Source organism: Serratia sp. CY71090 (assembly GCF_052166845.1).
Taxonomy (GTDB): domain Bacteria; phylum Pseudomonadota; class Gammaproteobacteria; order Enterobacterales; family Enterobacteriaceae; genus Serratia; species Serratia nematodiphila.
The window spans coordinates 1-111,618 of record NZ_JBJNOA010000001.1 but is presented as its reverse complement, the minus strand read 5'-3'; the positions used below and the strand labels follow the sequence as shown (position 1 = coordinate 111,618).

105 protein-coding genes, 7 tRNA genes and 1 pseudogene (1 of these 113 only partly in view) are annotated in these 111,618 nt (G+C 60.2%); 47 read left to right on the top strand and 66 right to left on the bottom strand.

The features are described 5' to 3' along the window. The 6 genes from ACJ8OK_RS00565 to ccmA form a co-directional block, all read right to left on the bottom strand. Window positions 1-762: the beginning of a heme lyase CcmF/NrfE family subunit gene (locus tag ACJ8OK_RS00565; RefSeq protein ID WP_033632468.1), read on the bottom strand. The gene continues 1,209 nt to the left of window position 1, outside the view; only the first 762 of its 1,971 coding nucleotides appear in the window; it begins with the start codon at window positions 760-762; its stop codon lies off the left edge, out of view. Continuing rightward, a complete protein-coding gene (gene ccmE, locus ACJ8OK_RS00560; protein WP_004936264.1) occupies window positions 759-1,253 on the bottom strand; it encodes a cytochrome c maturation protein CcmE in 495 nt (164 codons plus the stop codon). Before ccmE ends, ACJ8OK_RS00565 begins: the two co-directional genes overlap by 4 nt. Next, window positions 1,250-1,486, bottom strand: coding sequence for a heme exporter protein CcmD (ccmD, locus tag ACJ8OK_RS00555; protein ID WP_004936267.1), 237 nt, complete (start codon window positions 1,484-1,486; stop codon window positions 1,250-1,252). Before ccmD ends, ccmE begins: the two co-directional genes overlap by 4 nt. After that, the gene (locus tag ACJ8OK_RS00550; protein WP_004936270.1) at window positions 1,483-2,220 is read right to left on the bottom strand and encodes a heme ABC transporter permease; all 738 of its coding nucleotides are present in this window, start codon (window positions 2,218-2,220) and stop codon (window positions 1,483-1,485) included. The genes ccmD and ACJ8OK_RS00550 overlap by 4 nt, the downstream gene beginning before the upstream one ends. 120 nt (window positions 2,221-2,340) lie before the next feature. Continuing rightward, the gene (gene ccmB / locus ACJ8OK_RS00545; protein ID WP_049277719.1) at window positions 2,341-3,000 is read right to left on the bottom strand and encodes a heme exporter protein CcmB; all 660 of its coding nucleotides are present in this window, start codon (window positions 2,998-3,000) and stop codon (window positions 2,341-2,343) included. After that, window positions 3,000-3,632 (bottom strand): cytochrome c biogenesis heme-transporting ATPase CcmA, encoded by a 633-nt coding sequence (gene ccmA / locus ACJ8OK_RS00540; RefSeq protein ID WP_060560458.1) that lies wholly within the window; start codon window positions 3,630-3,632, stop codon window positions 3,000-3,002. Before ccmA ends, ccmB begins: the two co-directional genes overlap by 1 nt. A 229-nt stretch (window positions 3,633-3,861) precedes the next feature. Between ccmA and ACJ8OK_RS00535 the strand changes: the two genes are divergently transcribed. Beyond that, window positions 3,862-4,788: a formate/nitrite transporter family protein gene (locus ACJ8OK_RS00535; protein WP_442530328.1), complete on the top strand. Its 927-nt coding sequence runs from the start codon at window positions 3,862-3,864 to the stop codon at window positions 4,786-4,788. Between the two features lie 129 nt (window positions 4,789-4,917). Then, window positions 4,918-4,992 (top strand) — tRNA-Arg (locus ACJ8OK_RS00530). Window positions 4,993-5,085: 93 nt separating this feature from the next. Here ACJ8OK_RS00530 and ACJ8OK_RS00525 read toward each other — a convergent pair. The 4 genes from ACJ8OK_RS00525 to ACJ8OK_RS00510 form a co-directional block, all read right to left on the bottom strand. Continuing rightward, window positions 5,086-6,360, bottom strand: a complete 1,275-nt coding sequence (locus tag ACJ8OK_RS00525) for a lactonase family protein (protein WP_442530327.1) — start codon at window positions 6,358-6,360, stop codon at window positions 5,086-5,088. Between the two features lie 20 nt (window positions 6,361-6,380). After that, the gene (locus tag ACJ8OK_RS00520) at window positions 6,381-7,181 is read right to left on the bottom strand and encodes a helix-turn-helix domain-containing protein (protein ID WP_048324580.1); all 801 of its coding nucleotides are present in this window, start codon (window positions 7,179-7,181) and stop codon (window positions 6,381-6,383) included. 708 nt (window positions 7,182-7,889) lie between these two features. Continuing rightward, window positions 7,890-8,111 carry a hypothetical protein gene (locus ACJ8OK_RS00515; RefSeq protein WP_250602151.1) on the bottom strand — a complete coding sequence of 74 codons (222 nt, stop codon included), beginning with the start codon at window positions 8,109-8,111 and terminating at the stop codon, window positions 7,890-7,892. A 1-nt stretch (window position 8,112) separates the two neighbouring features. After that, entirely contained in the window at window positions 8,113-9,084 is a 972-nt protein-coding gene (locus ACJ8OK_RS00510) for a hypothetical protein (RefSeq protein WP_442530326.1), read from the bottom strand. Between the two features lie 228 nt (window positions 9,085-9,312). Here ACJ8OK_RS00510 and ACJ8OK_RS00505 point away from each other — a divergent pair, with 228 nt between their 5' ends. The 3 genes from ACJ8OK_RS00505 (at window position 9,313) to dsdC (ending at window position 12,592) form a co-directional block, all read left to right on the top strand. Continuing rightward, a complete protein-coding gene (locus ACJ8OK_RS00505) occupies window positions 9,313-10,809 on the top strand; it encodes a PAS domain S-box protein (protein ID WP_442530325.1) in 1,497 nt (498 codons plus the stop codon). Window positions 10,810-10,943: 134 nt separating this feature from the next. Next, window positions 10,944-11,195, top strand: a complete 252-nt coding sequence (locus tag ACJ8OK_RS00500; RefSeq protein ID WP_033632461.1) for a CsbD family protein — start codon at window positions 10,944-10,946, stop codon at window positions 11,193-11,195. A 467-nt stretch (window positions 11,196-11,662) separates the two neighbouring features. Beyond that, window positions 11,663-12,592: a DNA-binding transcriptional regulator DsdC gene (gene dsdC, locus ACJ8OK_RS00495; RefSeq protein WP_004936301.1), complete on the top strand. Its 930-nt coding sequence runs from the start codon at window positions 11,663-11,665 to the stop codon at window positions 12,590-12,592. Between the two features lie 11 nt (window positions 12,593-12,603). Here dsdC and ACJ8OK_RS00490 read toward each other — a convergent pair whose 3' ends face one another. From ACJ8OK_RS00490 to ACJ8OK_RS00480, 3 genes are read right to left on the bottom strand one after another with little or no spacing between them, the layout of a single operon-like run. Next, window positions 12,604-12,906, bottom strand: coding sequence for a hypothetical protein (locus ACJ8OK_RS00490; protein ID WP_015378633.1), 303 nt, complete (start codon window positions 12,904-12,906; stop codon window positions 12,604-12,606). A 3-nt stretch (window positions 12,907-12,909) separates the two neighbouring features. Continuing rightward, complete coding sequence (locus tag ACJ8OK_RS00485) at window positions 12,910-13,833, bottom strand: DMT family transporter (RefSeq protein ID WP_044030759.1); 924 nt, start codon at window positions 13,831-13,833, stop codon at window positions 12,910-12,912. A 46-nt stretch (window positions 13,834-13,879) separates the two neighbouring features. Continuing rightward, on the bottom strand, window positions 13,880-14,170 hold the full coding sequence (locus tag ACJ8OK_RS00480; protein ID WP_015378635.1) for a hypothetical protein: 291 nt from the start codon (window positions 14,168-14,170) through the stop codon (window positions 13,880-13,882). 396 nt (window positions 14,171-14,566) lie between these two features. Here ACJ8OK_RS00480 and ACJ8OK_RS00475 point away from each other — a divergent pair, with 396 nt between their 5' ends. Beyond that, window positions 14,567-15,718 carry a porin gene (locus ACJ8OK_RS00475; protein WP_082996534.1) on the top strand — a complete coding sequence of 384 codons (1,152 nt, stop codon included), beginning with the start codon at window positions 14,567-14,569 and terminating at the stop codon, window positions 15,716-15,718. 57 nt (window positions 15,719-15,775) lie between these two features. Here ACJ8OK_RS00475 and mltB read toward each other — a convergent pair whose 3' ends face one another. Beyond that, complete coding sequence (gene mltB, locus ACJ8OK_RS00470) at window positions 15,776-16,864, bottom strand: lytic murein transglycosylase B (RefSeq protein ID WP_118891819.1); 1,089 nt, start codon at window positions 16,862-16,864, stop codon at window positions 15,776-15,778. Between the two features lie 285 nt (window positions 16,865-17,149). Here mltB and ACJ8OK_RS00465 point away from each other — a divergent pair, with 285 nt between their 5' ends. Continuing rightward, entirely contained in the window at window positions 17,150-17,605 is a 456-nt protein-coding gene (locus ACJ8OK_RS00465; protein WP_015378638.1) for a DUF805 domain-containing protein, read from the top strand. Here the strand turns inward: ACJ8OK_RS00465 and pgaD are convergent. Genes pgaD through pgaA form a run of 4 tightly spaced genes read right to left on the bottom strand, consistent with a single transcriptional unit; the run spans window position 17,602 to window position 23,843 of the window. Continuing rightward, window positions 17,602-18,042, bottom strand: coding sequence for a poly-beta-1,6-N-acetyl-D-glucosamine biosynthesis protein PgaD (gene pgaD / locus ACJ8OK_RS00460; RefSeq protein WP_015378639.1), 441 nt, complete (start codon window positions 18,040-18,042; stop codon window positions 17,602-17,604). The genes ACJ8OK_RS00465 and pgaD overlap by 4 nt on opposite strands. After that, on the bottom strand, window positions 18,039-19,373 hold the full coding sequence (gene pgaC, locus ACJ8OK_RS00455; RefSeq protein ID WP_015378640.1) for a poly-beta-1,6-N-acetyl-D-glucosamine synthase: 1,335 nt from the start codon (window positions 19,371-19,373) through the stop codon (window positions 18,039-18,041). The genes pgaD and pgaC overlap by 4 nt, the downstream gene beginning before the upstream one ends. After that, window positions 19,370-21,376: a poly-beta-1,6-N-acetyl-D-glucosamine N-deacetylase PgaB gene (gene pgaB, locus ACJ8OK_RS00450; protein ID WP_166730227.1), complete on the bottom strand. Its 2,007-nt coding sequence runs from the start codon at window positions 21,374-21,376 to the stop codon at window positions 19,370-19,372. The genes pgaC and pgaB overlap by 4 nt, the downstream gene beginning before the upstream one ends. 10 nt (window positions 21,377-21,386) lie before the next feature. Further along, complete coding sequence (gene pgaA, locus ACJ8OK_RS00445; RefSeq protein ID WP_442530324.1) at window positions 21,387-23,843, bottom strand: poly-beta-1,6 N-acetyl-D-glucosamine export porin PgaA; 2,457 nt, start codon at window positions 23,841-23,843, stop codon at window positions 21,387-21,389. A gap of 581 nt (window positions 23,844-24,424) precedes the next feature. Between pgaA and ACJ8OK_RS00440 the strand changes: the two genes are divergently transcribed. Both ACJ8OK_RS00440 and ypdK read left to right on the top strand, forming a co-directional pair. Then, window positions 24,425-24,862 carry a hypothetical protein gene (locus ACJ8OK_RS00440; protein WP_004936322.1) on the top strand — a complete coding sequence of 146 codons (438 nt, stop codon included), beginning with the start codon at window positions 24,425-24,427 and terminating at the stop codon, window positions 24,860-24,862. Between the two features lie 558 nt (window positions 24,863-25,420). Beyond that, the gene (gene ypdK / locus ACJ8OK_RS00435; RefSeq protein WP_099782600.1) at window positions 25,421-25,495 is read left to right on the top strand and encodes a membrane protein YpdK; all 75 of its coding nucleotides are present in this window, start codon (window positions 25,421-25,423) and stop codon (window positions 25,493-25,495) included. Window positions 25,496-25,561: 66 nt separating this feature from the next. Here ypdK and ACJ8OK_RS00430 read toward each other — a convergent pair whose 3' ends face one another. The 3 genes from ACJ8OK_RS00430 to ACJ8OK_RS00420 form a co-directional block, all read right to left on the bottom strand. Beyond that, the gene (locus tag ACJ8OK_RS00430; protein ID WP_213929735.1) at window positions 25,562-26,086 is read right to left on the bottom strand and encodes a cytochrome b; all 525 of its coding nucleotides are present in this window, start codon (window positions 26,084-26,086) and stop codon (window positions 25,562-25,564) included. 110 nt (window positions 26,087-26,196) lie between these two features. Then, on the bottom strand, window positions 26,197-27,426 hold the full coding sequence (gene alaC / locus ACJ8OK_RS00425) for an alanine transaminase (RefSeq protein WP_442530323.1): 1,230 nt from the start codon (window positions 27,424-27,426) through the stop codon (window positions 26,197-26,199). 120 nt (window positions 27,427-27,546) lie between these two features. Beyond that, the gene (locus ACJ8OK_RS00420; protein WP_033632453.1) at window positions 27,547-28,086 is read right to left on the bottom strand and encodes a GNAT family N-acetyltransferase; all 540 of its coding nucleotides are present in this window, start codon (window positions 28,084-28,086) and stop codon (window positions 27,547-27,549) included. A gap of 168 nt (window positions 28,087-28,254) precedes the next feature. On the opposite strand from ACJ8OK_RS00420, the gene ACJ8OK_RS00415 reads away from it, so the two are divergent. The 3 genes from ACJ8OK_RS00415 to ACJ8OK_RS00405 all read left to right on the top strand — a co-directional run bounded on the left by ACJ8OK_RS00415 (window position 28,255) and on the right by ACJ8OK_RS00405 (window position 32,014). Beyond that, window positions 28,255-29,499, top strand: a complete 1,245-nt coding sequence (locus ACJ8OK_RS00415; RefSeq protein ID WP_033632452.1) for a DUF1479 domain-containing protein — start codon at window positions 28,255-28,257, stop codon at window positions 29,497-29,499. 92 nt (window positions 29,500-29,591) lie between these two features. After that, entirely contained in the window at window positions 29,592-31,283 is a 1,692-nt protein-coding gene (locus ACJ8OK_RS00410; RefSeq protein ID WP_033632451.1) for a sensor histidine kinase, read from the top strand. Next, complete coding sequence (locus ACJ8OK_RS00405) at window positions 31,280-32,014, top strand: LytR/AlgR family response regulator transcription factor (protein ID WP_004936341.1); 735 nt, start codon at window positions 31,280-31,282, stop codon at window positions 32,012-32,014. Before ACJ8OK_RS00410 ends, ACJ8OK_RS00405 begins: the two co-directional genes overlap by 4 nt. Before the next feature lie 4 nt (window positions 32,015-32,018). Here ACJ8OK_RS00405 and ACJ8OK_RS00400 read toward each other — a convergent pair whose 3' ends face one another. Continuing rightward, window positions 32,019-32,351 carry a DUF2502 domain-containing protein gene (locus ACJ8OK_RS00400; protein ID WP_060560005.1) on the bottom strand — a complete coding sequence of 111 codons (333 nt, stop codon included), beginning with the start codon at window positions 32,349-32,351 and terminating at the stop codon, window positions 32,019-32,021. Window positions 32,352-32,748: 397 nt separating this feature from the next. On the opposite strand from ACJ8OK_RS00400, the gene ACJ8OK_RS00395 reads away from it, so the two are divergent. Next, on the top strand, window positions 32,749-33,978 hold the full coding sequence (locus tag ACJ8OK_RS00395; protein ID WP_004936347.1) for an L-lactate MFS transporter: 1,230 nt from the start codon (window positions 32,749-32,751) through the stop codon (window positions 33,976-33,978). 69 nt (window positions 33,979-34,047) lie between these two features. Here ACJ8OK_RS00395 and glk read toward each other — a convergent pair whose 3' ends face one another. Continuing rightward, entirely contained in the window at window positions 34,048-35,010 is a 963-nt protein-coding gene (glk, locus tag ACJ8OK_RS00390; protein ID WP_060560007.1) for a glucokinase, read from the bottom strand. Window positions 35,011-35,320: 310 nt separating this feature from the next. Between glk and ACJ8OK_RS00385 the strand changes: the two genes are divergently transcribed. Continuing rightward, the gene (locus ACJ8OK_RS00385; RefSeq protein ID WP_021505606.1) at window positions 35,321-36,568 is read left to right on the top strand and encodes an ion channel protein; all 1,248 of its coding nucleotides are present in this window, start codon (window positions 35,321-35,323) and stop codon (window positions 36,566-36,568) included. Here ACJ8OK_RS00385 and ACJ8OK_RS00380 read toward each other — a convergent pair. Together ACJ8OK_RS00380 and ACJ8OK_RS00375 are read right to left on the bottom strand one after the other, a co-directional pair. Continuing rightward, on the bottom strand, window positions 36,565-37,257 hold the full coding sequence (locus ACJ8OK_RS00380) for an aspartate/glutamate racemase family protein (protein WP_044030750.1): 693 nt from the start codon (window positions 37,255-37,257) through the stop codon (window positions 36,565-36,567). The genes ACJ8OK_RS00385 and ACJ8OK_RS00380 overlap by 4 nt on opposite strands. Before the next feature lie 66 nt (window positions 37,258-37,323). Continuing rightward, window positions 37,324-37,776 carry a multidrug/biocide efflux PACE transporter gene (locus tag ACJ8OK_RS00375; protein ID WP_049240044.1) on the bottom strand — a complete coding sequence of 151 codons (453 nt, stop codon included), beginning with the start codon at window positions 37,774-37,776 and terminating at the stop codon, window positions 37,324-37,326. Window positions 37,777-37,875: 99 nt separating this feature from the next. On the opposite strand from ACJ8OK_RS00375, the gene ACJ8OK_RS00370 reads away from it, so the two are divergent. Continuing rightward, window positions 37,876-38,745, top strand: a complete 870-nt coding sequence (locus tag ACJ8OK_RS00370) for a LysR family transcriptional regulator (protein WP_031300563.1) — start codon at window positions 37,876-37,878, stop codon at window positions 38,743-38,745. Here ACJ8OK_RS00370 and ACJ8OK_RS00365 read toward each other — a convergent pair. Then, a complete protein-coding gene (locus tag ACJ8OK_RS00365) occupies window positions 38,742-40,403 on the bottom strand; it encodes an alpha-keto acid decarboxylase family protein (protein WP_031300565.1) in 1,662 nt (553 codons plus the stop codon). The two genes, ACJ8OK_RS00370 and ACJ8OK_RS00365, sit on opposite strands and share 4 nt — an antisense overlap. A gap of 188 nt (window positions 40,404-40,591) precedes the next feature. Here ACJ8OK_RS00365 and mgrA point away from each other — a divergent pair, with 188 nt between their 5' ends. Then, window positions 40,592-41,581: an L-glyceraldehyde 3-phosphate reductase gene (mgrA, locus tag ACJ8OK_RS00360; protein ID WP_213929738.1), complete on the top strand. Its 990-nt coding sequence runs from the start codon at window positions 40,592-40,594 to the stop codon at window positions 41,579-41,581. 222 nt (window positions 41,582-41,803) lie between these two features. Further along, window positions 41,804-42,214, top strand: coding sequence for a DUF2502 domain-containing protein (locus tag ACJ8OK_RS00355; RefSeq protein ID WP_004936369.1), 411 nt, complete (start codon window positions 41,804-41,806; stop codon window positions 42,212-42,214). Window positions 42,215-42,255: 41 nt separating this feature from the next. On the opposite strand, the gene ACJ8OK_RS00350 is transcribed toward ACJ8OK_RS00355, so the two are convergent. Beyond that, window positions 42,256-43,491 (bottom strand): Nramp family divalent metal transporter, encoded by a 1,236-nt coding sequence (locus ACJ8OK_RS00350; protein WP_004936371.1) that lies wholly within the window; start codon window positions 43,489-43,491, stop codon window positions 42,256-42,258. A gap of 377 nt (window positions 43,492-43,868) precedes the next feature. Between ACJ8OK_RS00350 and ACJ8OK_RS00345 the strand changes: the two genes are divergently transcribed. Next, window positions 43,869-45,056, top strand: coding sequence for a NupC/NupG family nucleoside CNT transporter (locus tag ACJ8OK_RS00345; RefSeq protein ID WP_004936373.1), 1,188 nt, complete (start codon window positions 43,869-43,871; stop codon window positions 45,054-45,056). A 118-nt stretch (window positions 45,057-45,174) separates the two neighbouring features. On the opposite strand, the gene ACJ8OK_RS00340 is transcribed toward ACJ8OK_RS00345, so the two are convergent. Beyond that, window positions 45,175-45,250 (bottom strand) — tRNA-Ala (locus tag ACJ8OK_RS00340). A 59-nt stretch (window positions 45,251-45,309) separates the two neighbouring features. Further along, window positions 45,310-45,385: transfer RNA gene (locus tag ACJ8OK_RS00335), tRNA-Ala, on the bottom strand. A 308-nt stretch (window positions 45,386-45,693) separates the two neighbouring features. On the opposite strand from ACJ8OK_RS00335, the gene ACJ8OK_RS00330 reads away from it, so the two are divergent. Beyond that, window positions 45,694-46,479, top strand: coding sequence for a formate/nitrite transporter family protein (locus ACJ8OK_RS00330; RefSeq protein ID WP_442530322.1), 786 nt, complete (start codon window positions 45,694-45,696; stop codon window positions 46,477-46,479). A 63-nt stretch (window positions 46,480-46,542) separates the two neighbouring features. On the opposite strand, the gene gltX is transcribed toward ACJ8OK_RS00330, so the two are convergent. After that, complete coding sequence (gene gltX / locus ACJ8OK_RS00325; protein ID WP_004936379.1) at window positions 46,543-47,958, bottom strand: glutamate--tRNA ligase; 1,416 nt, start codon at window positions 47,956-47,958, stop codon at window positions 46,543-46,545. A 294-nt stretch (window positions 47,959-48,252) separates the two neighbouring features. On the opposite strand from gltX, the gene ACJ8OK_RS00320 reads away from it, so the two are divergent. The 8 genes from ACJ8OK_RS00320 (at window position 48,253) to ACJ8OK_RS00285 (ending at window position 52,963) form a co-directional block, all read left to right on the top strand. After that, window positions 48,253-48,328, top strand: a tRNA-Val gene (locus ACJ8OK_RS00320). Window positions 48,329-48,357: 29 nt separating this feature from the next. Beyond that, window positions 48,358-48,433 (top strand) — tRNA-Val (locus ACJ8OK_RS00315). A gap of 39 nt (window positions 48,434-48,472) precedes the next feature. After that, window positions 48,473-48,548 (top strand) — tRNA-Val (locus tag ACJ8OK_RS00310). Between the two features lie 7 nt (window positions 48,549-48,555). Further along, window positions 48,556-48,631, top strand: a tRNA-Lys gene (locus ACJ8OK_RS00305). A gap of 193 nt (window positions 48,632-48,824) precedes the next feature. Further along, the gene (fepB, locus tag ACJ8OK_RS00300) at window positions 48,825-49,832 is read left to right on the top strand and encodes a Fe2+-enterobactin ABC transporter substrate-binding protein (RefSeq protein WP_135638451.1); all 1,008 of its coding nucleotides are present in this window, start codon (window positions 48,825-48,827) and stop codon (window positions 49,830-49,832) included. Between the two features lie 214 nt (window positions 49,833-50,046). After that, on the top strand, window positions 50,047-51,102 hold the full coding sequence (gene fepD, locus ACJ8OK_RS00295; protein WP_135638453.1) for a Fe(3+)-siderophore ABC transporter permease: 1,056 nt from the start codon (window positions 50,047-50,049) through the stop codon (window positions 51,100-51,102). Next, window positions 51,102-52,139 (top strand): iron-enterobactin ABC transporter permease, encoded by a 1,038-nt coding sequence (gene fepG, locus ACJ8OK_RS00290; protein ID WP_004936405.1) that lies wholly within the window; start codon window positions 51,102-51,104, stop codon window positions 52,137-52,139. Before fepD ends, fepG begins: the two co-directional genes overlap by 1 nt. Before the next feature lie 17 nt (window positions 52,140-52,156). Beyond that, entirely contained in the window at window positions 52,157-52,963 is an 807-nt protein-coding gene (locus ACJ8OK_RS00285; RefSeq protein ID WP_004936408.1) for an ABC transporter ATP-binding protein, read from the top strand. Window positions 52,964-52,991: 28 nt separating this feature from the next. On the opposite strand, the gene ACJ8OK_RS00280 is transcribed toward ACJ8OK_RS00285, so the two are convergent. The 3 genes from ACJ8OK_RS00280 to budA all read right to left on the bottom strand — a co-directional run bounded on the left by ACJ8OK_RS00280 (window position 52,992) and on the right by budA (window position 57,216). Next, window positions 52,992-54,578 carry an ABC transporter substrate-binding protein gene (locus ACJ8OK_RS00280; protein ID WP_048324631.1) on the bottom strand — a complete coding sequence of 529 codons (1,587 nt, stop codon included), beginning with the start codon at window positions 54,576-54,578 and terminating at the stop codon, window positions 52,992-52,994. Between the two features lie 140 nt (window positions 54,579-54,718). Next, entirely contained in the window at window positions 54,719-56,404 is a 1,686-nt protein-coding gene (alsS, locus tag ACJ8OK_RS00275; protein ID WP_033632440.1) for an acetolactate synthase AlsS, read from the bottom strand. 32 nt (window positions 56,405-56,436) lie between these two features. Then, on the bottom strand, window positions 56,437-57,216 hold the full coding sequence (gene budA / locus ACJ8OK_RS00270; RefSeq protein ID WP_442530321.1) for an acetolactate decarboxylase: 780 nt from the start codon (window positions 57,214-57,216) through the stop codon (window positions 56,437-56,439). A gap of 451 nt (window positions 57,217-57,667) precedes the next feature. Here budA and ACJ8OK_RS00265 point away from each other — a divergent pair, with 451 nt between their 5' ends. Then, complete coding sequence (locus tag ACJ8OK_RS00265; RefSeq protein ID WP_048324636.1) at window positions 57,668-58,570, top strand: LysR family transcriptional regulator; 903 nt, start codon at window positions 57,668-57,670, stop codon at window positions 58,568-58,570. Here ACJ8OK_RS00265 and eutC read toward each other — a convergent pair. Both eutC and ACJ8OK_RS00255 read right to left on the bottom strand, forming a co-directional pair. Then, entirely contained in the window at window positions 58,549-59,340 is a 792-nt protein-coding gene (gene eutC / locus ACJ8OK_RS00260) for an ethanolamine ammonia-lyase subunit EutC (RefSeq protein ID WP_060560010.1), read from the bottom strand. The genes ACJ8OK_RS00265 and eutC overlap by 22 nt on opposite strands. Then, window positions 59,337-60,722 (bottom strand): ethanolamine ammonia-lyase subunit EutB, encoded by a 1,386-nt coding sequence (locus ACJ8OK_RS00255; RefSeq protein WP_004936427.1) that lies wholly within the window; start codon window positions 60,720-60,722, stop codon window positions 59,337-59,339. The genes eutC and ACJ8OK_RS00255 overlap by 4 nt, the downstream gene beginning before the upstream one ends. A 159-nt stretch (window positions 60,723-60,881) precedes the next feature. Here ACJ8OK_RS00255 and ACJ8OK_RS00250 point away from each other — a divergent pair, with 159 nt between their 5' ends. Both ACJ8OK_RS00250 and ACJ8OK_RS00245 read left to right on the top strand, forming a co-directional pair. Further along, the gene (locus ACJ8OK_RS00250) at window positions 60,882-61,430 is read left to right on the top strand and encodes a nucleotidyltransferase family protein (RefSeq protein ID WP_015378665.1); all 549 of its coding nucleotides are present in this window, start codon (window positions 60,882-60,884) and stop codon (window positions 61,428-61,430) included. A gap of 52 nt (window positions 61,431-61,482) precedes the next feature. Continuing rightward, window positions 61,483-61,950 carry a FlxA-like family protein gene (locus ACJ8OK_RS00245; protein WP_033632437.1) on the top strand — a complete coding sequence of 156 codons (468 nt, stop codon included), beginning with the start codon at window positions 61,483-61,485 and terminating at the stop codon, window positions 61,948-61,950. A gap of 1 nt (window position 61,951) precedes the next feature. Here the strand turns inward: ACJ8OK_RS00245 and ACJ8OK_RS00240 are convergent, their stop codons facing one another. Continuing rightward, a complete protein-coding gene (locus ACJ8OK_RS00240) occupies window positions 61,952-62,872 on the bottom strand; it encodes a LysR family transcriptional regulator (RefSeq protein WP_033632436.1) in 921 nt (306 codons plus the stop codon). Between the two features lie 97 nt (window positions 62,873-62,969). Between ACJ8OK_RS00240 and ACJ8OK_RS00235 the strand changes: the two genes are divergently transcribed. Then, window positions 62,970-63,962, top strand: a complete 993-nt coding sequence (locus ACJ8OK_RS00235) for a bile acid:sodium symporter family protein (RefSeq protein WP_033632435.1) — start codon at window positions 62,970-62,972, stop codon at window positions 63,960-63,962. A 26-nt stretch (window positions 63,963-63,988) separates the two neighbouring features. Here the strand turns inward: ACJ8OK_RS00235 and ACJ8OK_RS00230 are convergent, their stop codons facing one another. The 3 genes from ACJ8OK_RS00230 to zipA all read right to left on the bottom strand — a co-directional run bounded on the left by ACJ8OK_RS00230 (window position 63,989) and on the right by zipA (window position 67,330). Then, window positions 63,989-64,204 (bottom strand): DUF3820 family protein, encoded by a 216-nt coding sequence (locus tag ACJ8OK_RS00230; protein ID WP_004936441.1) that lies wholly within the window; start codon window positions 64,202-64,204, stop codon window positions 63,989-63,991. Then, complete coding sequence (gene ligA / locus ACJ8OK_RS00225; protein WP_004936443.1) at window positions 64,204-66,225, bottom strand: NAD-dependent DNA ligase LigA; 2,022 nt, start codon at window positions 66,223-66,225, stop codon at window positions 64,204-64,206. Before ligA ends, ACJ8OK_RS00230 begins: the two co-directional genes overlap by 1 nt. Window positions 66,226-66,304: 79 nt before the next feature. Next, entirely contained in the window at window positions 66,305-67,330 is a 1,026-nt protein-coding gene (gene zipA / locus ACJ8OK_RS00220; protein WP_004936446.1) for a cell division protein ZipA, read from the bottom strand. Window positions 67,331-67,551: 221 nt separating this feature from the next. On the opposite strand from zipA, the gene cysZ reads away from it, so the two are divergent. The 5 genes from cysZ to crr all read left to right on the top strand — a co-directional run bounded on the left by cysZ (window position 67,552) and on the right by crr (window position 72,454). Continuing rightward, a complete protein-coding gene (gene cysZ, locus ACJ8OK_RS00215) occupies window positions 67,552-68,310 on the top strand; it encodes a sulfate transporter CysZ (RefSeq protein ID WP_033632432.1) in 759 nt (252 codons plus the stop codon). Window positions 68,311-68,495: 185 nt separating this feature from the next. Beyond that, window positions 68,496-69,464, top strand: a complete 969-nt coding sequence (cysK, locus tag ACJ8OK_RS00210; protein ID WP_004936453.1) for a cysteine synthase A — start codon at window positions 68,496-68,498, stop codon at window positions 69,462-69,464. A gap of 399 nt (window positions 69,465-69,863) precedes the next feature. Beyond that, on the top strand, window positions 69,864-70,121 hold the full coding sequence (gene ptsH / locus ACJ8OK_RS00205) for a phosphocarrier protein Hpr (RefSeq protein WP_024484477.1): 258 nt from the start codon (window positions 69,864-69,866) through the stop codon (window positions 70,119-70,121). A gap of 46 nt (window positions 70,122-70,167) precedes the next feature. Next, window positions 70,168-71,895: a phosphoenolpyruvate-protein phosphotransferase PtsI gene (gene ptsI, locus ACJ8OK_RS00200; protein WP_004936461.1), complete on the top strand. Its 1,728-nt coding sequence runs from the start codon at window positions 70,168-70,170 to the stop codon at window positions 71,893-71,895. Between the two features lie 49 nt (window positions 71,896-71,944). Further along, window positions 71,945-72,454: a PTS glucose transporter subunit IIA gene (gene crr, locus ACJ8OK_RS00195; RefSeq protein WP_004936467.1), complete on the top strand. Its 510-nt coding sequence runs from the start codon at window positions 71,945-71,947 to the stop codon at window positions 72,452-72,454. A 76-nt stretch (window positions 72,455-72,530) separates the two neighbouring features. Here crr and ACJ8OK_RS00190 read toward each other — a convergent pair whose 3' ends face one another. From ACJ8OK_RS00190 to ACJ8OK_RS00145, 10 genes are all read right to left on the bottom strand, one after another. Next, window positions 72,531-73,853, bottom strand: a complete 1,323-nt coding sequence (locus tag ACJ8OK_RS00190) for an ATP-binding protein (RefSeq protein WP_033632431.1) — start codon at window positions 73,851-73,853, stop codon at window positions 72,531-72,533. 6 nt (window positions 73,854-73,859) lie between these two features. After that, window positions 73,860-74,540, bottom strand: coding sequence for a response regulator transcription factor (locus ACJ8OK_RS00185; protein ID WP_025303784.1), 681 nt, complete (start codon window positions 74,538-74,540; stop codon window positions 73,860-73,862). Between the two features lie 252 nt (window positions 74,541-74,792). After that, on the bottom strand, window positions 74,793-75,674 hold the full coding sequence (cysM, locus tag ACJ8OK_RS00180; RefSeq protein WP_004936477.1) for a cysteine synthase CysM: 882 nt from the start codon (window positions 75,672-75,674) through the stop codon (window positions 74,793-74,795). A gap of 82 nt (window positions 75,675-75,756) precedes the next feature. Next, window positions 75,757-76,845, bottom strand: coding sequence for a sulfate/thiosulfate ABC transporter ATP-binding protein CysA (gene cysA, locus ACJ8OK_RS00175; protein WP_033632430.1), 1,089 nt, complete (start codon window positions 76,843-76,845; stop codon window positions 75,757-75,759). Beyond that, complete coding sequence (gene cysW, locus ACJ8OK_RS00170; RefSeq protein WP_033632429.1) at window positions 76,835-77,710, bottom strand: sulfate/thiosulfate ABC transporter permease CysW; 876 nt, start codon at window positions 77,708-77,710, stop codon at window positions 76,835-76,837. The genes cysA and cysW overlap by 11 nt, the downstream gene beginning before the upstream one ends. Continuing rightward, window positions 77,710-78,549 carry a sulfate/thiosulfate ABC transporter permease CysT gene (gene cysT / locus ACJ8OK_RS00165; protein WP_004936486.1) on the bottom strand — a complete coding sequence of 280 codons (840 nt, stop codon included), beginning with the start codon at window positions 78,547-78,549 and terminating at the stop codon, window positions 77,710-77,712. Before cysT ends, cysW begins: the two co-directional genes overlap by 1 nt. Then, a complete protein-coding gene (locus ACJ8OK_RS00160; protein ID WP_033632428.1) occupies window positions 78,550-79,572 on the bottom strand; it encodes a sulfate ABC transporter substrate-binding protein in 1,023 nt (340 codons plus the stop codon). A 200-nt stretch (window positions 79,573-79,772) separates the two neighbouring features. Further along, complete coding sequence (locus ACJ8OK_RS00155) at window positions 79,773-80,672, bottom strand: Dyp-type peroxidase (RefSeq protein WP_004936493.1); 900 nt, start codon at window positions 80,670-80,672, stop codon at window positions 79,773-79,775. A gap of 177 nt (window positions 80,673-80,849) precedes the next feature. Beyond that, window positions 80,850-81,437, bottom strand: a complete 588-nt coding sequence (locus tag ACJ8OK_RS00150) for an RpoE-regulated lipoprotein (protein ID WP_004936494.1) — start codon at window positions 81,435-81,437, stop codon at window positions 80,850-80,852. A gap of 156 nt (window positions 81,438-81,593) precedes the next feature. Next, the gene (locus ACJ8OK_RS00145; protein ID WP_306403630.1) at window positions 81,594-82,058 is read right to left on the bottom strand and encodes a DUF2919 domain-containing protein; all 465 of its coding nucleotides are present in this window, start codon (window positions 82,056-82,058) and stop codon (window positions 81,594-81,596) included. 173 nt (window positions 82,059-82,231) lie between these two features. Between ACJ8OK_RS00145 and ACJ8OK_RS00140 the strand changes: the two genes are divergently transcribed. Next, window positions 82,232-82,630, top strand: a complete 399-nt coding sequence (locus ACJ8OK_RS00140) for a YgiW/YdeI family stress tolerance OB fold protein (protein WP_004936500.1) — start codon at window positions 82,232-82,234, stop codon at window positions 82,628-82,630. Window positions 82,631-82,671: 41 nt separating this feature from the next. Here the strand turns inward: ACJ8OK_RS00140 and ACJ8OK_RS00135 are convergent, their stop codons facing one another. Then, the gene (locus ACJ8OK_RS00135) at window positions 82,672-83,097 is read right to left on the bottom strand and encodes a GNAT family acetyltransferase (RefSeq protein WP_004936504.1); all 426 of its coding nucleotides are present in this window, start codon (window positions 83,095-83,097) and stop codon (window positions 82,672-82,674) included. A gap of 204 nt (window positions 83,098-83,301) precedes the next feature. Between ACJ8OK_RS00135 and amiA the strand changes: the two genes are divergently transcribed. From amiA to ACJ8OK_RS00120, 3 genes are all read left to right on the top strand, one after another. After that, a complete protein-coding gene (gene amiA, locus ACJ8OK_RS00130; RefSeq protein ID WP_033632425.1) occupies window positions 83,302-84,183 on the top strand; it encodes an N-acetylmuramoyl-L-alanine amidase AmiA in 882 nt (293 codons plus the stop codon). Between the two features lie 65 nt (window positions 84,184-84,248). Further along, window positions 84,249-85,169 (top strand): oxygen-dependent coproporphyrinogen oxidase, encoded by a 921-nt coding sequence (gene hemF / locus ACJ8OK_RS00125; protein WP_015378680.1) that lies wholly within the window; start codon window positions 84,249-84,251, stop codon window positions 85,167-85,169. Further along, window positions 85,169-85,624: a YaiI/YqxD family protein gene (locus ACJ8OK_RS00120; protein ID WP_442530438.1), complete on the top strand. Its 456-nt coding sequence runs from the start codon at window positions 85,169-85,171 to the stop codon at window positions 85,622-85,624. The genes hemF and ACJ8OK_RS00120 overlap by 1 nt, the downstream gene beginning before the upstream one ends. A 22-nt stretch (window positions 85,625-85,646) precedes the next feature. Here the strand turns inward: ACJ8OK_RS00120 and ACJ8OK_RS00115 are convergent, their stop codons facing one another. The 4 genes from ACJ8OK_RS00115 to ACJ8OK_RS00100 form a co-directional block, all read right to left on the bottom strand. Next, on the bottom strand, window positions 85,647-87,908 hold the full coding sequence (locus ACJ8OK_RS00115; protein ID WP_049243142.1) for a TonB-dependent receptor domain-containing protein: 2,262 nt from the start codon (window positions 87,906-87,908) through the stop codon (window positions 85,647-85,649). 122 nt (window positions 87,909-88,030) lie between these two features. Then, on the bottom strand, window positions 88,031-90,157 hold the full coding sequence (locus ACJ8OK_RS00110) for a S9 family peptidase (protein ID WP_442530320.1): 2,127 nt from the start codon (window positions 90,155-90,157) through the stop codon (window positions 88,031-88,033). A 54-nt stretch (window positions 90,158-90,211) separates the two neighbouring features. Next, the gene (locus ACJ8OK_RS00105) at window positions 90,212-91,009 is read right to left on the bottom strand and encodes a TonB family protein (protein ID WP_442530319.1); all 798 of its coding nucleotides are present in this window, start codon (window positions 91,007-91,009) and stop codon (window positions 90,212-90,214) included. Between the two features lie 102 nt (window positions 91,010-91,111). Next, window positions 91,112-91,951 (bottom strand): ChaN family lipoprotein, encoded by an 840-nt coding sequence (locus ACJ8OK_RS00100; RefSeq protein ID WP_442530437.1) that lies wholly within the window; start codon window positions 91,949-91,951, stop codon window positions 91,112-91,114. A gap of 177 nt (window positions 91,952-92,128) precedes the next feature. Between ACJ8OK_RS00100 and mmuP the strand changes: the two genes are divergently transcribed. Next, on the top strand, window positions 92,129-93,538 hold the full coding sequence (mmuP, locus tag ACJ8OK_RS00095) for an S-methylmethionine permease (RefSeq protein WP_033639696.1): 1,410 nt from the start codon (window positions 92,129-92,131) through the stop codon (window positions 93,536-93,538). Further along, the gene (mmuM, locus tag ACJ8OK_RS00090; protein ID WP_033632421.1) at window positions 93,528-94,466 is read left to right on the top strand and encodes a homocysteine S-methyltransferase; all 939 of its coding nucleotides are present in this window, start codon (window positions 93,528-93,530) and stop codon (window positions 94,464-94,466) included. The genes mmuP and mmuM overlap by 11 nt, the downstream gene beginning before the upstream one ends. Window positions 94,467-94,515: 49 nt before the next feature. Here mmuM and maeB read toward each other — a convergent pair whose 3' ends face one another. From maeB to ACJ8OK_RS00065, 5 genes are all read right to left on the bottom strand, one after another. Next, window positions 94,516-96,795 (bottom strand): NADP-dependent oxaloacetate-decarboxylating malate dehydrogenase, encoded by a 2,280-nt coding sequence (maeB, locus tag ACJ8OK_RS00085; protein WP_004936542.1) that lies wholly within the window; start codon window positions 96,793-96,795, stop codon window positions 94,516-94,518. Between the two features lie 214 nt (window positions 96,796-97,009). Next, on the bottom strand, window positions 97,010-97,183 hold the full coding sequence (gene lysC, locus ACJ8OK_RS00080; protein WP_004936544.1) for an Rz1-like lysis system protein LysC: 174 nt from the start codon (window positions 97,181-97,183) through the stop codon (window positions 97,010-97,012). Further along, the gene (locus tag ACJ8OK_RS00075; RefSeq protein ID WP_033632420.1) at window positions 97,164-97,544 is read right to left on the bottom strand and encodes a DUF2570 family protein; all 381 of its coding nucleotides are present in this window, start codon (window positions 97,542-97,544) and stop codon (window positions 97,164-97,166) included. Before ACJ8OK_RS00075 ends, lysC begins: the two co-directional genes overlap by 20 nt. Then, window positions 97,541-97,942: a M15 family metallopeptidase gene (locus ACJ8OK_RS00070; RefSeq protein ID WP_060560024.1), complete on the bottom strand. Its 402-nt coding sequence runs from the start codon at window positions 97,940-97,942 to the stop codon at window positions 97,541-97,543. The genes ACJ8OK_RS00075 and ACJ8OK_RS00070 overlap by 4 nt, the downstream gene beginning before the upstream one ends. Beyond that, on the bottom strand, window positions 97,932-98,258 hold the full coding sequence (locus ACJ8OK_RS00065) for a phage holin, lambda family (protein WP_004936551.1): 327 nt from the start codon (window positions 98,256-98,258) through the stop codon (window positions 97,932-97,934). Before ACJ8OK_RS00065 ends, ACJ8OK_RS00070 begins: the two co-directional genes overlap by 11 nt. A 294-nt stretch (window positions 98,259-98,552) precedes the next feature. Between ACJ8OK_RS00065 and ACJ8OK_RS00060 the strand changes: the two genes are divergently transcribed. After that, window positions 98,553-100,052, top strand: coding sequence for a glycosyl hydrolase family 18 protein (locus ACJ8OK_RS00060; RefSeq protein WP_033632419.1), 1,500 nt, complete (start codon window positions 98,553-98,555; stop codon window positions 100,050-100,052). Window positions 100,053-100,137: 85 nt separating this feature from the next. On the opposite strand, the gene ACJ8OK_RS00055 is transcribed toward ACJ8OK_RS00060, so the two are convergent. Next, entirely contained in the window at window positions 100,138-101,079 is a 942-nt protein-coding gene (locus tag ACJ8OK_RS00055; protein ID WP_031300578.1) for a LysR family transcriptional regulator, read from the bottom strand. 404 nt (window positions 101,080-101,483) lie between these two features. Between ACJ8OK_RS00055 and ACJ8OK_RS00050 the strand changes: the two genes are divergently transcribed. Then, a complete protein-coding gene (locus ACJ8OK_RS00050; RefSeq protein WP_004936574.1) occupies window positions 101,484-102,077 on the top strand; it encodes a lytic polysaccharide monooxygenase in 594 nt (197 codons plus the stop codon). A 63-nt stretch (window positions 102,078-102,140) separates the two neighbouring features. Here the strand turns inward: ACJ8OK_RS00050 and ACJ8OK_RS00045 are convergent, their stop codons facing one another. The 6 genes and pseudogenes from ACJ8OK_RS00045 to ACJ8OK_RS00020 all read right to left on the bottom strand — a co-directional run bounded on the left by ACJ8OK_RS00045 (window position 102,141) and on the right by ACJ8OK_RS00020 (window position 108,078). Next, window positions 102,141-103,103, bottom strand: a complete 963-nt coding sequence (locus ACJ8OK_RS00045) for a sugar-binding transcriptional regulator (protein WP_004936575.1) — start codon at window positions 103,101-103,103, stop codon at window positions 102,141-102,143. Window positions 103,104-103,198: 95 nt separating this feature from the next. Next, window positions 103,199-103,855 (bottom strand): dihydroxyacetone kinase subunit DhaL, encoded by a 657-nt coding sequence (dhaL, locus tag ACJ8OK_RS00040; protein WP_004936578.1) that lies wholly within the window; start codon window positions 103,853-103,855, stop codon window positions 103,199-103,201. 3 nt (window positions 103,856-103,858) lie between these two features. After that, window positions 103,859-104,860: a dihydroxyacetone kinase subunit DhaK gene (locus tag ACJ8OK_RS00035; protein WP_004936581.1), complete on the bottom strand. Its 1,002-nt coding sequence runs from the start codon at window positions 104,858-104,860 to the stop codon at window positions 103,859-103,861. 29 nt (window positions 104,861-104,889) lie between these two features. Then, window positions 104,890-105,660, bottom strand: coding sequence for an SDR family oxidoreductase (locus tag ACJ8OK_RS00030; RefSeq protein ID WP_442530318.1), 771 nt, complete (start codon window positions 105,658-105,660; stop codon window positions 104,890-104,892). 35 nt (window positions 105,661-105,695) lie between these two features. Next, a pseudogene (locus tag ACJ8OK_RS00025) lies at window positions 105,696-106,899 on the bottom strand (MFS transporter). Between the two features lie 66 nt (window positions 106,900-106,965). Continuing rightward, window positions 106,966-108,078 carry an MDR/zinc-dependent alcohol dehydrogenase-like family protein gene (locus ACJ8OK_RS00020; RefSeq protein ID WP_342140373.1) on the bottom strand — a complete coding sequence of 371 codons (1,113 nt, stop codon included), beginning with the start codon at window positions 108,076-108,078 and terminating at the stop codon, window positions 106,966-106,968. A 318-nt stretch (window positions 108,079-108,396) separates the two neighbouring features. On the opposite strand from ACJ8OK_RS00020, the gene rpiB reads away from it, so the two are divergent. The 3 genes from rpiB to tkt all read left to right on the top strand — a co-directional run. Then, the gene (rpiB, locus tag ACJ8OK_RS00015) at window positions 108,397-108,855 is read left to right on the top strand and encodes a ribose 5-phosphate isomerase B (protein WP_004936593.1); all 459 of its coding nucleotides are present in this window, start codon (window positions 108,397-108,399) and stop codon (window positions 108,853-108,855) included. Window positions 108,856-109,048: 193 nt separating this feature from the next. After that, the gene (gene tal / locus ACJ8OK_RS00010) at window positions 109,049-109,999 is read left to right on the top strand and encodes a transaldolase (RefSeq protein WP_060560029.1); all 951 of its coding nucleotides are present in this window, start codon (window positions 109,049-109,051) and stop codon (window positions 109,997-109,999) included. 18 nt (window positions 110,000-110,017) lie between these two features. Next, on the top strand, window positions 110,018-111,618 hold a 1,601-nt coding region (gene tkt, locus ACJ8OK_RS00005; RefSeq protein ID WP_442530317.1), incomplete at its 3' end, for a transketolase.

Sequence of the window (111,618 nt, the reverse complement as noted above, 5' to 3'; positions counted from 1 at the left end):
CAGCCACGGCATAAAGGAAGCGTTCTCCACCGGATCCCAGAACCACCAGCCGCCCCAGCCCAGCTCATAGTAGGCCCAGGCCGATCCGAGCACGATGCCCAGCGTGAGGAACACCCAGGCGGCGGTGGTCCACGGGCGCGACCAGCGCGCCCAGGCGGTGTCGAGCCGGCCGGCCATCAGCGAGGCGATGGCGAACGCGAAGGCGACCGAGAAACCGACATAGCCCATGTACAGCAGCGGCGGGTGGAAAATAAGGCCGATATCCTGCAGCAGCGGGTTGAGATCGCTGCCGTCGATCGGGAAGTTCGGCAGCGTGCGGGTGAATGGATTGGAGGTCATGATGATGAACAGCAGGAAACCGGCGGTGATCATGCCCATCACCGACAGCACCCGCGCCACCGCATCCTGCGGCATCGCCCGGCTGCACAACGCCACCGCCAGCGACCAGCAGCTCAGCAGCAGCACCCACAGCAGCAGCGAACCTTCGTGCGCCCCCCAGGTGGCGGCGATGCGGTAATACACCGGCAGTTGGGTATTGGAGTTGGTGGCCACGTAAGCGACGGTAAAGTCATTGACCACGAAGGCGTGCACCAGGCACAGGAACGCCAGCGCAATCGCCGCGAACATGCCATAGGTCAGCGGCCGGGCCACCGCCATCATGCGGCTGTCCTGGCGCGCCGCGCCCCACTGCGGGTAAATGCTCAGCAACAGCGCGATCGCCAGCGCCAGGCACAGCAGAAAACTGCCCAGTTCCGGCATCATGACTTGGCGCCCTCCGCCTGCGGCGCGTTATACGCTTCCGCCGGCCCTTTGTGATTCTCTTTCATCGCGTCGGCCACTTCCGGCGGCGTGTATTTCTCGTCGTGTTTGGCCAGCACTTCGCGCGCGTTGACCACGTTGCCCTCGCCCAGCACCCCTTGCGCCACCACGCCCTGCCCTTCACGGAACAGATCCGGCAGAATGCCGGTGTAGGTTACGCCGATCGCACCGCGCGCGTCGTAAATCTTGAAGCTGACCTGCAGCGTATTGGGATCGCGTTTCACCGAGCCGGGCATCACCATGCCGCCGATGCGCAACCGTTGGCCGACCTCGGGCTTCTCGTGGTTTTCGCCTTTACCCTGCAGGATTTCACCCGGGGTATAGAACAGATCGATGTTGGAGCGCAGCGCGTACAGCATCAGGGTTGCGGTCAGCGCGATGCCGATCAGCACAACGATCGCCAGATAAAGGCGGCTTTTACGACGTGGATTCACAATGATTTCTCCCGCGGTGCGGCGGATTTTTGTTTTGACTGTTGCGCATGGCGAATGCGCCGTTCGCGCGCCTGACGGCGGCCGATCTCGGCGAGCAACTGCCGCCGCTGCCAGACGGTGTGCGCCACCAGCCCCAACAGCGAAATCAGCGTGGCGGCGACCGCCAGCCAGACATAAAAGGCATAACCGCCCATGGCGAAAAACGCCGACCAGGAATCAAACGCGGCATTCATGACTGACGCTCCTTATTCACCAGCCCGGCGACCCACGGGCGCTGGCGCTCCTGGAACAGGATCAGATTGCGCAGGCGCATCAGCGTCAGCGTGACGAACAACAGCAGGTAGCCGAGGATTGCCCAGCGCAGCGGGGTGCGCATGCTTGGCGCGATGGATTGCTGCATATTGGTCGAACCCTGATGCAACGTATTCCACCATTCGACGGAGAAATGGATGATCGGGATATTCACTACGCCCACCAGCACCAGAATGCCGGCGGCGCGGCCCGCCAGGCGGCGGTCTTCGAAGGCGTTATACAGCGCGATGACGCCCATATAGAGGAACAGCAGCACCAGCTCGGAGGTCAGCCGCGCGTCCCATACCCACCAGGTGCCCCACATCGGCTTGCCCCAGGCGGAGCCGGTCACCAGCGCGATAAAGGTGAACACCGCGCCGATCGGCGCCATCGCCGCCACCACGGTATCGGACATTTTCATCTGCCACACCAGGCCGATAAACGCCGCCACCGCCATCGAGGCGTAGATGCCCATCGACCACATGGCCGCCGGCACGTGAATATAAATGATGCGGAAGCTGTCGCCCTGTTGATAATCCTTCGGCGCGAAGCCAAAGCCCCATGCCCAGCCAAGCAGCAGGCAGGCCGCCGCCGCCAGCCCCAGCCAGGGGATAAAGCGGCCGCAGACGTGATACAGCCGTTCAGGCCGCGCCAGTTGATGTAACCATTTCCACATTGTCGTCAGTGCTCACGGTAATTTTTATGCGTCGGCCGCTCCGAGCGTTCGAAACGGCGAAAATCTTCTGCGGGGTACGCTCTTGTCGGCCTTGCCCCGTCTGTTCATTCAATTTGTTAGCTAGTGCACGCTCACTCGCAGCGCCGCTGCGGCGGCAAACGGCGCCAATGTCACGCTGCCCGCCAGCATCGCGCCGAGTATCGCCAGGTAACCATCAATCGGCATGCCCATCGCGGCGGCGTCGATCGCGCCGGTGGCGAAGATCAGCACCGGGATATACAGCGGCAGCACCAGCAGGCTGAGCAGCACGCCCCCTTTGCGCAGGCCGACGGTCAGACCCACGCCGATAGCGCCGATCAGGCTCAGCGTCGGCGTGCCGAGCAGCAGCGTCCCCGCCACCGCCAGCCAGGTTTGCATATTAAGCGACAGCAGCAGCGCCACCAGCGGCGACAGGATCAGCAGCGGCAATCCCGTCACAACCCAGTGAGCACACACTTTGCCCAGCACCGTCATCGGCAGCGGCGTCGGCAGCAGCAACAGCTGCTCCAGCGAACCGTCGAGAAAGTCGTCGCGAAACAGTCGCTCCAGCGACAGCAGCGAGGCCAGCAGCGCCGCCACCCACACGATGCCCGGCGCAATGCGCGCCAGCAGCTGCGGTTCAGGGCCAATCCCCAGCGGGAACAGCGTGATCACAATCAGGAAAAACCACAGCGGGTTGACGATCTCCGACCCTTTACGGCAGGCGATCTTCAATTCGCGACGCACCAGAGTCAAAAACATCACAAACTCCCCGCGTCGTGTTCCGCCAAACGAATTTTGCCCACCGTTTGGCTGACGCCGGCCAAATCCTGATGGGTGGTCAACAATACCATGCCGCCCCGCTGCACATGTTGTTCAAAAAGGCTAATCAACTCGGCCACGCCCTGTTTATCGATTGCCGTCAACGGTTCATCGAGGATCCACAGCGGCGCCGCGCTGAGCCACAATCGCGCCAGCGCCACCCGTCGCTGCTGCCCGGCGGAAAGCTGCGCCACCGGCAGATCTTCGTAGCCCACCAACCCCACCTGCTCCAGCGCGCGCCAGATGGCCTGCTGCTCGGCCGCGCCGCGCACCGCCTGATAAAACTGCAGATTTTCGAAGGGTGTCAATACGGCTTTGATGCCCGGTTGATGGCCGATAAACAGCAAATCTTGCTGATACGCCGCGCGATCGCGCAGCGTGTTACGCCCGCGCCAGCACACCTCACCGCCGTCCGGCCGCGCCAGACCGGCGAGGATGCGCAGCAAACTGGTCTTGCCCGCGCCGTTCGGCCCTTCTACCTGAATGATATCGCCCGGCTGAACTGAAAAGCTTAGCTCGCTAAACAGGATGCGTTCATCGCGCACGCAACTCAGACTTTTGGCTTCCAGCATCGGGGAACTCATATTTTTCTTTGGGATAGCGAATCATAGCATAAGCCTTTCCCCACACGCAGCCTGCGGCGGGCGCGCCGAGGGGCCAATATGGCGAGCAGGATCAAGAATGCGCGGAAAAAAGCGGCGGATTTTAACTCTTGTTACCTTTTTCTGTATTTCGCCGCATTTAGACCGGGCAACTACGCTTAATGACGTGACCTCACCCTTATTGAGCAGGAGCGACAGAATGAACGAACAGCCACGCCAGGAGCACGAGCCGGATGAGACAATGCAGGTAGAGAGCGAAGAGCAGGAACAGGGCAAACGCGAAATCGAAGTCAGGGAAGAAAATTTGCCTTCGCGCGCGGCGGCGGTGCATGAACAGATCCGGATGGAAGGCGAAAAAGAGCTGGAGCGCGACGGGCTGGCGCTGCTGTGGTCGGCGATCGCCGCCGGGCTGTCGATGGGCGCCTCGCTGGCGGCAAAAGGCATTTTCCACGCCCGCTTGCCGGACGATCCCAGCCGCTTTTTCATTGAGAACCTCGGCTACACCTTCGGTTTTATCATTGTCATTATGGCGCGCCAGCAGCTGTTTACCGAAAACACCGTCACGGCGGTGTTGCCAATCATGCATAAGCCCACGCCGCGCAACCTGCTTATCCTGCTGCGCCTGTGGGGCGTGGTGCTGCTCGGCAATCTGATCGGCACCGCGCTGGCGGCGCTGGCGTTTACCCATATACCGCTGTTCGATGCCGAAACGCGCCGCGCCTTCATCAGCCTGGGTGAAGAGGTGATGCGCCATACGCCGGGAGAAATGTTCGCCAACGGCATCCTGGCCGGCTGGATCATCGCCACCATGGTATGGATGTTCCCGGCCGCCGGCGCGGCGAAAATCTGGGTGATCGTGTTGATGACCTACCTGGTGGCGATTTGCGATTTGACGCATATCGTGGTCGGCTCGGTGGAGATCCTCTATCTGGTGTTCAACGACGCGATTGGGTGGCAGGAATTCGTCTATCCGTTCGCCCTGCCGACGCTGGCGGGCAACATCATCGGCGGCACCTTTATCTTTGCGTTGATAAGCCACGCGCAAATCCGCAACGATTTGAGCGCCAAAAATAAGGCGGCGCGCGTGCAAGAGGAAAAACGGCGCCACGGCGGGGAAAAACCGTGATCGCCGTCGGTTAGCCGAGGAAATTTCGGCGCGAACTGGCGAGGTATTGAGCAAACGCGCCGCTAAGCGCTTATTCTGCGGGTAAAAAAAGGTATAATGCCCCGGCAGCTTCGGTTGCCGGTCCGCAGCGTCCCCGTAGTTAAACGGATATAACAAGCCCCTCCTAAGGGCTAGTTACTGGTTCGATTCCAGTCGGGGACGCCATTATTTATTATCAAGCCATTCCCCATCATTGGCACCCGCAATCCCCCTTCTCCACGCCTCAGACCCGATTTCCCCCGCGCGTTATGATCGGCGTTAATTGAAAAATTTAATATCCGTCGGCGTAGCAATCGTCGCCGCCTCGCCTCTGGCCTTCAACTCACCCGTCTCATCATCGAAATCGAACAGCGTAACGGTATTGGTGAACACATTCGTGACATAAAGATGGTTGCCGGTGGCATCGAAAGCGAGCGCACGCGGTTCAATGCCGCCAGCCTCATAGCGCGTCGTCTCCCCTGGCAGCCCATCCCCACCAATTTTTAATACCAGCAAATGGTTATCGGCACCGCGATTGGTGGCAATAAGATATCTGCCGCTCGGGCTGAGGATAATGGCTCCGCCGCTTTTCGCCTCCGCTGAATCCTGCCCGCCGTTCAGTTTCACTTTCCCTTGTTGCGTCAATCGATGGTCGCTGACGGTAAACACCTCGATTTCACCCGCCATTTCGGTGATGACATAGGCATACTCACCTTTCGGCGAGAACACCATGTGTCTTGGGCCGGCGCCTGGCGCAAAGCTGACATCGCGCGATGCGTCCGCCTGCAGCGGCTGTGCGCTATCCGAGCGATAGCGATAGGCGTGCAGCTTGTCCCCGCCGAGATCCGCCGCATACAGATATTTACCATCGCGGCTGAAGGTGGTTGAGTGCGCATGGCCCCCTTCCTGACGCCCCTGCACGGCGCCAGAACCTGATATAAACGGATAATGCTGCACCCGTTCACCCAGTTTGCCGTCACTGCCAATTGGCAATACCGTCATCCCCGCGCCACCTTTGGCGACGGAGTAGTTGGCGACAAACAGAAACTTGCCATCCGGGCTGAGGGTGGCATGCGTCGGCTGCTGGCCCGCACTGCTCACCGTATTCAGCACCCGCACGCTGCCAGCGTCGTCTATTGCCAAGGCGGTCACCGTTCCCGCGTTCTCCTCATTGGTGGCATAGGCGAAACGGCCATCGCGAGATTTTACGATCCACGATGGGCTGTTCATTTTAACCACGTCGAGCAGCGTTAACGTGCCGTCGCCATTAACCGCCAGGCGATAGAGCCCTTCACTGGGTCTTGCCGGTTTCTGCACCGCAGGCGCATTCGGAATATGGGTCCAGGTACCGACTAACGCTATTTGCTGATGTTCCCGATTATTGGCCATCGCATTTCCTGAAAACATGAGAGAAATTAACACCGCAGTTAATTGAATGGCTTGCCGGCCTGAGCCGGCAACGATTTTTCGACCAAGTTCAGACAATATAGAAGGTAGCATAAAGCGAGCTGGATGGCGCTTATTAATCGAGTCGAGAGTTTTTTCTCTATTCATGATGTCTTCTTGCCTCATCACTATGTCACAGGAATAAGTATATCGACATTGACAACCTTGCCATTTAGATCCTCTTGCCTATATAACTCTATAAAAAAACTCTCCCGCATTTTGACATTGATGGCAGGCAGATAAGCGTCATACATTACATCGAAAAAGTCAATATATTCTGAAAACTCCCCCGTAAAGGGGATGACAATATATTTACCCATAGGGATATAGAAGTTAAAGATGGAATGAAAAACCTCTTGCCCCTTGCTGTTGGAATGCCATTTATTACTCCTGTTCTTTTCCACATTACATGCCCCCCGCTGCTTGCTTAACCATTTCTCATTGGTCTGTGCAATGTCGCCGGCATCTCTGAATTTTCTTATAGAATGAAAAATCAGTGATTTGTAATGCTTTAACATCTCAATGTCATCCGGCATGACCGTGTGGTAGAAGTAGGGTTTCTTATCGTTGCCATACGGCGGGATCTGCGTGGAAAAATCCCATCCGCGGCTGTTTCTAAAGCTGTTGGGCGTTTCGCCAAAGAAACGTTTGAATGCCCGCGTGTAACATTGCTGAGAGGCAAACCCGGATGCCAGGGCGACATCCAATATGTTCCCTTGGTGCTGTTTAAGCAGAATAGCAGAGCGACTCAGTTTTCTATTCCTTATATAAGTCCCTAGCGTTATACCAAAATAATGCTTAAACAGCCGTTGCAAATGCCATTTAGAGTAACCTGATATAATGGAAACCTTTTCAACTGTCAGCCCCTCGACAATATTCTTTTCCATATACTCCAACACCTGCAAAAGAATATCTTTTCTGTAATCCATATGTGCTCCTTGCTTTTATAAGATTCTCGTCCTTTTTATTAAAATCGTTAACCAACCAAACCAAGTCATTAAGATTAATCCTAAAAAAAACCAGCCTGTCAATTCATTTTTTTCGGCATAGGAAAAACTATCGCATAAATAACTGAAAATGATCATGTTATATAAATCTCTCCGCAAGAAACCCATAAAACAAAATCAACTCACGTAAAGTGCACTCATCAAAGATGCACTTGCCACACCAGGCAGAATCACACTTTTTGCTAATTGTTTTACCTTAAAGTGTTTTTTACAGCCAGATTGCATGGCCGAATAGGAATTTCATCATCACAAATGAAAACGCATTTTATATGCCTGACCCGCCGATAAAACGTACTGCGAAAGAGATATAAAGTATGACCGACAGTAAAAGAAGACGGGAGGGATAAGCTCAAGGCTGAACATCGGTCTCAATAATCTCGCGTCGCGATAGCGCGTTTCTTTTTTATCGTTCCTGCGCAGAGAAAACGGATATTTTAACAAACCTTGCTCGATGCCCTGTTTTACAAACCGCGCCCATTGGGAACCCTGCCTACTCCCATGAATCGCCCATCTCCCCCCCCCCCCCGGTAAAATGCCGAGCCGACTCGCCCGCGCCTTGTTGTCAGAACGGCCTGCGGCCGCAAACAAAAAGCCCAGCACGCGAGGCTGGGCTTTTCATTAACGGCCTGATTAATCAGCCAGGTTGTCGATCTCTGCGGACCTGTGCTTGCGCAACAGGTACAGCAGCAAAGATACCCGCCGCTCGGTGCGTTCCGGGGTATCCGTCGGCAGGTTGTAGCGCAAGGTATAACGCTCGTTGTTCTCGTTGCAGAAATCGATGACGAGCACGGGAGCAGAGGCCCCCGCTACTTTTCGATAATTCAGCGAGATGCACGACAGGTTTTTTTTCATCTCAACTTACCGCGACAGTGCGGCGGGTTGATTCGGCAATCCGCCCCACGCCGGCGCTCAACGCAGCGCCCAACAGCAGCACCAACAGCGAACCCCACGCGGCGCGAGACAGCTGTTTGGCCGCTTCATCAGCCGCTTCACGCGCTTTCTGCTCGGCCTCGGCCTTGAGTTTTTCCACCTTCTGCGCCGCCTGCTGGTAAGCCTGGGCGTAGTTATCGACGATTTGGCTCGCTTCATCGCGGCTCTTGCCGGTGCGTGCCGCAACGATATTCACCAGCGCGTCCTTATCGGCGGCGCTCAACGCCGGCTCACCGGACTGCTTGACGCGCTCGAACCACTGCTTAAGCTCGGTGGCGGTCTGCGCCGGATCGGCCGCGGCATCCACGGCCGACTGTTTGCCGTCGGCGGCCGCCCGATTGGCTTTCTGCTCCAACCGAGCAGGATCCAGCTCCGGCTTACCGCTCTGCTTAAGCGTGGCGTTCAACTGATTTTCCAGGCTTCCCCAGTCAAGGCTGATGCCCTTTTTATCCAGCTGTTGCTTGAGGCCTTCGCCTACGTTTGGCGCTGCCGCCGCCAGGCCGCTGCCTGCCAGCGAAAGCCCTTTACCCACCGCGCTTCCCGCCAGCCCCACTACGCCGCTCGCCAATGAAACCATCAGCCAGGTGGTCAACAAGGTGGTGATCGCCCAGCTCAGCAAGCCATGCAAGCCGCCGCGATTCGGTGCGGAGCGGCCGGCGACGAACGCGCCTGCGGCCAGCGATGCCAACGTTGAAACCAGCAGCCAGATCCCGGTGCCGGTGCCAAAGCCGCTCAGCGGGTTGCCCTTTTGCATCATATCCACGGCCTGGGCACCAATAGCCGTGCCCAGCACGCTGAAGGTCAGATAAGTCACCAGCGCCACGGCACTCCCGGCCAATATCGAGCCCCATGACACCTGAAACGCTAAGCGATTTGATTCATAGACAGTGGTCATCGTTGTTCCTTATATTTTCTGGACAAGTGATTGCACGCACGGCGGGTAACCGCGCAGACAAATTCAGTCTGCCGCGCGGCGTCGTCGGCCGTCCCGGTTCATTTGCATCAGAATGCCTGGTGCATTCACACCCTGCGAATACGCACGTTATGCACTAAGCTGCTCAGCGAATAGCGTAACCCGCGGCCCCCTTAAGAGGCCGCCCCCCTTCTGTCTAGCGGAGAACACATGAGCCAATCCGTTTTGGCCAGCGAAACCCACAGCGGCCACCTGCAGCAAATCATCTCCGGCTTGTCCGACGGCGTGATCCTGACGGATACCGATCAAACCTTGCTATGGGCCAACGAGGCCGCGTTGACCATGCATGGCGTGAGTCATCAGAAAGCTCTGGGGGCCAATGCCGGCGAGTACGCGGCGCGTTTTGCCCTGCGCTATCGCAACAATCATCCGCTGGTTTTGGAACAGTACCCGCTGAACCGGGTTGCCGAAGGCGAAACCTTCACCGATGTGGTGGTGGAGGTTCGGCAGGTCGACGATCCGGACAGCTTCTGGGTGCACCGCCTGCGGAGCCTGATTATCACCGATGCGCAGGGGCAACCGGAGCTGCTGGCACTGATCCTGAGCGACGCGACGGAGTGGGCCAGCGCCGAACAGCGCTTTGAAAAAACCTTCAACGCCAATCCGGCACCGGCAGTCATTTGTCGGCTAAGCGACCTGCGTTACGTCAAGGTCAACCAGGGGTTCCTTGATATGACCGGTTACCAACGTGAACAGGTCATGGGGCGTTCGGTTTATGAACTCGACGTTTTGGAACAGGCGGAGCACAAAGAACTGGCCGTTCAGCGCCTGGGGGAAGGCGCTACCATTCCGCAGATGGAGGCCGAGCTAAAGCTGCCCGGCGGCGGAAGCAAGCTGGTGGTGGTTGCCGGCCAACCCTTGGATATCAATGAAGACGACTGCATGCTATTCACGTTTACCGATCTCGAACCCCGGCGCCAGGCAGAATCGGCGCTGCGAGAAAGTGAAGAACGGTTTGCCAAGGCATTTCGCCTGAGCCCGGTGCCGACGTTGTTATGTACCGCGCACGAGCGGCGCGTGCTGGATGTCAACGAAGCCTTCACCCGCACCACCGAGTACGACGCCGAAGACTTGATCGGCAAGACGGTCGGAGAGATCCCGTTTATTGACGATCCGGAGGCGAACCGCCGTTTGTTTGCCGCCCTGGAAAAAAGCGGCAACGTCGAAGGGCTGGACATCCGGGTGCGCAAGAAAGGGAGCGAGTCGATTGACTGTGTGGCCTCGGCGGATGCCGTCAGCATCCACAATGCGCCCTGTTATCTGCTGGTGCTCATGGACATTACCGAACGCAAACGCTCGGAGCTGGAGCTGGTAAGCGCCATCGAAGAAGTGATGCAGGACGCCTCCTGGTTCAGCCAAACCCTGATCGAAAAATTGGCCAACGTGAAAAGCATCAACCGGCCCGACCAGGCTGGATTTACCGCCAGCGACCTCACGCCGCGCGAGCGCGATGTGCTGGAATTGATTTGCGAGGGGCTGCCGGACAAGAAAATCGCGGCGCGTCTCAATCTGGCGCTCAACACCATCCGCAACCATGTCGCGACGGTCTATTCCAAACTCGGCGTGCATAGCCGCAGCGAAGCCATCGTCTGGGCCAGAGAACGCGGGCTGTTTACCAGCGGGCTGGCCTTCAGGAATGGCAAGTAACCTGCAAATGCACTACCCAAACCGATACAAACGCCCCTTATAGGCCACAAGTGAAGTGCATAACATGGCGGTGCAAATGCAGGCTTCCGTCCTGTGCGGAAGCCAAACGGATCGAACCTTAGGAGCGCATCACAATGAACAGCGAAAAAGCCAATGGCATGATGGAAAAAGTGGCGGGCAAGGCGCAGGAAATCGCGGGCGACGTCACCGGCAACGAACGTTTGCAGGCCGAAGGCGCCGCGCGCCAGGCAGCGGGCGTGCTGCAAGAAAAATACGGCGATGCCCTGAGCTGCGCCGGCAACATGATGAAGAAAACCCCCCTCGCCGCATTGGCCCTCATTGCCGGCGCAGGCCTGTTGACCGGCCTGCTGCTGCGCCGCCGTTGATACGCGCCGGCGAACAAACCGCTTTTCCCTGAATGCCGCGCCCGGTGGGTAGCCACCGGGCGCGGTTCTATCGGCCTAAGGGGGCGCAGTATTATCGATTGATGCCTCCGCTCGTTTGCCGCTGGGATTAACGCGTATTCTGTGTCGCCATGCGACGAATTGTTGCGGCGAAACCGCTATATCCCGCAGGGAACATGAGCCTTTATCGTTCAGGCTGCCGCACACCGTCTTTACTCGCTGCTTATACGGCACATCTTTTTATTATATTCGTCCTATTGCAGATTATCATCACCCTCTCACTCAACGCTCCCACCGCCGGTTATTTCCGGTTGTTATGCAAGCCAGTTAATTTCCCTTCAACATAACGATATTTCTCAGTGTAAAAACTGAATATATCAATCAGCCTGGGTTTATCCTCCGCGCCATTAAATGTTAATATTGCCGTATTATGCGCATGGAGAAATAGCATGTTCCCCAGTAAAAAACATTCGCAGCGGGCGACCCCGCTGACCAGCTATCAATTTTCCCGGCTGCATACTTTCGAATGCGTCGCCCGTCATTTATCTTTTGCGCTGGCGGCGCAAGAATTGTCGATCACCCCCAGCGCCGTGAGCCACCGCATTAATTTGCTCGAAAAGGAATTGGGTTTTTTGCTATTCCAACGCTTTCATCGCCGGATTACGCTGACGCCGGAGGGCGAGCGCATGCAATGGGCGCTGGACAGTTCCTTCAACACCTTGAATCAGGAAATCCTGGACATCAAAAATCGCGAGTTGACGGGAACCTTGACCCTCTACTCGCACCCGTCCCTGGTGCAATGTCTGCTGCTGCCGCGCATCGGCGACTTTATCGCCCAGCACCCCACCATTCACCTCAATATTCTGACCGGACAGGAAATCATCAACCTGGCCAACCGCGGCGTGGATCTGGCGATGTACTTCGGCAAACTGCCCTCGGGGCGGCATCTGGACGAAGCCTTTATGCAGGAATCAATGGTGCCGATCTGCACGCCGCAGTACGCCGCCACGCATAACCTGTACGATGCGCCGGAAAACCTGGCCCACTGCACGCTGCTGCACGATCGCTACAACTCCGGCGAAGATGAGTGGCAAACCTGGTCGCAACACTTTGCGCTGGGGCTGGATACCGACAGTAAAAGCATGGAGTTCGACCGTTCCGATCTTGCCGTGCTGGCCGCGACGCGGCACCTTGGCGTCGCCATGGGGCGGCTCAATCTGGTGCAGGACTGGATCAAAAGCGGCGAACTGATCATTCCGTTCACCGACATGACCGTGCCCTGCGAGCACTGCTATTTTACCTCGACCATCTCCGAGCGGCAGTGGCCGAAGATCCTCGCGTTTAAGCAGTGGATCATGAAAATCTCCCCTCTGGTCTGATGGCCAGAGGATTATCGCCATACTTTGGGGGAATAAGAAAAATGCAGCGCGCAGGCGTAGAGCCGGCCGGCCTTTGAATAAGAGATATTTTTGCGGTTTTTATCCCAGGTCAGCAGAGAATTATTGGCAAAATAATAAACCTCCAATTGCATCCCATTAGCCAACCTCGACCAGCCTCGGCTTCTTATCACGGTAAAATCACCGTTATCGCTGAGCGTAATCAGCGGCACGCCCCAGGCATAGCGGGATATTTGCAGCTGAATAATGAATTGGCTTTCGCAGCTTATTTGGTAGTTCTGTACATCAACATCCATAATTTATATTTTTGGTGCCACCCTTCGGTCAACATAAATAAGATATGAACAACTCACTACGATTAACCCCAGTACGATCAACACAGCACCCAATACAAATTCAATTTGCAACGGTTCGCCGAGAATGACGGCCCCCGCCAGGATGCCGAATACCGGCGTCATAAAGGTGAGAATGCCCAGCGAGGAAGCCTGATAACGGCGCAACAGTGAAAACCAGATCAGGTAGCTGAAAAACGACACGATCACCGTTTGGAACAACAGGCTGCTCCAGGCCACGGGGCTCAGGACGACGTGCAAATTGTCCGTCGCCAGCGCCAGCAGCGACAGCAGCACACAGGCGCCCGTCAACTGGAACAGCAGCGTCTGTTTGGCCGGGCACTCCGCCAGGCGCGTGGTACGGATCACCAGGGTAGAACCGCCCCAGGCGATCCCCGCCAGCAGGCCATAGAAATCGCCTTTCAGCCGATCGGCCCCGCCGCTGCCCTCGGCCATGCCCGATATGGCCAGCACCACACCGCCAAAGGCGATGAGCATGCCCAGCCACTGCACCGGCGACAGACGCTCCTGACGATTCAGGAAATGCAGGCCAAGGGCAGAAAACAGCGGCGCGGTGTACAAAAACACCGCCATATGCGAGGCGCTGGTATAGCGCAGCCCTTCGGAGACAAAAAAGAACTCCAGCGCGAACAATGCCCCTACGCTCAGACCGGCGCTCAGCGTGGCGCGATCCCAGGTGAAACACTCGCCGCGGCAACGCGCCAACAGGTATACCCCCAGCGCGGCGAGACCCGAACGAATGGCAATTTGCAACACCGCCGACACATCCGCCTCGGCAGCCTTGATCGCCACCTGCTGCATTCCCCAGATGGCGCAAAGCATCACCATGGCGGCGGCAGCCCTGCCGTCAATACCGATTCTTGCATTCATAATAGGGTTCTCGTCGCCGTTGAAATAATAACAGGCTGCCGTCGCGTTATTCTTTATACACCACGATTTCCTGATAAAGTTTAATAACCTCGCCGTCGCTGTCGACGGAGTCGGTATATTCAGTTTGCTGCGCCAAATGAATCACCTTCCATCCTTTTCGCGCCAGTTCCGGGATCGTCAGGCGCCCCACGCCGCGGCAGGAAAACAGGGTGTCGTCAGACAACCTGAGCTTACTAACCTCTGCATAATCATAAGCTTGAGAATGACAAACGTGCGATTCCGCCGCCATCGCCGGTAATGAAAACAGCCCCACCAACAACATTAACAGATTCCTCATGGCGACCTCCCAATCGCTTATTCCTGCCGACCGATTACGCAGAAAGCGGCTAACGTTAATACGGCGGTGACAGGCTTTAATTAATTATCTCTTGCACGGATAAAATTACAGGCTGACGCCGATGACTGACAAATGAAAAATATAAACCTTGGCGTTAGATGAATTCATCCGAATCGAAAGGCATGAAAAGCGGCCCTTTTCACCGCACGAAATGGTCAAAAACCGGCCAATAATTAGCAAGAAAAGTAATTATTTATTTTACCGTTTATGTTACAACTGCCGCCCGCCGCTAAAACACCAAAAAACCGTCAAAATGCGTGAAAACGCAGCGTTCTGCGCAAAACATCGGCATGGCGGCGCTGATGGGGGCGGTCATACATAAAACAGGGATAACACATGGCAATGAAATTGCGCGTATTGACTCAAGCGGTGGCGCTGGGTCTGGCGATCGGCAGCGCGTCGTTCACCGCTCAGGCGGAAATCACCCTGCTGAAGCAGGATCCGCAGGCCGGCGATCCGCTCAGCCGCCTGAACTTCACCGTTGGCGGCAGTATCCGTCCGCAGTTCAACAACATGACGGGCGACGGTGACAAGGGCTCCTACAAGCGTAACGGCTTCGACGGCGGTACCCGCTTCCGTTTCGCGGCGGACTACTACCTGTTCGACGATATCAGCTGGATCAGCTACTACGAGCTGGGCGTGAACATTCCGGCGCTGTTCGACTGGGATCACCACTATGCCGACGGCGCGAGAAACACCAGCCGCCGCATGCTGTACACCGGCCTGAAAAGCAACACCTGGGGCCAGATGACCTTCGGTCAACAGAACAGCGTTTATTATGACGTGGTGGGCGCCAAAACCGATATCTGGGACTACGACATGCTGGCCCAGGCACCGGGCAACGGCATCAACGGTGACTACGACGGCTCTTACCGCTCACGCAAAATGCTGAAGTACAAGAACCGCTTCGGCGATGCGGACGTTTACGCTTCGTACCTGTTCAGCGACAGCGACTATCTGCCGGGCAACGGCCTGCGCTACAAGCGCAAAGGCGGCGGCTCACTGGGCGTGGATTACCACATTACGCCGGATCTGACCTGGGGCACCGCCTGGAACTACACCCGCGCCGAAATGCGCAATCCGTCCACCAGCGGCAGCAAGAGCTATGACCAGAACATTTTCGGTACCGCCATCAGTTGGAAACCGGACAACTGGACCCTCACCTTCGGCGGCGGTTACTACAACGACTTCCTGACCACCAAGAAAGCCGACATCAATAATTACTTCGCCGGCGACGCATGGGGTATCGAATACCTGGCCGGTTATACCGTGCCGGTTGGCCAGTACGCGGTGAAATCGGTGATGCCGTACTTCATGGGCGACCGCCTGGAATACATCACCGGCCGCAACTACCAGCGCATCGACAACGGCCTCGGGGTTACCGTGCAGTTTGACTACGGTTTCCGCGTTGACGTGGAGCACGTGCTGACATCGAGCACCGACAACCTCGGCGATATGACCGTGGTGCGCCTGCGCTACGATTTCTGATTGCTCAGAACGCAAAAAAGGCCGCGCAAGCGGCCTTTTTCGTTTATTGACGCAGCGTCAGAAGCCGCCGCGCGCCGAGCGCCCGACCGCCTCGCCCAGCTGCCATACCGCCATGGCGTAATGGGTGCTGTGGTTATAGCGGGTGATGACGTAGAAGTTCGGCAGGCCATACCAATACTGGTAGCCGGTGCCGATGTCCAGCCGCAGCAGGCTGGCTTCCTGATTATCACCGAGCGAGCCCTGCGGGCTTAGGCCGGCTTCCGCCAGCGCGGCAACCGAGTAGCGCGTCTTGAAGCCGTTTTCCAGCCCCGGCGCCTGGCCGTTGGCCTGAATGGCGACCGGCTCGCCTTTGGACCAGCCGTGCGCCTTGAAGTAATTGGCCACGCTGCCGATGGCATCGACCGGATCCCACAGGTTGATATGCCCATCACCGTTGAAGTCGACCGCATAGCTTTTGAAGGAAGAAGGCATGAACTGCCCATAGCCCATCGCGCCGGCAAAGGAGCCGCGCAGTTCGAGCGGATCGTCGCCTTCGGTGCGCGACATCAGCAGGAAGGTTTCCAGCTCACCGGCGAAGTAATCGGCGCGGCGCGGGTAGTTGAAGGCAAGCGTCGCCAGCGCGTCGATAATGCGGGTTTTACCCATTACGCGGCCCCAGCGGGTCTCCACGCCGATAATCCCCACGATGATCTCCGGCGGCACGCCGTACACCTGCCAGGCGCGCTGCAGCGCATCCTGATATTGATTCCAGAACACCACGCCGTTTTGCACGTTATCCGGCGTGATGAACTTGTTGCGGTAGCGCAGCCAGGAGCCATTCGGCCCGGTTGGCCCTTGGGTCGACGGCGTCGGCGCCTGCCTGTCCATCAGCCGCAGCACCGAATCCAGGCGCCGTGCCTGCGCCAGCACGTCGTGCAGCTGCTGCCGCTCAAAGCCGTGTTCCTGCACCATCTTATCGATAAAGCGCGCGGTATTCGGGTTATTGGCGAAATCCCCCCCCAGCGGCGCGCCGCTGTGCGCCGGGCTCAGCAAAAAGCCGCCCTTTACCGGGGTGCTCTGCGGCGTAGCGGTAGTACTGGGTTTCGGCGTGCTGCTACAGGCAGCAAGCAAGGTAATCAGCGGTAAAAGCGCAACCAGGTGACGCATCGGATATCCATATAGCCATGCAAGAGATAAGTGGGAGTTATGTTAATGCATTGTTCAACGCGAACAAACAGGATTATGCCGCCAATTACCGCGTCAGGTAGCCAAACGTGCCAAATTGTGACGTTTTGCACGGTGAAGGGACGTCCGATGCGGCCGCGTGGAATCTCAACCGCAACTAAATGAGAAAAATTATCACCTTGACGCCCGCATTTACCCCGATAAAATGCCCGGCTGCTTGCCATCCGGCCACCGCCGGGCGGTCAATGATTACGACAACGGATTGTGATGGACTCTCTCGGACAACTCGCCAAAGACCTTTATCGTGGGCGCATCTCGCGCAAACCCTTTGTTTTTTCGCTGGCGATCTTCGCCGTTGGCATCGTGCTACTGTCGTTTCTGTCGACCTATCTGGATAAAAACCATTTTCGCGCCCATGCGCACGGCGATACCGAGGAATTCGTCTCGGTGCTGCTGTATCTGCTGTGCATCATGGTGTGGGCGCTGTTCTGTTTTGGCCTGGTGGCGTGGTTTATGGCCAAAACCGCGTTTCGGCTCAACGATATCGGCCTGCCCGGTTGGGCGCTGGCCGTGGCGTGCTATGTGTGTTCGGTGCTGAACAATTACTCTCCCGGCCCGGTGGCGCGCTGGCTGCCGCTGTTCAGTCTGGCAGGGATGATCTGCGCCCTGCTGTTGCCGCCCGACGGGCTGCGCCGCAAGCCGGACGGCAACGCTGACGATTAACGCAGCTGCACCACCTTGTTCGCTGCCGGTTCGGCCGCCGTCAGCCTGCCGCTAACCTGGCTGATACCGCCGCCGCTGTTGTGGGACACCACGGCGATCGGCAAACGCCGCAACTGCCGGGTCAGCTCCGGCGTGATATAGCCGATGTGGGTGTTCTGTTGCTGTTTCCGCCAGCGGTCGGCCGCCCTGCGACGGGAGAAATACTGGTTGTATTTGGCCCAGGCGATCAGAGTGACGGCATTGAACAACGCCACAATGATATACAGCGAGATCACTTCCAGCAGCGACAGGGCGGAGCCCACCCCGTGCTGATCCATCACCGACATCAGGCCGCGGCTGAACAGATAAAGAAAGCCGCACCAGGCAAAAAGCGTCAGCAGGCTGTCTACCACGCGCGGCAGCAGGCCGCGTTCGGAATAAATCAGGACGTCCGTCATTCTTTGATCCTCCCAATGCCCCGGTCGGGGCTTATCCAGCGCGCACGCCCGCGCCGAGCTTTCAACATCACTTTGGAAAACGCCACCAGCGTGGTCAGCAAGCTGAGCAGCCAATACACCAGCGGATACCAGATGATCCAGAACAACGAGCGGCCAAAGCCCTTCTCATAGCGCTTCTCCAGCAGCAGACTGACGGTGAACTGCAGCAAGCACACCACGCCCAGCACCAGGCCGGTAAACGCCGGCGTCAGCAGCGAGTGAATGCGGATGCCCTCCGGCAGCGGTATCGCCAGTCCAACCAGAAAAATCAGCACGCTGACCAGGTAAGTGAACGCCCACAGCGTGGAGAGGCAATACTCGGCGAACAGCAGCCACATATGCCGGTGCTCCCAGGCCCACAGGTTGCGCAGATTCTTTAAAAACACCTCGGCGCCGCCCTGCGCCCAGCGCAGGCGCTGCTTCCATAGCCCGCGCAAGGTCTCCGGCATCAGGATCCAGCACAGCGCTCGCGGTTCGAAGAAGATAGCCCAGTGCTTCAGCTGCAGCTTCCAGCTGATGTCGATGTCTTCGGTGATCATGTCCTGACTCCAGTAACCGACATCGGTAAGCGCTTGCTTACGAAACGCCGCGACCACGCCGGAGATGGTGAACAGGCGGCCATAAACGCGCTGCGTGCGCTTGATAAGGCCGATGATCGACGAAAACTCACCGACCTGGATGCGACCGATCAGCGTGGAGCGCGTGCGGATGCGCGGATTGCCGGTCACCGCGCCGACATGCGGATTGGCCAACAGCGGCGCCACCAAATAGGCTGCCGCATCGCGATCCAGCAGCGCATCGCCGTCGATGCACACCAGATACTCGCTGCGCGCCGCCGCGGCGCCCGCCTGCAGCGCGATCGCCTTGCCCTGATTTTGCGCCAGATGGATCACTCGCAGCCGGGGGAACTCCAGCGTCAACTGGTCCAACACCTCGGCGGTGTCATCGCTGGAGCCGTCGTTGATGGCGATCACTTCGATATTGTCATAGCGCTGCGCCATCGCCGCCGAAATGGTTTCACGCGCGTTCAACCCTTCGTTGAAACAGGGGATCAGCACGCTGATCGACGGGTTGCCCGGCAGCGCCGGCGCGGGCATGTCCGGGCTCCAGCGCCAATGCCGCTCGCGATGCAGCCAGAAATAGATGCCGCCGGCGATCCAGATGCCGGACATGAACAACGGCCAGAAGAACACGAAGTTGAGCAGCATTTCGCCGGTAAACAGCAGGACGATGCCGAAAGGCACGCTCAACACCAGACACAGGATAAATAAGGCAATTAAACGATCTGTCATGGCAGTGGGAACCAGGCTGAGGACAACACCGGGCGAACGGCATCCAGCTTAGGCCGATCGTCGAGGAAGTTGTCGGGGTAATAACCAAAGCTCTGAGCGCCATTGCGCTGCAGGCGACGCATCCATTCGGCCAGCAGTTGACCGTCATCCAGGCTGATCCGGCGCTCCTTGCGCCAGTCGACAGCCTGCAACTCAAACACCGTTTTATCGAGCGCGCCGGGGTAAGCGGCCACTTTGCCCACCAGTTGATCCAGCCAGCGGCCGCTGTCGGCGCGCGGCACGTTTTCCATCAGCGGCATCGCCATCGGCGCTACCCAGTCGTAGGCCTGCAGGAAATCCGCTAAATTCTGGCCGAACCAGGCTTCACTGGCGGGATCGAGCACCGGCATCGCATAAATATTGCGTGCGGTTTGCACCTGCGGACCGCGGATCGCCCGCACCCGTTCGGCCAGCGACTGGGTAAAGTCGATCAGCGCCCGACTCTTGAAGCGCGTCCAGCGCGCCATCGCCTGCGGATCCTGACGAATCGCCGCCACCGAATCGGCGAAGCCGGCCTGGCGATAGGCCGCAACGGCGTCGGGGCCGGCGTCTTCGAAGTCCGACAGCAGCGCATCGTCGTGGAACAGGATCCCTTTAAAAGTGGCGTGGGCCGCCAGATCCTCGTAGATCTCACCGATGCGCTGGCGCGCCACCGGACTGAACGGCGACAGGCGACGATACTGCTTGTCGTCTACCGACAGCTGCCCGCTTTGCGGATCGAGGCGCTGCACGCGCGGCACGTCAGACCCCAGCTCGAACGCCAGCACCGGCATCCAGGCATACACGGCCACGCCGGTGCGCGAAGAGAGCTGCCAGGAGACCCGGTTGAACAGGTCGGCCTTCATCGGCAGCCAGCGGTTGGGGAAATAGAGCTCGCGCACGTTGCCGTCGCCTTTTGGATCGGCGAACGCCTGCAGGAAAACGGTATTGATGCGCAGGTCATAGATGCGCTGGATCAGCTTGTCGAGGTTTTTGGCCTGCTGCTGCGGATCGGGATCGTAGAGGTAGTCGAGATCGACGTGCGCCACCCGCATGATCTGTCGGTTCTGTATCTGCGTCAGCTGCTGGGCGAAGCTCGTCAGCGACGGATTGCCGGCCACCAGCATGCGCGGCACGTTCTCAGGCGCGTTGACGTCTCCCAGCCCGTTCTCCAGCGTCAGCGCCATGCGGTAACCGTGCTTGCGCGCGATATCCAGCGCCACGCCGCCGGCCGCACCGTACGGCCAGACCCACACGCGCGGCGCCTTACCGGTGGCGGCGGTGATGCGCCGGGTGATCAACGCCACGTCCTTCTCGATGCGTTGGCGGTATTCCGTCTCGCTTTCGTAGCGGCCCTGCTTGGCGTCGTACAGCCGATTGGCGACCGCCGGTTCGGTATTGCCCTGCGGGTTGGCGATGCCGCCATAATGCGAGGCGTAGGTATGCGCGCCGATCTCCACCAGCCCGGAGTCCGACACTTCCCGCACCTGCTGCCAGGTGAGGAAGCGATCGCGCGGCGTCATCAGGCCGCCGAAATCGACCGGCTTGTCGGCCGGCGCATCCAGCCAAACGCCGACCGGCGCCAGCACCGCCGGCCAGTTGTAGGCCTTCAGCAACGGGAATACCCGGCTGTAGAAGCTGCGATAGCCGTCGTCGAAAGTCAGCAGCACCGCCTTGTTCGGCAACGCCGGGCCGCCGTTCTGCGCCTGCAGGATCTGCTCGACCGACACCGGCTGATAGCCGTTTTGCTTCAGCCAGGCGAACTGTTCGTTAAGCGCGCTGGTGCGTACCGACATGTAGCGCTGGTCCGCCGCGCCGTCTTCCACGTCGTGATACGCCAGCACCGCGTAGCGGTTGGCCGGCCACGGGTGTTCCATTGGCCCCACGGTTCGCTCCGCCGGCGGCGTGAAGCGCGGTACGTCCGCCTGACTGCAGGCGGTGGTCAGCAACGCGGCCAGCACTAAAAGCGAGGATCGAATAAGCATGATGATTCCTTTAAAAACGATAATTCAGATCAAACGTCACGCCGATGTTCCGCTCGCGTTTGCCGTCGTAAGGATGCTTCTCAAACTGCAGCATCACGCCGGCGTCCAGCACTCCGTTCCAGCTGACGCGCTGGCCGTAACCCAGCTGGGTGATCGGCTTGCGCGCATAGTCCCGCTGCCAATAGCTGCCGGCGCCGGCCTGGAACTGCTGGCTCCACTCGGTCTGATAATGGCGATACAGGGTGTGATCGAGCGTTAACGACGGCAGCAGCGTGAAGTCGTGCTTCGGGTTGTAATACGGCACGTTCTCCTGGCTGTTGCGGCTGCCGGACAGCGTCAGGTTCATGTCCAGCCGATAACGGGCGCCGGCGAGCAGCCGTTGCCGCCCTTCCAGGCCGTATTCCAGCCGGTTGTTGCCGTCCGAGAAGTGCGAAGGCGCCACGCTGGCGCGCAGCTCGCGGCTTTCGCTCTGCTGCCAACGCAGCCACAGGTTGCCGCCGTTGGCGCTGATGCCGTTGGTCAACGCGCGCAGCGGCGTCTCGGCCGACAGACGCGCCACCGAACCGCCGAGGCGCCATTGATCATTCAGGTCATACCAGGATGAGAGGCGCAGGCCGAGCTCATTACCGTGGCCGTAGTTGCGGTTGGCCACCTCGGCTTCCAGCCACAGATCGCGCGAGCGCCACTCGGCACCGGCGCTGAGATCGCGGTTGATGCCCTTGCCCTCGTCGAACTGGCCGGTGTTAAATCCCCAGCCGGTGAACAGCCGCCAGTTGTCGTCGATCGGCGGTGAATAGAGCGCGGCGTGTATGCCGAAATCGTGGCTGCCGCTGACCGGCCCGTCGGAATCGATGCCCTGATTGCCGCTGATGCGCAGTTCAGACATATGGTGAATGCGGCGCGAACGTTCAAACTGCTGAGCGGCGACGCTTTCCGGCGCGCGCTGGATGACGTCGTCGGCCAGCAAATCCAGTTGGCGCCACTCCTGCAACCCCTGCGCGACATAGCCCTGCTGGATCTCCAACGGCAGGCTGCGCGGTTCCAGCCCTTCCACCTGTTTCAACTCCTCCTCGGCGCGACGCGGCCAGCCGCGCGCCAAATAAACGCTGGCCAAGGAGATGCGCAGCCCCTGATTGCCCGGCGCCGTTCGCGCCAGATGGGTCAGCTGCCGTTCGGCCTCGGCCAGATCGCGTTGATAAACCCGCGACTGCGCCAGCAGCGATTGGCCGACCAGCCAATCATCGTTGTAGGCCAGCGTCGGCAGCTGGTACAGGTGGGTCGCGTAGGGATAGCGCTGGCTGACGCGCTGCGCCAGCAGCGCCGCCTGATCGATGCGTTCGTTCTCCGCCTGCGCGTAAAACAGATCGGTCTCATCTTCGGCGGTCACCGCCTGCGGCGCGGCGGCGTTCAGCCGGCCGAAAATGGCCTGCGCCTTGTCCGGCTGCTGCAGATAGAGGTAGGCGGACGCCGCCCAGCGCTGCGCATAATCCGGCACCGTGCGCCCTTCCGCCTGCAAGGTTTGATACTCGCTCACCACGTCGGCCATTCGATAGCGCGCCAGCAGCGCGCCCAGGCGATCGACACGCGCCTGTTGGTAGCTGTCCTGCGCCTCCGGCAGCGGCCGCCACTGCGTCAGCAATTGGTCATAGCGCGCCAGCGCGCGATCGGCGATGACGAAACGTTCTTGTTCGCCGCGAGCATCGATAAACGACAGCCGCACCAGTTCGGCGGCTTCATCCGCCTGCAGGCGCCGCTGCTGCGCGGGCGGCAATGCCAGCCCCTGGCTTTCACGCAGCGCCGGATCCGCGACCCGATTCGCCGCCAGCAGCGTCACGTAATAAGCCTGAATACCGGTGTCGGACGGCGCCAGCGCACGGGCATGAGTGACGTTTTCCAGCGCCGCCCAACTGCGGCCGGCGGCCTGGTCCACATAGGCGCGCGTCAGATACCACGTCGCCGGCTCCAGCAGCTTCTCCGCTTTGGCCGCCTCCGTTTGCGCCTGCGCATCCTGCCCGGCATCCGCCAGCGTCATCACATAGCCACGTTGCAGGCCGCCGTCGGCGGGAGCGAGCTGCAACGCCGCACGCCACAGGCGCAGCGATGGTTGCCACTGCTTCAGGTTGCGATAGGCGCGGGCCGCCGTCGCCAGACTGGCGCTATCCCGCTGCAGCGCGGCGCCGTCGGCACGCCAAAGCGCGACCACCTCTTCATCGTGGCCGGCCCACCCGGCCACCTGGATATAATCGGCTCGCTGCTGCAGGCTCAACCCCTCCTGAGCGCGCCGCTGCGATAAATACGCCAGCACCGGCGCGGTATCGCCCGATCTGGCCTGACGGATCAGCGCGTCATAGCGTTCATCCGCCAGCGCGGTGGCCGGCAGGGATAAACCGATAAACAGCAATGACGCCGCATATTTGGTGGCGTGGCGTTCGGTAAAGCGTAATGAACGCGAGTTAACTTTAGGCACGAGGTATTCCTTTAATCCGTGAGCTGCTGTCCTGGCAAAGTAGAAATGCGAGCAGGCACCCGAAAAGTCGGCTAGAGCCGCCGGGTAATAAGCATGGAGTAATGAATATTTCTGTCTGGCGCACGCTTAAATAGAATCGAATGCGCCTTTGCCTAAAAAGAGTATTTTATAAATCTGTCAATGAATACCGCAGCCAGGTGATATCTGCCTGAAACTGGAATTTCACAATTATCAATAAGTGAAATAACAAAAATTAAAATAATATAAATCAATAAGATAAAGCACATTAATGACCAATATTCTTAATTTCACTCTTGCGTGTGAAATTGTATAAAAAACGGTGTGATATTTGATTTTAATTCTCATTATCACCGGTCGACAGGAATATTAATCCAAACATCCAATTAAATAACCTGCCTTGTTGGAGAAAATAACAAGATTATTGTTAACACGAACATTAAATTTGCCTGCTAATAATTATTCAATTCAATTTAAATTCTCCCACGGATACATTCATGCTGGCTATCTCCCGAGCATGCCGTCACAATAGCGCCTCATTCTGGTTTCAATCAGGGATTGCCATGTACAGCCACTACCCCGCCCATTACACCTTCGATAGCGACAGCGACGCCTGGCAGATCGGTTTCCACGACTTCCCCGAGTGGCAATCTGCCTGCTATAAACGCGAAGATATCGAGCTGGAAGCGCAGGAAAGCCTGCTGGCCGCCATCGCCGCCGCGATGGATGAAGGGCTGCCCCTGCCCGCCCCTTCTCCTTCGCAAACCGATGATTTGAGGGTACATCTGCCGGCGCTGGTGGCGCTGAAGATCGAACTGCACAACGCGATGCTGCGCAAAAACACCGGTAAAGCGGCGCTGGCGCGCAAGCTGGGTTTCAACGGCGGGCAAATGGAGCGGTTACTGGATATCGGCTACGCCTCGAAGGTGGAAGCGCTGGAGCAGGCGTTGTATCTGCTGGGCTACGAAGTGCGCGTGACGATAAGCGAAGTTTGCCAATAAGTTAGCGGCAGGTAAGCGAAATATTATCCAGGGGGGCTAAATTTCCCCCGTTTTGCGCCGATATGATGGCTACCTAATCACTTGTCGCAACAACGAAGGCTAAAAATGGAGTGGAGTCGCCGTCATATTTGGGCCGTTATTCTGCTGTCTTGTCTCGTTTTTTGGGTCATTTTGGCGACCGGCATCAACGCCGTCGCCTGAGCGCCTGCCACCGTATTGCAATACCCGATTTTAAAGCCCGCCACACGGCGGGCTACTTCCTGTCGCTTGCTTATAAAAAGCGTTATAAAACAGCGCGACCTGTTCAAAAAACAGCCTAAAATTGTGATCAAAAACACAGTATTGAAATCAGACCAGTATTGAGAGTACATTAGCGCCGATCCTGTCGCGGTTCGGATTTTACCTCACGGAGCATGAGGCGCGACAACCGGACAACCCGCGCTCGAGGACGTTGTTCTTTCGCTTGGAAGAATCCGCCCGACAAGCAGGTTGCCCATAAAATACTCAGCACAACAATCGGGATCATTGCTGGCGAGGACTCCAGACAGGAGTTGTTCAGTGAAATATTTTTTGATGGGCGTGTCATTCATGCTGGTTGCCTGGGTTGGCACCTTCATGTTGATGGTTGCCTGACAGCAGCCACACCAGGAACACAGACAAAGGGACGCGCAAGCGTCCCTTTGTCGTTTCGGCTAGCGCTCATTTTCCCGGCATCATGCGGCGCAGGGTGTCGTCCTTGCGCAGGTAGTGGTGATACAGCGCCGCCAGCGCATGCGCGCCAATGATAAAGTAGCCAACGTTTGCCAGCGTCTCATGCACCGTTTTGACCAGCCTGCGCATCACCGGATCCGGCGTCACCCACTGCGGCATCGGCCAACCCAGCAAAGACCACGATTTCCCGCCGTAGGCCAGGGTTAACATGCCCAGCAGCGGCAACATCAGGAAGACCACGTACAGCAGCCAATGGAAAATCTTCGCGCCTACCTCCTGCCACTCCTCCAGCGGAGGCGTGGTTGGCGGCGCAGCGTGGAAAGAGCGCACCGCCAACCGAATCAGCATCAGGGCAAAGACCGATACCCCAAAGTTGAAATGCAGATTTTTGACCATCGGCGCCCACGCCTCCGGCACCGAATATTTCAGCAACATCGCCGCATAGGTGAGGATCACCATCAGCAACGTCAGCCAATGTAAAACGATTTGCGATCGCGCGTAGCGGTTGCTCATACACTCTGTCCAAAAAATAAAATTCAGCGTAGTTGAGCATAATGGGGAAATAATGAAGAAAACCTTGGGACGGAAAAAATAAGGCCGGGCGAACGCCCGGCCTGACAGGGTTATTTGGCGCTGCCGGCTTTGCCCGGCTTCAGCAGCACGTCCGCGCGGAACATCGCCTTGATGCCGCGCACCGCCTGGCGGATACGATCCTGATTCTCGATCAGCGCGAAGCGCACGTGAGTATCGCCGTAGTCGCCGAAGCCGATGCCCGGCGAGACGCAGACCTTGGCTTCCGCCAGCAGGCGCTTGGCGAACTCCAGCGAACCGAGGTGGGCATAAGGCTCGGGAATTTTCGCCCACACGTACATCGACGCCTTCGGGTTTTCCACCATCCAGCCGGCCTCGTGCAGCCCCTTCACCAGCACGTTGCGGCGCTGCCGATACTGCTCGGCGATATCACGCACGCACTGCTGATCGCCTTCCAGCGCGGCGATGGCCGCCACCTGCAGCGGCGTGAAGGTGCCGTAGTCGTGATAACTTTTGATGCGCGCCAGCGCGCTGACCAGCTCAGGGTTGCCGACCATGAAACCGATGCGCCAGCCGGCCATGTTGTAGCTTTTCGACAGGGTGAAGAACTCCACCGCAATGTCTTTCGCCCCCGGCACCTGCATGATCGACGGCGCTTTCCAGCCGTCATAAACAATATCGGCATAGGCCAGGTCGTGGATCACCAGCACGTTGTACTGTTTGGCCAGCGCCACCACCCGCTCGAAGAAATCCAGCTCCACGCACTGCGCGGTCGGGTTGGACGGGAAGCCGAGGATCATCATTTTCGGGCGCGGAATGGTTTCCCGAATGGCGCGCTCCAGTTCACTGAAGAAATCCACGCCGTCCACCAGCGGCACCGAACGCACCTGGGCGCCGGCGATCACCGCGCCGTAAATGTGGATCGGGTAACTGGGGTTCGGCACCAGCACGGTATCGCCGTGATCGAGGGTCGCCAGCATCAGGTGCGCCAGCCCCTCTTTCGAACCGATGGTGACGATGGCTTCGCTTTCCGGATCGATATCCACCTGATAACGATCGGCATACCAGCGCGAAATGGCGCGGCGCAGGCGCGGAATGCCGCGCGAGGTGGAATAACCGTGGGTGTCGTCGCGCTGGGCGACGGCGCACAGTTTTTCCACGATGTGCGGCGGCGTCGGGCCGTCGGGGTTACCCATGCTGAAGTCGATAATATCCTCACCGCGACGGCGTGCGGCCATTTTCAGTTCGGCGGTGATGTTGAATACGTAAGGGGGAAGACGTTCAATGCGCGTAAAACGGCGCTGTGGACTGTTATCAGCCATAGGGGGATTCCTCGATAAACGTTAGCGCCCGGACCGTCCGAGCGACGCTGGCCAGCGAACTGACCGAATATCGAACATAGCGCAGCGCCGGCGAGCTTGTCGATACCCGGCGCGATATTTTTATTTGCCGCCCTGAAACTCTGCCGCCAACAGCCCGAACAGCCAGTCGTCGCGCCACTCTCCCGCCAGGCGGAAATTATCGCGCAGCGTGCCCTCCAGCTGAAAACCGCACGACTCCAGCAGGCCGCGCGAGGCGAGGTTGCCCGCGGTCACGGTAGCGGTCAGCTTGTGAAAACCGCAGGCGTTCACCGCAAAATCCAGCACTGCCCGCAGCGACTCCTTGCCATAGCCCTTGCCCTGGCCGGCAGGCAAACTCCCGTATCCCACTTCCGCCTGCCGATACGGCGCCCAGTGCGGGCGAAAGCCGGTAATGCCCACCGCCTCTCCGCTGCGCTTCTCACGCATCACCAGGCACAGCCACTGCTCGCCGTGTTTGTCCCAGGCCGGCAGGCGCTCTTCGAACCGTGCGCGGATCTCCGCTTCGCTGCGCGGATCGGAGATGTAACGGATCACCTCGGGATCTTGGTACAGGCGCAGAAACAGCGGCCAATCCTCGGCGGTTATCGACTGTAAGTACAAGCGTTCAGTGACCAGCTTCATAAAATCTCCGAAAAACGAAAAATAGGAACTTACGAATGAAAGATATCTCTTTATTTTCCCCGATTGGTTGCCGATAATCATTTACGTTAAAACCACAAAACCATAACGTCTTGCCCGTTTCCCTACAACCGTCCGCCGCCGTGACTCACGCGGCATCAGGAGAACACCATGGCCTCTTTAGTCATCGACGATATTCCGCAGACGATCGTTAACGTCAAGCGCCAGCTGCGCCAGGCATTGCCGAACTACCGCGACGTTTTTCTGGCGCTGGAGGAGAACATCCGCGGCCAGGTCGACCAGATCCGCCGCGAACTGGCCGCCGGCCATAATCCGGTGCCGCAGATCGACGCGGAAGATATCCTGCAGCAACGCGTCAGCGATCAACAGATAGCGCTGATCAAACAGCGCGGCGCCTGCGCCATTCGCGGTGTGTTTCCCCGCGCCAAGGCCGAAGGCTGGAACCGGGAAATCGGCGACTATCTCGAGCGCAACAACTTCGTCGAGCGGTTGAAAAACGCCGCCGAAGACAACTATTTCGGCAAGCTGGCCGCCAGCAAACCGCAGATTTACGGCATCTACTGGTCAAAACCGCAGGTCGAGGCGCGGCAGGATGCGCGCATGCATGCGGTGCAGGTGTTCCTCAACAGCCTGTGGGCCACCGAAAGCAACGGCAAGCAGCATTTCGATCCGACCCGCGTCGCCACCTACGCCGATCGCACTCGCCGCCGCCCGCCGAACTCCTCGTCGCTGGGCCTGTCGCCGCACGTCGACAGCGGCACCATCGAGCGCTGGCTGGACGAGAATTTCCGCTATGTGTATCGCCACGTGTTCTCCGGCGACTGGCAGCAGTACGATCCCTTTGCCGCCGACGGCCGCACCGAAGTGCGCGAAATTGCCTCCCCGGCAGTCTGCTCGATGTTCCGCACCTTCCAGGGCTGGACGGCGCTGACGCCGCAACGCACCAACGCCGGCACGCTGAACCTGGTGCCGATCGCCAACGCCATGGCCTATGTGTTGCTGCGCGCGCTGCAGGACGACGTCGCCGACGACGATCTGTGCGATGCGGCGCCGGGCCGCGCGCTGTCGATCTCGGAAAAATGGCATCCCCTTTTATTAAGTGGGATTTCCCCTATTCCCGATCTGGAGCCGGGCGACACGGTATTTTGGCATTGCGACGTGATCCACGCGGTGGAGAACGAGCATAACGGCGAGTTCGACAGCAACGTGATGTACATCGCCGCCGCGCCGGGCTGCGCGAAAAACGACGCCTACCTGCAGCGCCAGCTGCCGAGCTTTATCGACGGCAGAACGCCGCCGGACTTCGCTCCCGACGACTTCGAAGTGGATTTTGACGGCCGCGCCACCGCCGATCTGCTGACGCCGCTGGGCAAAACGCAGCTCGGCATGCGCTGACAGCCGGCCTGAGCCACGGGCCTTTCTCGCTGTGGTATACTGCCGCCATCCGTAGGCCGCAGCGAGAACCCGTCGTGCACCCTTTTTTTGAAATGCTGTTGGCGGTGTTTGATCGCGCCGCGCTGATGTTGATCTGTCTGTTTTTCCTGACCCGCACCCGGCTGTTCCGCCAACTGCTGCAAAAAGAAGACCATACACCGCTCGAGCTCGGCATCGTCACGGCGATCTTCTCGCTGTTCGCGCTGTTCAGCACCTACTCCGGTATCAACGTTGAGGGTTCGCTGGTCAACGTGCGCGTCATCGCCATCATGGCCGGCGGCATCCTGTTCGGCCCCTGGGTGGGGATCGTCACCGGCATCATCGCCGGGGTGCACCGCTATCTGATCGACATCGGCGGCATCACCTCGGTGCCCTGCCTCATCACCAGCATCATCGCCGGCATCAGCGCCGGCTACATCAACCTCAAGGTGAGAAAAGAGCAGCGCTGGCGCGCCGGCATCGTCGGCGGCATGCTGTGCGAATCCCTCACCATGCTGCTGATCGTGCTGTGGGCCAAGCCGACCGAGCTTGGGCTCGACATCGTGTCGCAGATCGCGCTGCCGATGATCCTCGGCACGGTGTGCATCGGCCTGATCGTGCTGCTGGTGCAGAGCGTCGAAGATGAAAAAGAAGTGATCGCCGCACGCCAGGCCAAGCTGGCGCTGGATATCGCCCACAAGACGCTGCCCTATTTCCGCAACATCAACAGCGAATCGCTGGCCACCATTTGCGATATCATCCGCCAGGACATCCGCGCCGACGCGGTGGCGATCACCGATACCCATCAGGTGCTGGCTTACGTCGGCGTGGGGCGCGAAGCCTACCCGATCGGCCGCGAAGGGCTGAGCCGCGTTACCCGCGAAAGCATTCGCCACGGCAAAATCATCATCAAAAACAACCTGGAAAACCCGGCCGCGCCGCAGATCCATTCGCAGCTGGTGGTGCCGCTGTGGGAAAAGGGCGAAGTGACCGGCGCGCTGAAAATTTACTACTGCCACGCTCACCAGATCACCAACACGCTGAAGGTGATGGCGGTCGGGCTGTCGCAGATCATCTCCACCCAGATGGAGGTTTCGCGCATCGAGCATCTGCGCCAGATGGCGGATAAAGCCGAAATGCGCGCGCTGCAGAGCAAGATTAACCCGCACTTCCTGTTCAACGCGCTGAACGCCATCTCTTCCTCTATCCGCCTGAATCCGGACACCGCGCGCCAGCTGATCATCAACCTGTCGCGCTACCTGCGCTACAACCTGGAGCTGAACGACGAACTGATCGATATCCGTAAGGAACTGCATCAGATTCAGGACTATATCGCCATCGAACAGGCGCGCTTCGGCGCCAAGCTGACGGTGATTTACGACATCGACGACGACGTCTCGGTGCGCATTCCGAGCCTGCTGATCCAGCCGCTGGTGGAGAACGCCATCGTGCACGGCATCCAGCCCTGCAAGGGTAAAGGGGTGGTGGTGATCGCGGTGAAAGATCAGGGCGATCGGGTGAAAATTTCGGTGAAGGATACCGGCCACGGCATCAACCAGGAAACCATCGACCGGGTGGCGCGCAACGAGATGCCGGGCCACAATATCGGCCTGCTCAACGTGCATCACCGCGTGTCGCTGCTGTACGGTGAAGGGTTGCATATCCGCCGCCTGGAGCCGGGCACCGAAATCGCGTTCTATATCAGCAAAAACGGCGGCAAGCTGCATCAGGAACCGAGCGCGCCGCCGGTCGGGGAGGCCTCATGAAAGCTATCATCGTGGAAGACGAATTCCTCGCGCAGGAAGAACTCAGCTACCTGATCAAGAAACACAGCAATATCGATATCGTCGCTACCTTCGAGGACGGCCTCGACGTTCTGAAATATCTGCAAACCCACCAGGTCGACGCCATTTTCCTCGACATCAACATCCCGTCGCTGGACGGCGTGCTGCTGGCGCAAAACATCAGCAAATTCGCGCATCGCCCGTCTATCGTGTTCATCACCGCCTATAAAGAGCACGCGGTGGAAGCCTTCGAGATCGAGGCGTTCGACTATATCCTCAAGCCCTATCACGAGGCGCGCATCGTCACCATGCTGCAAAAACTGGAGGCGCTGCATCATCGCCCCGCCGGCGCGGCGGAACCGACCAGCGCGCCGAGCCGCGGCAGCCACAGCATCAACCTGATCAAAGACGAGCGGATCATCGTTACCGACATCAACGACATCTATTACGCCGCCGCCGATGAAAAGGTGACGCGGGTCTATACTCGCCGGGAAGAATTCGTGATGCCGATGAACCTCACCGAGTTTTACGGCCGGCTGCCGGAAGAGCATTTCTTCCGCTGCCACCGCTCTTACTGCGTTAACCTGGCCAAGATCCGCGAGATCGTGCCCTGGTTCAACAATACCTACATTCTGCGGCTGAGCGATCTTGAGTTTGAAGTGCCGGTCAGCCGCAGCAAGGTGAAAGAATTTCGCAAGCTGATGCGCCTGTAAGCGCTTACCCGCGCGGGCCCGGACGGTAGTAATAACCGGGCGGTGGCGGTGGCGGCATACGGTAATGCGGCCGATCTCGCCAGTCGCGCCGCGGCGGCCCGTAGTAAATCACCCGTGGCGGCGGGCCGTAATAGTACCCGCGCGAACGTTCATACCGGTGATGATCGGCCCACCAGCGCGGATCGCGCCAGCGATAGCCGTCCCAGTAGTGGCCGCGATGATCGCGATCGCCGATATGCAGCGACAGGCCCGGCACGTTCACGCCGATGGACACGTCGGCCTGGCTCGCCAGCGGCAGCGCCAGCAGCGCAGCCAGTAACAACAGCGTTTTTTTCATTTCATGGACTCCTGCAGAGCGGACCTCGTCCGATCGCAGATAACATAGTCCCGCGCTCGCCGCCGCTCTATAGGCGCAATGCCGATTTACGCCTTGCAGACGCATCCTTCACAATTTCACCACAATCGTTCACCGGCGATTAACAATAAATCGTTGATATCTTTGATGTAGATCACGTGTTACTCCCGGCATTTCACGCGCTTTTAGGCGTAAAAACGGCAACTCACGCCGTATAAAATGCATTTCATTCCTTCCATCGTGCAACTCATTCCCGATCCGCCGTCCGCCGGGGGGGCCGGCCATATAATAAGCCCATACCGCGGGAACACAGATTCACCCCGCAAATTTCAGCCAGCGGCTCACGCCCGGCAACGCACACACAGGAAGGAGACCGGCCATGAACACCAAACCGGCAAATCGCAGCTTAATCGTTCTCGGCACCATCATCTGTCAGATGGGTCTGGGCACCATCTACACCTGGAGCCTGTTCAACCAGCCGCTGGTCGACAAGTTCCACTGGGGACTGGCGGACGTCGCCACCACCTTCTCCATCACCAGCTTCTTCCTGGCTTTCGCCACGCTGTTCGCCGGCAAGCTGCAAGAACGCTTCGGCATCCGCAACCTGACGCTGTGTTCCGGCATCCTGGTCGGCCTGGGCCTGATCGCCAGCGCCCATGTCAGCTCGCTCGACATGATCTACCTGCTGGCCGGCGTGGTGGTGGGCTTTGCGGTCGGTATCGCCTACATCTCCACCCTGTCCAACCTGATTAAATGGTTCCCGGCCAACAAAGGCCTGATTTCCGGCATCTCCGTCGGCGCCTTCGGCAGCGGCAGCCTGCTGTTCAAATACGTCAACGCCGCCCTGATCGCCGACGTCGGCGTTTCAGGCGCCTTCTTCTACTGGGGTGCCATCGTGATGGGCCTGATCGTCGTCGGCTCCCTGTTGCTGAAAGAGCCGGTGCTGGCAACCAGCGCCGCACAGCCAGGCGCCAACGGTCTGGGCAACGACTTCAGCGTGCGCCAGATGCTGGCCACCAAAGAAGCTTACCTGCTGTTCACCATCTTCTTCGCCGCCTGCATGAGCGGTCTGTACCTGATTGGCATCGTGAAAGACATGGGCGTTCAGCTGGCCGGGATGGATTTGGCCACCGCCGCCAACACCGTGTCCGCCGTCGCCATCTTCAACACCGCCGGCCGCATCATTCTGGGTACGCTGTCTGATAAAGTAGGCCGTATGCGCGTCATCAGCTTCACCATGCTGGTTACCGTGCTGGCGATTGTCGCGCTGAGTTTCATGACCCTGAACCACACGCTGTTCTTCATCTGCGTTGGCGCGGTGGCCTTCTGCTTCGGCGGCAATATCACCGTGTTCCCGGCGATTGTCGGCGACTTCTTCGGCCTGAAGAACCACAGCAAGAACTACGGCATCATCTATCAGGGCTTCGGCCTGGGCGCGCTGGCCGGTTCGTTCGTCGCCAAATACTTCGGCGGCTTCCACGCCACCTTCATGGTGATTGGCGTCCTGTCCGCCGCTTCTTTGCTGATTACACTGTTCATCAAAGCGCCGAAAGCGGTGGAAATGGAAAGCGAAGAAACCGCACAGGCGGCGGAGCTGGCCAAAGCCTGATCCCCTGCGAAAACGACAAGGGGCGCAACCTGCGGGTTGCGCCCCTTTTTTATTGCCCCGCCGCGCGGCTTACAGCCGCATGCCCAGCGTCTGGCGCAGATGCGCGCCGGCCCCCAACAGGCCCGGCTGGCCATGGGTTATCATGAACACCGGAATGTCTCGCACATAGTCACGGAAACGCCCTTTGTCTTCGAAGGCGGCGCGAAAGCCCGAGGCCTTGAAGAATTCCATAAAGCGCGGCACGATGCCGCCGGCGATGTACACGCCGCCGAAGGTGCCCAGATTCAGCGCCAGGTTGCCGCCGAAGCGCCCCATGATCACGCAAAACAGCGACAGCGCACGGCGGCAGTCGATACAGCTGTCGGCCAGCGCCCGCTCGGTAATGTCCTTTGGCTCCAGTTTCTCCGGCAGGCGATTGTCCGCCTTGACGATGGCGCGATACAGATTGACCAGGCCCGGCCCGGACAGCACACGCTCGGCGGAAACGTGCCCCACTTCACCGCGCAGCACCTCCAGAATAATGTCTTCTTCTTCGCTGTTCGGCGCGAAATCAACATGGCCGCCCTCGCCCGGCAGGCTGACCCAGCGGCGATCGACCTGCACCAGGTGGGCGACGCCCAGCCCGGTGCCGGCGCCGTACACCGCGATCGGTTTGCCCGGCTGCGCATCGCCGCCGCCAAACTGCAGCACGTCGTCCGGCGAGAGCATCGGGATCGCCATCGAGACGGCGGTGAAATCGTTGATCACTTCCAGGTGACTCAGCCCCAGACTGGCCTTCATTTCTTTGATCGAGAACGCCCAGCTGTGATTGGTCATCGCGACCCAGTCTTCCGTCACCGGGCAGGCGATCGCAATGCAGGCGTCCTGCACCCCGATCTCGCACTCTTTCAGGTATTGGCGGATCACCGCCTCCAGGCTGTCGAACTCCAGGCCGGAATAGGTTTTCGCCTGGGTAATCTCACCCGTCGCAACAGTGCACAACGCCAGGCGGGCATTGGTGCCGCCAACATCACCCACGAGGGCATAGGTCATTGATTTCGTCTCCGCAAAATGAAAAATAAAACGCTGTCCACACTGTAAAATCCTGCTGCGAAAACAACAATCACCCGCCTCGGATCTGCACCTCAATAGCGATCCGGATCACAAAAAACGTTTCAGCTTGTCCGCTATGCCGCGATTTGAAACAAATTGCGGCAAAAAACGCCCCCCGGCGTCTGTTAACCGTCATCGCCGCCGGGCAATATCAATGCGTGCCTGCGCGCCGATAGTCTGGCAAGCTGTGGCCACTGCCCAACCACCCGCTCTCCCTGCCCTGCAGAGAGGCATCGACAAGGGATTATTCATGCTGCATCCGCGCGCCAATGCCATGTTGGCCTTTGCTTTGCCTGCGCTGATTATCGGTTCCGTTTCCAGTCTGGTGCTGCTGTTGGTGATGAAAATTGCCGCCGCATTGCAACAATTACTGTGGGTGACGCTGCCCGATGCGCTGAGCCTGGACGCCCAGTCGCCCTGGTGGCCGGTTGCGATGCTGACGCTGACCGGCGTGGCGGTCGGCCTGATCGTGCGTTATATGCCGGGTCACGCCGGGCCGGATCCGGCGACGGAATCGCTGATCGGCATGCCGCTGCCGCTCTCCGCCTTGCCGGGGTTGGGGTTGGCGCTAATTGTCGGCCTGGCCGGCGGCGTCAGTCTGGGGCCGGAGAACCCGATCACCGCCATCAACATCGCTCTGGTGGCGGCGGCCGGCGCGCGCCTGCTGCCGAAGGTGCCGCGCATGGACTGGATCATCCTGGCGGCGGCAGGCACCATCGGCGCAATGTTCGGCACACCGGTCGCCGCCGCGCTGATCTTTTCGCAAACCCTGGCCGGCAATAACGAAACGCCGCTGTGGGATCGGCTGTTCGCCCCGCTGGTGGCTGCCGCCGCCGGCGCGGTCACCACGCAGATGTTCTTCGTGCCCAATTTCGCCCTGCAGCTCGATGCCTACGACGTGACGCGGCTGCCGGACATTTTCAGCGGCGCCATCGTGGCGCTGATCGCCATCGCGCTCGGCATGGTGGCGCTATGGTGTTTCCCGCACGTTCACCGCCTGTTCCATTCAATGAAGAATCCGGTGTTGATGTTAGGGCTGGGCGGCTTTGTGCTGGGCCTGCTGGCGCTGTTGGGCGGAGAGATTACCCTGTTCAAGGGGCTGGATGAGATGAAACGCCTGGCGGTGGACGACAGCTATTCGGTGCCGGCGCTGTTGACCATTACCCTGACCAAGCTGGCGGCGCTGGTGATCGCCGCCGCCTGCGGTTTTCGCGGCGGGCGCATCTTCCCGGCGGTGTTCGTCGGCGCGGCGCTGGGCCTGATGCTGCATCAGCATGTTCCGGCCGTGCCGGCGGCGATCACCGTCTCCTGCGCCATCATGGGGCTGGTGCTGGTGGTGACGCGCGACGGCTGGCTGAGCCTGTTTATGGCGGTGGCGGTGGTGCCGGATCTGCACCTGCTGCCGGTGTTGTGCATCGTGATGCTGCCCGCCTGGCTGGCGCTGGCGGGCAAACCGCTGATGCTGGTAAACCGCCGGCAACCGCCGCGCGACGATTAGGCCAGCGCGAACGCCGCGGCGGCGCGGGCGTGGATTGCAGTGGTGTCGAACACCGGCACCGACGCATCCCGCTCGCTCACCAGCAAGCCTATTTCGGTGCAGCCGAAAATAATCCCCTGCGCCCCCTGCTGTTCCAGATCGCTGATAATCCGGCGATACTCGTCGCGCGAGGCGTCGCGAATTTTACCGAGGCACAGCTCGTCATAGATGATGCGGTGTACGATGTCGCGATCGGCACTGACCGGCGTCACCACGTCGATGCCGTGCAATTCCTGCAGGCGGCCGCGGTAAAAGGTTTGCTCCATGGTAAAGCGCGTGCCCAGCAGCCCAACGCGGCGAATGTTTTTTTCCCGCACCTGCAGCGCCGTGGCGTCGGCGATGTGAATCAGCGGCAGACCGCTGGCCTGCTCGACCGCCTCCGCCACCTTATGCATGGTGTTGGTGCAGATCACGATAGCTTCGGCGCCGGCGGCGCGCAAAGCCACCGCGGCGGCGGCCAACAGCCGACCGGCGCCGTCCCAATCGCCCTGGTGCTGCAAGCGCTCAATCTCCTGGAAATCGACGCTGTAGAGCACGATTTTGGCCGAATGCAGCCCGCCGAGGCGCGCCTTTACCTGTTCGTTGATGGTGCGGTAATACGGAATGGTGGATTCCCAGCTCATGCCGCCCAGCAGACCCAACACTTTCATCCTTCGTTCCTCAGCATTTCCGACGATCCTCTGACCTTACCTGAGAATCGTCGGTCTGACGACGCCTTATTTGGCGCCGGAATTGATCGGCTGGCGCGCCTCGAACCAGCGCTGACGCAGCATGTCGTACAGCCAGTTATAGGCCATGGTGTACGGCAGGAAGAACAGGAAGAAACCGATTTCCAGCATAAACGCCTGCGTCCAGGAGATGCTCAGCATCCAGGCGGCGATCGGCACGCCGATCAGGATAAAACCGGCTTCAAAGCCGACGGCGTGCAGCGCACGCACCTTCAGGTTACGCACCACCCGGCTGACCGGCCACAGGCGGTCGAACACCGTGTTGTAAACCATGTTCCACAGCATCGCGACGGTGGAGAGCATTAACGCCAACGCACCGACCTGCACCATTGAACGGTTCAGCAGCCACGCGCCCAGCGGGGCGCAAACCATCACGGCGATGGCCTCGAAACCGACGGCGTGGACGATACGTTCAATGAGAGACTTGTTTTGCAGTTGCATACATCACCTTTTTTTCAACAGTTGTTGCGAAAGCCAGGTGATTATCATCGCTTTTTTGGGTAGATTAAAAATAGGTTCCATCGATAAAGTAGATAGGTTATGCACTATTCCCCGGAAGCGCTGCACGCGTTTGTCGAAGCCGCCGCCCTCGGCTCGTTTTCCGCCGCCGCGCGCAAATTGCGCAAAAGCCAATCCACCATCAGCACCGCCATCGCCAATCTGGAGGCGGACCTGGCGCTGACCCTGTTCGATCGCGGCGCGCGCCAGCCAGTGCTCACCGCTGCCGGCCGCAAAGTGCTGGGACATGTGCAGGCGATCCTCGCCGCCAGCGAACGCCTCGACGCCCTGAGCATTCAGTTGGCGGGCGAGGTTGAACCGCGCCTGAGCATGGTGTTTTCCGATACCTACCAGCCCAAGCATCACGATCGGTTGATGCAACTGTTCGAACAGCGCTACCCGGAGATTGAGCTGGAATGGATGATCGCTGAGGAAGGCGACGTTATCGATCTGCTGCAAAGCGGCCGCGCGCATTTGGGCATGGTGGAAGTGCAAAAAAGTTATCCGCCGGATATCGCCTTCTCCCGGCTGCCTGAGCAGACCGAAATGGGGCTGTTCGTCGCCCATCAGCATCCGCTGGCGCAGGTCGCTGCGCCGACGCCGGAGCAATTGTCCAGCACCCGCCAGTTGATCCTGAACACCTACACCGGCGCCGAGGCGGCCAGACAGGGTGGCCTGGTCTGGTCGGCGCCCAGCTATCTGCTGCTGCTGGAGATGGCGGAACAGGGATTCGGTTGGGCGGTGTTGCCGCACTGGCTGGTGCAGCAATACGGCCACGACAGACTCACCCAACTGCGACCGCGTGGCTGGCCCAAACTGATTTCGGTGGATGCGGTCTGGTCCAAACTGACCCCGCCGGGCCCGGCGGGGTTCTGGATGCTGGAGCGCCTGCTGGGCGACACCCTGCCTTAAGCGGCGGCGTTGCGCGCCTGAATGGCGCGAGAGACGGTATCGAGGAGTTCCGGAATGTCCATCTTCGGCAGCATCACTTCGATGAAGGCCAGCCGCTCGTCGTCCGCTACCTCGCGCAGCGCCTGACGCAATCCGTCCGGATCGCTGACCCGCAACGCCTTCACCGGCCGATCACCGGCCAACGCCATCGGCAACTGCGTCCAGTTCCAGCGCGCGATGTCGTTATAACGTTGCTCAGGCCCGTGGATCGCGCGCTCAACGGTATACCCCTGATTGTTCAACACGAAGATCACCGGTTTAAGCCCGTCGCGCAGCATCGATCCCAGTTCCTGCACGGTTAACTGCGCGGCGCCGTCGCCGATCAGCAATACTGCCCGGCGCTGCGGTTCGGCGGTCTGCACGCCGAACGTCGCCGGCAGGGTATAGCCGATCGATCCCCAGAGCGACTGCACGATCAGGCGGCAGCCACGCGGCAACGTCAGCGCCGCCGCGCCGAAACAGGCGGTGCCCTGATCGGCCAGCACGATATCCCCCGGCCGCAGGAAATCCTGTACTTGCCGCCAGAAGGCGTGCTGATCCAGCCCTTCCCCATCGCCTTCCGGCAGCGCCGGGCGGACGATCGGCGGCAACGGCCAACGCGACGCCAGCGACAGGCTCAGGCGGTGCAATGCCTGCACCGCCTCGCGCATCGGAATGCGGCTAAAGCGCTGCCGCCCGACCCAGGCTTCGAACGGTTGAATATCGATGCATTTTTCCACCGGCAGATGATGCGTGAATCCCGCGGTAATGGTGTCGGTCAAGCGTACGCCGACGTTGATCACCACATCAGCGTTTTCGATCAATTGTTTCACCGCCGGATCGCTGGCGCCGCCGCAGTAGGTACCAACGAAACCGGCGCGGTTCTCGTCCAGCAGCCCCTTGCCGAGCAACAGCGTCGCGTGCGGCATATCGACCTCCTGCAGCCACTCGTCCAGCGCCGCTTCGGCGCCGAAGCGATCGGCCAGGAAGTCCGCCAGCAACGACACCCGCCGTGCCGACAGCAGCTTTTCGCGCGCTGCGGCGATAAACGCCTGCAATGCGCTCTGCGACAGTTTGGCCTGGCGCAGCATCAGCGGCGCCGGTTTACTCGGCAGCGGCGCCTGCGCGACGTCGCTGGGCAACATCAGGTAAACCGGGCGATGCTCCAGCAAGGCGGCGCCGATCAGGCGGTCTATCTCCAGCGCGGCGTTGTCGGCGGTCAGGTCGGCCTGCGCGACGGTCACCTCTTTGGCGATCCGGGCGAAATGAGTGAAGTCGCCATCCCCCAGCGAATGGTGTAGCAAATCACCGGCGCGCTGGGCGCGCTGCGCCGGCGTGCCAACCACGTGGATCACCGGCAGGTATTCGGCGTAGCTGCCGGCCACCCCGTTCAACGCGCTCAGCTCCCCCACGCCGAAGGTGGTGAGCAGCGCGGCCGCCGGTTTGCAGCGCGCATAGCCGTCAGCCGCATAGGCGGCGTTCAACTCGTTGGCGCAGCCTACCCAGGTGATTTGCGGATGCGCGAGGACGTGATCGAGAAATTGCAGGTTGTAATCCCCCGGCACGCCGAAGAAATGACGGATGCCGATTTGGGCCAGACGATCGAGCAGATAATCGGCCACCGTATAGGTCTGAGTCATGATCATCACCTGTCTGCAGCTGAAGCGATTATCTTAATTATCGAAGATGCCGTTCAAATTTCGAACAAACGCTCCCGCATCGAACGGCAACCTGGCGTTACATGCCGGCGCCGTGATCGCTCCCGCGGCAACGCGGTGTGGAAACGTATACACTCAAAGCACTTCACCTCTCGCCGACAAGGATAACTATGTCTTACCCAGCCTCCCCCTCGCGTTATCAAGATATGGAATACCGGCGCTGCGGCCGCAGCGGGCTGAAGCTGCCCGCCGTCTCACTCGGCCTGTGGCACAACTTCGGCGACGCCACTTTGTACGATAACGCCCGCGGCCTGATCCGCTGCGCCTTCGATCTCGGCATTACCCATTTCGATCTGGCCAACAACTACGGCCCGCCGCCCGGCGCCGCCGAGGAGAACTTTGGCCGCATTCTCAACGCCGATCTGCGGGCCTGGCGCGATGAGCTGATCGTCTCATCCAAAGCCGGTTACACCATGTGGCCCGGCCCCTACGGTGATTGGGGCTCGAAAAAGTACCTGGTCGCCAGCCTCGATCAGAGCCTGAAGCGCATGGGGTTGGAGTATGTGGATATCTTTTATCATCATCGGCCGGATCCGGACACGCCGCTGGAAGAAACCATGGCGGCGCTGGATCTGCTGGTGCGCCAGGGCAAAGCGCTGTATGTCGGCCTGTCCAACTACCCGGCCGAGCGCGCGCGACAGGCCTTCGCCATTCTGCAGCGGCTCGGCACGCCGTGCGTGATCCACCAGCCGAAGTATTCGATGTTGGAACGCGGGCCGGAGACGGCGTTGCTGGATACGCTGGAGGAACATGGCGTCGGATCTATCGCCTTCTCGCCGCTGGCGGGCGGCCTGCTGACCGATCGCTACCTGCACGGCATCCCGCAAGATTCCCGCGCCGCCAGCGGCAGCCGCTTCCTGCAGCCGGAGCAGCTGACCGCCGAGCGACTGGACAAGGTGCGCCGCCTCGATGCGCTGGCGCGGCAACGCGGGCAGAAGCTGTCGCAGATGGCGCTGGCCTGGGTGCTGCGCGGCGATCGCGTGACCTCAGTGCTGATCGGCGCCAGCAAGAATGCGCAGATAGAAGACGCGGTGGGCATGCTGGCCAATCGTCACTTCAGTGAAGAAGAGCTCGCGCAGATCGAGAACATCTTATTGTAATCGCTTACAAATTCCGCCGTTCAATCGAGCGGCGATACTCCAGAAAAATCTCAAATCTTAACCTCCTGCATCATTTTCAGAGTGGCTCTCAGATTCAACCCTATACGCCGGCGCTATGATGCCGATATTGCAGCAAAAATAACGATAAGGCCGCTTTTAAACTGATGAACGCGCTTCGTAAAGTGACAAACGGCCAGGCCGCGCAAGCGGGAAGGAGAAGCCATGTTTAAACCTCTGCTCTTGGCCGCCATCTTGGCGGCGACGGTACTGCCCGCCGCACAGCAGGCGCATGCCGAAGGGATCAGCATCGATCTGATGCCGGGCGTTTCATTGCGCATCGGCGATCAGGATAACCGCGGCCGCTATTGGGATGGTTACGATTGGCGGGATCGCGACTGGTGGCAAGGCCATCAGGGCCGTTATCTCGGCGACCGCAGCCGTCGCGGTTACTACTGGGACGGTTATCGCTGGCGCGATGGCGACTACTGGCGTAAACACTATTACTATCATGAAGGACGCTATCGTAAATACGACAAACACTACGATAAGCACCACTGGAAGAAAGAGAAAAAGCACCATCACGATCATGACCGCGATCGCTGGCGCCGCCACGGCGATGACGACCGCGATTAACGACGACGGGCCGGCGCAACGCCGGCCCGCACTGTTTTCGCTTACAGCACGCTGCCGATCAGCAGGTAGCCGTTCAATCCCACCACCACCAGTACGATCAGCTTGCCCAGATTTTGCACCAGCGGGCCGTTGACCATTTCCCCCATCAGCGCCCGATTGCCGGTGAAAGCCAGCAGCGGCACCAGCGCCAGCGCAATGCCGAAGCTGAGCAGCACCTGGCTCAGCACCAGAATGCGCGTCGCATCCATCCCCAACATGATGACGATAAACGACGGCAGCATGGTCACCGCGCGCCGCAGCCACAGCGGAATATGGAAACGCACGAACCCCTGCATCACCACCTGCCCCGCCAGCGTGCCCACCACGGTAGAAGAGAGGCCGGCGGCCACCAGGCTCAGGCCGAACACGGTGGCGGCGGCGTGCCCGAGCAGCGGTTGCAGCGTCAGGTAAGCCACGTCGAGATCGGCGATGCCGCTGTGGCCGCTGAAATGAAACGCGGCGGCGGCGGTGGCCATCATCGCCAGATTAACGAAACCGGCGATGGTCATAGCCACGGCGACGTCGACTTTGGTGGCGGCATAGCGTTCCGCCTTGTCGTGCTCGCCGCCGATTTGGGTGAGCGACGAATGCAGATAGATCACGTGCGGCATGATGGTGGCGCCCAATACCCCGGCAGCCAGGAATACCGCATCGCCGTTAGGCAAATCGGGCAGCGCCATCCCCTTCAGCAGCGGCGCCAACTGCGGCTGGGAGAACGCCAGCTCGACGATGTAAGCGGCGGCGACGAACAACAACAGCCCACCGATCACCAGCTCCAGCGGCTTTTGCCCGCGTTTTTGCAGCATCAGAATTAAAAAGGTGGCGATGCCGGTCAGCACTGCGCCCTGCAACAGAGAGACACCGAGCAGCAGCTTGAAGCCGATCGCCGCGCCGATAAACTCAGCCAGATCGGTCGCCATGGCGATGATCTCCGCCTGTACCCAATAGGCCCACACCGCCGGCCGCGGAAAGCGATCGCGAATATGCTCGGCCAGATTTTTCCCGGTGGCGATGCCCAGCTTGGCGGACAACAGCTGGATCAGCATCGCCATCACGTTGGCCCAAACCACCACCCACAGCAGGCTGTAGCCGAATGAGGCGCCAGCCTGGATGTTGGTGGCGAAGTTGCCGGGATCGATATAGCCGATAGCGGCGATAAAGGCGGGCCCCATGAGCGAGAGTTTGATTTTTCTGGCGGAGCGACCGGAGGTGGTTTCAACCACGCGACTGTTCAGCATATGTTGAACCCTTACTGAAATTACGTTTATCTCCACTCTATATAAATGATAATAATTATCAAGCGCATTTAGAGCGGTAAAACTTATCTCTGTAATAGCCAACATTAACGGTTTTATCGAAGGGTTCAGCGCGGAGCTTGCCGATTTCCGTGCTTTTCTGATGGGATTTTGGCTGCAATACCCCTGAAAGACAGGTTAGCACAAGAATACGAATTTCCTATTGCTGCTTTAACATCTTGATTTTTTATGCTTTTGCGCAACACTTTAGGAGAACTCCCACTATGATTTTCCATATTTGCAATAGAAGTCTCGTTTTTAAACGTAGCGTTACATAAAATGACAGCCGAAATTCAGCCTGCCTCAAATTTGGAGCAAACATGTCCCATATTGCGCACTTTGCGTTGGCGATAGTGGTGGTAGCGATCCTGGCCCTGTTGGTGTGCCGCGATCGTAAAAGCATCCGCATTCGCTATGTTATTCAACTACTGGTTATCGAAGTACTGCTGGCCTACTTTTTCCTGCATTCGGAAGCGGGTTTGGGCTTCGTAAAAGGATTCGCCGCGCTGTTTGACAAACTGCTCGGGTTTGCGGGACAAGGGACTGATTTCGTGTTCGGCGGCATGGGCGACAAAGGCCTGGCGTTCTTCTTCCTGAAGGTGCTGTGCCCGATCGTCTTCATTTCGGCGCTGATCGGTATTCTGCAGTACATCAAGGTGCTGCCGTTCATCATCCGCATTATCGGCACCGTGCTGTCGAAAGTGAACGGCATGGGCAAGCTGGAGTCGTTTAACGCCGTCAGCTCGCTGATCCTGGGGCAATCCGAAAACTTCATCGCCTACAAGGATATCCTGGGCAAGATGTCGGAAAAGCGCATGTACACCATGGCGGCGACCGCGATGTCTACGGTTTCCATGTCCATCGTCGGCGCCTATATGACCATGCTGGACGCCAAATTCGTGGTGGCGGCGCTGGTATTGAACATGTTCAGCACCTTTATCGTGCTGTCGCTGGTGAACCCGTACGACACCAATAAAGAAGAAGAGCTGCACCTCGGCAACCTGCACGAAGGCCAGAGCTTCTTTGAAATGCTGGGGGAGTACATCCTGGCGGGCTTCAAAGTAGCGATTATCGTCGCCGCGATGCTGATTGGCTTCATCGCCCTGATCGCCGCGCTCAACGGTGTGTTCAGCGCCATTTTCGGCCTGAGTTTCCAGGAAATCCTCGGTTACTTCTTCTATCCGTTCGCCTGGATCATGGGCATTCCTAAGCACGAAGCCCTGCAGGTCGGCAGCATCATGGCCACCAAGCTGGTTTCCAACGAATTCGTGGCCATGATGGAACTGCAGAAAGTCTCTGCCGAGCTGTCGCCGCGCAGCCTAGGGATCCTGTCGGTGTTCCTGGTGTCCTTCGCCAACTTCTCTTCCATCGGCATCGTGGCCGGTGCGATTAAGGGCCTGAACGAACACCAGGGCAACGTGGTGTCACGCTTTGGCCTGAAGCTGGTGTACGGCTCTACGCTGGTCAGCATCCTGTCCGCTTCCATCGCGGGTCTGGTGCTGGGCTAAGCCTCGAACCGACTGCGATAACAAGGCGCCTGCGGGCGCCTTTTTTATTGGCCGGCATTCGGCGAAGGTTAAATGACACAAAGCAAAAAGCCGACCCTAAGGTCGGCTTTTTAAATGGTGGTGGAGCTAGACGGGATCGAACCGTCGACCTCTTGCATGCCATGCAAGCGCTCTCCCAGCTGAGCTATAGCCCCACAAAAGTGGTACGCTTTGACCGGCGTTACGGTATCCCCAACCTTTCTGAGAAGAAGGTTGGTGGAGCTAGACGGGATCGAACCGTCGACCTCTTGCATGCCATGCAAGCGCTCTCCCAGCTGAGCTATAGCCCCGTTCCACAATCACTTTGTGCTGTGAACGGGGCGCATAATATGAAACCCGCTCAAAGCTGTCAACGGCTAAATTGAATTACTGAATCAAGCGTTGAAAAAGCCGCCAAATCAGCATCTTTGGCGCCAAAAAATCATCACTTTGCGCAGAGTTCATCCATTTTGCGCGCTACATCTCAAAATGGCGAAAGACCCTGCATATCACGTTGATTTTTAATTAACAGAATGTTAGCGAAATGCGCTTGAGTCGGACTCCCGAGCGGCATAGACTGCCCGCGCCATAAACTTCATTACTATAAACCGAGTCCGTCATGTCTTTGCATTCACCAAAAGAAATCGCCGCCCTCGCCGTTCAGGCCGGGGTAAACAAAAGCCGCGCCCCGCTCGCTAATCTGCTGATTCTGGGCTTTCTCGCCGGCGCCTTTATCGCCACCGGCTTTCTGCTGGATATTCACGTCATCGGCACCCTGCCGGCCGAATGGGGCTCTTTCGGCGCGCTGTTGGGCGCCGCGGTGTTCCCGATCGGCCTGATCCTGACCATTCTGGCCGGCGGCGAGCTGCTGACCGGCAACATGATGACCTTGCCAATGGCCTGGTTCGCTCGTGAAATCCCCGCCATCGCCGTGCTGCGCAACTGGTTTTGGGTCACCCTGGCCAACCTGGCCGGCAGCGTGGCCGTCGCCTACTTTTTCGGCCACCTGCTGGGCCTGACCGAAGGCGCGTTTTTGCATGAGACGCTGGCGATCGCGCAGGCCAAAGTGGATGCGGACTTCCTGCACGCCTTCATCTCCGGCGTCGGCTGCAACTGGCTGGTGTGCCTGGCGGTGTGGTTAGCCTTCGCCAGCAAGGATGTGCCGGGCAAAGTGATCGGCATGTGGTTCCCGGTCATGGCTTTTGTCGCCATCGGTTTCCAGCACGTGGTGGCGAACATGTTCATCATCCCGGCGGCCATCTTCGCTGGCGGCATGGGCTGGGAGCAGTACCTGCCTAATTTCGTCGCGGTATTTCTCGGCAATGCGCTGGGCGGTGCCGGCTTTGTCGGGCTGATGTATTTCCTCGCCTATCGCCCCGGTTTGCCGGCCAGCGAACACGCCTGACAACCGCCATGAAAAAAGCCCCGGGATTGCTCCTCGGGGCTTTTTTCATGGCGTAGCAGCGAATCAGGCTTGCGCTTCGCGCTCGGCGATATAAGCCAGCGCCATGTCGATGCGCTGCAGCGAACGCTTCTGGCCGATCGCATGCACGGTCACGTCCATGCCCGGCGACTGGCCGGCGCCGGTCACCGCGACGCGCAGCGGCATGCCGACTTTGCCCATGCCAACACCCAGCTCATCCGCCGTGCCCTGAATGGCGTCATGCACGTTTTCCGGCGTCCAGACGGTGATGGCGGCCAGCTTGGCGCGCACCGCTTCCAGCGGCTGACGCGCAACCGGACGCAGGTGTTTCTTGGCGGCGTCGGCGTCGAACTCGCTGAAGTCTTCGTAGAAGTAACGGCAAGACTCCGCCATCTCTTTCAGCGTCTTGCAGCGCTCGCCCAGCAGCTTGACGATATCCTTCAGTTCCGGCCCGTTGCGGGTTTCAATGCCCAGTTGCTCAACGTGCCATGCCAGATGCACCGCCACTTCTTCCGCCGGCATATGGTTGATGTAGTGATGGTTCAGCCACTGCAGCTTCTCGGTGTTGAAGGCGCTGGCGGATTTGTTAATCGCTTCCAGCGTGAAGAACTCTTTCATCTCGTCGATGGAGAAGATCTCCTGATCGCCGTGGGACCAGCCCAGACGCACCAGGTAGTTCAGCAGCGCCTGCGGCAGATAGCCGTCGTCGCGGTACTGCATCACGCCCACGGCGCCGTGACGTTTGGACAGCTTTTTACCGTCGTCGCCGAGGATCATCGACACGTGCGCGTATTCCGGCACCGGCGCGCCCAGCGCTTTGAGAATGTTGATCTGGCGCGGGGTGTTGTTGATGTGGTCTTCACCGCGGATCACATGGGTGATTTCCATGTCCCAGTCATCGACGACGACGCAGAAGTTATAGGTTGGCGAACCGTCGGTGCGGCGGATGATCAGATCGTCCAGCTCCTGGTTGCTGAATTCGATCGGGCCGCGAATTTTATCGTCGAAGATCACCGACCCTTCCTGCGGGTTGCGGAAGCGCACCACGTGCGGTTCGTCGTCGGTGTGGCTGCACTGGCTGTCGCGGCAGTGGCCGTCGTAACGCGGCTTTTCGCCATTTTCCATCTGCTTCTCGCGCAGCGCTTCCAGACGTTCCCTGGAGCAATAGCATTTATAGGCCGTGCCCTGCTCCAGCATCTCATCGATGACCGCGTTGTAGCGATCGAAACGCTTGGTCTGGAAATACGGGCCTTCATCCCAATCCAGGTTCAACCAGTTCATGCCATCCATAATTGCGTCGATCGCGTCCTGGGTAGAACGTTCCAGATCGGTATCTTCGATACGCAGAACGAACTCACCGCCCGCATGGCGGCTGAACAACCAGGAATAAAGTGCGGTACGCGCGCCGCCGACGTGAAGATAGCCGGTCGGGCTCGGTGCAAAACGGGTTTTGATTTTCATTGGGTTCACTGCCTTATTACGCAACGCGTGTCGGCGGTTGCCGACGATTGCTCGGAATTGAAAAAAGAGTGGACGACATTGTATCACCACGCGCTAATTCCTCAACGCCGACACGATATTGCACCAGTCGATTTCGCGCGTTTTGCGGCGAGTTTCGCATAGCATCGCGCAAAGAATCGGCGCTGCTGGCGATTATTATCGCGCCCTGACTAAATTTGCGGCGAACGATTGAAATCATTTTAAAAACCGTTGACTCACTTTGAACTATCCCTATAATGCGACTCCAACAAGACGGGGCGATTAGCTCAGTTGGTAGAGCATCTCCTTTACACGGAGGGGGTCGGCGGTTCGAGCCCGTCATCGCCCACCATCTTGTTGAGAAAAAATGAGAACGAATGAGGGTGATTAGCTCAGTTGGTAGAGCATCTCCTTTACACGGAGGGGGTCGGCGGTTCGAGCCCGTCATCACCCACCATCATTCTCTCGTTTAGCAGTAACCTGGAAGTCCTGAAGTGGGTGATTAGCTCAGTTGGTAGAGCATCTCCTTTACACGGAGGGGGTCGGCGGTTCGAGCCCGTCATCACCCACCACTTCTGCGGGTCGTTAGCTCAGTTGGTAGAGCAGTTGACTTTTAATCAATTGGTCGCAGGTTCGAATCCTGCACGACCCACCAATTCAGAAAAAAGCGCCTTTTGGCGCTTTTTTCGTTTCTGCCGTTCTCCTCCCTTTCTTCTTATTCACCACGCGCTGAGATACGAATGGTTATCATTTTGGCGGCTTGAATGGTAAATTAGCCGGCATCCACCACGCAGCCAATCCGCCGCCGGATTGATACGCCTTAGTTCAAGGAAAGAAAGAGCCCGCTCATGACCCTATCCTTACGCCAGCTGTTCATTGCATTTATCGCCACTTCCAGCCTGTTGCTCAGCGGCTGCGGCCCGGACGACAAGAGCGACGGACAGAAACCGTCCGCCCCCGCTGCCGACGGCAGTTGGCCGCGCACCATCGACAGCGTCAAAGGGAAGTTCACGCTGGAAAAACCGCCGCAGCGCATCGTGTCCACCAGCGTCACCATCACCGGCACGCTGTTGGCGATCGACGCCCCGGTGGTCGCCAGCGCCGCCACCAGCCCAAATCCGCTGGTGGCCGATAAACAAGGCTTCTTTACCCAGTGGAGCGAGGTGGCCAAACAGCGCCACGTCGAACGGCTGTACCAGGTGGAGCCCAATGCCGAAGCCGTCGCCGCCGCCGCGCCGGATTTGATCGTCGTCGCCGCCACCGGTGGGGATTCGGCGTTGAAACTGTATGACCAGCTGTCGGCCATTGCGCCAACGCTGGTGCTCGATTATGGCGACAAAAGCTGGCAACAGCTGGCCAGCGAGCTCGGTGAGATCACCGGTCACGAAGCCGGCGCCAAACAGGCGGAAGATCGTTTCGAACAGCGCGTGGAGCAAGTGAAGCAGGCGATCGCGCTGCCGCCGCAGCCGACCACCCCGCTGGTGTATGCCGACAACGGCCGCGAGGCCATGCTGTGGACACCGGGGTCAGCCCAGGGCAAGCTGCTGACCCAGCTCGGCTTCCAACTGGCCACCCCGCCGGAAAGCGCCAAAGGCAACGCCAGCATGGGTAAGCGCCATGACATCATCCAGATCTCCGGCGAAAAAATGGCCGAGGGCCTGAACGGCAAAACCCTGATCCTGTTCGCCACCAACGAGCGTAAAGTGCAAGAGGTGCTGACCAACCCGTTCCTCAAACATCTGGAGCCGGTGGAACAGCGGCACGTCTACGCCGTCGGCAACGACACTTTCCGTCTCGATTACTACAGCGCCACCAACATGCTGAACCAAATCGAACGGCTGTTCAAAAAGCCCTGAACCACGCCGTCGGCGGGTCAGCCTCCTGCCGACGTTTGCCATAAACAGGGCAACCGTTCACATTCAATCAATTGAAATATCAATAGTTATTAACATCGTCAACGCACCTGCGCCACCAACCGGCGGGTGCATGCGGGCGTAAACTCGTGCTACTATTAGCGCCCGCATGAACGCAAATAACAATGAGAATAAAAATCATACAGGAGTTACCGGTGTGAACGTACCCACTCCGACTGAGCGGACGCTTTCGTCCGCCCCGCACGCAGCTTACGCCAGTGGCTTCAAACGCATCGCCGGGTTCGGTATCGGCACGGCGCTGCTGCTGCTGTGCATCATTGCCAGCCTGATGCTGGGTTCCAAAGCCATCCCCTTCCATACCGTCTGGCTCAGTCTGCAGGGCGCCGCGAGCGGTTCCGACAGCACCATCATTCTCAACGCCCGGGTGCCCCGTACGCTGGCGGGCATCTTGGCCGGCATGGCGCTCGGCGCCGCCGGCGCGCTGATTCAGGCATTGACGCGCAATCCGCTGGCCGATCCCGGCGTGCTCGGCATCAACGCCGGCGCCAGCTTCGCCGTGGTCATCGGCATCATGTTTTTCGGCGCGGCCACCACCGAAAGCTATATGGCCTACGCCTTTGTCGGCGCTGCCCTCACCACCCTGCTGGTCTACCTGATCGGCACGTTGGCGGGCGGGCGCATCAACCCGGTGCGGCTGACGCTGGCCGGCGTGGCGATCGGCGCGGTGTTGCTCGGCATCACCACCGGGCTGTCGCTGATCGATCCGCAAACCTTCGACCAACTGCGCTTCTGGCAGGCCGGCACGCTGGATATCCGCACGCTGTCCACGCTGCCGGTCACCGCCCCCGCCATTTTGCTCGGCTGCCTGCTGACGTTGCTCATCGCCCGGCCGCTAAATACCATCGGCATGGGGGAAGATCTGGCTATCGCGCTCGGCGCGCGCGTGGTGCTGACTCAGGTGATCGCGGTGATCGCCATCACGCTGCTGTGCGGCGCGGCGACCGCCACCGTCGGCCCAATCAGTTTCATCGGCCTGATGGTGCCGCATATCGCCCGCTGGTGGGTCGGTCCCGACCAGCGCTGGATCCTGCCCTACTCCATGCTGCTGGCGCCGATTTTACTGCTGTGCGCCGACGTGGTCGGCCGTCTGCTGGCGGCCGGTGAACTTCGGGTTTCCATCGTGGCGGCCTTCATTGGCGCGCCGGTCCTGATCTGGCTGGTGCGCCGCAAGAAAACGCTGGGGGGTCTGTGATGAGTCTGCCGCACACGCTGCATATCGGCCGCCCGGACGGCGTCATCAACGGGCGCCTGCCGCTGCGCCTGCTGCTGGTCAACCTTTCACTGTTGGCGCTGTGTCTGGCGATGGCCGTCGCCGCCCTGTGCTACGGCACGCTGCAACTTTCGCTGGAGCAGGTTTTTGCCGCGCTGACCGGCGAGGCGCCGAAAAACCTGGTGACCGTGGTCACCCAATGGCGCTTGCCGCGCATCGCCATGGCGCTGTTGTTAGGCGCCGCGCTCGGCATGAGCGGCGCCATTTTCCAGTCAATTATCCGCAACCCGCTCGGCAGCCCGGATGTGATCGGCTTTAACATGGGGGCTTACACCGGCGCGCTGATCGCCATCACCCTGTTCAACGGCGGCTACTATTACATCGCCGGCGGCGCGCTGGCCGGCGGCATTCTCGCCGCGCTGGCCATCTATCTGCTGGCCTGGCGGCAAGGCATCGCCGGCTTCCGGTTGATCATCGTCGGCATCGCCATCAGCGCGGTGCTGGTCTCCACCAATACCTGGCTGATCATCACCGCCTCGCTCGAGCGCGCCATGGACGCCGCCATGTGGCAGGCCGGTTCGCTCAACGGCATGACCTGGCAAAAAGCCCAGCCCGCCACGGCGTTCATCGTGCTGGCGGCCGCGGCCGCGCTGCTGATGGGCAAACGGCTGCAGCTGCTGGAAATGGGCGATGACACGGCGCGCGCGCTGGGCGTTAACGCCGAAGGCAGCCGGCTGTGGCTGATGCTGTTCGGCGTCACCCTCACCGCCGCCGTCACCGCCACCGCCGGGCCGATTTCCTTTATCGCGCTGGCGGCGCCGCAGATCGCCCGTCGCCTCGCCGGCCAATCCTCGGTCACCCTGACCTCCTCGGCGCTGATGGGCGCGGCGTTGCTGCTCGGCGCCGACGTGGTGTCCCAACATCTTTTCGCGCCGATCCAACTGCCGGTCGGGGTTGTGACCGTCTGCATCGGCGGCCTGTACCTGATTTGGCTGCTCATCCGAGAGGCCCGCAGATAATGAAGAGTGATAATGCCATGAGCCACCGCCTGCACGCCTCGCACCTGAAGCTGGGCTACGACAATAAAATCATCGCTGACGATCTGAGCGTGGCGATCCCCGACGGCGCCTTCACGGTGATCGTCGGGCCGAACGCCTGCGGCAAATCGACGCTGTTGCGCGCCCTGTGCCGCCTGCTGAAACCCAGCGCCGGCGAGGTGATGCTGGACGGCAAGAACATCAGCAGCTTCGCCACCAAGGCGCTGGCGCGCGAGCTTGGGCTGCTGCCGCAAACTTCGATCGCGCCGGACAGCATCACCGTGGCGGACCTGGTGTCGCGCGGCCGCTATCCGCACCAAAGCCTGCTGAAACAGTGGACGCAGGCCGACAAACAGGCGGTGGAAGCCGCCATGGCGGCCACCAACGTCAGCCAGTTGGCGGATCGCAGCGTCGACGAGCTGTCCGGCGGGCAGCGTCAGCGCGTCTGGGTGGCGATGGCGCTGGCGCAGCAAACCCCGCTGCTACTGCTGGATGAGCCGACCACCTATCTGGACATCGCGCACCAGATCGAACTGCTGGATCTGTTCCGCCAGCTCAACCGCGAGCGCGGTCAAACCCTGATCGCGGTGCTGCACGATCTCAACCACGCCTGCCGCTATGCCGACCACATCATCGCCATGCGCGACGGCAAGATCGTGGCGGAAGGGAAACCGGCGGAGATCATCACCGCCGAACTGGTGGAGCGGGTGTTCGGCATGCCGTGCATGATCATCGACGATCCGCTGTCCCACACGCCGCTGGTGATCCCGCGCGGCCGCTACCACTGCGACGCGCCGCAGGCATGAAAAAGGCCGGGTTAACCCGGCCTCTTGGTTACTTCTCCAGCGACACCTGTTTGAAGATGTGTTTGCCGAACGGGTCTATCTCGTAGCCTTTCACTTCCTTGCGCACCGGTTCGAAGATGGTCGAGTGCGCGATCATCAGCGCCGGCATCTGATCGTGCATCATCACCTGCGCCTGCTGATACATCGCCACCCGTTTGGCGTGATCGTTCTCCTCGCGCGCCTGCAGGATCAGCTGGTCGAACGGTTTGTAGCACCATTTCGCCGAGTTGGAGCCGCCGAGCGAAGCGCAGGTGAACAGCGGGCCGAAGAAGTTGTCCGGATCGCCGTTGGCGGTGGTCCAGCCCATCAGCGCGGTCTGGTGCTCGCCGTTTTTAATCCGCTGCAAATACTCGCCCCACTCGAAGGTGACGATTTTGGCGCGCACGCCGATCTTGGCCCAGTCGGCCTGGATCATCTCCGCCATGCGCTTGGCGTTGGGGTTATAGGGCCGCTGCACCGGCATCGCCCAAAGATCGATATCGAACCCCTGCCCCAGCCCGGCCTCCTGCAGCAGCTGCTTCGCCCGCTCCGGCGAATACGGATAATCTTCAAGCTGCGCGTTGCTGCCCCATTGGGTCGGCGGCAGCAGATTCTTGGCCGGCTGACCGGCGCCGTGGAACACCGCGTCGATGATCGCCGGCTTGTTGACAGCCAGCGCCAACGCCTGGCGCACCTTGACGTTATCCAACGGCTTCTTCTGGGTGTTGAACGCCAGGAAGCCGATATTCAGGCCGGATTTTTCCATCACCTGCAGGTTGCCGTCCTGCCGCATGCGCGCCAGATCCGCCGGGTTGGGGAACGGCATCACCTGGCACTCGTTCTTTTGCAGTTTGGCGTAACGCACCGTCGCATCCGGCGTGATCGAGAACACCAGCCGATCGATCTTCGGTTTGCCTTCCCAATAGCGGTCGAACGCCTTGTAGAGGATTTTTGCGTCCTTCTGATACTGCACCAGCTGGAACGGCCCGGTGCCGATCGGATCGTTGTCCACCCGCTGCGGCGTGCCGGCCTTCAGCATCGCGTCGGCATATTCCGCCGATAAAATGGTGGCGAAGTACATGCCCAGATCGGCAACGAACGGCGCCTCGGCGCGGGAGAGCTCAAAGCGCACGGTGTGGTCATCCACCTTGACGATCCGGTCAATCAGCGTGCCGAACTCCATCGACTCGAAGTTGGTGTAGGCGCCGTTGGAGACCTTGTGATACGGGTTGTTGGCGTCCTTCTGGCGCATAAACGAGAAGATGACGTCATCGGCGTTGAAATCGCGGGTGGGGGTAAAATATTTATTGCTCTGGAATGCCACACCCTTGCGCAGGTGGAAGGTATAGCGCTTGCCGTCTTCGCTGACCTCCCAGCTTTCCGCCAGGCTGGGTTGCAGCTCGACGGTACCGGGTTTGAAATCCACCAGCCGGTTGTAGATCGCCGCCGAACTGGCATCCACCGTGGTGCCGGAGGTGAACAGCTGCGGGTTGAAACCTTCCGGCGAGCCTTCAGAACAGTAGACCAGCGTATTGGCTCGCGCGCCGCCGGCAATCGCCAACGCCAGCAGCCCGATCGTTATTGCTTTTCTTTTCATTGCGCTATCCCCAGTGGTGAAAAAACAGCCCAACGGATAGCAATAAATCATGCAGTTAGCGATGTAAAGGATAAATTCCGCGCATAAAAACGGGCAGGCGCGCAAGCGGCCTGCCCCGGTGAAACCACGCGATGATGAAATTAAATCATCTGGCTGAAGTTCATCTGCGCCATCAGCTTATAGTTGTCGGCGTAGTCGACCGGAATGGCCACCACCACCGGCCCCTGGATCGCCATCGCCTTGCGCAGCATCGGCCGCAGATCGTCCACCGACTGCACGGCGAAACCGACCGCGCCGCAGGATTCCGCATAGGCCTTGAAGTCAATCGGCCCGAACTCCACGCCGGATTTGCGCTGGTATTTGTTCACTTCCTGCATCTCCACCATGTTGTAAGCGTTATCGACCCAGATCACGTGCACGATGTTATTTTTCAGCCGCACCGCGGTCTCCAGCTCCATGCTCGACTGCATGAAGCCGCCGTCGCCAGAGATCGACACCACCTTGTCGCCGGGGCGCACCAATGCCGCGCCGATGGCCCACGGCAGCGCCACCCCCATGGTTTGCTGGCCGTTGGAGATCAACAGCTGGCGGGCGCGGAAGCTGTAAAGATAGCGGGCGATCCAGATGTGGAAACTGCCCATGTCCACGCACAGCGTCACGTCGTCGCTGACGATGTCCTGCAGCTCCTTGACGATGCGCAGCGGGTGGATCGGCATGCCGCCGCGGCGCGCGGCGCGCTCCGCCAGTTCTGTGCGCTGGCGGCCGAGATCGGTGAGGATCAGCTCCACCTCCGGCGGCACGCAGACCGCCTCATTGAACGTTTCGGTCATCATGTTCAGCGTGGCGCTGATGTTGCCCACCAGTTCGACGTCCGGCCGATAGCAGGTGTCGATATCCGCCGGCAGCACGTCGATGTGCACCAGTTTCAGCCGCCCATGACTGTTCCACATGCAGGGATCGTATTCGATCGGATCATAGCCGACGCTCACCACCAGATCGGCCTTCTGCAACAGCTGATCGGCCGGCTGGTTGTTGAACAGGCCGACGCGGCCGGCGAAGCGGGCGAAGTGGTTGACGTCAATCACCCCCGCCGCCTGATAGGTGCCGACCACCGGCATGTGGGTGCGGTACAGCAGATGGCGCACCGCCTCGCTGTTCTCCGGCCGGCTGGCCTGCAAACCGAGCAGCAATACCGGGCATTTGGCCTGGCGGATCAGCTTCACCGCCGCCTGGATGTCGTCCGCCGCCGCGGCCCCCATGCGCGGCAAGCGGCAGCCGGCCAACACCGGCGCGCTGACCGGTTCATTGACGATATCCATCGGCAGGCTGATGAACGAGGCTCCTGGGCGGCCGAACTCGGCGCGGCGGAAGGCGTTGGCGATCACCTCGGAAATCGCCGAGCCGGCGTGCACTTCGGCGCAATACTTGGTCACCGGCCGGAACATGCTGACGGTATCCATGCTCTGGTGCGTCTGCTTCAGGCTGTCGGCGCGCTTCACCGCCCCGCCGAAGGCCACTACCGCGTCCCCCTCCGAGGTGGCGGTGGCCAGCCCGGTGATCAGGTTGGAGCTGCCCGGCCCGGAGGTGACCAGCGCCACCCCGGCCTTGCCGGTCAGGCGGCCGACCGCCGCCGCCATAAAGGCCGCGTTGGCCTCATGCCGCACCACCACCGTTTCAATCGATGGCGCGTCCTCCAGCGAGTCGAACACCCGGTCGATCTTGGCGCCCGGAATGCCGAAAACGTGTTTGACGCCCTGCGCTTCCAGGTTTTTCACCACCAAGTCGGCGCCGCATTGCCAGTCATTGCCTGTTTTTTCCTGTGCCATGGTTCCACCTCCTAAGAAAACGATCGCCGGGGTTAGCCCTCGGCGGAACGAATCGCACGATCCAAATCCTCTGGGCAGAGGTTGGCGCGCAAGAAATCCGCATCATGCGGCAACTGAAGATTGAGACGGGTGATGACGCCGAACTGCAGGCGGCCATGATCGAGCTGGTAATCCAGCACGTGGCCGCCGCCGCTGCGGTCGTCGGTAACGAAATGTTCGTGATAGCCGGCCACGCCGATGCCCTGCATGTAATCCGGCGAGCGGAAGCCGACCAGCGTGCCGCGCCGTTGATGAAACGAGAAGGTCGGCTGCTCTTCTATCGCTTCCAGCATCGGGCGATAGGGCCGTTCCTGACGCGGCACGGTGCGGGTTTCCACGTGGCTGAACTCACCGTCGACCCGCACCGCGCAAAACAGGTTCGGCGAGGCGACCTGTTCATCGATGCATTGGTGCAGCTGCGCCTTGGTGATCGGCCGGTCGAACTGCTGGCTGATACTGGGCTGGAAAAAGGTGACGACGGCGAAAGGGGTTTTCTGTTGCAAACCGGCTGGGCGGGCGCTGCCGTCGGCGCGCAGCTGGTGTATTTCCTGGTCGAAAGCGATCAGTTCGCCATCCAGGTGATTGAAGGTACCGAGGCCGAAATCACCGCGTTTGAGCAACTCGGCAATGGTGGTTTCACCCTCGTAGACCCCGTCGATGAGCGCGCTCATCAGCGAGATTTGATAGATTTCGCCCTCCCCGGCGTTGATCGACTGCCTGGCAAAACCCTGCGCCAAATGGCGCGCACAGGAACACCCGTGTTTTTCGTTCATGACTCACTCCTCCACCAGCGCGGGATCGCGATCCTGCGCGTTCAAAAGACCCACCGACGGTGGGCCAAGATGCCCCCCAAGGCGCGTTCATCAGTTGGAACGATTCAGCCTGAGGCGACAAAAAAACCGGCACGGCTGGCCGGCCGATATCCAGAACCCACGGCATGACGTGTGAAAGTAAAGGCTCACTAATCATTAATGCCGAGTCGGATATCAAATTGAACGGTTAATCTGGTGTTGGAGCGACAATCAACTCCGCAGGCGGCTCGCGCAGCCTGGGAAAAACATCTGTTATTTAGTGCTAAGCGCCGCGAGGTTTATGCGTTTTCTCTCTATACGGCAGGGATGCAGCGGCGTTGAAGCCCGCCGTCAACCCGCAACCAGAGTAGCCGCAGCGCCGCCGACAGAGAAGCGGGTATTCATAAGAAACGCTTTTGCATATAATGCAAAAATGAATGACGCCCGTTATGTTGAACATCTGCCGATCTTTCTCGACGTGGCCCGCCTAGGCAGCTTTTCCGCCGCCGCTCGCCGGCTGGGCATGGTGCCCTCCTCGCTGGTGCGCCATATCGACGCCTTGGAAAGCGCGCTCGGCGCCACGCTGTTCGTCCGCTCCACCCGTGGGCTGCTGCTGACCGACGCCGGCGAGCTGCTGCTGACGCGCGCCGCCGCGCTGATGACGGACATTACCGGCATTCACGCCGAGCTGAGCGCGTTAAACGAAACGCCGCAAGGCACGCTGCGCATCAGCTGCCTGCCGACCTTCGGCAAAACCTATGTGCTGCCGCTGCTGCCGACGCTAGCGGAACGCTATCCTCAGCTGTCTATCGATCTCGATCTGACCGAACGCCAGACCGATCCGACGCAGGAACGGCTGGACGCCGCCCTCCGCATCGGCGAGCAGAAGGACAGCGCGCTGTACGCCAGCCGCATCGCCACGCAACGCTGGGTGATGTGCGCCAGCCCCGCCTACGTCGCCCGCTATGGCCTGCCGAGCGATCTGGAAGCGTTGCCGCAGCATCGGCTGATCGCCCGCTACCACAAACAGCAGCCGGCCTGCTGGGCGCAGATCCTCGACGCGGCGCTGATGAGCCGCTGCACCATGGCGCTGCGCTGCGACGACTTCACCGCGCAGCGCCAGGCGGCGCTGCTCGGCCTCGGCATTGCCTTCCTGCCCAACTGGGTGGTGGGGCCGGACGTGCAGAATGGGCAACTGGTTCAGATGCTCGAAGATCCGCGCCATGAGCAGCAAGGCATCTATCTGCTGCGCCCGATGGCGAAGGTGTCCGCCCGGCTGGCGGCCTTCACCGCCCTGCTGCAGCAAACCCTCGGTCAGCCGCCCAGCTGGGGGTAAAGCGGTGTCACCCGGTTGTGCAGCGCCGGATTGTCGCTCTCGTCCTTCAGCTCGATGCCGCTCAGCCGCCGCTGGAACGCCTGCTCCAGCAGCCAGGCCAGACGGAACGCTGCCTGCGGGTAATCCAGCCCCTCCGGCCGCACGTTGGAGATGCAGTTACGCTCGGCGTCCGTTCTGCGCGCATTCGGCTCCCAGGTCAAATAAATGCCCAGGCTGTCCGGCGACGACAGCCCCGGTCGTTCGCCGATCAGCACCGCCACCGCCCGGGCCTGCAGGCATTCGCCAATCTCATCCCCCAGCGCCACCCGCGCCTGATGCGCCAACACCACCGGTGAGACGCTCAGCCCCAGCGTATCGAGATAGGGCCGAAGCGCCTGCAGCAGCGGCAGCGCCTGGCGGTGCACCGCTTTGGAAGAGAGGCCGTCCGCCACCGCCAGCAGCAGATCGACACGGCGCGATGGTGAGCCGAGCAGCAGGCTGCGGCTGTCCGACGCCAATCGCCGCCCCAGATCCGGACGGCGCAGATAGGCGGCGCGGTCGGCGGCCTGGCTGTGCACCGCCAGCGAGGGCCAACCGGCCTGGTGCAAATCCGCCGCCAGCCGCTCGCTGTCGAAAGGCTGATGCACCGCGTCGCGCGCCTGGGCATGGGCCAGGCCGAAGCGCAGCAGCTCGTCGGTCGGCAGGCTGGCGCCGGTGCGCCCCAACGCGATGCGCGCGTCGGTAAAGGCGCGCAGCGAGTCCCAACTGTTGACGTGAACCGGTTTGCTCATGTCCGTTCTCCCTGCAGCGCCAACAACAGCGGGTGATTGGCGGCGGCGTCGCGCAGCCGCCCGCGCTCGTCGGTGATATTCATCGCCGCCAGCCAGGCGGCAAACTCCGGCGCGTGCTTCAGCCCCAGCAGTTCGCGGATATAGAGCGCGTCGTGGAACGAGGTGCTTTGGTAGTTGAGCATGATGTCGTCCGCGCCCGGCACGCCTATCAGGAACGTCAACCCGGCGGCGGCCAACAGCGTCAGCAGCGTGTCCATGTCGTCCTGATCGGCTTCGGCATGGTTGGTGTAGCAGACGTCGCAGCCCAGCGGCAGGCCGAGCAGCTTGCCGCAGAAATGATCCTCCAGCCCGGCGCGGATAATTTGTTTGCCGTCATACAGGTATTCGGGGCCGATAAACCCCACCACGGTATTGATCAGCAGCGGCGAGAAATGGCGCGCCACCGCATAGGCGCGCGCCTCACAGGTCTGCTGATCGACGCCGTGATGCGCGTTGGCCGACAGGCAACTGCCCTGCCCGGTTTCGAAATACATCACGTTATCGCCCAGCGTGCCGCGCCTGAGGCTCAGTGCCGCCTGCTGCGCCTCCGCCAGCAGCGCCAGGCTGATGCCGAAACCGCGGTTGGCCGCCTCGGTGCCGGCGATCGACTGAAACACCAGATCCACCGGCGCGCCGCGCTCCATCAGCCGCAGCGTGTTGGTCACGTGGGTCAGCACGCAGGATTGGGTGGGTATGGCGAAGCGCTGGATCACGTCGTCCAGCATGTAGTTGAGCTTTTCCAGCAGCGGCAGGCTGTCGCTGGCCGGGTTGATGCCGACCACCGCGTCGCCGCTGCCGTACAACAAACCGTCCAGCATGCTGGCGGCGATGCCCTGCAGGCTGTCGGTCGGGTGATTGGGCTGCAGCCGCACGCTGAGGTGGCCCGGCAGGCCGATGGTATTGCGAAAGCGCGTCACCACCCGGCATTTCTTCGCCACCAGGATCAGATCCTGATTGCGCATGATCTTGCTTACCGCCGCCGCCATCTCCGGCGTAATGCCGGCGGCCACCTGCGCCAGCATGGCGCTGTCCGCCTGCTCGCTCAGCAGCCAGTCGCGAAAATCGCCGACCGTGAGGTGCGAGATGGGCTCAAAGGCGGCGGCGTCGTGGCTGTCGATGATCAGGCGCGTCACCTCGTCCTGTTCGTACGGCACCAGCACCTGCTGCAGGAACGCCTTGAGCGGCACATCCGCCAGCGCGATGCGCGCCGCCATGCGCTCTTCGGCGCTCTCCGCCGCCACCTCCGCCAGATAATCGCCGGAACGCGCCGGCGATGCTTTCGCCATCAGCTGGCGCAGATCGCCAAAGCGATAGCCGCGTTGGCCCACCGTTGCCTGAAACATAGCCCCCTCCCTTGCCCTGCGTGACGAGATAACAGCCCTGCACCAAGTGTAGTCAGTGGGAAAAGAAAATTATTTTGCACGCGATCGCCGCCATCACGCTTTCCCCCATTTCACCCGTTGCCGCTTCGGGTTACAGTAGCCGCGAAAACAGGAGGGGTGATGGATCCGCAACGGCAAATTATCGACTGGCTGCAACAAGATAACGCGCGCATGGCCGCCCTGCGCACCGTGCGCCGGCTCGGCTTGAATGACTGGTGCCTCGGCGCCGGCTTTGTGCGCAATCTGGTGTGGGATCGGCGCCATGGCTATACGGAGCCCACGCCGCTCAACGATATCGACGTGATCCACTTCGATGCGGAGCGTGCGGACGCTGAGCGCGATCGCATGCTGGAGGTGCGTTTGCAACAGTGGCTGCCGCGACCTTGGTCGGTCAAGAACCAGGCGCGCATGCACCTGCGCGGCGGCCGGGCGCCTTATCGCGACAGCGAAGAGGCCATCAGCTTCTGGACCGAAGTGGAAACGGCGATCGGCGCGCGCCTGAACGCCGACGACAGCATCACGCTGGTGGCCCCCTTCGGGCTCGCGGCGCTATTCGACGACACCATTACCTTTAACGCGAAAAACGGCGATCGCGCGGCCTATGCCCAGCGCGTGCTCGACAAAGGCTGGCTGCAGCGTTGGCCGCGCCTGCGGCAGGTAAAGATTTAGCCGCCGCTGCCGATACCCTGAACAGCGATATACCGACTCAGGGAGAGCATTCATGTCGACCACCATCACCATGATCGTACCGATCAAAAATACCGTTCCCGGCGTCAGCAACGTGTTCAGCGCGCCGGGCCATCAGGGCGAATTGCTGATGGCCAAACCGGTCAACAACCAGCCGCAAGGCGGCAAGATGGAGAAAAACGAACGCACCAACGGCAATGACGAACCGGTCAACCTCAACGAAAGCCGCGCCTCGGCCCGCATCAAGGCGCTGAACCGGCAGATTCAGTCGCTGCAGCAAAAGTTGGTGGAGCTAAAGGACTCCGACGCCGATCCTAAGGAAATAGAAAAACAGAAGCAGCTGATCGAAGCGCAGATCAAGATGTTGCAGGCCGAGATCGCGCGCATCCAGAAAGAAGAAATGGAAAAGCAACAGCAGGAGCAAATGGCAAAAGCCGCGGCGCAAGCCGGCGACGGCGTAAACCGCCCAACGCCGCTCAACGCGGTGGACGTCTATATCTGAGTCAATATGCCGCGGTTTCCTGCCGGCGCTGGTGCAGCAGCGCCGCCTGCTTGCGCGCCACCTGCCAGATGGCCTCCGCCGCCGGCGTCAGCGAGCGGTTCTTGCGCCGCACCAGCATCAACGCGCGGTTGATCTCCGGCACCAGCCGCCGCACCCGGAGCCGCCCCCCTTCCGGCAACGGCAACGCCAACGCCGGGAAAATGCTGATGCCAATCCCTTCCGCCACCATCGGGAACAGCGTCGCCGGATGGCCGATTTCCTGCACTACCTGCGCCTCCACGCCCTGCTGCCTCAGCGCGCTGTCGATCAACGGCCGGCTGCCCGACGCATAGTCCTGCAACACCAGGCGGCAACCGTTCAGCGCCGACCAATGCACCGCCTGCTGCGCAGCGAACGGATGATCGTCGCGGCACAGCAACAGGAACGGCTCGTGCAGCACCGCTTCGCACTCCAGATCCACCGCCTGCACCGGATCGACCACGATGCCGAAATCCACCTCCGCGTTGCGCACGCTGTGCAGCACCTGCTGCTGCGCCTGATCGCGCAGCATGATGCGGATCTCCGGGTATTGGCGCTCACCGGCGGCGATGCACTGCGGCATCAGATGGGCGGAAATGGTCTGGCTCGTCGCCACCCGCACCGTACCGCTGCGCTGTACGCCAAAGCTGCGCACATCCAGCAGAGTGGTCTGCAGCTCGTCCAGCAGCCGTTCGACCCGGTTGGCCAGCCGCAGGCCGGCATCGGTCAACACCACTTCACGCGTGGTGCGATCCAGCAGGCGAACCCCGACTTCCGCCTCCAGTTCTTTCACGCTGTGGCTGACCGCCGATTGCGTCAGGCCGATCGCCTCACCGGCGCGGCTGAAACTGCCGTGGCGAGCGATGGCGACAAACACCCGCAGCTGTTTGAGTGAGTAATTCATGTGTTTTATTCATAGATGAATTAAATAAATCAATTTAATTATTATATGCCCACGCGGGAGAATAGCCCCATCGATTTTCTACCCTGAGCGCACCGCCATGAGATTTCTGCCCGATCGTTTTACCCTGACGCTGATCGCCACCGTACTGCTGGCGTCGTTCCTGCCGGCGCGCGGCGAGTTCGTCGGCTGGCTCAACGCCCTGACCATCGCCGCCATCGCCCTGCTGTTCTTCATGCACGGCGCCAAGCTGTCACGCGAGGCCATCCTGGCCGGCAGCAACAACTGGCGGCTGCACCTGTGGGTGATGTTCAGCACCTTCATCATTTTTCCGGCTCTGGGCGTACTGTTCGCCTGGTGGGCGCCGATCGACGTCAGCCCCGAGCTGTACGCCGGTTTCATCTACCTGTGCATCCTGCCCGCCACCGTGCAATCGGCCATCGCCTTCACCTCGCTGGCGGGCGGCAACGTGGCGGCGGCGGTGTGCAGCGCCTCCGCCTCCAGCCTGCTGGGGATCTTCGTGTCGCCGCTGTTGGTCGGCCTGCTGATGAATGTGCACGGCGATACCGGCAGCCTGCGGCAGGTGGGCTCGATCGTGCTGCAGCTGCTGGTGCCGTTCGTCGCCGGCCACCTGCTGCGGCCGCTGATCGGCGGCTGGATCGAACGCCATCGCCCGCTGATCGGCAAAACCGACCAGACCTCGATTTTGCTGGTGGTGTACGCCGCCTTCAGCGAAGCGGTCACGCACGGCATCTGGCACCAGGTAGGGCTTGGTTCGCTGGCGTTTATCGTCGGCGGCAGCATCGTGCTGCTGGCGATCGTGCTGGTGGTGAACACTTACATGGCGCGTTGGCTGGGGTTCAGCAAGGCGGACGAGATCACCATCGTGTTCTGCGGCTCGAAGAAAAGCCTGGCGAACGGCATTCCGATGGCCAATATCTTGTTCCCGGCGGCGACGGTGGGGATCATGGTGCTGCCGCTGATGGTGTTTCATCAGGTGCAGTTGATGACCTGCGCAGTGCTGGCCAAAAGATACCAGCGCAAGCAGCGGGCGCAGCAGGCGGTGCCCAACGCGCAGACGTCGCGCGGGTAAAAAAAGACGGGCCGAGGCCCGTCAGATCAGCTTTTCTTCAGCGGCTTGACCAGGTGATCAAGCCCTTCGATTTTAATCGCCAGCGTCATCTCCATCAGCATGCCGAGCTTGCCTTTGGGGAATTCGCCCTTGCGCGCGAACCACAGCAGGTACTCTTCGGGCAGGTCGATCAGCACCCGCCCCTGGTACTTGCCGAACGGCATCACGGTATTGGCGATCTCCAGCAGGTTTTCCTTTTCCATCAGTCACCCAGCAGGCGGATCATTTCCGCTTCGTCGATCACGGCGATACCCAGCTCCTGCGCCTTCGCCAGCTTGGAACCGGCCGCCTCGCCGGCGATCACCAGGTCAGTTTTCTTCGACACGCTGCCGCTGACCTTGGCGCCCAGCGCCGTCAGGCGATCTTTGGCCTCGTCGCGCGACAGCTGGCTCAGCGAGCCGGTCAGCACCACGGTTTTGCCGGCGAACGGGCTGTCTATCTCTTCCGCCACCACCACCACCGGCGCCGGCCAGCGGATGCCGATCTCGGCGCCCACCAGCTCGTTGATCACCTGCTGATTGAGCGCTTCATCGAGGAAATTGCGGGTATGTTTGGCCACCACTTCACCGACGTCCGGCACCTCTTTCAGCGCCTCGATATCAGCGGCAAACAGCTTCTCCAGCGATCCGAAATGCGCGGCCAGGTTGGCGGCGGTCGCTTCACCGACCTCGCGAATGCCGAGCGCATACAGGAAACGGGCGAAGGTGGTCTGCTTGGATTTCTCCAACGCGTTGACCAGATTCTGCGCCGATTTCGGCCCCATGCGATCCAGGCCGGTCAGAATGCCGGCGGACAGGCGGAACAGATCGGCCGGGTTCTTCACGTACTCCTTGTCCACCAGCTGCTCGATGATCTTGTCACCCATGCCCTCGACGTCCAGCGCGCGACGGGAAACGAAGTGCTTCAACGCCTCTTTGCGCTGCGCGCCGCAGATCAACCCGCCGGTGCAGCGCGCCACGGCCTCGCCTTCCACGCGCTCAACGTCGGAGCCGCACACCGGACAGTGCAGCGGGAACACCACTTCGCGCGCATCCTGCGGCCGGCGGTCTTCCAGCACCCCCACCACCTGCGGGATCACGTCGCCGGCGCGGCGCACGATCACCGTATCGCCGATGCGCAGCCCCAGACGCTCAATTTCATCGGCGTTGTGCAAGGTCGCGTTGCTGACGGTCACCCCGGCCACCAGCACCGGCTCAAGGCGCGCCACCGGCGTAATCGCACCGGTGCGGCCAACCTGAAACTCTACTTCGCGCACCACGGTGATCTGCTCCTGCGCCGGGAATTTGAACGCCGTCGCCCAACGCGGCGCACGCGCCACAAAGCCCAGCGTTTCCTGCAGATCGATATCGTCAATCTTGATCACCACGCCGTCGATATCGAACCCGAGCTGCGCGCGGTCCTGCTCGACCTGGCGATAAAACGCCAGCACTTCCTCGCTGCCGGTGCGGCGCTGGGCGCGATCGCTAACCGGCAGGCCCCAGGCCTTGAACTGCATCAGGCGCTCAAAGTGGCTGCGCGGCAGCTCGCCGCCTTCCAGCAGGCCAACGCCATAGCAGAAGAAGGTCAGCGGGCGTTTGGCGGTAATGCGCGGATCGAGCTGGCGCAGCGAGCCGGCGGCGGCGTTGCGCGGGTTGGCGAATACCTTGCCGTCTTTGCGCCGGGCTTCTTCGTTCATCTGTTCGAAACCGGCCTGCGGCATGAACACTTCGCCGCGCACTTCCAGCCGGCGCGGGATGTTGTCGCCGGTCAGGCGCAGCGGGATGGCGCGAATGGTGCGCACGTTGGTAGTGATGTTCTCGCCGGTGGTGCCGTCGCCGCGCGTCGCCGCGCGCACCAGTTCGCCGTCTTCGTACAGCAGGCTGACCGCCAGGCCGTCCAGCTTCAACTCGCAGCAGAAGGTCAGCGGATCGCTGCTCTTGAGCCTGTCCTGCACGCGCTTGTAAAACGCCAGGAAGCTCTCTTCGTCAAACACGTTGTCCAGCGACAGCATCGGCACTTCGTGGCGCACCTGGTCGAACGCCGCCAGCGGCGCCGCGCCCACGCGCTGGGTCGGCGAATCGGCGGTGATCAGCTCCGGATGCGCGCTCTCCAGCTCGCGCAGCTCGCGCATCAGGCGGTCATATTCCGCATCCGGCACTTCCGGCGCATCCAGCACATGATACTGGTATTCATGATGGCGCAGTGTGGCTCGTAGTTGATTGATTTGTTGGATTATCGATTCCATGGCTCACCATCAAAGATAAAAAACCCCCGGCTAGCGGGGGCTTTGTTGTTACGGATGTTCAGTGCGCGCGGCAATCCGGTCAGGCGTTGTTTTCCAACACTTCACGGATACGCGCTTTGTAGGTTTCCAGCTTCTGCGGCGTCATCATGCGGCGCTCGTCGTCCAGCACCACGCCGCCCACGTCGTCGGCGATGCGCTGTGCCGACTGCAGCATCAGCTTGAAGTTCTGATTGGCGTCGCCGTAAGACGGCACCATCATGAACATCGACACGCCCGGCGTGGAGAAGTCGGACATCATGTCAGGATCGAACGACCCCGGCTTGACCATGTTCGCCAGACTGAACAGCACCGGGCCGCTGCCGGCCGGGCTGATATGGCGGTGGAAGATGCCCATCTCGCCAAACTGGAAGCCCGCCTGCAACACGCTCTGCAGCAGCACTTCGCCGCCGATTACGCCGCCCTGATGGGCCGCGACGTGCAGCACCAGCACGGTCTCTTTCAGCTTGGCCTGAATTGGCGCAGCCGCCGGCTGTTGTGGCTGTGGCGCAGGCTCCTGCGCCGGCTTCACTTCCGGCGCGGGCTGCACAGGGGCCGGCTCGGCGTGGAATGCCGGTTCAGCCCCCTGCGGCGCCTCATGTTCATGCGGCAGATCGTCGACGCGCGGCTCACGGCGCGCGGCCGGTTGCGGTTGCTGCGGTTCGGCCGGTTCTTCGTCCGGCGCGTAGTTGTTCAGCAGGATGTCATCGTACTCCGGCCGCTGAGACAGCGGAGGCGGCGTCTGATGAGCGGCCGGCTGAACGGCGCGGGGCGCAGGCGCAGCCGCCGGAGCGGGCTTCGGCGCGGCCACGGGTTCTTCGCGTGCGGCATCGAAATGGCCGAATGACGGCTCGTCTTGCGGGTGAGCGGCGCGTACGCGCACCTCACCGACGCCTTCTTCGAGATCGTCGATCGGAGTTTGTTCACGTTCCTTTTGGGAACGTTTGGCTGGGCGATCGCGGAAGAGCGCTGACCGTTCTTTGCGACTGGTCCACAGACCGTGCAATAACAGCGCTATTATGGCGATCGCGCCAACAACGATTAATATCAGACGCAAATCCTGCATCATTGCTATCTCTGTTGTTCCAATACATTGCCACCGCGGCAAACATTCACTCTTTAACTCTATTTGCCCGCGCACACAAGTGCAAGTCCGTGCTGAACTTTATGCCAATAAAGATGATTATACTGCCTTTTTCTGCTGGTTTTTCAGCCAACCCTACCCTAGCCAGTGGAAAATCATCCCTATATGATAATGATGCCTGTTCAGACAACGAGATAACTTAAGATATGTCCTATACGCAGCCCTCTCCCCGATCGACCAGCGGCATTCACTATTTCGCCGAAGGCTGGCGTCTGATTTCGCGCCCGGGGATTAAACGCTATGTGGTTCTGCCGTTGCTGGTCAACGTGCTGCTGATGGGTTCCGCTTTCTGGTGGCTGTTCAGCCGCCTCGGCGACTGGATCCCGGCGATGATGAGCCACGTTCCCGACTGGCTGCAATGGTTGAGCTACCTGCTGTGGCCGCTGGCGGTCATTTCGGTGCTGCTGGTGTTCAGCTATCTGTTCAGCACCATCACCAATCTTATTGCCGCGCCGTTCTGCGGCCTGCTGGCCGAACAGCTCGAAGGCAGCCTGACCGGCAAACCGCTGCCGGATACCGGCCTGCTCGGCATCGCCAAAGATCTGCCGCGCATCATGGCGCGCGAATGGCGCAAGCTGATGTATTACCTGCCGCGCGCGCTGCTGCTGCTGGCGCTGTACTTCGTGCCCGGCATCGGTCAAACGGTGGCGCCGGTGCTGTGGTTCCTGTTCAGCGCCTGGATGCTGGCGATCCAGTATTGCGACTATCCGTTCGACAACCACAAGGTGAGCTTTGCCGACATGCGCCGCGCACTGCGCCAGCACAAAACCGACAACCTGCAGTTCGGCGCGCTGGTCAGCCTGTTCACCATGATCCCGATCCTCAACCTGGTGATCCTGCCGGTCGCCGTCTGCGGCGCCACCGCGATGTGGGTCGATCGCTACCGCTCGCAATTCGTCCGATAACCGCCGTTTTTTGCCGCCGATAGCGCGGAAATTTTCGACAGGGCGCGCATTTCGCGCCCTTATCATTGTGCTTAAAACTTATTTCCTAATAACATATAGATATACCAATTCTTTACTTCCCTGCCGGTACTGTTAGCGTATGCTTTCGATGTTCCCCACATTTTCATAGAGTTAAAGGACGGGCTATGAGCAAGATATATGAAGACAACTCATTAACAATCGGCCATACGCCGCTGGTTCGTCTGAACCGTATCGGCAACGGACGCATTCTGGCCAAGGTTGAATCACGCAACCCGAGCTTCAGCGTCAAATGCCGCATCGGTGCCAATATGATTTGGGATGCGGAACAACGCGGCGTGCTGACCGCCGGTAAAGAACTGGTGGAGCCGACCAGCGGCAACACCGGCATCGCGCTGGCCTTCGTGGCCGCCGCGCGCGGTTACAAGCTGACGCTGACCATGCCGGAAACCATGAGCATTGAGCGCCGCAAGCTGCTCAAAGCGCTGGGCGCCAACCTGGTGCTGACCGAAGGGGCGAAAGGCATGAAAGGCGCCATCGCCAAGGCGGAAGAGATCGTCGCCACCGATCCAAACCGTTACCTGATCCTGCAACAGTTCAGCAACCCGGCCAACCCGGCGATCCATGAAAAAACCACCGGCCCGGAAATCTGGGAAGACACCGACGGGGAAGTCGACGTGTTCATCTCCGGCGTCGGCACCGGCGGCACGCTGACCGGCGTTAGCCGCTACATCAAAAACACCAAAGGCAAAGCCATCACCACCGTGGCGGTAGAGCCGACCGACTCGCCGGTCATCAGCCAGGCGCTGGCCGGTGAAGAGCTGAAGCCGGGCCCGCACAAGATCCAGGGCATCGGCGCCGGCTTCATTCCGGGCAACCTCGATCTGGATCTGGTGGATCGCGTCGAGAAAGTCTCCAACGACGAAGCCATCAGCATGGCGCGCCGCCTGATGGACGAAGAAGGCATCCTGGCGGGCATCTCCTCCGGCGCAGCGGTCGCGGCGGCGGTGAAACTGGCCGAAGAACCGGCGTTCGCTGACAAGACTATCGTGGTCATCCTGCCCTCTTCCGGCGAACGCTATCTCAGCACCGCGCTGTTCGCCGATCTGTTCACCGAGCAGGAATTGCAGCAGTAATTCCGCCACTGCACAAATCGCTAAAAAAGCACCCTGTAGGGTGCTTTTTTGTGGACTGGATCAAACTTTATAGCAGTCCAAGATTGCTTTTGCCCGTCGCCTTTAGTATTTAACGGTGCATTATTTCGATGCGCAAAATTAATCACTCTCCGAGCCCGGTCGAGGCTGAATCGATTTACTCATCTGTCGCCGACGCGGCGAATCGGGCATAATGGGGAGCGGATTGGAACGACGTCTAAAGCCGAGTTTTTTGATCTGAAGTGCCTAACGCGTCGTTTTCTGTTGCATCAACGTTCGCCCCTGTCCATAGTCAGGCGCTATAACCAGACAAGTTAAAGTCAGCCCCCTGGGCTAAACTTTAACTCCACAACATTAATCCAATAAGTTGGGGAAACATCAATGTTCCAGCAAGAAGTTACTATTACCGCTCCGAATGGTCTGCATACTCGCCCTGCCGCTCAGTTCGTTAAAGAAGCCAAAGGCTTCACGTCTGACATCACCGTGACCTCCAACGGCAAAAGCGCCAGCGCTAAAAGCCTGTTCAAACTGCAAACTCTGGGGCTGACTCAAGGGACCGTAGTGACCATCGAAGCTGTTGGTGAAGACGAGCAGAAAGCCGTTGAGCACTTGGTAAAACTGATGGCAGAGCTTGAGTAATCGGCCCGTCTTTTTAGTTAACACCAGTCAAGAGTAAGGTAGGGTTATGATTTCAGGCATTTTAGTATCACCGGGCATCGCTTTTGGTAAGGCTCTCTTGCTGAAAGAAGACGACATCGTCATCAACCGGAAGAAAATCTCTGCTGATCAAGTAGAGCAGGAAGTCTCGCGTTTTCTGGCCGGCCGCGCGAAAGCGTCCGAACAGCTGGAAGCGATCAAGACCAAAGCTGGCGAAACCTTCGGCGAAGAGAAGGAAGCTATCTTCGAAGGCCACATCATGTTGCTGGAAGACGAAGAGCTTGAGCAGGAAATCATAGCCCTAATCAAAGACGATCTGGCCTCCGCAGACGCCGCCGCCTACACCGTGATCGAAGGTCAGGCGAAAGCGCTGGAAGAGCTGGACGACGAATACCTGAAAGAACGCGCCGCCGACGTGCGCGACATCGGCAAGCGCCTGCTGCAGAACATTCTGGGCATGCCGATCGTCGATCTGGGCTCCATTCAGGACGAAGTGATCCTGGTGGCCACCGATCTGACCCCGTCCGAGACCGCGCAGCTGAACCTGGACAAAGTGCTGGGCTTCATCACCGATCTCGGCGGCCGCACCTCCCACACCTCCATCATGGCGCGCTCCCTGGAGCTGCCGGCGATCGTCGGCACCAGCGACGTGACCAAGCAGGTGAAAAACGACGACTACCTGATTCTGGACGCGGTTAACAACCAGATTTACGTTAACCCGACCGCTGACGTTATCGATCAGCTGAAAGCCGCCCAGAACCAATATATCACCGAGAAAAACGATCTGGCCAAGCTGAAGGACCTGCCGGCGATTACGCTGGACGGCCATCAGGTTGAAGTCTGCGCCAACATCGGCACCGTGCGCGACGTCGCGGGTGCAGAGCGCAACGGCGCGGAAGGCGTCGGCCTGTATCGTACCGAATTCCTGTTCATGGATCGCGACTCGCTGCCAACCGAAGACGAGCAGTTCCAGGCTTATAAAGCCGTGGCGGAAGCCATGGGCTCGCAGGCCGTGATCGTCCGCACCATGGACATCGGCGGCGACAAAGACCTGCCGTACATGAACCTGCCGAAGGAAGAGAACCCGTTCCTCGGCTGGCGCGCCATCCGCATCGCGATGGACCGCCGTGAAATCCTGCACGCCCAGCTGCGCGCCATCCTGCGCGCCTCGGCATTCGGCAAACTGCGCATCATGTTCCCGATGATCATCTCCGTGGAAGAAGTGCGCGATCTGAAAGGCGAAATCGAGACGCTGAAGGCGCAGCTGCGCGAAGAAGGCAAGGCGTTTGACGAGAGCATCGAAGTGGGCGTGATGGTGGAAACACCGGCCGCGGCGGTCATCGCTCACCACCTGGCGAAAGAAGTCGACTTCTTTAGTATTGGGACAAACGATCTAACCCAGTATACTCTGGCGGTAGATCGCGGCAACGAGCTGATTTCTCATCTCTATAACCCGATGTCCCCATCAGTGCTTGGCCTGATCAAACAGGTTATTGATGCATCTCACGCGGAAGGCAAGTGGACCGGTATGTGCGGCGAACTGGCTGGTGATGAGCGTGCTACACTGTTGTTATTGGGCATGGGGCTGGATGAGTTCAGCATGAGTGCGATTTCAATCCCGCGCATCAAGAAAATTATTCGTAACACGAATTTCGAAGATGTGAAGGCGTTGGCAGCGCAGGCCTTGGCACAGCCAACGGCACAAGACCTGATGAATTGCGTCAATAAATTCATCGAAGAAAAAACGCTCTGCTAAACTTCCACGACACTGGAACGCCGCCCAATTTAATGCTTAGGAGAAGATCATGGGTTTGTTCGATAAACTGAAATCTCTGGTTTCTGATGACAAGAAAGACACGGGCACTATCGAGATCGTCGCTCCCCTTTCTGGCGAAATCGTCAATATCGAAGATGTGCCGGACGTAGTGTTCGCTGAAAAAATCGTTGGCGACGGTATCGCCATCAAACCGGCCGGCAACAAAATGGTTGCTCCGGTTGACGGCACCATCGGCAAGATTTTCGAAACCAACCATGCATTCTCTATCGAATCCGACAGCGGCATTGAGCTGTTCGTCCACTTCGGCATCGATACCGTAGAACTGAAAGGCGAAGGCTTCAAACGCATCGCCGAAGAAGGCCAGCGCGTCAAGAAAGGCGACGTCGTTATCGAGTTCAACCTGCCACTGCTGGAAGAAAAAGCCAAGTCTACCCTGACGCCGGTCGTTATCTCCAACATGGACGAAATCAAAGAGCTGATCAAACTGTCCGGCAGCGTGACCGTTGGCGAAACCCCGATCATCCGCATCAAGAAGTAATCGCGAATCAGCAAGATAAACGGCGCCCTCGGCGCCGTTTTTTTTATCTCCTTCGTCGTATCCCAATCTCGCTGCGTTATGACGACCAGCGCGGCACGCGCAGAGTGATGATCAGCCCCTCTTTGTCGCCGTTACGCGCCTCAACCTGGCCGCCGTGCGCCAATACCACCTTGCGGGTAATCGCCAGCCCCAGGCCGTAGCCCTTGCCCGACAGCGCCGATTTCACGCGCACGAAAGGATCGAAGATGCTCGACAGCTTCGACTCCTCGACGCCCGGCCCCTGATCGCTGACGGCGATCTGAAACTGATTGTCGACGCGCGACAGCGCCACCGTCACCCGCTGCCCGTGGCTGGAAAAGCGCAGCGCATTGCGCACGACGTTATCCACCGCACGCCGCATCAGCTCTGCATTGCCCTTGACGGTATACTCCACATCCGACTCGGCCTGCAGCACGATATCCACGCCGGGCACCTGCGCCTCGTAGCGCGCATCGCTCACCACCGCGTCAACCAGGCCGTACAGATCGAAATACTCTTCGTCCGGCAGGCTGCTGTGTTCGGTACGCGACAGCGCCAGCAGTTCGCCGATCATTTTGTCCAACCGCCCCGACTCGTGTTCGATGCGCTTGAGCGAGGTTTCGACGTTGCCGGCATTCTGTCGCGCCAGGCCGATCGCCAGCTGCAGGCGCGCCAGCGGTGAACGCAGCTCGTGCGAGACGTCGTGCAACAGCTGCTCGCGGGCGCTGACCAGCAGTTCCAGCCGCTCGGCCATGGTGTCGAAATCGCGCGCCACGTCGGACAGCTCGTCATGGCGGCGCCGCATCGTCGGGTACAGCCGCACCGAGAGATCGCCCTGCGCCACCCGATCCAGGCCGCCGCGCAGCTGACGCATCGGCCGAGTCAGGTTCCAGGCCAGCACGGCGCTGAACAGCAAACCGCCCAGCCCGCCGACCCACAACATCGGCGCAGGAATGTTGAAGACGTGGGTACGCCGCTCCGGCCGATACTCTTCCCGCAGCCCGCGCACGTTATAACTCAGCCAGTAACCCTGCCCTTCTCCGGTCTGCACCCAGGCGGAAATCGCTTTCGGCATCCGTCGCCCTTCAAACAGCGGTTCTTCCGGCTCAGGCGGCGGTTGGATCATCGGCGTAACGGACAGCAGACGCCGATCGTCCTCCGGCCAGTCGCGCATCAAGGCTTCCAGCGCCGGCATGCCGCCGCTGCGCAACTGGGTGGCGGCGGAGGTCAGCTGCAGGCCGATCGCCCGCCGCGCCATGGCGTTCTCCGGCGGCACATAGCGATCGCCATAAAGAGAAAACGCCACCCACAAGGCCTGCGTCATAATGAGGAAGGTCAGCCAAAAGCCGAGCAAAATTTTCCAGAACAGTCTTCCGCGCATGTCTGGTTACCGTATGCGATAGCCGATGCTGCGCACCGTCTCGATGCTGAGCTTACTGCCGGCCAACGCGCTCAGCTTCTGGCGGATATTGCTGATATGTACGTCCACGCTGCGATCATAGGCCTCGCGCGGGCGCCCCAGCCCCTTCTCGGACAGTTCGTCCTTCGATACCACGCGATCCGGCGCGCGCAGCAACAGCTCCAACAGATTGAATTCCGAAGCGGTCAGATCAAACGCCTTACCGCGCCATTCGCTGCTGCGGGTTGAAGGGTTCAGCGTCAGCTCGCCGAAGCTGATGGCGGCTTCGTCGTCCGCCTCTTGCGGCCGCTCTTCGAAACGGCGCAGCACCGCGCGCAGACGCGCCACCAATTCGCGCGGGTAGCACGGTTTGGGCATGTAATCGTCGGCGCCCATCTCCAGGCCAATCACCCGATCGATGTTGTCGCCTTTGGCGGTCAGCATAATGATCGGCAGCCGGCTCTTTTTACGCACGTCGCGCAGCACGTCGATGCCGCTCATGTCCGGCAGCATGATGTCGAGGATCATCGCGGTATAATCGCCCGACAGCGCGCCCTCTACCCCCGCCTTGCCGGTCAGCACCAGCGTGGCGTCGAAACCTTCGCCCGTCAGGTACTCGCTCAGCATGGTGCCAAGCTCCAGGTCATCGTCGACCAGTAAAATTTTCATGCCTTGCTCCTTCACCGATTTTCGTTATTTTCCCGCCAATTCCGCCGGCCCGCAGCCGGTTTTACTCAATCCTTACACATCGCTCTTGGCGTCTCGCCACCGTTAGTGTGGCCGCTGTCGCGCGATTTCTCTACTTCAGTCAGGGGATTGGCGCACGAGCAAGCGGCAGCTACCACGCAAGCGAGGCTGCCGTCTGTCGGAAGGAAAGGGGGAAAGATTCTCCCGACGGAACATACCGCCGGGAAGGAACGGTCAGTCGAACACGCCGGTGGAGAGGTAACGGTCGCCGCGATCGCAGACGATCGCCACCACCACGCTGCCGGGATTAGCCGCCGCGACGCGCAGGGCGCCGGCCACCGCACCGCCGGAGCTGACGCCGCAGAAAATGCCTTCACGCTGCGCCAGCTGGCGCATGGTCTGCTCGGCATCGCGCTGCTCGATATCCAACACCTGATCCACCAGCTCCGGGCGGAAAATACCCGGCAGGTAAGCGGGCGCCCAACGGCGAATGCCGGGGATGCTGCTGCCTTCCGCCGGCTGCAGGCCAATGATCTGCACCTGCGGATTCTGGCTCTTCAGGTAACCGCCCACGCCGGTAATGGTGCCGGTGGTGCCCATGCTGGAAACGAAGTGCGTGATGCGCCCTTCGGTCTGGCGCCAGATCTCCGGGCCGGTGGTGGTGAAGTGGGCATAGGGATTGTCGAAATTGTTAAACTGATCCAGCACTTTGCCCTGCCCCTGGCGCTGCATCTCCAGCGCCAGATCGCGCGCCCCTTCCATCCCCTGCTCACGGCTGACCAGGATCAGTTCCGCACCGTAGGCGCGCATCGCCGCCTGCCGCTCCAGGCTCATGTTCTCCGGCATCAGCAGCTTCAGCGCATAACCTTTCAATGCAGCGATCATCGCCAGTGCAATGCCGGTGTTGCCGCTGGTAGCCTCGATCAGCACGTCGCCGGGCTTGATCTCGCCGCGCAGCTCCGCCTGCTGGATCATCGCCAACGCGGCGCGATCCTTCACCGATCCCGCCGGATTGTTGCCTTCCAGTTTGACCCATACCTCGCTGCCCGCCTGGGCGGCCAGCCGTTGCAGTTGTACCAGCGGGGTATTCCCGATGCATTGTTCGAGCGTTGTCACGATCTTTGCCTGTGTGTTGGTGTGCGTAAAGTAAAAAGGCAACCCCGGGGTTGCCTTAAAGAAAAGGACTGGCTAAAACCTATCAGGCGCTTTTGGCTAACGCAACAGGTTGCAGCAGTTGATCGCCGGCATACAGCCGCGCATTGAGGCTGCCGACGTAATAACGGCCGCCGCGCACCGGCGTAGCGTTGCCTTCCGGCAGCACCACGCCGATAGGTTCCTGGTGCCAGCCGATCGGCTGCACCGTCAGCTGCCAGAAATGGCCGCGCGGGCTGACTTCCAACACCTGAACCGGCAGTGGGCAGCGCTCGCTGCTCTCGGTCGCCACTTCCATTTCCCACGGGCGCAGGAACAGATCGACGCTGCCCTGATGCATCGGCTGGAACGACAGCGGCCACTGGTGCGCGCCGACGAACAGCTGGGAGCCACGAATTTCGCCGTTCAGACGGTTCACTTCCCCCATAAACTCCAGCACGAAGCGGCTGGCCGGCTCGCGCATAATCTCCTCCGGCGAGCCAACCTGTTCGATATTGCCCTGGCTCATCACCACGATGCGGTCAGCCACTTCCATCGCCTCTTCCTGATCGTGGGTGACGAAAACGCTGGTGAATTTCAGCTCTTCATGCAGCTGACGCAGCCAGCGGCGCAGCTCTTTGCGCACCTGCGCATCCAGCGCGCCGAACGGTTCATCCAGCAGCAGAATCTGCGGTTCCACCGCCAGGGCGCGCGCCAGCGCCACGCGCTGTTTCTGGCCGCCGGACAGCTGCGACGGGTAACGGGTAGCCAGGTGGCCCAGCTGCACCATGTCCAGCAGCTGAGTGACTTTCTGTTTGATCGCCGCGGCGTTCGGCCGCTCGCGGCGCGGCAGCACGGTCAGGCCGAAGGCGATATTGTCGAACACCGTCATATGGCGGAACAGCGCATAGTGCTGAAATACGAAGCCCACACGCCTGTCGCGCGCGTGCATGTGGCTGACATCGGTGCCGTGGAAGCCCAGCTTGCCGCCGCTCTGGCTTTCCAGCCCGGCGATGATGCGCAGCAGCGTGGTCTTGCCGGAGCCGGATGGCCCGAGCAGCGCCACCATCTCGCCGGAAGCAATATCGAGCGAGATATCGTTCAATACCTTGGTGCGACCGAAGTACTTGTTGATGCCGTTAATCTCAATGCTCATGATTTTCCTCCCGCTCGAGACGCGCGTTTTGACGTTCCAGACGCCACTGCAGCGCGCTCTTCAAAAATAGGGTAACGATCGCCATCAGGGTCAACAGGGCGGCGGCGGTAAAGGCCCCGACGGTGTTGTAATCCTGCTGCAACAGCTCAACCTGCAGCGGCAGGCTGTAGGTTTCGCCGCGAATCGAACCGGACACCACCGACACCGCGCCGAACTCGCCGATGGCGCGCGCGTTGGTCAGCACCACGCCGTACAGCAGCGCCCAGCGAATGTTGGGCAGCGTCACGCGGCGGAACATCTGCCAACCGGACGCTCCCAGCAGAATGGCGGCCTCGTCTTCCTGGCTGCCCTGGCTGAGCATCATCGGCACCAGCTCGCGCACCACGAAAGGACAGGTGACGAAGATGGTCACCAGCACCATGCCCGGCCAGGAGAACATGATCTGGATGTTATGCGCATCCAGCCAGCCGCCCAGCAGACCGTTGCTGCCGTAAAACAGCAGGTAAATCAGCCCCGCCACCACCGGTGAGACGGCGAACGGGATATCGATCAGCGTCAGCAGCAACTGGCGGCCGGGGAAGGTGAAACGCGTCACCAGCCACGCCAGCAACGTGCCGAACACCAGGTTGAACGGCACGGTGATCAGCGCGATCAAGACCGTCAGCCAGATGGCGTGCAGCATGTCCGGATCGAGCAAGTTGCTCCACATCGCGCCAACCCCTTTGGAGAAGGCCTCGGCGAAAATCGACATCATCGGCACCACCAGCAGTAGCACCGAAAACAGCGCGCCGATGGCGATCAACGTCCACTTGCCCCAGTTGACGCGCGGGCGCTCGGCGCCGTTGAAGGCGGAAACATCAGCCATCAGTGCCCTCCTCCCAAACGTCTGCCGAAGCGGCTTTGCAAGACGTTAATGCTGAACAGCAGCAGCAGCGACGCCGCCAGGATCACCGAGGCGATGGCGCTGGCCGCCGGGTAATCGAACTCCTGCAAACGCACAAAAATCATCAGCGAGGTCACTTCCGTCTTCCAGGCGATATTGCCGGCGATGAAAATCACCGCGCCAAACTCGCCCAGGCTGCGGGTAAAGGAAATGGCGGTGCCGGCCAGCAGCGCCGGCGCCACCTCAGGCAACACCACGCGGCGAAAGCTCTGCCAACGCGTGGCGCCCAGCGTCTCGGCCGCCTCTTCGTATTCCGGCCCCAGCTCTTCCAAAACCGGCTGCACGGTGCGCACCACAAACGGCAGGCTGGTGAACGCCATCGCCACCGCAATCCCAAGCCAGGTGAAGGTGACCTTAATGTCAAAGTGCGCCAGCCACTGACCGTACCAGCCCGTGGTGGAAAACAGACCGGCCAGCGTCAGGCCGGCCACCGCCGTCGGCAGCGCGAACGGCAGATCGATCAGGCCGTCCAGCAGCGAACGGCCGGGAAAACGGTAGCGCGTCAGGATCCAGGCCATCAGCATGCCGAACACCGCGTTGAACAGGCTGGCGACGCCGGCGGCCAGCAGCGTCACTTTGTACGCCGCCACCACCTGCGGGTTGGAAATCACTTCCCAATATTGCGCCAGGCTCATCTGCGCCAGCTGCATCACCAGCGCACTGAGCGGCAGCAGCAGGATCAAACAGGTATAAAACAGGCTGCTGCCGAGGCTGAGGCCAAATCCGGGCAGCACCCGTTTACTGGACGACAACGCCAACATTTACTTGCGCCCTGCCGCTAGCAGCTGATCCAACTCGCCGCCGGTGGCGAAGTGAGTTTTCATCACCTGCGGCCAACCGCCGAACTGGTCTTCCACCCGGAACAGTTGGGTGTCCGGGAATTGCCCCTTCGCCGCCGCCATCGCTTTCTGGTCATAGACGCGGTAGTAGAAGCTGGTGATCACCTGCTGCGCCGCCGGGCTGTAGAGGTAGTTCAGATAGGCTTTGGCCGCCTGCTCGGTGCCGTTGCGCTCTACGTTTTTGTCGACCCAGGCCACCGGGAACTCCGCCAGAATATCGACCGGCGGCACGATCACTTCGTACTTGTCTTCACCGTATTGCTTGCGGATGTTGTTCACTTCGGACTCGAAGCTGATCAGCACGTCGCCCAAACCGCGCTCGACGAAGGTGGTGGTCGCGCCGCGGCCACCGGTATCGAACACCAGCACGTTTTTCAGGAAGCGGGTCATGAAGGCGCGGGTCTTGGCCGCATCGTTGCCGTCAGCCTGGCTGGCGGCGCCCCAGGCGGCCAGATAGGTATAACGGCCGTTGCCGGAGGTTTTCGGGTTCGGGAACACCAGCTTCACGTCGTCACGCACCAAATCGTTCCAGGTGTGGATGCCCTTCGGGTTGTCCTTGCGCACCAAAAACGCCATGGTGGAATAGAACGGCGAGCTGTTGTTCGGCAGGCGCGCCTGCCAGTCTGCCGGGATCAGCTGCCCGCGATCGTGCAGGATCTGCACGTCTGTGACCTGGTTGTAGGTCACCACGTCGGCGCGCAGGCCCTGCAGGATCGCCAGCGCCTGCTTCGACGAGCCGGCGTGCGATTGTTTGATGGTCAGCTTGTCGTTCGGATGCTGTTGATTCCACTGCTGTTCAAAGCCGGGATTCAGCGCGACGAACAATTCACGGGAAACGTCATAAGAGCTGTTCAGCAATTCCGCCGCCGACGCGGCGCCGCTCGCCAACAGCGCAGCCGCCAGCCAACCTTTCAGCACGAGATTTTTAACCCGGTTTTGTTTCATTCTGCACCTTATCACTGAGTCATTCCTTCAGGCTTTCGCCTTATTGACGACCAGTGTATTTATAACTCGGTGCGGAGCTGTAACGCTTTTATATACCGTTTAGTGATTTACAAGCATCAAACGCTATAAGGCAGGGAATGCGAGGCGTTTTGGGAAGGGAAAACAGACCGAAGCCGGACGCGCCGGCTTCGGCGACGGCGTCAAAGTGACAGCAGGCGCGTCAGCGATGGCGCAAAGTAGTAGCTGCCGGTCACCGCACGGCTGAAGCGCAACATCGCGTCGCGTTTGCCGTCCAGATCGCCGAACATGCTCAGCAGCTGCTGCTCGATATTGTGCAGGCGCGCACAATAGGCGATGAAGAACAGGCCGTGCTTGCCGCTGGCGGTGCCGTAAGGCAGGCTCTGGCGCAAAATTTTCAGGCCCTTGCCGTTCTCTTTCAGATCGACGCGGCTGACGTGCGAGGTATCCGGGCGCTGATCGGCCGGCAGCTCTTCGCTGTCGTGCTTGGTGCGGCCAATGATCTGCTCCTGCTGTTCGGTGGTAAAGCGCTGCCACTGGCGCAGGTTGTGCTCGTAGCGTTGCACCAGCACATAGCTGCCGCCGGCGTCCTCTTCGCCTTCGGCGATCGTCGCCACTGCCGGGCGCTGGTCGCCCTGCGGGTTTTCGGTGCCGTCGATGAAGCCGCTCAGATCGCGCTCTTCCACCCAGCGGAAGCCGTGGGTTTCTTCTTCGATCTTGATGACATTGCCGAACGCCGCCAGCGCCGCCTGCGCCAGCGTGAAGTTGACGTCGTGGCGCAGCGACTGGATGTGGATCAGCATATCGCGCTGGGTGGCCGGCGCCAACCCTTTGCCGAGCGGCGTGAACGGCTTCAACTCTTTCGCGCCCTGGCCGCTGGAGAGATCGTGCCAAACGTCGTAACCGAAAGCGATCACCGCGCCGAGGCGCGCATCGGGGAACTGCTGCTGCAGCTCGCTCAGGGTCTGACAAAACTGCTTGCAGCCCTGGCGCAAGTCGGCGAATTCGCCCTGTACGCTGGCTTCCATAAAAATGGCGAAACGGCAGTGCTCCAGCAGAATGCCGCTCTGAACCTGTGTCATGTTGTTATCCTCAATACCAAAACCAGGCAACAGGTATGGCGGTTGACGCGCGGGTTCCCTGTTACAAACGCGCGCTATCATACCGCAAGCGCGGACGATTGCCTTGCAGCAGCGCAAAGAAAATAGGGGTAATAGCTTGAAAAGGCAGGCGCCGCGAACCGGCGCCCGTTGAACACGTTACTGCTGCGGCTTGGCGTGCCAGATGATTTTGCTGACCGTCCAGCTTTTCAGGGTGTCGTCCGGCGGAATGATATCCTGCGCCCCGGCCCACTTGCCGCTGAAGATGTAGGTGACGTACTTGCTCTGCTCCGCCACGCACTCCACTTTACCGGCGTCTTCGCCGCTGCCCGGCTTACAGGAGCCGAACGCCTTGCTGTACATATCGCCGAACGGCGTGCCGAGCTTGTTGCCCCACTCCGTCGCCACTTTCGGATCCAGCACGTCCACGCGCTGCAGGCGCCCTTTCGGTTCGCCGGTGATCACCAGTTTCACTTCGTCGCCGGACAGCGCCTGGTAATAAGAGACGATCTGGCCGTTGTTGGTCGCCATGCCGCCGCGCAGGCGGTAGTTGCCGTCCAGCCCGTCATTGATGGCGCTTTCCGACATCGGCGTGCCGGCGTTGAGCTTGCCGACGCCCTTGGCGCCGACCTCCAGGCTGCTGCCGAACCAGTTGAACGGCGACAGGCTGGACCAGGAGAAATTGGACATGCTCGAACAGCCGGTCAGTAACAACGGAAGCCCTAACAACAGGGGGCGAATATTCATCTCTAGCTCCTTAGACATCAATGGCACGGCGCGGTAGCCCGCGCCTGCCGCACTCGGCGTTTTGCTGCATGCCAGCCTCTCACAACGGCCCGCACTACGCCAACGGTTGCCAGCTTGGAGTGCGGAAAATGCGAAAAGTGCCGCACTTCTCGGCAATTAGTCGGCCTGCTCCGCCGGCGCGAAACAGGCTTTCAGGCGCGCATTCAGCAGCAGATAGCTCAGCGCCAGCGCGTCGAGCAACACCAACGCCAGCTCCAGCCCCGGCGGATCGCCGTCCTGGCGCCACAGGCTGAACAGCGAGCCGCCGAGCGACGCCAGCAGCGAGACAGCCAGCCCCCAGCGCCAGCCGCGCCACAGCCGCGGCCATTGGTGGCGACGGCCGCTCAGCAAAAACGCCAGCGCCGCCGGCAGACCGAGCAGCATGCCGTACCAAAAACGTTGGGTATCCGGATAAAACAGCGCCAACAGGCTTTCGCCCTGCTCGCGCGAAACGCCGGCCATCACGAACAACAGCCAGGTGCGCGCCTGCAAAATCAGCACGGCCCAAAATCCCAGCGGCAGCCGCAGCGCGCCGTGCTGATCGTAATCGTCCGGGGAAAACCGGGGGGAGAATGGCTTCAACGCTCGTTCCTTGCCACAGAATAAAGACTATGGCTACAGATGGGCGCCGCCAGCGAGAATTTCAATGCGTCGGCTTAAGAAGCTCTTAAGATCGGCGTGTTTTAATCCTTATCACCAAGCAAGCACCCGATATCAGCGGGATGTGATTTTCGATAACGATAAGGAAGCGCAACATGAAAAAACTGACTCTGGCCGCTCTGATCGCGCTGTGCAGCGCACCGGTACTGGCGCAACAAGGCGGGTTCCTCGATCCGGCCGCGCCGCAGGCGCAAACGCAACCCGCTCCGCAGGGCGGTTTCTCCGGCCCCAGCGCGGCGCTGACCACCGTGGACAAGGTGAAATCGCTGAGCGACGACACCTGGGTGATGCTGCAGGGCAACATCGAGCAGCGCATCGGCGACGATACCTACACCTTCCGCGACGCCACCGGCACCCTGACGGTCGAGATCGATCGCAAGCGCTGGAACGGCCAAACCGTCACGCCGAAAGACAAGGTGCAGTTGGAAGGGAAAGTGGATAAAGACTGGAGCAGCGTGGAAGTGGACGTAAAAACCGTCAAAAAGCTGCCGTAATGCGATGCGGCGGGCGGGCTATACCGCCGTCCGCCGCTCGATCAATATTCCTGATCTTCGATCAGCCGCTTGCCCAGGCTGGTGATGCCCTGGATTTCGTAGCCGAGCTTCTCGTACATCTCAACCACCGTGTCGTTGTCTTCGCGCACCATGATCTGGATTTTCGGGCAGCCGCGGGCGATCAGCTTCTTCTCCAGACGGTTGATCAACGCATTGGCGATGCCGCGCCCGCGATAGTCGGGATGCACCCCGAGGTAATACGCCGAGCCGCGGTGCCCATCATAGCCGCCCATCACCGAACCGACCACTTCGCCGCCGACTTCCGCCACCAGAAACAGCTCCGGATCGTGGTTCAGCTTGCGCTCGATGTCCATCTCCGGATCGTTCCAGGGCCGCAGCAGATCGCAGCGCTCCCACAGGGTAATGACTTCTTCAAAGTCGTCTTGTCGAAATACGCGAATTTCCATCGATGTTGGCCGCTGTTAATTAAGGTGTTTATCTGATTATCGCGTGATTATTCACTTACGCAATATCAAACTGCGATTTAGCGCGCTATTTGCCCGGGAATCGCCGGTAACAAGCGTAATAAATGGAAATAGTTATCGGGTCGATTAATGATTATCAATACGATATAACGTCGCAAAATAGAAACGTCGACGGAGCGTTGCGTCATGAAAAAGCAGGGTAAACCCTTCCTCAATTTTAAACCGCTTACCGTTTCCCCGACGCGACGCCAACTTTTGCTTTCCGGCCTGGCGGTGGCGCTGTTCGGCGTGAAAAGCCAAAACGCCAAGGCGGAAGGCCTGCTGCGCAATCAGCACAGCAAACCGGCGGCGAAACCGGCCGGCGGCAAGAAGCGGGTGATGATCGATCCCGGTCACGGCGGCATCGACTCCGGCGCGGTCGGCCACGAAGGCTCGCAGGAAAAACACATCGTGCTGGAAATCGCCAACCACGTGCGCCGATTCCTGCATGAGCACGATCACGTCGAGGCGCGCCTGACGCGCGAAGAAGACGAATTCATTCCGCTGTTCCAGCGGGTGGAGATCGCCCACCAGCACCAGGCCGATCTGTTCATTTCGATTCACGCCGACGGTTTCACCAGCCCGTCGGCCTCAGGCGCTTCGGTGTTCGCCCTCTCCAACCGCGGCGCCAGCAGCGCCATGGCGCGCTACCTGTCAAACCGTGAAAACGCCGCCGACGACGTGGCGGGCGGCAAGTACAAGGATCAGGACAACTACCTGCAGCAGGTGCTGTTCGATCTGGTGCAAACCGACACCATCAACAACAGCCTGACGCTCGGCCGCCACGTGCTCGGTCAAATTCGCCCAGTGCACCATCTGCACAGCGACAGCACCGAACAGGCGGCGTTCGCGGTGCTGAAATCCCCGTCCATCCCCTCGGTGCTGGTGGAAACCTCGTTCATCACCAACCCGAACGAAGAACGGCTGCTGGGCACCACCGCGTTTCGCGAGAAAATCGCCCGCGCCATCGCGGACGGCATCATCAACTTCTTCGACTATTTCGACGCACACCAACGCAAACCCCGCTGATGCCGCGGGCGGCGAATAAGAGTATACTCAGCGCCTTGTTCAGCCAGACGCTATAAAGACCCCGCATGAGTTTACCTAACATCGCTGAAGTAAAATCCTTCCTGCTGGCGCTGCAGGATCACATCTGCGCGCAGCTCGCCCAGGCCGACGGCGGCGCCGTGTTCACCGAAGACCAATGGACGCGTGAAGAAGGCGGCGGTGGCCGCAGCCGCGTGCTGACCAACGGCGCGGTGTTCGAACAGGCGGGGGTCAACTTCTCGCACGTCTCCGGCGCCACCCTGCCGGCCTCGGCGACCGCGCACCGTCCGGAACTGGCCGGGCGCAGCTTCCAGGCGATGGGCGTCTCGTTGGTTATCCACCCGCTCAGCCCCTATGTCCCCACCAGCCACGCCAACGTGCGCTTCTTCATCGCTGAAAAACCGGGCGAGGCGCCGGTGTGGTGGTTCGGCGGCGGTTTTGACCTGACGCCGTTCTACGGTTTCGCAGAGGATGCCGTGCACTGGCACCGCACCGCGGCCGAGCTGTGTGCGCCGTTCGGCGACGAGGTTTACCCTAAATACAAGCAATGGTGCGACGATTACTTCTTCATCAAGCACCGCAACGAAGCGCGCGGCATCGGCGGCCTGTTCTACGACGATCTGAACACCCCGGACTTCGACCACTGCTTCGCCTTCACCCGCGCGGTGGGCCAGGGCTTCCTCGACGCCTATCTGCCGATCGTCGAAAAACGCAAGGCCTTGACCTGGGGCGAGCGCGAGCGCCAGTTCCAGCTGTATCGCCGCGGCCGCTATGTGGAGTTCAACCTGGTGTGGGATCGCGGCACGCTGTTCGGGCTGCAAACCGGCGGCCGCACCGAGTCCATCCTGATGTCGATGCCGCCGTTGGTGCGTTGGGAATATAACTACCAGCCGGAGGCCGACAGCCCGGAAGCGGCGCTGACGCGCGATTTCCTGCCGGTGCGCGACTGGCTGCAGGAGCCGAAATGATGCAGATTTGGGTCGATGCGGACGCCTGTCCGAACGTGATCAAAGAGGTGCTGTTCCGCGCCGCCGATCGCACCGCCATCACCGTCACGCTGGTGGCGAACCAGCCATTGCGCACGCCGCCGTCGAAGTACATCCGTTCGCTGCAGGTGGCGGCCGGTTTCGACGTGGCCGATAACGAGATCGTGCGCCGCTGCGAAGCGGGCGATCTGGTGATCACCGCCGACATACCGCTGGCGGCGGAGGTGATAGAGAAAGGGGCGGTGGCGCTGAACCCGCGCGGCGAGCGCTATACGCCGGACACCATCCGCGAGCGCCTCAACATGCGCGATTTTATGGATACCCTGCGCGCCAGCGGCATTCAGGCCGGCGGCCCGAACGCCCTGAACCAGCGCGACCGCCAGCAGTTCGCCAACGAGCTGGACAAATGGCTGCTGCAGGCGAAACGGGCGCAGTGACTGCGCCCTGCTCTGATGCAGTTTAGAAGCGCACCTCCCCGCCGAAGATATAAGTCCGCCCACGGGCGGTGTTGGCGGCCGTCGCGTCATCCCCTTGGATCGGCAACATATTCAGTTTGTTCAACGCCTCGGAATAGCTCTTGTTCATCACGTTTTGCACGCTAAATTTCAGCATGACGTTGCGGTTGATCTGATAAGTGCTGTACAGGTCAATAATGGTAGGAATGTTCGGCATCTCTTGCTTCAGGATTTCACCGGTCACTTCGCTCTGTTCATAATCCGGCGACAAGCGACGCGTTTTGCCCGTGTATTTCACGATGCTGCCGACGGTTAGCGATTCATCAAGGAAACGCACCCCGGTATCCAACGTAAAATACATGTCCGGCAATTCATTGATATCCCCGGCGCCGAAATAGGTGCTGGCGATGGAGGTCGGCTGCTCGGTGTGTTGCTTGCTGAAAGAGACGCGGGCGAATGCTCGACCGGCGTCATAGTTGGCTTCAACCTCAACACCATGCATGCGCACCGGCGTCAGAGAGTTGACGTAGATATACATGTTGTCCGAGTAATCTTCGCTCGCATCGGCCCAATCGTTTTCCAGATTTTCGCGATAACTGCATTTCCGCCCATTGCGGCATACCATGTAGGACTCGCTGAAGATGTAATTACGTACCTTACTGGTATAGCCCACGACCTTAAGGCGCAATGAATCTTCCTTCACCAACAGATCGTGTCCGTTGGCATTGAAGCCGGCCTGCCAGGTTTCCGCCCGTTCCCCCTTGAGGAACGGGTTCATCGATGCGCCACCCGAGTTGGAATAGAACACTTCTTGAATGTTCGGCGCACGCATCGATTTGCTGTAGCTGACGAATGGCTGCAACCACGGCGTCACCTGCGCCGATAGCATTACCGAAGGATTGAACCCTTGCTCTTTCAAATTGATGTTCGCGGCCCCTTGCGGGAAGCATTCCACGCGATAATCGCATTCAGGCTTGTAGCCGGTCAGCTTGTTGCTGGTGTAGTTCAGATTGAGATCGAGTTGATAAATATCCCGGTTAAGCTGCAGGCCGGTATATAAACTGCCGATTCGCTGCTCGCCGGATGGCGCGAAGGTGTTATTTTCTATCGCCTCCTGCGCCGTCTGCGCATTCTCTATCGCCGATTCAACATGTTTGCGGTATTGGTTGCGCATCAGCTTGCCGCCATAACTGAAGGCTACATCAGTATCCAGCAGGCTGAATCGGCTGGTGTTGTTGATATCCAGCGCATCGGAGCGGTTTTTTGCATTGGTGTTAAAGAAGGTGAATAGCGAACCGCCGTCGTATTTCTGATTGCCTTTACTGGTGCTGACGGTGAAGTTTAAATCCACCAGCTCCGAAAACGGCGCATAGTGATATTTGAGGTAGAGGTCATGACTATCGATATCGCGCCGAGAAAAGCGGTTTTGGTAGTTCCTGGCGGAAAACTCAATGCTATTGAACTCGTTAGGCTTGATATCCAGTTTGAACAGCTGTGACTTGGGATTTTGCTTCATAAATTCATCGTACCCAAAATCTTCGCTGCTGATACCGTCGCCATTGTTGAAGTTCGAATAAATAGAGCTCCCACTGACCGCGGCCATCGCGCCAATGCTGCCGGTATCGGTAAACGCCTGTCCCTTGCCGGCGACGGCGATCATGCCGCTGCGGCCAATGCCGTTGCTGCCGACCGAGAATTTGGTTCTCACGCCGAAAGGATTGCCGGAAAAGATCACATCATCAACACCGATAGTGCGGAAGTTGGCGCTGCCCGCCAACGCGTTTACGCCGCTGCCGCCGCTGTTCTCACCGCGCGCCACATCCACGCCGACGATGAAATTGGGGTCAATCAAAACGCCCGCCTGGTTATTGGTCGAACCGTGCGATATCACGCCAGACGTGGAAGTACCGTAATAGTTTTGGGTAATGCCATCGACCATGGTGTTGACCCGACCAAAGCCGCTCAGGCCGCGAATATTGACGCTGACCGCCCCCTGACTGGGGTCAATCTGGGTATAGGTGCCCGGCATGCTGCGCAGAATGCTGTCCACCGACTCCAGATTTTTGTTTTCGTCGCGCGAGCTGAATGCACCAGGCCTCGCCAACGCCTCTTTTTCACTGCTCTTGCCGCCGTCGGCGGCCGAGACGTTAAGCGGGCTGAACGCCACGCTGCCTTTATTATTTTCCGCCTGTTCCTGCGCGGCCGCAGCCGGCCCGTACAGCGCCAGTCCCGCGCCGATCAGGCTCGCTATCATTTTGATTTTCATATATCCCCAGAAATAGCCAATAAGGTTTGATGGCCGACAATGCCCAGCAAAAAGCCCGCCGAAACGCGCGGTAAAAGATTGTTATTGTTTTATTGCGCCGCAGCGTGCCGCGGCGCTGAAGGTTATTTCTGCGTCTGCCGATCCGCCGCCAAAATAAAGGCGTACTCCAGCGCGCCGTTTTCCAGCCGCGCCAGGCGGCCCGATTTGCCGCCGTGGCCGGCGGTCATGTCGGTGGAGAGCAGCAACAGCGAATCGCCCTGTTTGAAACGCCGCAGCTTCGCCACCCATTTGGCCGGCTCCCAATACTGCACCTGCGAGTCGTACAAACCGCTGGTGACCAGCAGGTTCGGATAATGCTGCTTGCGCACGTTGTCGTACGGGCTGTAGGACTTCATCAGCGCATAGGCGGCCGGCTGGTGCGGATTGCCCCACTCCTCGTATTCGCCGGTAGTGAGCGGAATGCTGTCGTCCAGCATGGTGGTCACCACGTCGACGAACGGCACCTGCGCCACCACCGCGTTGTACAGCTGCGGCGCCTGATTGATCACCGCCCCCATCAGCAAACCGCCGGCGCTGCCGCCCATGGCGTAGATGCGTCCCGGTTGGCCGTAGCCGCCGTTGATCAATGCCTGGGTGGCGTCGATAAAATCGTTGAAACTGTTCGGTTTATGCGTCAGCTTGCCCTGTTTGTACCAGCTCTGCCCCAACTCGCCGCCGCCACGCACGTGGATCAGCGCATAGACGAAGCCGCGATCCAGCAGGCTGATACGGTTGGCGCTGAACGCCGGATCCATGCTCATGCCGTAAGCGCCATAGCCGTAGACCAGCAGCGGGTTATGCCCGTTTTTGAACAGCGATTTGCGATATACCAGCGAGACCGGCACCTTCACGCCGTCGCGCGCCGTGATCCAAATGCGTTCGCTGTGATACAGGCTGGGATCGACGCCTTTCACTTCCTGTTGCTTGAGCAGGGTGCGATCGCCCTTGTTCAGATCCCACTCATAGGTGCGGGTCGGCGTGGTCATCGCCGAATAGCCGTAGCGCAACCGATCGCTGTCCGGCTCGGGGTTATAGCCCAGCCAGGCCATGTAGCTGGCGTCGTCGAACGGGATGGCGCGCTCGGTTTTGCCGTCCCAGCTGATTTGCCGCAGCTGCACCAGCCCGCTGGCGCGTTCCTGCACCACCAGCCAGTCGCGGAACAGGCTGAAGCTCTCCACCTCGTGCTGCGCCTGCGGCGCAATCAGCGTCTGCCAGGGGTTGCTCGCCGCCGCCGTGCGGTACAGGCCGAAGTTCGGATCCTGATGGTTGGAACGCAGATAGAACTCTCCGCGGTAGTGATCGAGGTAATACTCGCGGCCGTTTTGCCGGACGGCGAACAGCTGCGGCTCGCGCTGCGGCTGGTTGGCGTCGATCAGGCGCACTTCGGAGGTGGTGTTGCCGCTGATGGTGAGTATCAAGTAGTCACGCGAAGAAGAACGGCCGAGGCTGAGGTAGAACGCCGGATCGTTCTCCTGGTACACCAGCTTATCTTCCGCCGTCGGCGTACCGTACTGATGGCGATAGACCTGGTACGGCAACAGCGTTTGCGGGTGGTTGCGCACGTAGAACAGGGTTTGGCTGTCGTTGGCCCACACCATGTTGCCGGAGGTGTTTTCCAGCGTTTCCGGCGACCAACGCTCACTGTCTATCTCGCGCAGGGAGATGCGGTATTGGCGACGGCCCTGCAGATCTTCGGCTACCGCCAGGCGGCGGTTGTCCAGACTGACGTCCAGCGCCCCCAGGCGATAATAGGCATGGCCTGCCGCGCGCTGATTGGCGTCCAACAGGGTTTGCCACGGCGTGTCGCCGGTGAGCGCCTGGCGCTGATACCGCGCGAAATCTTTACCGGCGGCGTAGCTTTCCTGATAGCGATAGCCGTTGAGCTGATACGGCACCGAACGATCGTCAGGGCTCATGCGGCCCAGCATCTCCTGATACAGCGTGGCGCGCAGCTTCTGGTACGGCGCCATCATCTGCTCGGTGTAACGGTTCTCCGCCTTCAGGTAGTCCAGCACCTTCCGCTCTTTTCGGCTGTCGTCGCGCAGCCAGTAGTAATCGTCGGTGCGCGTCTCGCCGTGGGCAGTCAGCGCTTTCGGCGCTCGTTCCGCCAACGGCGGCTGCGGTTGCGCCAGCGCGGCGCCGGCGACGCCTAAAGAAAGCCAGAGCGCGGCCGCGATGCGACGGCGCGGGGTAAATAACAGCGGATTCATAATCCCTCACGAAGTTTGAAGAGCCGGACGGCGGCGCTGCCGCGTCTGCGGGCATTAACGGCGGGCGTTCAGCTCCGCCAGATTGAAATCGATCGGCATCGTTACCCTGACGGCCCCCTGCTGGAGCATCTCCGGCGGCGGCGGCGGCAACGGCTGCGCGCGCGACACCACCGCTACCGCTTCCCGATCCAGCGACGCGGTACCGGAACGCGCCAGCAGGATCACGTTCGATACCCGCCCCTGCGCGTCGACGTTGAAACTGACCTGCGGCATGCCGCTGCGCCGGCGGTTGCGGGCATCCGGGGGATATTCCTTGATGCGGTTCAGCTTGCCTTTCACCAGACTCTCCCACGACAGATTGGCCTGCGCGTTGCTATTGGCGTCGCTGTTGATCGGGGCGGCGGTTTGGTGAGAGAGCGTCTGCGCCTGCGGTGCGGCGGCGTTGGACGCGGCGGCGTTGCGCGTCTCTTTGGCCTGTTCCTGCGGCTTCGGCTGCGTTTTTTGCGGCGGACGGCGTTCGGCGCGCTTCTTCTGCGCCGTCACGATTTTCGCTTTATCGGCGTGCGCCAGCTTGGGCAGATCCGGCTGTTGCTGCTGCTCAGCGGGCTGCGCCGCGGCGGACTCCGTCTGCTGCACGCCCAGCGGCAGCGGTTTGCTTTCCGGCGCTTCAATCTGCGCCGCCCAGCTCATCATCACCGCCGGCGGCGGCAGCGCCACCGGCTCCAGCGCCGTCTGCGGCCAATAAAACAGCAGCACCAACGCCGCGTGCGCCGCCAGGGCGAGCAGCAGGCCGCGCGCCCAGCGCGGCTGCGGCAGCTCAAAGGCCGGAAGGGAATAAGACTGACTTAACATAGGGGCATTAGCTTGCTTAATTGCGAATGATTGCAGATCACATTTACTAATGATAATCATTTGCAATTATAATTAACACCCCTTTTCACTGCCTTAACGTATTCATTTCACTGATGGAGTGATCCACAGGTAGTCCGCCGTGTTCGCATCGACCTGTACGCCCGGCTCCGCCAGCGTCAGCACCGTCGGCGCCGCCGCCGGTTGCAGATCCCGCACGTGCAGCGGCACGCCCACCGATTTGGCGGCGTGATAGCCGCCGGCGATCAACAGCGCGGGCGTGGGCGCCGCCAGCAAACGTTCCGCCATGCGCCGATCGCGCTGCTGCTGGATCGCCAACATCGCGTGCAGTTGGTCGGCCTCAATCTTGCCGCCGTGCGAAGTGCGGATGGTCTCTTCCAACGCCTTGCGCACCGCCGGCTGCGCCGATAGCTGCCCCGCCGGGAACTGCGGCTGCTGATAGAACGCCGTAATCTCGCTGCGATCCAGGTTGGCCGACCACAGCGGGTAAGGCGCGCGCATCGCCGCCATCGTCACCCCGCCATACAGTTCCCACTTCCAGCCTGGTTGCCAGGCGATCAGCTCCGCCACGCGGCCGTCACGCACTGTGGGGTCGCTCTGCAGCCACTGCTTGACCTTGTCCACCTGCGCCTGCTGGTTCGGGTTGATCATCTCCATCAGCACGCTGCCCTGCGGCCGCCGCTGCGGCAGTTGCTGCACCAGCCATTGCTCAATCTGATGGTGGTAAGGATTGTCATGTTTTTCCCCGACGATCACCCGCGGCTGCTGCGCCAATCGCGTCAACAGCTGCTCCGGCGTCAGGCTCGCGCCGCTGTGCAGATCGGTGATGCTCCCCAAACTCGCGACGTCATTGGCCGGCGCCTTCACCGGCGTTTGGCTGCAGGCGCCGAGCGCCAAGGCCGCCAATAAAATCAGATATCTCATCATGTTGCCCCATTAGCGAAAATGGCGACATTATAGATAATAATTATCATTTGCATATAGATCCGACTTAACGATTTTTTTACGCGGCGATCGCCGGTGGCGCATTGCGTTAAAAAGGCATTACGGGTATAACCAATAGCCATTCAGATATTTAGACGTCTATACGGATAGATTATTATGCACGCATCGGCGCCCGCCGCAGGGCAGTTCAAACGCAGCATGAAGGCCCGGCACCTGGTGATGCTGTCACTGGGCGGCGTGATCGGCACCGGGCTGTTTTTCAACACCGGCTACATCATCTCCACCACCGGCGCGCTCGGCACGCTGCTGGCCTACCTGATTGGCGCGCTGGTGGTGTATCTGGTGATGCTGTGCCTGGGTGAGCTGTCGGTGGCGATGCCGGAAACCGGCGCCTTTCACGTCTATGCTTCACGCTATCTGGGGCCGGCCACCGGCTATGCCGTCGCCTGGCTGTATTGGCTCACCTGGACGGTGGCGCTGGGCTCCAGCCTGACCGCCGCCGGATTCTGCATGCAGTACTGGTTCCCGCAGTCGCCGGTGTGGCTGTGGTGCCTGATCTTCTGCGCGGCGATTTTCCTGCTCAACGTCGTGACCACCCGTTTTTTTGCCGAAAGCGAATTCTGGTTTTCGCTGATCAAAGTGGTGACCATTCTGGCGTTCATCATTCTGGGCGGCGCCGCCATGTTCGGCCTGCTGCCGATGAAAGACGGCACGCCGGCGCCGTTCCTGCATAACCTGACCGCTTCCGGCTGGCTGCCGCACGGCACGCTGCCGATCCTGATGACCATGGTGGCGGTGAACTTTGCCTTCTCCGGCACGGAGCTGATCGGCATCGCCGCCGGTGAAACCGAGAACCCGGAGAAAGTCGTGCCGCTGGCGATCCGCACCACGGTGATCCGCCTGATGCTGTTCTTTATCGGCACGGTCTTCGTGCTGGCGGCGTTGATCCCGATGGATCAGGCGGGGATCGTCAAAAGCCCGTTCGTGCTGGTGTTTGAACGCATCGGCGTGCCTTACGCCGCCGATATCTTCAACTTCGTGATCCTGACCGCCATCCTCTCGGCGGCCAACTCCGGCCTGTACGCCTCGGGGCGCATGCTGTGGTCGCTGGCCCACCAGCGCACCCTGCCGGCCTACTTTGCGCGCGTCAATGCACGCGGCATTCCGATCAACGCCCTGACCTTCAGCATGCTCGGCGGCGTGCTGGCGCTGCTGACCAGCGTGATCGCACCGGACACGGTGTTCGTCGCCCTGTCGGCGATCTCCGGCTTTGCGGTGGTGGCGGTGTGGCTGAGCATCTGCGCCGCCCACTATGCTTTCCGCCGCGCCTATCTGCGCAGCGGCCAGCCGATAAGCGGCCTGAAATACCGCGCCCCCGGCTATCCATTGACGCCGATCCTCGGCTTTGCGCTGTGCCTGCTGGCCTGTATCGGGCTGGCGTTCGATCCGGAGCAGCGCATTGCGCTCTACTGCGGGCTGCCGTTCGTCGCCCTGTGCTACCTCACCTATTTCCTGACCCGGCGCGCCGGGCAAAAAAACGCTTTGGGAGAACAACATGTCGGTTAACAACCCCGTCGCCCGCCTGCTGGCCGAACAGCCGACGCTGATCCTGGACGGCGCGCTGGCCACCGAACTGGAAGCGCGCGGCTGCGATCTGACCGATCCGCTGTGGTCGGCCAAGGTGCTGATTGAAAATCCCGAGCTTATCTATCAGGTGCATCTCGATTATTTCAACGCCGGCGCTCAATGCGCCATCACCGCCAGCTATCAGGCCACGCCGCAGGGCTTCTTGCGTCGCGGCCTGGATCAGGATCGGTCGCTGGCGCTGATCGCCAAAAGCGTGCAGCTGGCGCAACGCGCGCGCCACGATTATCTGGCCGAACACCCGCAGGCCGCGCCGCTGCTGATCGCCGGTTCTGTAGGCCCGTACGGCGCCTATCTGGCCGACGGCTCGGAATACCGCGGCGACTATCAGCTGGCGCAGGATGACTTCATTGCCTTCCACCGCCCGCGCCTCGCCGCGCTGGCCGCCGCCGGCGTCGATCTGCTGGCCTGCGAAACGCTGCCGTCGTTCGCTGAACTGCAGGCGCTGCTGACGCTGCAGCAGGAGTTCCCGACGCTCGGCGCCTGGTTCGCCTTCACCCTGCGCGACAGCCAACACCTCAGTGACGGCACGCCGCTGACGGAGGTCATGTCCGCACTGCGCGGCAACCCGCAGGTGCTGGCCATCGGCATCAACTGCATCGCGCTGGACAAGGTCGCCCCGGCGCTGCGTCAGCTGAGCGCGCTGGCCGACAAACCGCTGTTGGTCTACCCGAACTCCGGGGAGCATTACGATGCAGTCAGCAAAACCTGGCACGCCTGCGGCGGCGAACACGGCAGCCTGGCCGATCAGGCGACGGAGTGGCGCACGCTCGGCGCGCAATTGATCGGCGGCTGTTGCCGCACCACCCCGCAGGATATTCGCGCCATCGCCGCGCGCTGTAAGGCATAAAAAAGCCCCCGGCGCCTACGGCGCAGGGGGCCAGTCATTCATCCCGGCCTTACAGCGGTTCGGTCTGGGCTTCCACCACCGCCAGCGCCACCATGTTGACGATGCGGCGCACCGAGGCGATCGGCGTCAGGATGTGCACCGGCTTGGCGACCCCCATCAGCACCGGCCCGACGGTCACCCCTTCCGAGCAGGAGACGCGCAGCAGGTTGTAACTGATGCGCGCCGCTTCCATGTTCGGCATGATCAGCAGGTTGGCCGAGCCTTTCAGCGGGCTGTCCGGCATCAGATCGTGACGGATGCTTTCCACCAGCGCGGCGTCGCCGTGCATTTCGCCGTCGATCTCCAGCTCCGGCGCCAGCTCGTTCACCAACTCCAGCGTTTTGCGCATCTTGCGCGCCGCCGGGCAATCAGACGAGCCGAAGCTGGAGTGAGACAGCAGCGCCACCTTCGGTTCGATGCCGAAGCGGCGCACGGTTTCCGCCGCCATCAGGGTGATCTCCGCCAGCTGCTCCGGCGTCGGATCGTCGTTGACGTAGGTGTCGGCGATGAAGGTGTTGCCGCTCGGCAGCAGCAGCGCGTTCATCGCGCCGGCGACGTGCGCGCCTTCACGGAAACCGAACACGTTCTTCACCACGTCGTAATGCTCGTGGTAGCTGCCGATGGTGCCGCAGATCATCGCATCCGCTTCGCCGCGGTGCAGCATGATGGCGGCGATCAGCGTCGGGTTGCCGATCACCGCGCGGCGCGCCTGCTCTTGCGAAACGCCGCGGCGCTTCATGATTTGGTAGTACTCGCCCCAGTATTCATTGAAGCGCGGATCCGACTCGTTGTTCACCACTTCGAAATCTTTGCCCGGCGTCAGCTGCAGGCCCAGCTTTTTCAGGCGCATCTCGATCACGCTCGGCCGGCCGACCAGGATCGGGAAGGCCAGCCCCTGCGACACCAGCTCCTGCGTGGCGTGCAGCACGCGTTCCTCCTCGCCTTCCGCCAGCACCACCCGCTTCATCTCTTTGCGCGCCTGCGAGAAGATCGGTTTCATGAACAGGTTGGTTTTGTAGACGAACTCCGCCAGCTTCTCCACATAGGCGTCGAAGTCTTCGATCGGGCGCGTCGCCACGCCGGAATCCATCGCCGCCTTGGCCACCGCCGGCGCGATCTTGACGATCAGACGCGGATCGAACGGTTTCGGAATGATGTATTCCGGCCCGAAGGAGAGATCCTGATCGTCATAGGCGGAAGCCACCACGTCGCTCTGCTCCGCCAGCGCCAGATCGGCGATGGCATGCACGCAGGCCAGCTTCATCTCTTCGTTGATGGTGGTGGCGCCCACGTCCAGCGCGCCGCGGAAAATGAACGGGAAGCACAGGACGTTGTTCACCTGGTTCGGGTAGTCGGAACGGCCGGTACAGATGATGGCGTCCGGGCGCACCGCTTTGGCCAGCGGCGGCAGAATTTCCGGTTCCGGGTTGGCCAGCGCCATGATCAGCGGATCGCGCGCCATGGTTTTCACCATATCCTGCGTCAGGACGCCCGGGCCGGAGCAGCCGAGGAAGATGTCGGCGTTCGGGATGGCATCGCCCAGCGTGCGCTGGCCGTTATCCTCGATGGCGTAGGCGGCTTTGGTCTGTTCCATGTTGGCGTCGCGGCCTTTATAGATGACGCCCTTCGAGTCGCAGACGGTGATGTTCTGCTGACGCAGCCCCAGCGCCACCAGCAGGTTCAGGCAGGCGATGGACGCCGCGCCGGCGCCGGACACCACCAAACGCACGTCGGAGATGTTCTTCTTCACCACGCGCAGGCCGTTGAGCACCGCGGCGGTGGTAATGATCGCCGTGCCGTGCTGGTCGTCGTGGAACACCGGGATCTTCATGCGCTCACGCAGTTTCTGTTCGATGTAGAAACACTCCGGCGCCTTGATGTCTTCCAGGTTGATGCCGCCGAAGGTCGGTTCCAGCGCGGCGATAATGTCGATTAATTTGTCAGGGTTATGCTCATCCACTTCGATATCAAATACATCGATACCGGAAAACTTCTTGAACAAAACGCCCTTGCCTTCCATCACCGGCTTACCGGCCAACGCGCCGATATTGCCCAGACCCAGTACCGCCGTGCCGTTGGAAATCACCGCCACCAGATTGCCGCGCGCGGTGTATTTGTAGGCCGCCAGCGGATCTTCGGCGATCTCGAGGCAAGGCGCGGCGACGCCCGGCGAATAGGCCAGCGCCAGATCGCGCTGAGTCGCCAACGGTTTGGTAGGGGAAACCTGGATCTTCCCTGGGACAGGAAACTGATGGAAATCAAGGGCACTCTGTTTGAGCTGTTCGTCCATTATGGATTCCTTTGTTTTTTGCTTTTATGTTGAGGTAAGGCTTTGAGGCTGCGCCCTGCCGTGGGCCATGGCGCCCAATTACAATGACAGGGCACAGCCTTGAAGTATAGTGAGAGAAACATCACAAACTTTGAAGCGCGCCATAACCTTGGTCGAAAGAGCGTTTTAAAAGTAAAAAAAGAAGGCCTGCGGGACGAGCAGAGAAACGCCGCCGTCAGCGCGGCGGCAGCGTGGCGCGCCAGGCGTTGAGCGTCTCCACCTGGCCGGCGCAAATGTGTAACGAGGTTTGTAACGCCAGGGCATAGCTCACCGCATCGCCCCAGGTCTCCCCCTGCAGCTGCGGCTGCTCACAGGGCGCGAACACCGACTCAGGGGGCAACAGCGGCATGGCCTGCGGCGCCGGTGGCCGGGCGCAGGAGCTCAAGCACAGTGCCAGGCAGAGGCCGAGCGGCGCAGGGATCGTTTTTAATCGCTTCACGGTATTTCCTCTGATAAGCCTCGTGTTGCTGGCGCAGCTGCTGTTCCTGCCGCTGCTGCGCCGCCATCAGCGCGCGGTTTTGCGCGTCCTGTGTCTGCAAGGTGGCGATAAGCCCCGCCTGCTGCGCCAGGCTTTTTTGCAATTCCGCCGCCTGTTGCCGCGCGGACGCCAACTGGTGCGACAACAGCGAGCTGTAGCCGCCGAGGCAGATGGCCGCCAGCAACAGCAGCAGCAACCCGCCCTGCATCAGTTTCTGCAGCCAGCCGCTCATGCCGGGTAGTCCCGAAACGCCAGCTGGAAGTGCGGGCCGTCCTTGAGAGTTTTCCATTCGCCGCCCCATTCGACGTTGATGCCGCATTCACGCGCCGCGCGCCGCACCGCCACCGCAATCTGCGCGTAGTAATCCCACTCCCAGGAGACCACGCCCGCCGGCATCGCCACCACGTCCACCGCGTGCCCGGTCAGGTGGCGGCTGCGCAGCGTTTGGCTGCTGCCGGCGCGCACCATTTCCCGCTGGCGCGCCATGCTGCGCAGCCCCTCGCTGACGGAAAACGGCACCAGCGAATAACGCAGCGCCAGGCGAATAACGCGCACCAGATCCGGGTGCACGCCGCGCAGGTTCTCTTCGCTGCGGGCGGTAAAACGAATATCTTCAATGTCATTTAACATTTTTAAACCCCGTCTTTTTACCGATGAATTTTTTAATTAAGGCGTTGATGTAATCCGCCCCCATAAAACCAATCAGTACGCTGGCCAAATTCGCCCACTTTAATTCCAGGCCCATCAACGCCAGCGCATCGCGCACCGTCCAGGCCAATAACGCGCACATCGCCGCATTCAATAAGCGTCGCCGAATGCCCACGTTGCGGTAGGCGCCATGTAATAGCGCCATCACGCCGGCCAGAATGGCGTTCAATACCGGCTGAAGATATTCACATACTCGCTGGACTATTAAGCCAACAGCGTCAGGCTCTATGCTGGACATAGCTCATCTCCTTTTTTATTTTTAATTAAATGCCAATCACGGCCGGTGGGACATCGGATAATCAGAATCTAGTTAAGGATGCTATTACAAAGCAAATGAATAAATACAGGCCCTATGGTCGAATTCATTCACGCTGAACGTTGGCACAACACATAAACGCCAAGACAGGCGGCAGTAAATAAAAAATTCATTCTTATGGTGATTTATTTCGACTTTTGTTTTTACGAAAAATAAACATTAATGTCGGTGGGAAATACTTCCCCATCATAAAAACATCCACTCTGGAGAAATGCCATGTCCACACGCAAAGCCGTTATTGGGTATTATTTTATTCCAACCAACCAAATCAATAACTACACCGAGTCCGATACCTCTATCGTGCCGTTCCCGGTTTCCAACATCACGCCGGCCAAAGCCAAACAGCTGACGCACATTAACTTCTCGTTCCTGGATATCAACAGCAACCTGGAATGCGCCTGGGATCCGGCCACCAACGACGCCAAGGCGCGCGATGTGGTCAACCGTTTGACCGCGCTCAAAGCGCATAACCCCAGCCTGCGCATCATGTTCTCCATCGGCGGCTGGTACTACTCCAACGATCTGGGCGTGTCGCACGCCAACTACGTCAACGCGGTGAAAACCCCGGCGTCGCGCGCCAAGTTCGCCCAATCCTGCGTGCGCATCATGAAGGATTACGGCTTCGACGGCGTGGACATCGACTGGGAGTATCCGCAGGCGGCGGAAGTGGACGGCTTCATCGCCGCGCTGCAAGAGATCCGCACCCTGCTGAATCAGCAAACCGTCGCCGACGGCCGCCAGGCGTTGCCGTACCAGTTGACCATCGCCGGCGCCGGCGGCGCCTTCTTCCTGTCGCGCTATTACAGCAAGCTGGCGCAGATCGTCGCGCCGCTCGATTACATCAACCTGATGACCTACGATCTGGCCGGCCCCTGGGAGAAGGTAACCAACCACCAGGCGGCGCTGTTCGGCGATGCGGCCGGGCCGACCTTCTACAACGCGCTGCGCGAAGCCAATCTGGGCTGGAGCTGGGAAGAGCTGACCCGCGCCTTCCCCAGCCCGTTCAGCCTGACGGTCGACGCCGCGGTGCAGCAGCACCTGATGATGGAAGGCGTGCCGAGCGCCAAAATCGTGATGGGCGTGCCCTTCTACGGCCGCGCCTTCAAGGGCGTCAGCGGCGGCAACGGCGGGCAATACAGCAGCCACAGCACGCCGGGCGAAGATCCGTATCCGAGCACCGACTACTGGCTGGTGGGCTGCGAAGAGTGCGTGCGCGACAAGGATCCGCGCATCGCCTCCTATCGCCAGTTGGAGCAGATGCTGCAGGGCAACTACGGCTATCAGCGGTTGTGGAACGACAAGACCAAAACCCCTTATCTGTATCATGCGCAGAACGGGCTGTTCGTCACCTATGACGATGCCGAGAGCTTCAAATACAAAGCGAAGTACATCAAGCAGCAGCAGCTGGGCGGCGTGATGTTCTGGCATCTGGGGCAAGACAACCGCAACGGCGATCTGCTGGCCGCGCTGGATCGCTATTTCAACGCCGCGGACTACGACGACAGCCAGCTGGATATGGGCACCGGGCTGCGCTACACCGGCGTCGGCCCCGGCAACCTGCCTATCATGACCGCGCCGGCCTATGTGCCGGGCACCACTTACGCGCAGGGCGCGCTGGTGTCCTACCAGGGCTACGTCTGGCAGACCAAGTGGGGTTACATCACCTCTGCGCCGGGTTCAGACAGCGCCTGGCTGAAAGTGGGCCGCGTGGCGTAAACCATAAAAAAACCCCGTAGCCGAATGCTGCGGGGTTTTCATTGAGTTAACCGTTTGATTTTCGCGTCCCTTCGTCTCTATTCCTTCAGTTGTGGCACCATGGATAACCGCCATCCCGCACCACTTCGCGGCCCATCAGGCTGTAGACATCGCTTTTGCGCGTCAGCCGCTCATGCCACCAGTTAAACCCGGCGCCCTTGCTGGCCGGGTGCCACGCCAGCCAAATCATTTCGTCGCCCTTTTGCATCTCCACCGGCACCGTCACCAGTTCGCCGCTGGCCAGTTCCTTTTCGATCAGCGCAGGCGGCAGAAAAGCATGGCCGATGCCGCGCTTGAGCAGCGCCAGGTTGCTTTCCACATCGCACACCACCAGTTGACGCTGCAAGGGCAGCGTACCGTGATTGCGTTTGGGCAGCTCATGGCTGCTGTCGGCGATCGCGACCACGATGTCGTTCAACCGCTGCTTCTTGCATACCGGCTTTCTCTGCGCCGCGAACGGGTGCGAAGGCGATACGCACAGCACGAAATTGAGCTTGCCGAGCATCAGGGTTTTGGCCTGCACGCTGTCGGGGATTTGGCCGATGGCGATGATCAGATCCGCCCGGTTGTTCTTCAGCGCATCCCAGGTGCCGTTCAACGCTTCCCGCTGCACCGAGATATTGGCGTTCGGGCAATGTTGAATATAGTCGCGGATATCCTGCGTCAGCGTTTCCAGCGGGAAGAAGGTATCTACCGCCAGGCGGATATTATTGTCCAGCTTGGGGATGTTGCGCACCCGGCTTTCCAGATCCTGCACCGCATTTAAAATCCAACTGCCTTCCTGCAGGAGAAATTCCCCTTCATCCGTCAGGGTAATCATGGGGCCATTGCGATGAAAAAGTTTCACGCAGAGTTTGCTTTCAATATTGGAAACCCGATAAGAGATCGCCGAAGGCGTTTTATGCAGCGCCTCCGCCGCCATAGAGAAAGATCCGGTGTTCTTGATGGTGCTGATTATTTTAATCGCGTCCAGGGATAATCTAGTCATACAAATTCCTCTTTAAAATAAAATAAGAAAAATGACACTAAATTCCCAAGGTGGTGGCGCACAAAAATCGATCAAATCAAACAAGGGTACTCAACGCAACAAGCAATATACTTCATAAATGAGAGCGCTATCTTAAATACTATTCATCACTACTTGATATAAATTTCATCATAGCGCCGTGCTTTTACACTGTGACAGTTAAATAAATTCGGCCTAACGATCAAAGATTGTCATCATAATATTTTTCGTTAATAGCCGGTAAAACATTCCGATCTACGGCCAAACCAGAATGGTAAAAATAAAACAAGCCGACAGAAATGGTTATTTCCAATTGCGTTATTAGTCTCTCATTTTGTCGGTGAAATACGCTCAACTTACAACATAATTTCAGTCAGGAGTGACTTATGAACAAAACTTCCCGTACCCTGCTCTCTCTGGGCTTGCTGAGCGCGGCCATGTTCGGCGTTTCGCAACAGGCGAATGCTCACGGTTATGTCGAATCGCCGGCCAGCCGCGCCTACCAGTGCAAACTGCAGCTCAACACGCAGTGCGGCAGCGTGCAGTACGAACCGCAGAGCGTCGAAGGCCTGAAAGGCTTCCCGCAGGCCGGCCCGGCTGACGGCCATATCGCCAGCGCCGACAAGTCCACCTTCTTCGAACTGGATCAGCAAACGCCGACGCGCTGGAACAAGCTCAATCTGAAAACCGGCCCGAACTCCTTTACCTGGAAGCTGACCGCCCGTCACAGCACCACCAGCTGGCGCTATTTCATCACCAAGCCGAACTGGGACGCTTCGCAGCCGCTGACCCGCGCTTCCTTTGACCTGACGCCGTTCTGCCAGTTCAACGACGGCGGCGCCATCCCTGCCGCACAGGTCACCCACCAGTGCAACATACCGGCAGATCGCAGCGGTTCGCACGTGATCCTTGCCGTGTGGGACATAGCCGACACCGCTAACGCCTTCTATCAGGCGATCGACGTCAACCTGAGCAAATAATCGGTCAAATGAGGAGATCGTTGAGGGTTCAGCCTGGCGCTGAACCCTTTTTTGCAGGTGTCGCTATTGCGACATGTTGAGGATAGTGCGCACATTGAGCGCGCTGGTGGCGATAATGTCGATGGCGCCGGTGCGCAAAGCGCCCAAAATCGCCAGCGCCTTGGTATTCTCGGAAGCAATGGCGATCACGCAAGGGATTTTGCGCAGCTCATCAATGCTCAGCCCGATCACTCTGTCATTCATCACCGTGTCGACATGCTGGCCCTGAGCATTGAAAAAATCATAGCCGGCGATGTCGCCGATCACGCCCTGATTGAGGCTGGCGTCGATAATCTCGTGCGGCGTAAACCACCCCAATTTCACCATATAACTGTTTTCATTCATGTCGCCAATGCCGACTAACGCCACATCGGCCTTACGCGCACGATCCAGCGTTTCCTTGATCGTGCCGTTCTGCATGAAGGCGTCTTTCAGCGCGCGATTTTCGACGTAGGCCGGCGCATAGAGCGTCTCGCTGCTGCCGCCGAACTTCTTCGCCAAACGCCGGCTGATATGGTCGGCGTTGATCGCGTCGCCCGGACGGTGGGTGCCGCCGATGCCGCAGATGAACTTGCAGTTGCGTTCCGTCACACTGCCGACATGATCGGCGATCGCCGCCACGTTGCGTCCCTGGCCGACCGCCAACACCATATCGTCTTTCAGCGACATCGCCAGATAATTGGACACCAGCGCCGCCACCTGCCGACGCTGTTCCTCTTCGTCCTGATGGTCGAGCGCGATCAACGCGCGGCTGATGGGAAAACGTTCCATCATCTGCTGTTCCAGCCGGGTGCTGAATACCGGGTGATAACGCACGTTGATCTCGACGATGCCTTCTTCCTTGGCGCGCTTGAGCAAACGACCGACTTTGATCCGTGAGATACCGAACTTTTTGGCGATCTCTTCCTGCGTGATCTCATCCTGATAATAAGCAACGGCGATTTCGGTCAGCAGTTCGTTATCCTGGGACACAGTTTGTTTTTCCATCCGTTAGACGTTTCCCCACGGCAGGCCGGTTGATGATGGCGGAGGGACGATACACGCCCCTCCGACAAGGCTGAATGCCCGCTAGTATAACGCGTTCAGGCGGCAACGGTATTCAGTCGTTGCTCCACCTCGTCCGCCAATCGGGTCAAGAGCAGGCAGCAAGATACCGCGCCGGCGTCCAGTACGCCGCGCGAACGCTCGCCCAGACGGCTGGCGCGGCCGATTTTCGCCACCAGCTCGCGGGTGGAGTCCCGCCCGCGCTCTGCGGCGATTTTCATTTGTTCCAGCGCAGCGGCGAAGTCGTCACCGCGTCCCACCGCCTGCTCAAATGCCGCCACCGCCGGTATCAGCGTATCCATCAGACACTTGTCGCCCACGCCCGCGCTGCTGATGTCCTGCAGTTCGCGCAACCCGCCGTGCAACATCGCCAAAAATGCCTGCTTGTCCAGCACGCTGCGCTCACGGACGCTCTCCGCCATGCCCATGAACAGGCTGCCGTACAGCGGCCCCATCGAACCGCCGATGCCCTCCATCAGCGCATCCGATACCGCATCGAACGCCTGCGCCAGCGTGAGCTCGCGGCCGCGAATGGCATCGCCGCACATCGCGAATCCCTTCGACATATTAATGCCGTGGTCACCGTCGCCGATGGCGCCGTCGATTTCGCTCAGATACTCGCGGTTGCTGACAATGGTTTCTATCAGCCCCGTAACGATCTCACTGCCGTACCGGGTTGAAATTTGTTCCGTCATGATTCACTCCACCTGGGTTAAGCCTAAAGATTGCGCCGGCATGTCCAGCAGCGTTTTCAGTTCGTCATCCAGCGTCATCAGCGTCAGCGTCACGCCCATCATTTCCAGCGACGTGAAGTAATTGCCGACGTAGCGCCGATGCACCCGCACGCCTTTCGCCGTCAACCGACGCTCTATTTCGGCATAATAGATATACAGCTCCATCACCGGCGTGGCGCCAAGCCCGGAGATCAGCAACGCCACCTCCTGCCCCTGTTCCAGCGGCATGTCGTTGAGCACGAAATCGAGCATGGTGCCGGCCATCGCCGACGCCGATTGGATCGGCGATACCTCAATGCCCGGTTCGCCGTGATGGCCGATGCCGATCTCCATCTTGCCGTCTTCGATATGAAAATTGGGTTTGCCGACCGCGGGAATGGTGCAGGAACTGAGGCCGACGCCGATCGAACGACACCGGTCGATGGCCTTTTGCGCCGCGCCGATCACGCCGTCCAGATCGTATCCCTTGGCCGCCGCCGCCGCGCCGACCTTCCACATCAGAATTTCGCCGGCCACGCCGCGCCGTTTATCGATCTCACTGGCCGGCGCCGAGGCGACATCATCGTTGGCCACCACGGTTTTCACCCGTATGCCGGCCGCCGTGGCCTTCTTGATCGCCATCTTGACGTTCATGTTGTCGCCGGCGTAGTTGCCGTACAGGCAAGCGACGCCCGCACCGCTGTCCGCCGCCTTGAAAGCGTCGAGAAAAGCCCCCGCCGTAGGCGATGAAAAAATCTCGCCAATCGCGACGGCATCCAACATGTTTTTGCCGACATACCCCAGGAACGCCGGCTCGTGGCCGGAACCGCCGCCGGTGACGATGCCCACTTTGCCGGCGATCGGCGCAGGCGGATATTTCAACACCCGCGCATTGTCGGTGGCGGCATAATAGTTCGGGTGGGCCAGCCTGTAGCCCTGAATGGCGTCTTCCACTACGTGATCGGGATCGTTAATGATTCTGTTCATCGCGGCCTCTCTGTCGCCTGAATAAGAAATTATTGAATGGTGTAACCGCCGTCGACCACCAGGTTGGCGCCGGTGATCATCGCCGCCGCGTCGCCGGCCAAAAACAGGGCGCTGGCGGCGATATCTTGCGGCTCGGCGAAACGCCGCAGCGGGATTTTCTGCTTCATTTGTTCCGCCACCTCGCCTGACCAGGCCTTACGGCCCAGCTCCGTCAAAACCACGGTGGGCGAAATGGCGTTGACCCGCACGTTGTGCGGCCCCCACTCCAGCGCCAACACCTGGGTCATACCGATTACGCCCGCCTTGCTGGCGCAATAGGCCAGGTGATTAGGCAAAGCCACTACGCCGGCCTGCGAGGCGAGATTGATGATGCTGCCGCCGCGCTGGCGAATGAAACGGCGCCCCACCGCCTGGCAGGTAAGAAACACGCCTTTCAGATTGACCGCCAGGGTTGCATCCCACGCCGTTTCCGGCAGCTCCTCGGCCGGATGCAGCGCGACGATGCCGGCGCTGTTGACCAGCACGTCCAGCCGCCCGAAATGCGCCTCAATCTGCGCTATCGCCCGCTCCACCGACGCGGCATCGGTGACGTCGGCCACGACGCCCACCGCCGCCTCGGCGCCCAGCTGTCGCGCCACTTCCGCAACCTGCAGCGCCCGATCGAGCAGCGCCACGCGCGCGCCGTTTTGCAGATAGCGTTCGGCAATAGCGAGACCGATCCCCGCAGCGCCACCGGTAATCAACGCCACCTTGCCCTGCAGCGAGAGCTCGCGCGGCGCCGTAGTTTGATGATTAATCATAAATTTCCCCTTAAAACTGTGAACTTCACCCTCGGTCAGGATATTTTCGCCAAACTCGCGCCGCGTTCTTCCTGCGCCGTCGCGCTTTCTTTCGGCAGCGTGACAAATTTCATCAGCACGCCGCTGAACAGGTACAAACCGGTAAAGATCCAGATCACGCCAACGGTGCCGAGACTGCCGATAAACAGCCCCACCACCGCCGGGCCGACAAAGGTGCTCAGGCCGGCCCCCAGATTGAGAATCGACATCGCCGCGCCCTTATTGTCCGGCGGCGCAAACGGTCAGCAGGTAGTTGGCGCCGAAGAATTGCGGCACGTAGTAGAACATCAGCGTGGTCAAGGCACAGCCGACGCAGCCAAACCACATCACCACATTGCGCCAGCCGAGCCCGTCGCTGATCACGCCGAAAATCAGGTTGAAAATGATGTTGACCGTCCACAGCGCGGCGTACATCTGCAGCCAATGCGTGCGGGTGAACCCCATATCCATCATGTACATGGGCATGAATACGACGAAGCCGTAAGCCGCAGAGGTATTAATGGTGCGCACGATGCCGCCCAGGCCAATCTTCGGGTTTTCAAACGCGATGGTGATGCCCTTCAAGACATAACCCAGCGACGCTTTTTCCCGGTTGCCGCTCTGTGCCGCGCCGTCGTCGCGATTGAGCATCAGCGCAATCACCGCGCCCAGCACGACGAAAATCAGCGCGCTCCACAGCGTGTGGATCTCGCCGAGATAAGGCAGCATGATGCTGGAATACAGCACGCCCAGCACGCTGAGCCCGCCGCTGTAGACGAACCAGAAAATCCCCACCGCCGACCCCAGCCTTTCCGGCGGCGCCTCATACGCCACCCACACCAGAAAACCGTAGGCGAACAACGGATAACCCAAGCCGCGCAGCGCATAGGTCGGCACCATGATCGCCAGGTTGTTGCTCGGCAGGCCGAACGTCAAAAAACACACCGAACCGAACAGAAACAGCAGCAGGCCGGCCAACATCACCCGCCGGGCGGTAAAGATTTCCGCCAACACGCCGGAAAACCAGGCGGCGATGGCGGCCGCAAAGCCATAAACGCTGAACAGCAGCGCCGATTCCTGAATGCTCAGCCCTTTGCCAATCAAATACGGCGACAGCCAGCCCTGTTCCAGCCCTTCGCCCATCATGAACACCAACACGCCGGCATAGCCCAGCAGCAGTTTCGGTGACAGACCAATGCGATGAATCAGTCCATGCAACATAGAACACCCCAGCACATGTGATTATGGAGGCGCAGGCTCGCCCGCACCCGAGGAACGACGCAGGTTTCAGAGGTTTGGATTAAGCACCACTTTGATTGAACCGATACCGCGCTTCATCAGCTCGAAACCTTCGGCGAACTGTTCCAGCGGCAACGTATGCGTCACCACGCCTTCGGTCGGCAGATCGCCATTGGCGATGCCTTCGATCACCAGCGGATAGCAGTAAGGGCCGAGGTGCGAACCGAGCACGTCCAGTTCCTTGCGGTCGCTGATGATGCTCCAGTCGACGGTCACCGGATCCTTAAACACGGAAAATTCGACGAAGGTGCCGAGCTTGCGGATCAGCGTCAGGCCCTGTTCCACGGACTTCTGTGCGCCGGTCGCCTCGATGTAGATGTCGCAGCCGTAGCCCTCGGTCATCGCTTTAACCGCGGCGGGCACGTCGTCACGGGTCGGGTTCAGCGTCACATCCGCGCCGAAGCGCTTCGCCAAGGCCAGACGTTCGTCGGACAGATCCAGCACCACCAGCTTCGAGGGCCCGGATTTCTTGATGGCCCCGATCATGCCCAGCCCCAGGGTGCCGGCGCCGGCCAACACCACCACATCGCCCAGTTTGATATTGGCGCGTTGCACCGCATGGAAGGAGCAAGCATAGGGTTCGATCAGAATGGCTTTTTCGAGCGGCAGGTCGGCCGGCACATGATAGTTAATCGCCTCTTTGGTGAACTTCATGTACTCGGCCATGCCGCCGTTAACGTTTTTCTGGAAACCGTACAGGTCATGCTTTTCGCACATCCAATACTGACCGCGGTTGCAGAAGCGGCATTGCCAGCAGGGAACGATTTGTTCTGATATCACGCGATCGCCGAGATTGAAGCCCTCGACGCCTTCACCGTACCCCACGACATGGCCGATAAATTCATGGCCGGGGATCATCGGCGCCTTGATGTACGCCGGTTGTTTTTCATCGCCCCAGAAGCTGGGCGCCCCTTCGAACGCTTTAACATCACCGGCGCAGATGCCGCAGGCCTCGATCTTCACCAGGATCTCTTTCGGGCCGATCTTCGGTACCGGCACCTGTTCCAGGCGGTAATCTTTCGGGGCGTACGCCACAACCGCCTTCATTATCTCGGGGATACCGGCCGCCATTTTCGCCTCTGTTATGCAGGTCTGACACATAGCACTCTCCTCTGGTAGGGAAACTTCTTTTGATCATTAACACAAACAAAGAACAAATGAACACTAACGCCATGCGTTCAATTTGCCCACAGTGAACTTATCAAAGTGTGATATCGCTCAAAAACCCGTCTCCACTAGAGTAAATAACGATTAAAAGCCCTTTTTTAGTGACTAAGATCACCTTTTACAGTGGCAAACTGAAAATCCAGGCAAAAAACAAAAGAACAAAGATTGAACATTTGATTAAACAGGGATACGGTAATGAACGTGGCGCCACCGAGGATCGCCACCCTTTTCGTTACCAATCAGGAGACCGCTATGCTGCCTATCGCCATCGGCGCCGATGATGCCGCCATTGAACTGAAAGATCTGATCGTTGCCCACCTGCAACAACGGGACATCCCCGTCATTGACTACACGACGGATCGCGCCGCAGAAACGGGGATCTATCCCGATATCGCCTATCGCGTCGCGCAGGCGATACGGGAGGAAAAACATCGGCGGGGCATCCTGCTGTGCGGCACCGGCATCGGTATGAGCATCGTGGCCAATAAAGTGCCCGGCATTCGTGCGGCGCAATGTCACGATACCTACTCCGCCCAGCGGGCGCGCAAAAGCAATGATGCTCAGATCATCACGCTGGGCGCGCGGGTCATCGGTGCCGAACTGGCGAAAACCATCGTCGATGCCTGGCTGGAATCGGAGTTTGAAGGGGGGGGATCGGCGCCGAAAGTCGAGCGGATCGGCTATTACGAAAACGCGGCCGGACGGCGTTAAACCGCCTGCCGTCTCGATGGCGGTCGCGCGCAAGCCGCGCTCCGCCTGGGTTTATTCGGCATTCATTGTTATTATCCATCGCAACAATCAGAAAAAGCGCATTTTCATTCTCGATCCGATGATGCAGTGTGTTCCCCCTATGATGAAAAAGGTTCTCATTTCCCTACATTGAGCTTGGTCAAGGAGCTTATCAATGAATCAATTAGACGCACTCAAGCAGCTGACCACGGTGGTCGCCGACAGCGGCGATATCGAATCCATCCGCCAGTTCGAACCCCAGGACGCCACCACCAACCCTTCGCTGATCCTGAAAGCCGCCGCGCTGCCGCAGTACAAGGCGCTGATCACCGAAGCGTTGGAGTATGCCCGCCGCCAGGGCGGCAGCAAGGAAACCCAGCTGATCAACGCCAGCGATAAGCTGGCGGTCAATATCGGCGTCGAGATCCTCAAAAGCGTGCCGGGCCGCATCTCCACCGAAGTGGACGCCCGCCTGTCGTTCGACCGCGGCATGTGCGTCGCCAAAGCGCGCAAGCTGATCGCCATGTACCAAGAACAAGGCATCGACAAATCGCGCATCCTGATCAAACTGGCTTCCACCTGGGAAGGCATCAAAGCCGCCGAGGAGCTGGAAAAAGAAGGCATCAACACCAACCTGACGCTGCTGTTCTCCTTCGCCCAGGCTCGCGCCTGCGCCGAAGCCGGCGTGTATCTGATCTCGCCGTTCGTCGGCCGCATCTATGACTGGTACCAGGCCAAACAGCCTGTCGCCGACTACGACGCCGATCGGGATCCGGGCGTGAAATCGGTGCGCACCATCTATGAATACTACAAGCGTCATCGTTACCAGACGGTGATCATGGGCGCCAGCTTCCGCAAGGTTGAGCAGATCCTGGCGCTGGCCGGCTGCGATCGCCTGACCATCGCGCCAAACCTGCTGGAACAGCTGAAAAACAGCGAGCAGCCGGTCGAACGCAAGCTGACCCCGTCTACCGAGGGCTTCCACCAACCGGCTCCGCTGGCCGAAGCGGAGTTCCGCTGGCTGCACAACCAGGACGCCATGGCGGTGGAAAAACTCGCCGAAGGCATTCGCCTGTTCGCCGTCGACCAGCAGAAGCTGGAAGACATGTTGGCCGCTCAACTGTAATCGCACTGGAGTTTCGTTATGTCTTCTCGTAAAGAGCTTGCCAACGCTATCCGCGCACTCAGCATGGACGCCGTACAAAAAGCAAATTCCGGCCACCCGGGGGCCCCTATGGGCATGGCGGACATCGCCGAAGTCCTGTGGCGTGACTACCTCAACCACAACCCGACTAACCCGCACTGGGCTGACCGCGACCGTTTCGTGCTCTCCAACGGCCACGGCTCCATGTTGATTTACAGCCTCCTGCACCTCACCGGCTATGACCTGCCGATGCGCGAGCTGGAAAACTTCCGTCAGCTGCATTCCAAAACCCCGGGCCACCCGGAGTACGGTTACACCCCGGGCGTTGAAACCACCACCGGCCCGCTGGGCCAGGGCATCGCCAACGCCGTCGGTTTCGCCATCGCCGAACGCACCCTGGCGGCGCAGTTCAACCGCCCCGGCCACGACATCGTCGACCACCACACCTACGCCTTCATGGGCGACGGCTGCATGATGGAAGGCATCTCGCACGAAGTCTGCTCCCTGGCCGGCACCCTCAAGCTCGGCAAGCTGACCGCCTTCTACGATGACAACGGCATCTCCATCGACGGCCACGTCGACGGCTGGTTCACCGACGACACCGCCCTGCGTTTCGAAGCCTACGGCTGGCACGTGGTGCGCAACGTCGACGGCCACAACCCGGACGCCATCAAGGCCGCGATTGAAGAAGCCCGCAAGGTGACCGACAAGCCGTCGTTGCTGATGTGCAAGACCGTTATCGGTTTCGGTTCGCCGAACAAGGCCGGCACCCATGACGTGCACGGCGCCGCGCTGGGCGCCGCCGAAGTGGCCGCCACCCGCGAAGCGCTGGGCTGGAAATACGCCGCCTTTGAAATCCCGCAGGACATCTACGCCCAGTGGGACGCCAAAGAAGCCGGTCAGGCCAAAGAAGCGGCCTGGAACGACAAGTTCGCCGCCTACGCCAGGGCCTTCCCGGAACTGGCCGCCGAGTTCAAGCGCCGCATGAACGGCGAGCTGCCGGCCGGCTGGAAAGCCGACGCCAAGGCGTTCGTGGAAAAACTGCAGGCCAACCCGGCCAACATCGCCAGCCGCAAGGCGTCGCAGAACGCGCTGGAAGCGTTCGGCAAGGTGCTGCCGGAGTTCCTGGGCGGCTCCGCCGACCTGGCGCCGAGCAACCTGACCATGTGGTCCGGCTCGAAAGCGCTGAACGTTGACCCGGCGGGCAATTACATTCATTACGGCGTGCGCGAGTTCGGCATGACCGCCATCACCAACGGCATCGCGCTGCACGGCGGCTTCCTGCCGTACTCGGCGACCTTCCTGATGTTCGTGGAATACGCCCGCAACGCGGTGCGCATGGCGGCGCTGATGAAGCTGCGCAATGTGTTCGTCTACACCCACGACTCCATCGGTCTGGGCGAAGACGGCCCGACTCACCAGCCGGTGGAGCAGTTGGCGAGCCTGCGCGTGACCCCGAACATGAGCACCTGGCGCCCGTGCGACCAGGTGGAATCGGCGGTGGCGTGGCAGTACGGCATCGAGCGTAACGACGGCCCGACCACCCTGGTGTTCTCGCGCCAGAACCTGACCCAGCAGCCGCGCACCGCAGAGCAGCTGGC

What these genes read in the sequence shown, in the direction of transcription:
- ccmD (WP_004936267.1), bottom strand. Translation starts at nt 1,486, where the DNA reads ATGAATGCCGCGTTTGATTCCTGGTCGGCGTTTTTCGCCATGGGCGGT.
- ACJ8OK_RS00550 (WP_004936270.1), bottom strand. Translation starts at nt 2,220, where the DNA reads ATGTGGAAATGGTTACATCAACTGGCGCGGCCTGAACGGCTGTATCAC.
- ccmB (WP_049277719.1), bottom strand. Translation starts at nt 3,000, where the DNA reads ATGTTTTTGACTCTGGTGCGTCGCGAATTGAAGATCGCCTGCCGTAAA.
- ccmA (WP_060560458.1), bottom strand. Translation starts at nt 3,632, where the DNA reads ATGCTGGAAGCCAAAAGTCTGAGTTGCGTGCGCGATGAACGCATCCTG.
- ACJ8OK_RS00535 (WP_442530328.1), top strand. Translation starts at nt 3,862, where the DNA reads ATGAACGAACAGCCACGCCAGGAGCACGAGCCGGATGAGACAATGCAG.
- ACJ8OK_RS00525 (WP_442530327.1), bottom strand. Translation starts at nt 6,360, where the DNA reads ATGAATAGAGAAAAAACTCTCGACTCGATTAATAAGCGCCATCCAGCT.
- ACJ8OK_RS00520 (WP_048324580.1), bottom strand. Translation starts at nt 7,181, where the DNA reads ATGGATTACAGAAAAGATATTCTTTTGCAGGTGTTGGAGTATATGGAA.
- ACJ8OK_RS00515 (WP_250602151.1), bottom strand. Translation starts at nt 8,111, where the DNA reads ATGAAAAAAAACCTGTCGTGCATCTCGCTGAATTATCGAAAAGTAGCG.
- ACJ8OK_RS00510 (WP_442530326.1), bottom strand. Translation starts at nt 9,084, where the DNA reads ATGACCACTGTCTATGAATCAAATCGCTTAGCGTTTCAGGTGTCATGG.
- ACJ8OK_RS00505 (WP_442530325.1), top strand. Translation starts at nt 9,313, where the DNA reads ATGAGCCAATCCGTTTTGGCCAGCGAAACCCACAGCGGCCACCTGCAG.
- ACJ8OK_RS00500 (WP_033632461.1), top strand. Translation starts at nt 10,944, where the DNA reads ATGAACAGCGAAAAAGCCAATGGCATGATGGAAAAAGTGGCGGGCAAG.
- dsdC (WP_004936301.1), top strand. Translation starts at nt 11,663, where the DNA reads ATGTTCCCCAGTAAAAAACATTCGCAGCGGGCGACCCCGCTGACCAGC.
- ACJ8OK_RS00490 (WP_015378633.1), bottom strand. Translation starts at nt 12,906, where the DNA reads ATGGATGTTGATGTACAGAACTACCAAATAAGCTGCGAAAGCCAATTC.
- ACJ8OK_RS00485 (WP_044030759.1), bottom strand. Translation starts at nt 13,833, where the DNA reads ATGAATGCAAGAATCGGTATTGACGGCAGGGCTGCCGCCGCCATGGTG.
- ACJ8OK_RS00480 (WP_015378635.1), bottom strand. Translation starts at nt 14,170, where the DNA reads ATGAGGAATCTGTTAATGTTGTTGGTGGGGCTGTTTTCATTACCGGCG.
- ACJ8OK_RS00475 (WP_082996534.1), top strand. Translation starts at nt 14,567, where the DNA reads ATGGCAATGAAATTGCGCGTATTGACTCAAGCGGTGGCGCTGGGTCTG.
- mltB (WP_118891819.1), bottom strand. Translation starts at nt 16,864, where the DNA reads ATGCGTCACCTGGTTGCGCTTTTACCGCTGATTACCTTGCTTGCTGCC.
- ACJ8OK_RS00465 (WP_015378638.1), top strand. Translation starts at nt 17,150, where the DNA reads ATGGACTCTCTCGGACAACTCGCCAAAGACCTTTATCGTGGGCGCATC.
- pgaD (WP_015378639.1), bottom strand. Translation starts at nt 18,042, where the DNA reads ATGACGGACGTCCTGATTTATTCCGAACGCGGCCTGCTGCCGCGCGTG.
- pgaC (WP_015378640.1), bottom strand. Translation starts at nt 19,373, where the DNA reads ATGACAGATCGTTTAATTGCCTTATTTATCCTGTGTCTGGTGTTGAGC.
- pgaB (WP_166730227.1), bottom strand. Translation starts at nt 21,376, where the DNA reads ATGCTTATTCGATCCTCGCTTTTAGTGCTGGCCGCGTTGCTGACCACC.
- ACJ8OK_RS00440 (WP_004936322.1), top strand. Translation starts at nt 24,425, where the DNA reads ATGTACAGCCACTACCCCGCCCATTACACCTTCGATAGCGACAGCGAC.
- ACJ8OK_RS00430 (WP_213929735.1), bottom strand. Translation starts at nt 26,086, where the DNA reads ATGAGCAACCGCTACGCGCGATCGCAAATCGTTTTACATTGGCTGACG.
- alaC (WP_442530323.1), bottom strand. Translation starts at nt 27,426, where the DNA reads ATGGCTGATAACAGTCCACAGCGCCGTTTTACGCGCATTGAACGTCTT.
- ACJ8OK_RS00420 (WP_033632453.1), bottom strand. Translation starts at nt 28,086, where the DNA reads ATGAAGCTGGTCACTGAACGCTTGTACTTACAGTCGATAACCGCCGAG.
- ACJ8OK_RS00415 (WP_033632452.1), top strand. Translation starts at nt 28,255, where the DNA reads ATGGCCTCTTTAGTCATCGACGATATTCCGCAGACGATCGTTAACGTC.
- ACJ8OK_RS00410 (WP_033632451.1), top strand. Translation starts at nt 29,592, where the DNA reads ATGCTGTTGGCGGTGTTTGATCGCGCCGCGCTGATGTTGATCTGTCTG.
- ACJ8OK_RS00405 (WP_004936341.1), top strand. Translation starts at nt 31,280, where the DNA reads ATGAAAGCTATCATCGTGGAAGACGAATTCCTCGCGCAGGAAGAACTC.
- ACJ8OK_RS00400 (WP_060560005.1), bottom strand. Translation starts at nt 32,351, where the DNA reads ATGAAAAAAACGCTGTTGTTACTGGCTGCGCTGCTGGCGCTGCCGCTG.
- ACJ8OK_RS00395 (WP_004936347.1), top strand. Translation starts at nt 32,749, where the DNA reads ATGAACACCAAACCGGCAAATCGCAGCTTAATCGTTCTCGGCACCATC.
- glk (WP_060560007.1), bottom strand. Translation starts at nt 35,010, where the DNA reads ATGACCTATGCCCTCGTGGGTGATGTTGGCGGCACCAATGCCCGCCTG.
- ACJ8OK_RS00385 (WP_021505606.1), top strand. Translation starts at nt 35,321, where the DNA reads ATGCTGCATCCGCGCGCCAATGCCATGTTGGCCTTTGCTTTGCCTGCG.
- ACJ8OK_RS00380 (WP_044030750.1), bottom strand. Translation starts at nt 37,257, where the DNA reads ATGAAAGTGTTGGGTCTGCTGGGCGGCATGAGCTGGGAATCCACCATT.
- ACJ8OK_RS00375 (WP_049240044.1), bottom strand. Translation starts at nt 37,776, where the DNA reads ATGCAACTGCAAAACAAGTCTCTCATTGAACGTATCGTCCACGCCGTC.
- ACJ8OK_RS00370 (WP_031300563.1), top strand. Translation starts at nt 37,876, where the DNA reads ATGCACTATTCCCCGGAAGCGCTGCACGCGTTTGTCGAAGCCGCCGCC.
- ACJ8OK_RS00365 (WP_031300565.1), bottom strand. Translation starts at nt 40,403, where the DNA reads ATGACTCAGACCTATACGGTGGCCGATTATCTGCTCGATCGTCTGGCC.
- mgrA (WP_213929738.1), top strand. Translation starts at nt 40,592, where the DNA reads ATGTCTTACCCAGCCTCCCCCTCGCGTTATCAAGATATGGAATACCGG.
- ACJ8OK_RS00355 (WP_004936369.1), top strand. Translation starts at nt 41,804, where the DNA reads ATGTTTAAACCTCTGCTCTTGGCCGCCATCTTGGCGGCGACGGTACTG.
- ACJ8OK_RS00350 (WP_004936371.1), bottom strand. Translation starts at nt 43,491, where the DNA reads ATGCTGAACAGTCGCGTGGTTGAAACCACCTCCGGTCGCTCCGCCAGA.
- ACJ8OK_RS00345 (WP_004936373.1), top strand. Translation starts at nt 43,869, where the DNA reads ATGTCCCATATTGCGCACTTTGCGTTGGCGATAGTGGTGGTAGCGATC.
- ACJ8OK_RS00330 (WP_442530322.1), top strand. Translation starts at nt 45,694, where the DNA reads ATGTCTTTGCATTCACCAAAAGAAATCGCCGCCCTCGCCGTTCAGGCC.
- gltX (WP_004936379.1), bottom strand. Translation starts at nt 47,958, where the DNA reads ATGAAAATCAAAACCCGTTTTGCACCGAGCCCGACCGGCTATCTTCAC.
- fepB (WP_135638451.1), top strand. Translation starts at nt 48,825, where the DNA reads ATGACCCTATCCTTACGCCAGCTGTTCATTGCATTTATCGCCACTTCC.
- fepG (WP_004936405.1), top strand. Translation starts at nt 51,102, where the DNA reads ATGAGTCTGCCGCACACGCTGCATATCGGCCGCCCGGACGGCGTCATC.
- ACJ8OK_RS00285 (WP_004936408.1), top strand. Translation starts at nt 52,157, where the DNA reads ATGAGCCACCGCCTGCACGCCTCGCACCTGAAGCTGGGCTACGACAAT.
- ACJ8OK_RS00280 (WP_048324631.1), bottom strand. Translation starts at nt 54,578, where the DNA reads ATGAAAAGAAAAGCAATAACGATCGGGCTGCTGGCGTTGGCGATTGCC.
- alsS (WP_033632440.1), bottom strand. Translation starts at nt 56,404, where the DNA reads ATGGCACAGGAAAAAACAGGCAATGACTGGCAATGCGGCGCCGACTTG.
- budA (WP_442530321.1), bottom strand. Translation starts at nt 57,216, where the DNA reads ATGAACGAAAAACACGGGTGTTCCTGTGCGCGCCATTTGGCGCAGGGT.
- ACJ8OK_RS00265 (WP_048324636.1), top strand. Translation starts at nt 57,668, where the DNA reads ATGAATGACGCCCGTTATGTTGAACATCTGCCGATCTTTCTCGACGTG.
- eutC (WP_060560010.1), bottom strand. Translation starts at nt 59,340, where the DNA reads ATGAGCAAACCGGTTCACGTCAACAGTTGGGACTCGCTGCGCGCCTTT.
- ACJ8OK_RS00255 (WP_004936427.1), bottom strand. Translation starts at nt 60,722, where the DNA reads ATGTTTCAGGCAACGGTGGGCCAACGCGGCTATCGCTTTGGCGATCTG.
- ACJ8OK_RS00250 (WP_015378665.1), top strand. Translation starts at nt 60,882, where the DNA reads ATGGATCCGCAACGGCAAATTATCGACTGGCTGCAACAAGATAACGCG.
- ACJ8OK_RS00245 (WP_033632437.1), top strand. Translation starts at nt 61,483, where the DNA reads ATGTCGACCACCATCACCATGATCGTACCGATCAAAAATACCGTTCCC.
- ACJ8OK_RS00240 (WP_033632436.1), bottom strand. Translation starts at nt 62,872, where the DNA reads ATGAATTACTCACTCAAACAGCTGCGGGTGTTTGTCGCCATCGCTCGC.
- ACJ8OK_RS00235 (WP_033632435.1), top strand. Translation starts at nt 62,970, where the DNA reads ATGAGATTTCTGCCCGATCGTTTTACCCTGACGCTGATCGCCACCGTA.
- ACJ8OK_RS00230 (WP_004936441.1), bottom strand. Translation starts at nt 64,204, where the DNA reads ATGGAAAAGGAAAACCTGCTGGAGATCGCCAATACCGTGATGCCGTTC.
- ligA (WP_004936443.1), bottom strand. Translation starts at nt 66,225, where the DNA reads ATGGAATCGATAATCCAACAAATCAATCAACTACGAGCCACACTGCGC.
- zipA (WP_004936446.1), bottom strand. Translation starts at nt 67,330, where the DNA reads ATGATGCAGGATTTGCGTCTGATATTAATCGTTGTTGGCGCGATCGCC.
- cysZ (WP_033632432.1), top strand. Translation starts at nt 67,552, where the DNA reads ATGTCCTATACGCAGCCCTCTCCCCGATCGACCAGCGGCATTCACTAT.
- cysK (WP_004936453.1), top strand. Translation starts at nt 68,496, where the DNA reads ATGAGCAAGATATATGAAGACAACTCATTAACAATCGGCCATACGCCG.
- ptsH (WP_024484477.1), top strand. Translation starts at nt 69,864, where the DNA reads ATGTTCCAGCAAGAAGTTACTATTACCGCTCCGAATGGTCTGCATACT.
- ptsI (WP_004936461.1), top strand. Translation starts at nt 70,168, where the DNA reads ATGATTTCAGGCATTTTAGTATCACCGGGCATCGCTTTTGGTAAGGCT.
- crr (WP_004936467.1), top strand. Translation starts at nt 71,945, where the DNA reads ATGGGTTTGTTCGATAAACTGAAATCTCTGGTTTCTGATGACAAGAAA.
- ACJ8OK_RS00190 (WP_033632431.1), bottom strand. Translation starts at nt 73,853, where the DNA reads ATGCGCGGAAGACTGTTCTGGAAAATTTTGCTCGGCTTTTGGCTGACC.
- ACJ8OK_RS00185 (WP_025303784.1), bottom strand. Translation starts at nt 74,540, where the DNA reads ATGAAAATTTTACTGGTCGACGATGACCTGGAGCTTGGCACCATGCTG.
- cysA (WP_033632430.1), bottom strand. Translation starts at nt 76,845, where the DNA reads ATGAGCATTGAGATTAACGGCATCAACAAGTACTTCGGTCGCACCAAG.
- cysW (WP_033632429.1), bottom strand. Translation starts at nt 77,710, where the DNA reads ATGGCTGATGTTTCCGCCTTCAACGGCGCCGAGCGCCCGCGCGTCAAC.
- cysT (WP_004936486.1), bottom strand. Translation starts at nt 78,549, where the DNA reads ATGTTGGCGTTGTCGTCCAGTAAACGGGTGCTGCCCGGATTTGGCCTC.
- ACJ8OK_RS00160 (WP_033632428.1), bottom strand. Translation starts at nt 79,572, where the DNA reads ATGAAACAAAACCGGGTTAAAAATCTCGTGCTGAAAGGTTGGCTGGCG.
- ACJ8OK_RS00155 (WP_004936493.1), bottom strand. Translation starts at nt 80,672, where the DNA reads ATGACACAGGTTCAGAGCGGCATTCTGCTGGAGCACTGCCGTTTCGCC.
- ACJ8OK_RS00150 (WP_004936494.1), bottom strand. Translation starts at nt 81,437, where the DNA reads ATGAATATTCGCCCCCTGTTGTTAGGGCTTCCGTTGTTACTGACCGGC.
- ACJ8OK_RS00140 (WP_004936500.1), top strand. Translation starts at nt 82,232, where the DNA reads ATGAAAAAACTGACTCTGGCCGCTCTGATCGCGCTGTGCAGCGCACCG.
- ACJ8OK_RS00135 (WP_004936504.1), bottom strand. Translation starts at nt 83,097, where the DNA reads ATGGAAATTCGCGTATTTCGACAAGACGACTTTGAAGAAGTCATTACC.
- amiA (WP_033632425.1), top strand. Translation starts at nt 83,302, where the DNA reads ATGAAAAAGCAGGGTAAACCCTTCCTCAATTTTAAACCGCTTACCGTT.
- hemF (WP_015378680.1), top strand. Translation starts at nt 84,249, where the DNA reads ATGAGTTTACCTAACATCGCTGAAGTAAAATCCTTCCTGCTGGCGCTG.
- ACJ8OK_RS00120 (WP_442530438.1), top strand. Translation starts at nt 85,169, where the DNA reads ATGCAGATTTGGGTCGATGCGGACGCCTGTCCGAACGTGATCAAAGAG.
- ACJ8OK_RS00115 (WP_049243142.1), bottom strand. Translation starts at nt 87,908, where the DNA reads ATGAAAATCAAAATGATAGCGAGCCTGATCGGCGCGGGACTGGCGCTG.
- ACJ8OK_RS00110 (WP_442530320.1), bottom strand. Translation starts at nt 90,157, where the DNA reads ATGAATCCGCTGTTATTTACCCCGCGCCGTCGCATCGCGGCCGCGCTC.
- ACJ8OK_RS00105 (WP_442530319.1), bottom strand. Translation starts at nt 91,009, where the DNA reads ATGTTAAGTCAGTCTTATTCCCTTCCGGCCTTTGAGCTGCCGCAGCCG.
- ACJ8OK_RS00100 (WP_442530437.1), bottom strand. Translation starts at nt 91,951, where the DNA reads ATGAGATATCTGATTTTATTGGCGGCCTTGGCGCTCGGCGCCTGCAGC.
- mmuP (WP_033639696.1), top strand. Translation starts at nt 92,129, where the DNA reads ATGCACGCATCGGCGCCCGCCGCAGGGCAGTTCAAACGCAGCATGAAG.
- mmuM (WP_033632421.1), top strand. Translation starts at nt 93,528, where the DNA reads ATGTCGGTTAACAACCCCGTCGCCCGCCTGCTGGCCGAACAGCCGACG.
- maeB (WP_004936542.1), bottom strand. Translation starts at nt 96,795, where the DNA reads ATGGACGAACAGCTCAAACAGAGTGCCCTTGATTTCCATCAGTTTCCT.
- lysC (WP_004936544.1), bottom strand. Translation starts at nt 97,183, where the DNA reads ATGCCGCTGTTGCCCCCTGAGTCGGTGTTCGCGCCCTGTGAGCAGCCG.
- ACJ8OK_RS00075 (WP_033632420.1), bottom strand. Translation starts at nt 97,544, where the DNA reads ATGAGCGGCTGGCTGCAGAAACTGATGCAGGGCGGGTTGCTGCTGCTG.
- ACJ8OK_RS00070 (WP_060560024.1), bottom strand. Translation starts at nt 97,942, where the DNA reads ATGTTAAATGACATTGAAGATATTCGTTTTACCGCCCGCAGCGAAGAG.
- ACJ8OK_RS00065 (WP_004936551.1), bottom strand. Translation starts at nt 98,258, where the DNA reads ATGTCCAGCATAGAGCCTGACGCTGTTGGCTTAATAGTCCAGCGAGTA.
- ACJ8OK_RS00060 (WP_033632419.1), top strand. Translation starts at nt 98,553, where the DNA reads ATGTCCACACGCAAAGCCGTTATTGGGTATTATTTTATTCCAACCAAC.
- ACJ8OK_RS00055 (WP_031300578.1), bottom strand. Translation starts at nt 101,079, where the DNA reads ATGACTAGATTATCCCTGGACGCGATTAAAATAATCAGCACCATCAAG.
- ACJ8OK_RS00050 (WP_004936574.1), top strand. Translation starts at nt 101,484, where the DNA reads ATGAACAAAACTTCCCGTACCCTGCTCTCTCTGGGCTTGCTGAGCGCG.
- ACJ8OK_RS00045 (WP_004936575.1), bottom strand. Translation starts at nt 103,103, where the DNA reads ATGGAAAAACAAACTGTGTCCCAGGATAACGAACTGCTGACCGAAATC.
- dhaL (WP_004936578.1), bottom strand. Translation starts at nt 103,855, where the DNA reads ATGACGGAACAAATTTCAACCCGGTACGGCAGTGAGATCGTTACGGGG.
- ACJ8OK_RS00035 (WP_004936581.1), bottom strand. Translation starts at nt 104,860, where the DNA reads ATGAACAGAATCATTAACGATCCCGATCACGTAGTGGAAGACGCCATT.
- ACJ8OK_RS00030 (WP_442530318.1), bottom strand. Translation starts at nt 105,660, where the DNA reads ATGATTAATCATCAAACTACGGCGCCGCGCGAGCTCTCGCTGCAGGGC.
- ACJ8OK_RS00020 (WP_342140373.1), bottom strand. Translation starts at nt 108,078, where the DNA reads ATGTGTCAGACCTGCATAACAGAGGCGAAAATGGCGGCCGGTATCCCC.
- rpiB (WP_004936593.1), top strand. Translation starts at nt 108,397, where the DNA reads ATGCTGCCTATCGCCATCGGCGCCGATGATGCCGCCATTGAACTGAAA.
- tal (WP_060560029.1), top strand. Translation starts at nt 109,049, where the DNA reads ATGAATCAATTAGACGCACTCAAGCAGCTGACCACGGTGGTCGCCGAC.